Origin of the sequence: Nonomuraea fuscirosea (assembly GCF_003001935.1) — a bacterium.
Taxonomy (GTDB): domain Bacteria; phylum Actinomycetota; class Actinomycetes; order Streptosporangiales; family Streptosporangiaceae; genus Nonomuraea; species Nonomuraea fuscirosea.
In genome coordinates this window covers 56,490-169,807 of the sequence record NZ_PVNG01000026.1, presented here as the reverse complement: position 1 = coordinate 169,807, position 113,318 = coordinate 56,490, and the positions used below count along the sequence as shown (strand labels likewise).

The window sequence follows — 113,318 nt, the reverse complement described above, 5'->3', positions numbered from 1 at the left end:
GTCCATCTACTGGGCCAGCAGCGCGACCGGCGTCCTCGACACCCGGCCGATGGTGGGCGCGTTCGAGGGGGGCCGGGGCGAGTTCTACGGGGAGGAGACCTGCGAGGGCCGGCCGGTGCGCTGCCGCTTCGTCTGGACGGTCGGCGAAGGCGCCGGCACCGCCCGCTGGGAGCAGGCGTTCTCGGAGGACGACGGGCGGACCTGGGAGACGAACTGGACGATGGACTTCACCCGCGCGTGACGCCCAGCGCGCCGTACGCCAGCGCCACGGCGTCGGCGTTGCCGCGCACCCACAGGATCACGCCCACGGCCACGGCCGCGATGAGCAGCAGGATGCCGCCGACCAGGATCACCCACCACCATCCGGACCGCGCCGGCTTCGCCTCGTAGAGGGGCACGTCGGGCAGCATGTCCGGCGTGTACGGCAGCCGCTGCGTGTAGGGCGCCTCAGGAGGGCCCTGGTCGGACGGCTGACCTGGATGGGGGTAGCGGTGCCGGACCGTCTGGTCGGGATCCGGCCGGCGGGGCTGCTCTGGCGTCATGACTCCCTCAGGCACGCTGCGGAGTGTCTGATACGCCAACATTGTCACACGCCTGGGCGCGGTGTCTCCCGGCGGTACGACTTCCGCGTCAGCCGTGGGCGGGCGGCTGCCCCTCACCGAACGGCGGCCGCTGCTGGGGCTGCCAGCCGGGCTGCTGCGGCGGCGCCTGCGGGTAGCCGTGCTGCGGACCTTGCTGGTAGCCCTGCTGCCACTCGGGCTGCTGCTGCCAGCCCTGCTGAGCGTGCTGGGCGGCCTGCTGCGGCGGGTTCCTGCGGGCGATCACCGCGAAGATCAGCAGCCCCGTGCCGCTCACCTGGATGAGCAGGGACACCAGGGTCATCACCAGCGCGATCGGCCCGTACTGGGCGAAGCCGAGGGAACGGACCAGTTCGGGGGCCATGAGGATGTACACGCCGTTGATCACCACCCCCACGAGCAGCACGACACACCCGATCATGCCGAGCACGCTCCCCCGGCCGTGCTCCGCCCGGCGGGTCGCCATCAGAATGGCGCCGCCGAGCAGCAACAGGACCATCACGATCATCGTGATGATGTTGATGACGTTGGACAGGGTGGACATCAAGGGGAGCTCCAGCGGTTAGACGGGCAACGCGAAGACGCTACGCGGATTGGCGCTGTTGTTCCACCGCGCGGGTGATCGAGGCGAGGTCGTGGCCGCCCTCGTAGCGTACGCCGTTGATGAAGAGGGTCGGCGTGCCGCGCACGCCGCTCGCGCGGCCCGACTCCTCGTCCACCGCGATCCTGGCCACCCGCTGGGGGATCTCCTCCCACGGCTCCACGTCCAGCTGGGCCGCGTAGCGTTCGAGGTCGGCGTCGGTGAGGAAGCGCTGGTTGTCGTAGAGGAGGTCGTGCATCTCCCAGAACGTGCCGCGGGCCGCGGCGGCCTCGGCCACGATGGCGGCGGAGGCGGCGTGCGGATGCAGGGTGCGCAGCGGGAAGTGCCGGAACACCAGCCGCACGTCCGGGTTCTTACGCAGGATCTCCGCCAGGATCGGGTGCAGCCGGCCGCAGTAGGGGCACTCGAAGTCGCCGTACTCGACGATCGTCACCCGGGCCTTCGCCGGCCCGCGCACGTGGTCGCCGGGGCCGACCGGCACGGTCAGCGTGTTCGGCAGCTCCTCGGCGGGCTCGGCGTCGGGTGGCGCGCACACCCCGCCGCGGTCCCACGCCATCCGGAAGATCACCCAGCCCAGTACGGCGGCCAGCAGCGACCCGGCCAGGATCCCGATCTTCGCCTGGTCGTGCAGGGCCGCGTCGTCGAAGGCCAGGTCCACGATGAACAGCGCCACCGTGAACCCGATCCCCGACACGGCCGCCCCGCCGAACAGCTGCCCCCACACCAGGTTCCCCGGCAGGACGCCCCAGCCGAGGCGCAGCGGCAGCCAGGTGCCGAGCCAGATCCCGACGAACTTGCCCACCAGCAGCCCCAGTGCCACGCCGATGGCGACGGGCGAGGTGGCGGCGGCGCGCAGGGTCTCGCCGTTGAGGGTCACGCCGGCGTTGGCCAGCGCGAAGACGGGCACGATCACGTAGCTGCTCCACGGATGCAGCCGCAGTTGCAGGCGTTCGTTCACGGAGACGGCCCGCTGCACGCGCCGGGCGGCTTCCCTGGCCGCCTGCGCGCTGGGCTCGCTGGTGAACCCCTGGACGGCCTCCCCGGCCAGCAGCAGCTTGTGGTCGGTGGGCGCGTACACGAAGACGAGGATGCCGAGCGCGATGCCGACCAGCGTCGGATGGATCCCGCTCTCCAGCGTGGCCACCCACAGCGCGAACCCCAGCACGATGTACGCCGGCGCCCGCCAGATCTTCAGCCACCGCAGCGTCAGGATGGCCGCCAGCAGCACCGCCGCGGTGAGCAGGGCGGGCACGGACAGGCTGGCGGTGTAGAAGAGCGCGATGATCATGATGGCGAGCACGTCGTCCACGATCGCCAGCGTCAGCAGGAACGCCCGCAGCGGATCGGGACAGCGCGCCCCCACCACGGCGAGCACGCCCAGGACGAACGCGGTGTCGGTGGCGATCGGCACACCCCACCCGCCGGCCCCGGGACCGCCGAAGTTCAGCAGCAGGTAGACGCCGGCCGGCACCAGCATGCCGCCGAACGCCGCCACGGCCGGCACCGCGATCAGCCGACGGTCCCTGAGCTGGCCGAGCCGCACCTCGTAGGAGACCTCCAGCCCGATGAGGAAGAAGAACACGGACATGAGGCCGTCGTTGACCCAGTGCCGCAGGTCCAGCGAGAACGACGCGTCGCCGAAGGAGATCCCCATGGGGGTGTGCCAGAACGCCTCGTAGGTCTCGCTCCACGGCGAGTTGGCCCACAGCAGGGCCAGCACGGTCGCCACGAGCAGCACGCTCGTGCTGCCGGCCTCGGTCCTCAGGAACGCCCGCAACATGACAGATCTCCCCCTAAGGTGTCGATATTACGGCTGGTCAGGCACTTGTCCGTCGGGGCGTCCCCTTGATCGCCCGGTGCGCCGGACCGTCCAGATCGCGAACGCCGTCACCAGGGCCGAGCGTGACCGGCAGCGCGGCGACGTCCGTGACGGGCGGCTCGATGACCAGGGTCGCCTTCAGCGGCGCGGCGGAGCGGCGGACCTGGTCGCCCTTGTTGCTCACCTCGACCACGAAGCGGCCGGCCGGCCAGAGCTCCAGGCCCGCGCCGATGACCGCGCTGGCGCCCGCCCGAGGCCGTCGCGCCGATCCGCATTCCGGCGTACGCGGTGGCGCCGGCGGGAGCAGCGCGGGCGAGCGCGGCCGGAGGAAGGATCAAGGGCGTCAAGGCGGGCAATACGACCGGGAGCGACCGGGGCATGCACCCAAGTATTGATCAATCCGTCAGCTGAAAAACAGATGGACGGCCGCGTCTCTCGCCAGCAGGAACCCGACGATCGCCATTCCCCAGCTCACCATCGAGGCCGAGTGCTTGGTGAGCCAGGCCCGCAGCCGCTCCAGCTTCGGTTCCAGCCGGCCGCCGGCCATCCCGCGCAGCGCCATGAGCACGAGCGTCGGCACGATCATGACCAGCACGTACGCCGCCAGCACCGGCACCCACTGGGCCGTCGTCAGCCCGGAGGTCGTCATGAGGCCGATCGCCGCCAGGTACGGCACCATCGTGGCCACCTCCAGCACCCCGGCGGTCAGCCCCAGCAGCACCATCGTCCGCGGCCCGCCGACGCGGCGCTCGAACGTGCGCTCCGGCCGGCCCCGCTTGGCCCGCCACTTCGGATCGAACCGGTAGCTGAGCGCGAACAGCCCCACCCCGGCGGCGAGCTCCACCACCCGCACCGGCCGGCTGTCCAGCAGGTCGCCGAAGGCGTCCATGGCCGCGGCCAGCCCCAGCATGAGCGCCACGCCCACCAGGGAGTAGAAGACCACCACGGTGGCCAGGTAGGTCAGCAACCGGGATCCGCGCGACCTGTCCGCGGCCAGCAGCAGGTAGACGGGGATGCCGAGGGTGCCGAAGCTGGTGCTGTCGACCACCGCCAGCGCCGCGAGGGTGAGCAGCAGTGCGATCGTCATGGGGAAATCATGCTGAACGCGGCCCCGCGCCCGCCTCCTCCGGCGGGCTGAACCGGGCGTACATCCTTCTGCTCACCCTCGCAGGCGGTGCTACAGACTGCGCAGGTAGGCCAGTGACGGCGCGAAGAAGTACTCGCCGCCCTTCATCGTGACCGTCTGGGCCACCTGAGCGTGCGGGGGCGACATCTCCGGCTTGCCCCACACCTTGGGGAAGGTGACCTTCAGGTCCCGGACACCCTGCCCGATGACCGGATCGTGGCCGGTCCCCGGGATCTCGAAGTCGGGGGAGTCGGCCCAGGACTCCTGGGTGAACTCGAACTGGCTGAGCAGGCTGCTGTTGAACGCCATGAACAGCAGGCCCACCTCACCGGTCGGGCGCACCTCCGGCGGCGAGTCGTCCGACGGGTCGTCGGCGCGGTCGCCGTACGTCTGCCCGCGCCTGGCCATGATCACCTCACGCCCGAACGAGCGCGGGTTGGTCTTCCTGACGTGACCGCTGAACGGGCACTTGGAGCCGTCGTCGGCGTCGAAGGTGAAGTCGTTGACCACCGGCCCGCCGTTCCCGCCGGGCTTGAGCGTCAGCGGAGTGCCGTCCTTGAAGCGGCCGACGAGCATGGCGCCCGCCCGGTCGCGGTCGGCGCCCTTCAGCCCGAGGCTGTCGGCCAGGTCCCGTTCGATCTCCTTGAACGCCCGCACGTTCTGCTCCAGCTTCCTGAAGACCAGGTAGCTGCCGTGGTGCCGGGACGGGTCCGGCGCGAACGGGTCCGGCACCAGGACGTTGCTCAGCGGGAACGCCGGGTCCCAGTGCTGCTTCGGCTCCCTGTCCACCTCGTCCTTCAGGAACAGCGGCTGGCTGCGGCCGTCCACGTAGCCGAAGTGCTCGATGCCGTCGCCGGCGGGGTTGCGCATGCCGTGACCGCTCTCCTCGCCGAGCAGCCTGGCGCTGCTCGGCAGCTCGCCCAGGATCTCGGCGCGCAGCCTGGCCACCGGCTCGGGCTCGGCGTCGCCGATCAGGACGACGGCGTGGATCTCCCGCTGGTAGGCGCGCTCCCACTCCTCCACCGGCGGGTCGCCGGCCCGCGCGATCCGCCGCTTCATGCCGTCGCGGAAGACCTCGTCGTCGAACCTGCGCACGTCCTCGACCGGGTGGCCGAGGTCGCGGTAGCCGGCCTTGCTGATGCCGATCCCCACGTACGGGGTGCCGCGGCCGCGGCCGGCGGCGAAATCGCGCACCTCTTCCAGATGCCGGCGCGCCGACTTCATCTTCGTGGTCGCGATGCCGCGAAGAAAGGCCCTGCCCTCGGCCACGTCGTTGAACCGGACGAACAGCAGGGTCATGTGCTCGCGCACATGCGCGCGCAGGATGTTCGGCTGCAGATTGTCGAGCATCGCCTTGGTGTCCGCGTCGAGCGTGGCCGAATCCCAGGCCAGGGGTCGTTCATTGTTCAGGTCGACAGGCACTGCCGTGTCCTTTCCCCGTTTCCCGTTAGAAATCGGGCCCCCTTACGCGTCACGGAGAATACACATTTCCGTCGATTCGACGCGCCCAGTCTGTACGACTCGTGAGCGGGCGGGAAAGTTTCCCGGTATCCGGTCAGCCTGATTTCCCGTTCAGCGGACGGTGAACGCGGTACGCGCCACTCCGCCGTTCGCGCAGCGTACGGTCACGGCGTGGGTGCCGGGACGCCGCACCCGCACGTTCGCCGACCAGGAGGCGGTGGCCGCGGCGGGCCGGTAGGCGACCGGGGAGAAGGCGTTGGAGGAGACGTTCCGCACCTGGGAGCCGCCGCACACGGCCGTCACCCGCACCCGCGCACCGGCCCTGGCCGTGGCAGGGGAGACGCCGACGCCCGCGTTGATCGTGACGGGGGACGTGCCGCCGCCGGGAGCGGGGGAGCTGGGCCCAGTGGTGGGCCCAGTGGTGGGACGCGTGGTGGGACGCGTGGTGGGCCGACCGGTGGGGGCGGTCGTGGGCGTCGGCTTGGGGGTCGCGGTCGGGGTGCCGGTCGGCGTGGGGGCGGGGGAGGGGTTGCTCTGCCCGAAAAGCACGTCCGAGCAGGAGTAGAACGCCTCGGGGCTGTCGCTGCGCTGCCAGATCGCGTAGATCAGGTGGCGTCCCTGCCGGGAGGGGAGCTTGGCCGTCATGGTGTAGAAGCCGTCGACGACCGTGGGGTTCGCGACGTGGAACGGCTTGGCCTCCAGGTCCGACCACTTCAGCGGGGCGGACGGGTCGTAGCCGTCCCTGGTCATGTACAGCTCGAAGGAGCCCTTGTGCGGGGCGGTGGCGCGGTACCTGAAGGTGTGCGTGGCGCCGGCGGTCATGCTCGTCGCCGGCCAGTCGGCCCGCGCCTGGTCGAAGCCGCGGTACTTGTCGCGGCCCGCGCTGCACAGCCTGCCGTCCGGGATGATCTGGCGGTGCCTTCCGGCCGCGTCGGCGATGTTGACCTCGTTCCAGTCGTAGAGGGGCTGCGTGCCGCCGATCGCCACGGCCTGCTTGCAGGCGGCCGACTTCGGGTTCTCCGGGCCCTCGCTGTAGCAGACCATGGTGCGGCTGGGCGGGTTGCTCATGGTGCCGTGGGCGGAGGCCGTGCCGGGGGCGACGGCGAGCACGAGGAGCGTGGGGGCGGCCAGGGTGGCGGCGGCGAGCGCCTTGCGGGTGATCTGCATGCAGATCACCTTGGAACACGAGAAACCCCGAAATATCGGGGTTAAGCCTCCTTTAAGGCTGACTTAGAGAGCTTTTCAGTGTGGGTGGCGGTACGCAGCCACACCTGCACCTCGGCCCCGCCCATCGGCGAACGGTCCAGCCGCAGCACCCCGCCGGTCGACTCCGCCAGCCGCCGCGCGATGTCCAGGCCCAGCCCGGTGGACCCGCTCCCGCTGGCGCCCCGCTCCAGCGCCGTCTCCGGGTCCGCGATGCCCGGCCCCGCGTCGGCGACCAGAATGCCGATCGCGTCCCGGCCCTCGTGCAGCGTGACGCCGAACGCCGTCCCCTCCGGCGTGTGCCGGAACACGTTCCCGAGCAGCGCGTCCACCGCCGCCGTCAGCTCGCCCGCCGGTACGGGCGCCCGCACCGGGAGCGTGGCCCCGGCGAGCTGCCACGGCCGCCCCTGGTCCTCGGCCAGCGCCGACCAGAACGCCAGCCGCTCGCGCAGCACCTCGGCGGCGTCGCACGAGCGGGCCGCGCGCTTGGGCCGTCTGGCCGCCGAGATGATCGTGGTCACCTCGCCCTCCAGCCGGGCCAGCGCCTGCCTGCTCGGCTCCGCCTGCGGCCCGAGCTGGTCCAGGCTGAGCTTGAGCGCGGTCAGCGGCGTACGCAGCCGGTGCGACAGGTCGGCGGCCAGCTCCCGCTCGGCCGCGAGCAGGTGGGTGACCCGGTTGGCCATGGCGTTGAACGCGGTGGCCGCCGCCTTGAGCTCGGGCGGGCCGTCGGGGTAGATGCGCTCGCTCAGGTCGCCGTCGCCGAGCGCGGTGGCGGCGGTGCCCAGGCGGCGCGCGGCGCGGACGACCCTGGCCCCGAGCCGGTCGCCGACCACCACCGAGCCGAGCACCAGCACCACGGCCACCCCGGTCAGCACCGCCCACGAGGCGTAGACGCCCCGGTCGAGGTCGTCGGCGGGCACGAACACCTCGATCACCGCGCCCCGGTCGCCGTCCAGCACCACGGGGCGCAGCAGCACGTAGCCGCCGGTCAGCTCCGCCGTGCTCGCCCTGCTCCCCGCGGCGGCCTCGGCCACCTGCGCGGCCGGCGCCCTGGTCGTGCCCACCATGGCGCCGCCCCCGACGTGGACGGCGAGCAGGCCGCGCCGCCCCGCATCGGTGCGCGCCATCGCGTGCGCGAGGTCGTCGCTCCTTGTCGTCAGCGCCAGCACCGGCACCAGCGCGGACACCTGCCGCTCGGCGGCGGCCACGGCCCTGCTCTGCGCCGTCTCCCTGACGATCAGGGCCAGCGGCACCAGGAAGGCCAGCGCGACCATCGAGGTGACGGCCACCATGAGCATCGCCAGCGTCCGCCTCATCGAACCCCTCGCCCGTGTTCCACGGGGGCGGCGCCCCTCATTGGGGCGCCGACAGCATGAAGCCGACCCCGCGCACGGTGTGCAGGTAGCGGGGCCGCGCGGCGCTCTCGCCGAGCTTGCGCCGCAGCCACGACAGGTGCACGTCGATCGTCTGGTCGTCGCCGTAGGTCAGCTGCCAGACCTCGGCCAGCAGCTCCTTGCGGCTGACGACCCGGTCGGCGCGGGCGGCCAGGTAGGCGAGCAGGTCGAACTCGCGCCTGGTCAGCGCGAGCGGGCCGCCGTCGAGCGCGGCCGCGCGCCGGTCCACGTCCACCACCAGGCCGCCGACCTGGAGCGTGCGCGGCTCGGGCGCGGACCTGGCCCGGCGCAAAACGGCGTCCAGCCGGGCGCTGAGGTGGTCGCCGGAGAACGGCTTGACGAGGTAGTCGTCGGCGCCCGCGCGCAGCAGCCGGACGATCTCGCTCTCGTCGTCGCGGGCGGTGGCCACGATGACCGGGACGTCGGAGATGCCGCGCACCATGCGCAGCGCCTCGGAGCCGTCCAGGTCCGGCAGGCCCAGGTCCAGGATGACGGCGTCGGGGGGAGCCTGCGAGATCTCCCTGAGCGCGTCGAGTGCGCATCCCGCGCTGCGGACGACGTGCTGCCGCCGGCCCAGCTCGTGAATCATCGCCGATCTGACGAATTCATCGTCTTCGACTACGAGAACCGTCGCCATGCGCACCAACCGTACTGGGGGCGTACATAATGCGTCTCATGCGTCGAGCAATGAGATATGCCGCTATCTGGTGCGGTGCCACCGCGGTCGCGGTGTCGGTCTCGTGGTTCGGCGTGCGGGGTGTGCTGCGTAATGAGTTCGCGGACGAGGTGAACGTCGAGCCGTTTCTCGCCCAAACGCTCGCGGCGGACAAGGACGATTCATCGCCGGCTCCTCGTCGTACGACGAAGAAACCAACTCCGACGAAATCCCCCAGAACGGACTCCGCGCCGCCTCCCACGGAAACCCGGGCGCCGACCCCTGCTGCTACGCCTTCCGTGAAGCGGAGCACGACGCCGCCGAAACCGGTGCGCACTTCCGCTCCCAGCCCCACACCGACCGCTCCCAGCCCCACGCCGACCGCCGGTGAGGACCTCAGGGTGGTGAAAGTGAAGGGCGGCGAGGTGGCGTTCACGCTCGGTCCCGAAGGCTGCCGCCTGGTCTCGGCCACCCCCGTCAGCGGCTACACCGCCAAGGTGGCCCGCGCCGAGGGCTGGATCCGGGTGGACCTGGCCAAGGGCGAGCACGGCACCGGCGTGTTCTGCATCAGCCACGAACAGCGCACCGACACCTGGGAGTACTGATGCGGAGCAGGCGCTGGAGCCGGTCGAGCGGCACCCAGGACACGCTCCTGCGCGCGGCCAGGGACGTCTTCCTGGCCAAGGGGTACGCCGAGGCCACGGTCGCCGACATCGTGGCGGCGTCCGGGATCAGCGTCGGCAGCCTCTACCACCACTTCGGCGGCAAACCGGGACTCTTCCTGGCGTTGTGGGAGCAGTTCATGCGCGGCCAGGAGGAACGCACCTCCCGGGCGGCCAAGGCGGCGGAGGACGCGGGCGAGCGCTTCATAGCGGGGGCCAGGGCCTACCTGGAGGGCTCGTGGGAGCAGCGCGACGTGGCCAGGCTGTTCCTGGAGAGCGACGGGCCGGCCGAGTTCACCGTCCTGCGCAGGCAGCGCGGCTGGAACTGGATCGGCGGCAACAAGCGGCTGCTCGGCCTGGCGGACACGCGGGAGAGCCACGTGCTCGTCGTCCTGCTGACCACGATGATGGCCGAGGCGGGCCGCGAGGTGGCCGCGTGCGAGTCGGAGCACGACGCCGAGGTCACCATCGACGAGGCGATCCGGCTGGTGAGACGGCTGCTGCCTACGTCTCCCGATGTAGGCGGGGCGTCTCCCCAGAGCTGATTCCCCGGCCCGCGCGGGATGCGACCGTGGGGGCATGGACGCACTCCGCAGGGCGCTGGGCGGGCTCTCGCTGCTGTACGCGCTGACCTTCGCCACGTTCGCGCTGCTGCACGCCGGGATCGGGCTCGGCCCCCTGCGCGAGCCGGTGATCGTGCCGGCCGCGATCGTCGAGACCCTGTGCGCCGCGGCCATGCTCGCCGGTGCGTACGGCGCGCTGGCCGACCGGCCGGCGGCCTGGGACCGGCTGCTCTACGCCCACGCGACGGCGCTGGGCGGGGTGCTGCTGGGCATGCTGGCGCAGGCGTTCGGCCCGGGCGGCGGGACGACGCTGCTCACCTGGTATCACAGCACGATGGCATTCGTGCTGACAGCCGGCCTGGCGGGCGCGTTCTACGTCTCCAGGGTGCGCAGGTAGGCGGCGGCCTCGGCGAGCCGGTCCTCGGTGAAGACGCGGATGCCGTGCTGCTCCAGCAGCGCCGTCGTGACGCCCTGACCAGGCGTCCGCCGCCCCTGGAAGGAGCCGTCGTAGATCGACGACGCGCCGCACGAGGGGCTGCCCTCCTTCAGCACCGCCATCCGCACGCCGTGGGTACGGGCGACGGCGAGCGCTCCGCGCGCGCCCGACACGAACGCGGCCGTCACGTCGGACCCGTCGCTCGCCAGCACCCGGGCGGCGCCGGACAGGACCGCCGCCCCGCCCGCCCCGCCCTCGATCTCGGCGGCGGGCCGGGGGATCGGCAGCCCGCCCTCCACCTCCGGGCAGTACGGCACCAGCCGCCCCTCCTCCCGCCACGTGGCGAGCCAGGCGTCGGAGCTGGTCTTGGCGCGGCCGTCGTAACGCACCTTGCGACCCATCAGACAGGCGCTGACGAGGATTCTCTGCACGTCTTCGATCCTATGAGCGCGATCGGCAGCAGTGAGACGGCGGTCAGCGCCGCCACCACCCAGAACGCGTACGCGAACGGCCGGGCCACCCCCGCCGTGGTGAGCAGTTGCAGCAGCCCGGCCAGCACCGCCACCCCGAAGGGCGAGGCCAGGCGGACCGCGATCGTGCTCAGCGTGGTGGCGGCCGGGATCGCGTCACGTTCCAGCGTTCTGAACGCCGCCGTCATCAGCGACGTGGACACCAGCCCGTGTCCCAGCCCGAGCACGAACATCGGCGCCGGCCCCCCGCCGAGCAGCACGAACGCCACGATGCCCGCCACCGCAACGACCACGCCGGCCGCCCCCGCGCCGCGCGGCCCCCTGCTGTCGCTCAGCTTGCCCGCGAGCGGCATCGTGATCGCCGCGCCGATCCCCATCGGCGCCAGCAGCAGCCCGGCGTCCAGCGCGGTCCCGCCCTGGGCGAGCTGGCTGTAGAGCGGCACGAGCACGGTGAAGCCGAACAGCGCGGCCGAGTAGCACACGAGCGCGCCGACCGCCGCCGCGAACGTGCGGTCGCCGAACAGCCGCAGGTCCAGCAGCGTCCCCCGGCCGCGCAGCGCCCGCACCGTGAACACCACCGTCAGCGCCGCCCCGAGCCAGAGCGCCGGATGCAGGACCGAGGCCCCGTTGCCCACCTCCGACAGCCCGTAGACCAGACCGGCCAGCCCGGGGGAGAGCAGCGCCAGGCCGAGCACGTCGAGCCCCCGCGCGCTCGCGCCCTGATCGCGGGGCAGCAGGACGAAGGCGGCCACCAGCGCCACCGCGCAGACCGGCACGTTGACCAGGAACAGCCACCGCCAGCCGAGACCGGCCACGATCAGCCCGCCGAGCGGCGGCCCCAGCACCGGCACCAGCATCGCCGGCATGGAGATCATCGCCATCGCCCGGCCCATCCGCTCCTTGCCCGCCGCCTGGGCCAGCATCGCCTGGCCGACCGGCAGCAGCAGGCCCCCGCCCAGCCCCTGCACGGCGCGGAAGACGACCAGGCTCCAGACCGACCACGACGCGGCGGCGAGCGCGGAGCCGGCGATGAACAGCACGAGCGAGACCAGCCAGACCTTCCTCGTGCCGAACCTGCCCATGGCCCATCCGGTGACCGGGACCGTCATCGACAGCGCCAGCAGGTAGCCGGTGACCGCCCACTGCATGGTCGCGAGCGTGGTGCCGAAGTCGCGGGCGAGGGTGCTCAGGGCGACGTTGACGATCGTGGTGTCGAGCATCGTCATCACGACGCCCAGGAGGACGACGAGGCTCGTGGCCCAGAGGAGGCTTCGTACGCTGTCTCGCATGTCGTACACCGTATCACTTTCGTACGCTGTCTAGACTCGGGGCTGTGAGCTCCATCTGGTCGCGGCCCTCGCCGCCCCGCCGCCCGGTCCTGACCAGGGAGGCGATCGTGGCCACCGCCGTCGCCCTGGCCGACGCGGAAGGGCTGGACGCGGTCTCCATCAGGCGTGTGGCGGCCGAGCTGGGCGCGCGGGCGATGACGCTGTACTCCTACATCGAGCGCAAGGAGGACCTGCTGGCCCTGATGCTCGACGAGATCAGCGCCGAGGTGCTGGTCGCCGAGCCGCTGCCGGCGGACTGGCGGGAGGCGCTGCTGCTGTTCGCCCGGCGGGAGCGCGAGCTGGTCCGGCGGCACCCCTGGCGGGTGGACCTGGTGCACCAGCGGGTGGCCGTGGGCCCCAACGGGCTGCGGCACGTGGAGCAGAAGCTGGCGGCGTTCGACGGGCTGGAGATCGACCGGCTGACGGCGTGGCGGTTCCTGGCGGTGTTCAACGACTACATGACGGGGTTCGTGATCAGGGAGGCGGTGGAGCGGGCGGCGCCGAGGGAGCAGGGGATCGACGACGCCGAGCGGGCCGCGGTGGCTGAGCCGTACATCAGGGAACTGGTCGACGGCGGTGAGCTGGCGCGGCTGGCGCCGATGATCGAGCAGGGCGTGCCGGGGGCGGACGACAACTTCGAGCGCGGGCTGGGCTGGGTGCTGGACGGGATCGAGCGCCACCTGCACAGGTGACGACCGTGGATTGAGGTTTCGAGGCGGCGGTCCTCAGGGGCGGTGGTCCTCAGGGGCAGCCGCGTTCGGCGGCGGCCTTTCCCGGAGGCGGCGGGGGTGGGCGATAGCCTTACCCCCGATGAACACCACCGTCTCCACGATCGTCATCGCCGGCGCGCTGCTGCTGATGCTGGCGAGCCTGATCGTCGCGATCCGCAACCGGCCGATGGGCATGGTGCTGCTGGTCGGCTTCGCCCTGCTGGAGGTGGCCGTCCTGGTGCAGGCGGGCTTCGTGATCGCGGCCGTGGCAGGCGGCGCGGGGCCGGACGACAAGGCCACGCTGTTCGGATACATCGGCGGCCAGGTGCTGATCCCGCCCGCCGGGGTGTTCCTGGCCCTGGCCGAGCGGAGCAGGTGGGGGCCCGCGATCCTGACCGTGGCCGGGTTCGCCATCGCGGTGATGACGGCCCGGCTGCTGCAGATCTGGCAGGGGACGGCGTGACGGGTTCGATCGGCACCGGGCCCGGACGGGCGCTGATCGCGGTCTACGGGCTGTTCGCCCTGGCGGCCGGGGCGCGGGCGGCCGTGCAGATCGCGAGCAGGTTCGGCGAGGCGCCGCTGGCGTACTCGCTGTCGGCGTTCGCGGCGATCGTCTACATCCTGCTCACGGTCGCGCTCTGGCGCGGGGCGCGCCGGCTCGCGCTGATGTCACTCGGCATCGAACTGGGCGGCGTTCTCCTCATCGGTACGGCGAGCCTGGTGGATCCGGCCGCTTTTCCCGACGAAACCGTGTGGTCGGCGTACGGCAAGGGTTACCTGTTCATCCCCCTCGTCCTGCCTCTCGTGGGCCTGTACTGGCTGTGGCGCAGGCGTTAACGCGCCATCCGCATGGGCAGTGACTGAACCCATGAGCACGATCGAACACTCCGAAGATGTCAACGTCCCCGTTCGCGTCGCCTACAACCAGTGGACGCAGTTCGAGGGTTTCCCCGAGTTCATGGAGGGAGTGGAGTCGGTCAAACAGATCGGTGACACCCGTACGGCATGGGTGGCGGAGATCGCGGGTGTGCGCCGCGAATTCGAGGCCGAGATCACCGAGCAGCACCCCGACGAGCGGGTCGCCTGGCGCAGCAACGACAAGCCGCATCACGCGGGCGTGGTGACCTTCCACCGCCTCGACGAGAACACGACCAGGGTCACGCTCCAGATGGAGTACGACCCGGACGGCTTCATCGAGACGGCGGGCGACTGGCTGCAGCTCGTCCGCATGCGGGTCGTCGGTGACCTCAAGCGGTTCAAGACGTTCATCGAGTCGCGGGGCGGCGAGAGCGGCGCCTGGCGCGGCGACGTGCCTGGCCCGCACCAGGAGGGCTCGCACCAGCAGGGCTCGCATCAGCACGGCTCCGGCCTCGGCGAGGGCGACAGGCCCGTGCCGCCCGGCACCGTGGGCGGCGGCGACCCCCGGCCCGGCGGAACGCTTCCGCCTCCCGGGCCCGCGGTTCCCGGCGCCCCCGGCCCGGCGGCCCCCGGCGCTCCCGGGTCCGTGCCTCCTGGCGGCCAGCCGCCGGAGGGCCCCCGCCCCGTCATGTAGCTCCCGACATGCGGGCCCCTCATGGGGCCCGTCGTCGAGGGCTCTCGTGCAGGCCCCCTGAGCAGGCCCCCTGAGCGAACCCGTTGGGGGCCCGGTTTGCGGGTCCGTCCTGCAAGCCCGTCCTGCAGGCCCGTGCTGCAGGCCCGTGCTGCAGGGCTGCCGGCCACGGGTTCCGCGGTGTCCCGAGCGGGCGTCGCGGGACCGTGGAAGACCCCCGGAACGCGATCCGGGGGTCTTTTCATGCCATGACCAGGAATAAACGCGTATTTCGGTCCTGTTAAGGTGGTTATTCATCCCATGACTTGATGAGTGGAGGACCTTCCCAGCATGACCGTGCTCGCCCAAGAGTCCCGAGGCAGAACCGCCCCTTTGGCCTGGCTGCTCGTGCTGGGAATCGTGCTCGCCGCGCTCAACCTGCGCACCGCCGTCACCAGCGTCGGCCCGCTGCTCGATCAGCTCGCCGGCGCGCTCGGCATGTCGAGCGTCGGCACGGGACTGCTCACCACACTACCCGTGCTGGCCTTCGCCAGTGTCGGGGCCATCACCCCGAGCCTGGCCAGGCGGCTCGGCGAGCACCGTCTGCTGTTGCTGGCCCTGGTCACGCTGGGCGTGGGCCTGCTGGTCAGGTCGATGGTCGGCTCGGCCCCGGTGTTCCTGCTGAGCAGCGCGGTCGCGCTGTCCGGCGGGGCCGTCGGCAACGTGCTCATCCCGACGCTCATCAAGCGCCACTTCCCGGCCCGTACCGGGATCATGACCACCGTCTACACCACGGCCCTGGCGGCGGGCACCATGCTGGCCGCCGCCGCGACCGTGCCGATCGAGCGCGCGTCGGGGGACTGGCACATCGCGCTCGGCGTGTGGGCGGCGCTGGCCGCCGTCGCCGTCATTCCGTGGCTTGCGCTGCTGCGCAGTGAGCCGGAGCGGGACAGAGGCGGCCGGGACGTGGGCATGCGCCGGATGGTCGGGAGCAGGCTCGCCTGGATGGTGGCGATCTACTTCGGCACGCAGTCGATGATCGCGTACATCATGTTCGGCTGGCTCGCCTCGATTCTCACCGACAACGGCTACAGCACCTCGCAGGCCGGGCTGATCCTCGGCGTGTTCACCGCGCTGAGCATCCCCGTCTCGATCCTCGTGCCGCTGGTCGCCTCGCGCTTCCGCGATCAGCGTCCCGCCGTGGTGGGGCTCGTCGCGTTCTACGCGGTCGGCTTCGCCGGGCTGTGGTTCGCCCCGGCCTCCACGGCGATGGTCTGGGTGGTGTTCGTGGCCATCGGGATGGGCTCGTTCCCGCTGGCGCTGATGATGCTGGCGCTGCGCACCCGTACGCCGGAGGCCACGGCGGCGCTGTCGGCGTTCGGCCAGAGCGCCGGTTACCTCATCTCGGGCGCGGGGCCGCTGCTGGTCGGCGTGCTGCGGGAGGCGACCGGCGGGTGGGCGGTGCCGTACGCGATGATCTTCGTCGTGCTGTTCGCGCAGCTCCTCACCGGCCTGTACGCGGGCCGCGACCGCTACCTGGAGGACGAACGGAGACCGGCTGGAACAATGACCGGGTGAAATCCACCGTCGTCACCTTCCCCAGCGGCCTGACCAGCGGCCGCTCCACGATCGCCGGGATCGTGCCGGTGGGGGACCGGCACGGTCTCGTCGTCGCCGAGACGCCGTTCCATCCCCTCGACCACACCTGGCCCGACCAGCCCGCAGACCGGGGCACGATCGGGGGCCTGCCGGTCGTCGACTGCGTGACAGGGGCCCAGTCGAACACCGGCGAGGTCTTCCTCGGCGCCGACATTCCGGTACGGAGAGGCGCCGAGGGCTGGGCGTGGCTGGTCGTCCACGTGAGCGAGGAGCCGCTGCCCGAAGGGGCGGAGGCGGACCTGGCCGTGGACCCGGCCTACCGGGCGGCGCTCTCGGCGGGTCACACCGCCTGCCATCTGGCGGCGCTCGCGCTCAACGCCGCGCTGGCCGGCCGCTGGCGCAAGGAGGTGCGGCCCGACTCGCTCGGCCGTCCCGACTTCGACCAGGCCGCGATCACCTCCTCGCGGATCGTGCCCGGCGGCAGCGTCGACGTCTACCGCCTGGGCAAGTCGCTGCGCAAGAAGGGCTTCTCGGCCGAGGACCTCGATCCCGCCGAGGTCGCCGGTCAGGTCAACGAGCGGTTGCAGGCGTGGGTGGCGGCCGGCGCGCCGGTCCGGCTGGAGGTGCCGGGGCCCGAGCTCACGGCCCGCAGGACCTGGCACTGCGCGCTGCCGGAGGGCGAGGCGTCCATCCCGTGCGGCGGCACCCACGTGAGCCGGACGTCGGAGCTGGCCGGGGTCGAGGTCTCCCTCGCGTACGCGCCGGAGGAGTCGGCCCTCACCATGCGGACCACCGTGCACGCCCGGGTGAGGTGATCGCTCTGTCAGCATCTGTTGACAAGCGGGTGCTTGTCAGCACATGCTGACACCATGGAAGTCACGGAGCTGGCCGAGGCGGCGGCGGGAAACGATCCCGGCACGGGTCTGGCGGCGGTGGCCGCGCTCAGGGCCCTGCTGGAGGAGCTGGAGGCGGTGCACGTGTCCAGCGCCCGCGCCCAGGGCTGGTCGTGGGAGCAGATCGCCGACGCGCTCGGGGTGCGCCGCCAGTCGGCGCACCGCAAGCACGCCCGGCGGACGGGGAGGTAGAAGCATGTTCGCCAGGTTCACCCAGGACGCCCGCCGGGCCGTGGTCAGGGCCGGGATCCACGCCCTCGACGCCGGCCGGCCCACGCTCGACGCCGGTCTGATGCTGCTGGGGGTGGCCGAGACCCGGCCGTTCTCGCTGAGTTCCTTCACCGCCACGGCGGACGGCGTGCGCGAACGCGTCGGTCTCGGCGACGCGCGGGCCCTGCTCGCCACGCTGGGCATCGACCTCGATGAGGTACGCCGCCGCACCAGGGCCGGCACGGACGACCCCGGACGGTGGACCCTGCGCCGCTCGGCCCTGCGTCCCCTCCGCGTCACCCTGTACGGGCCGCTGGGGGAGATCCCGCTCGCCATGCACGCCAGGAAGGTGATCGAGGTGGCGCAGTGGCGGCCGGGGCCGGTCACGGGGGAGCGGCTGCTGTGGGGCCTGCTGGCCGACCAGCGCAACGGCGCCGCCCGGATCCTCCACGAGACCGGCGTGGACCTGCGGGAACTGGCCCGCGAGGCACAGATCCCCATCCACCGCGCCGCCTAGGTGGACGGGTCGTCGCCGGGCGGGACCGGTTGCAGGTGGGCGATCTTCTCCGGGTTGGCGATCAGGTAGATCGTCTCGATCCGGCCGTCCACCACCAGCAGCGTCATGACGGTGACCACGCGCCCGCCGGCCGAGACGGTCATGGAGGGCGCGTTGTTCAGCATCGCCACCCCGAACGACAGATCGTGGATGTCCGCCATGCCGATCGAGGTCATGAAACGGGCGATGTTCACCGGGGAGCTGATCGACATCAGGTAGCGGCTGACGTTGTCGGAGCCGGTGATGACCCGCAGCGCCGCCCTGGCCTTGCCGCCGCCGTCGGAGACGATGTTCACCTGGTCGGACAGCAGTTCGATCAGCCCGTCGACGTCGCCGACGGTGGCGGCCCTGATGAACCGCTCGGTGATCCGCCGCCGCTCCTCCTGGTCCACCTCGAAGCGGGGCCGCTTGTCGCGCACGTGGTCGCGCGCCCGCCGCGCGAGCTGCCTGGTGGCCGGCTCGGCCCGTCCGATGATCTCCGCGATCTCGGCGAACGGCAGGTCGAACGCCTCCCGCAGCACGAACACCGCCCGTTCGAGCGGCGACAACGTCTCCAGCACCACCATCAGCGCCATCTCTACGGAGTCGGCCAGCTCGGCGTGCTCGGCGGCGTCGGGGGTGGTGCCGATGGGCTCGGGCAGCCACGGCCCCACGTACGACTCGCGCCGCGACCTGGCCCAGCGCAGCCGGTCGATGGCCAGCCGCGAGGTCACCCTGATCAGGTACGCCTTGGGATCGTCGACGCCCGCCTCGTCCACCTTCGACCAGCGCAACCACGCCTCCTGCACCACATCCTCGGCGTCGGCGACGCTGCCGAGGATGCGGTAGGCGACTCCGGTCAGCAGGCTTCGATGGTCGTCAAAGGTCGGCATAACTCCTAAGACGTATCATGCGGCTTTCGGCGTGACACGAGCGGTGCCGATCTCCGTTACACTTGTTGATCGCAAGGGGCTATGGCGCAGTTGGTAGCGCGCCTCCATGGCATGGAGGAGGTCTGGGGTTCGAATCCCCATAGCTCCACTCCCCTTCACACGACGGCGGTGCCCATCCCGGGCGCCGCCGTTTCGCTTCGGCGCCTCACTCGCCGAGGACGGCCAGGTAGTGCGGGTTGCGCATGATCCCGAGGACGTTCCCGAACGGGTCCACCACCGACGCCGTGACGAAACCCTCGCCGTCGCCCTGGTGCGTGATCGGCTGATACTCCTTCGCACCCATGCTCAGCAGCCGCTCGAAGGTGGCGTCGAGGTCGTCCACGTGCCAGTGCATGACCGCGCCCGCGGGCCGGTCCGTGGCACCGGGCGGGGCGTACCGGCTGTCGATCAGGCCGAACTCGTGCTGGTAGTCGCCCAGGCGGAACTCGGCGTAGCCGGGCTTGCGGTAATAGGGCTCGACGCCGAGGAACTCGGTGTACCAGGCCGTGGCGGCCTCCAGGTCGGCGGCCCAGAAGGTCAGGGTGGCGAATCCGCGGAGCATCTCGGTTTCCTCTCGTCCGGCGGTCTGTCCGGTGGTTCGAGACGATGATGCGCCTTCAAAGTGCTCATCGAATGACTACTTTTTCCGGAAGAATGGCGGGCATGCGAGCCGATCGACTGGTGGCCGCCCTGCTGCTCATGCAGGCGCGCGGCCGGGTGACCGCGGCGGAACTGGCCGAGGAGCTGGAGGTGTCCGTCGCGACCGCGCGCCGAGATCTCGAAGCGCTGTCCACGGCAGGCATCCCCGTCTATCCGCAGGCGGGCAGGGGCGGCGGCTGGTCGCTGCTGGGCGGCGCGCGGACCGACCTCAGCGGGCTCACCGCGCACGAGGCGCAGGCGCTGTTCCTGCTCGCCGGACCGGCCGCGCCCGCCGCCCCCGAGGTCAGGTCCGCGCTGCGCAAACTGCTGCGCGCGCTGCCCCAGACGTTCAGGGCGGACGCCGAGGCGGCGGCGAGCGCGGTGGTCGTCGATCCCTTGCGCTGGGGCGAACCGGAGAAGGAACGGCCCGCGCTGGTGCGCGTCCTCCAGGACGCTGTCGTGCGGCGGCGCAAGGTCAGGCTCGCGTACGAGGGCCGGTCGGGGGGAGGGCCCAGGGGCGGGAACGGGGGCGCGCAGGAGGGCCGGTCCGGGCACGGGTCCTCGGGTGGGGCCGGCGGCCGGGAGCGGGCCGAGCGGCTGGTCGAGCCGTGGGGGCTCGTGGCCAAGGACGAGGTCTGGTATCTGCTGGCCGGGACCGAGCGCGGCCGGCGTACGTTCCGGGTGGACCGGATCGGCGGGGCGGTGGTGACGGAGCTGGAGTTCGAGCGGCCGGACGACTTCGCCCTCGCGCGGGAGTGGGAGGAGGTCGTCGCCGAGATGGAGCGGCGGCGTTCGACGGTCTCGGCGACCGTGCTCATCTCCGCCAGGTTCCTGCCCGTCCTGAGCCACCACTTCGGGCGTCACTGCGAGGTCGCCGGGGAGGAGGCGGACGGCCGGGTCAGGGTGCGGGTGGCCGCCCCCATGCCGCTGACGATCGCCGAGCAGCTGGCCGGGTGGGGCGCGCGGGTCGAGGTCGTGGAGCCGGAGACGGTCAGGGCCGAGCTGGCCAGGATCGGCGCCGAACTGGTCGAGCGCAACCGCCCCCGAGACGACTCGGGCGGGTGAAAGGGGACGGGCCGGAGGGTTTCCCCTCCGGCCCGTTCTATCTCAAGCGGTCAGCGACCGCCGAGGGTCCTGCGCCAGTGGAAGCCGCCGGGCAGGTTGACCGTCAAGGTCCGCCGCCCGTCCGCCGCCCGCGTCACCCGGAACAGCCGGTTGCCCCAGCTGTGTCCGACACCGCGGCGCGACAGGTTCAGCCGTAACGGACCGACCTTGATCGACTTGCGATAGCTCCAACCCATCGCTTTCCTCCAGAGATCGCGAGGAGGTCCCGCTACCCCGGAGACGGCGCGTCTACCGTTTTTCTCGCGATTCAGTAAGGTCCGTGATACCGGCGGGAGCCGAAGGTCTTACCTACGTGGAAGCCGCCCGGCAGCCGCACGGTCACGTGGCGGCGGCCGTCGGGGGTGGCCGAGACGTGGAAGCGCCGGTTGCCGAAGCTGGAGCCGACACCGTGCCGCGACAGGTTGATCCGGAACGGCCCGACCTTGATTGACTTGCGGTAGTGCCAGCCCATGTCGCTCCTCCGCCATGCGTGCGTTCACCGGGAAGAACGTCCGGGACGACGGCCGGGTTCCCGGCGCCGGTGACACGCCGTCACGGTCCGGCGCCCGGCGATCTCACGTGCGGTTGGGACTCCCGGCGTACGGTGGTGGGCAGGCTGGACAGGAGGGACCCACCTGATGATCGTGATCGCGCATCTGAGCGACGTCCACATCGGCGCCACAGCTGAGAGCGCCGGGCGTTGCGACGCCGTCATGCGGTATCTGGACGCGCTGCCCGGCGACCTGGACGCGGTCCTCGTCACCGGCGACATCGCCGACCACGGGCTGCCCGCCGAGTACGAGGCCGCCGCCAAACTGCTCACCTCGCGCCATCCGATCGTGATCGGTCCCGGCAACCACGACCGCAGGCCGGAGTTCCGCCGCTTCCTGCTCGGCGAGGAGCCTGCGGGGGGTCCGGCGGAAGGGCCGGTCAACCAGGTGCTGCACACCGGCAGGGCGGTCTACGCGATGTGCGACTCGTCCATCCCCGGCCGCGACGACGGTCACCTCGACGACGAGACCCTCGACTGGCTGGAGGGCGTGCTGGACGGCGCGGACCAGCCGGTGTTCGTGGCCTTCCACCATCCGCCGGTGACGCTGCAGAGCCCGCCGATCGACGCCATCAGGCTGCACGAGACCGGGCGGCTCGAACGGCTGCTGGCCGGTCGCGCCGGGGTGCCCGCCGTGCTGGTGGGTCACTCCCACATGGCCGCCGCCACCACGTTCGCCGGCCGGCCGCTGCTGGTGGGCGGGGGTGTGGTGTCCACGCTGAAGCTGCCGTGGGAGGGCGCCGTCAGCTTCGCCACCGGCATCTCCTACGACCAGCCGCCGATGCTCGCCTTCCACGTGCTCGACGACGACGGCCGGCTGACCACCCACTACCGCGTCGTCGCCTAGCCATGTCGGTGTCCGGGGCGGGCCGGTGAAGGGCCCGCCCCGGGCGTCGTCAGCGTTCGGTGAGCTCGATGAACGTCACCGAATAGGCCGGGAAGTCGTAGCTGAAGGCCGAGGAGAAGCCGTCCACCTGCCGCCGCCGCGGCGCGACCCGTTCCGGCTCGGCGATCGAGTTCATGTCCGACGGCGAGCCGGTCAGCGAGGTCACCGTGGCGGCCGGCCGGAACCGCGCGGAGCCGAGGTCCACCCGGGCGCGCACCGCCGTGTCCTGCGCGTTGACGACCTTGACCGTCACGTTCCGCCCGTCCCTGGACACCACCTGGTACAGCGGCTCCACCCGTGAGCTGTCCACGAACTCGTTGACCTTCTCCCCGTCCAGCCAGGTCGTGATCGTGCGCCCGCTGACCTGGACCTTCAGGCGGTAGTCGCGGCCCGTCTCGACGGTGTGCGAAGAGGTGGCGATGGAGGCCTTGCCGCCGTTGACCGCCTTCTCGACGGCGGACTGCGTGTTGCCCCAGCCGCCGACGTTCCACCAGTAGAAGTCGCCGGTGCCGCGCACCCCGAACATCACCAGGAAGCCCTCCGCGCCGGCCGTCTTGCGGGCGGTCACCTCCATCGTGTAGTCCGACCAGCCGGCCTCGCCCGCCGTCGATCTGGCGTCCTCGATCTGGGCGCTCTGCTCGTAGCCGCCGTCCCGCACGGCCCAGGTGCCCGGGCCGGGCGTCCAGCCGGCGGCGCCGGCGGAGAAGTCCTCGGACAGCAGCACGGTCCCGTCCGCCGCGGTCACCTTGACGTCGTCGTAGCGGACCGCGGTGTTCCACGCGCCCAGCCCGACGCCGCCGCTGATGTCGTCGACCGGCCTGACCTCGCCCTCGAACGTGCTCGGCACCACCCGCTCGCCGGCGTTCGTGGCGAACAGGCGCTGGACGTGGTAGCTCGGCGAGCCGTACGCCTGGTCGTTGTCGAACCAGATGAGGTCCGGCGTCCAGTCCACGTAGTCGACGTTGGCCAGCAGCGGCGCGTACGACGCCAGCCGCACCACGTCGGAGTTGCGCTCCAGCCCCGTCATGTACGCGGCCTCGGACAGCGCGTTGAAGAACGTGTTGCCCCTGGAGGCGTACTCGCCCACGAACACCTGGGGCCCTTCGCGGTCGTAGGAGTCGTAGCGGCGGGTGTTGGACAGGAACCAGTCGGTGTTGTTGTAGTAGTGCTCGTCGACCAGGTCGGCCTTCTGGTCACGGGCGAACTGCCACATCCGGTCGAACCAGGCGCCCTGCGACGTCTGACCCGAGTTACTGATGATCTTGACCTTCGGATACCTGGCCCTGATCGCGTCGGCGAACTTGGGATAGTTCGCGAAGAACTCCGGATAGATCTCCTCGTTCCCGAGCCCGATGTACTCCAGCCCGAACGGCTTCGGATGCCCGAGCTCCGCCCGCTTCCCGCCCCAGACGGAGGTGACCGGCCCGTTGGCGAACTCGATCAGGTCCAGCGTGTCCTGTACCCATCGGGCCAGCTTCGCCTCGTCGGTCAGCGGCCGGTTCTCGCCGCACCCGTTCACGCCCACCGACAGCACCGGCAGCGCCTTGGCCCCGATGTCCTCGGCGAACTGGAAGTACTCGAAGAAGCCGATGCCGTAGCTCTGGTTGTAGCCCCAGAAATTGGCGTTCGCCGGCCGCTCCTCGACCGGGCCGATGGTCTCCTTCCACTGGTAGATGCGGCGCCGGTCCTGGTTCGCGGAGTACGGCTCGTACGTGCCGACGTTGGTCACGCAGCCGCCGGGGAAGCGCAGGAACCGCGGCTCCAGCTCGGCGATCATCTTGGCCAGGTCGGTCCGCATGCCGTGCCCCTTGAAGGTGTCACGGGGGAACAGCGAGACCATGTCGAGGTCCGTCCGCCCGGCGGGCGCCCGCACGACCAGCCGGCCGGCGTCGGTGCCGCCCGAGGCGGTGAACGACGCCCGGTACCTGGCCCAGCCGCCGGCCCTGACCCGCAGCGTGGCCCGGCCGAGCACCGTGCCGCCGTCCTCGACCGTGACCGTCAGCGTGGCGGCCTGGGCCCGCCTGGCCCACAGCGACAGGTCGTAGCGCGCGCCCTTCCGCAGCGGCAGGCCGCGGTTGAAGCCGGCGTTGGCCGCCCCGGCCGTGCCGTCGCCGGTCACGTCCAGCCGCAGGTAGTTGCGGTTGGCGGCGTTCAGCGGCTGCTCGCCGGTGACGGTCAGGGCCGCGGTGGCGCCGCGCTCGACCTTGCTCCACGCGGTAAGCCCGGTGTAGGAGCTCTCGTCGGTGGCGTTGAACTCGAACGAGCGGTTCTGCACCAGCTCGGCGTAGAGCCCGCCGTCGGCGGCGTGGTTGATGTCCTCGTAGAAGACGCCGTACAGGTCGGGGCTGACCTTCGTGCCCTTCGCCCGCGTGTCCACGGTCAGCTCGCCCGAGGTGTAGCCCTCGATCCGGAACTTGGCCGCGTCCGCGCCCATGACGAGTCTCCCGCCGGAGACCGAGACGTTCCCGCCGCCCGAGGACACGGTGACCTTGCCGCCGCCGGCGTCCTTGAGCTGGAAGATCGAGCCGCGCGCGCTCAGCCGGACCGTGGCCGACGCCTCCAGGTACCGGCCGCTCGCCACGTCCTTGAGCTTGACTCCCGCGCCGCTGGACTCGGCAGTGAGGGCCAGGCCGGTCATCGGCGCCTCGGCCGAGGCCCGCACCGTCCCGGAACGGTCGGCGGACAGGTACGGCCGCGCCGCCGCCCGCAGCGTGAACGTGCCCTCGGGCACCACGGGCCCGCCCTCGGCCGCCTTGATCGCGAGGTAGTCGAACGCGACCCGCATGGACGTGCCGTTCTGCGCCGACAGCCCGAAGAGCCCGACCTGCCCCACCGTGAGCCGGGCGGTCATCCTGGACGCCTGCGCCCACGCCGAGCCGTCCCAGTAGGAGGAGACGAACTCGTCGCCGGTTCTGGTCAGCTTGACGATCTCGGCGGCGGAGCCGGGCCTGGCCGCGAAGGCCGAGGTGAAGGCCGCGCCGACCTCGGTGGCCGTCTCGATCACCGGCCCACCGGCGAACCCGACGTGCGCCGGCCCCGCCCGGACGTAGTTGTCCCAGTCCTGCCAGGCCAGCAGTCCCGCGCTCTGGAAGTCGAGCGCGACCGGCGCGCTGAGCTTGGTGACGATCTCGAAGTCGCCGTCGGGCACGTCCACGAGGAAGAGGTTCCTGGCGTTGTTGGTGCCCTGGTGGGTGTCGCCGGTCAGCGTGTCGAGCCGCAACGCGCCGTCCGACAGGCTGTAGCGGGAGTCGTCCGGTGAGAGCACCGTCCAGTCCGCGCCGAGCGTGGTGCCGTCGAACTGGTCGACGACGGCGCCGTCCGGGATCGGCTCCGCGAGCGCGGACGCCACAGCGGAAGCCGGGGCCGAGGCCGGCGGGGATGGCGGCGGGGATGGCGGCGGGGATGGCGGCGGCGCCACCAGTGACCCCGCGACGAGCAGCGCGGACAGGACGATTCGCGACATGAGTGGGGGGCTCCTCAACTGTTGTTAGCGTTAACAAAGAAGTGAGCGTTAACAACGGCGATTCGCGACAAGTTAAGGACCACGCGCGGGCCCCGTCAAGAGGCCCTCCGTGTAACCCGACCGTAATCCGGCGGACCCTTGACGGGACGGGTTGTTAGCGTTCACAGTCGGGGCCAAGCCAGGAAGGGAGCATGGCCGTGGGATCCACCCTGGGGCGCCGCCTGCCGGTCATGGCCGATGTGGCCAAGGAGGCCGGCGTGTCGCATCAGACGGTTTCACGCGTGCTCAACGATCATCCGAACGTACGCAGCGAGACCCGCACCCGGGTGCTCCAGGCGATCGACAAGCTCGGCTACCGCCGTAACCTCGTCGCCCGCGCCCTGGTCACCAAGCACTCCAGGACGCTCGGCGTGGTCAGCTTCGACACCACGCTGTACGGCCCGGCCAGCACCGTCTACGGCATCGAGCAGGCGGCCAGGGCGGCCGGCTACTTCGTCAGCATCGTCAGCCTCAAGTCGATCGACAGGGCGGGCGTGCGCGACGCCCTCGACTATCTGGCCGACCAGGGCGTGGACGGCATCGTGGTGGTCGCGCCGCAGCGCTCGGCCGCCTGTGCCCTGGACGACCTGCCGCTCGGCGTCCCGACGGTGGCCGTCGAGGGCGGGGAGGCGGGCGGGGTGCCGGTGGTCAGCGTGGACCAGGTCGAGGGAGGCAGGCTCGCCACCGAGCACCTGCTCTCGCTCGGCCACGAGACGGTCTGGCACGTCAGCGGTCCCTCCGACTGGCTGGAGGCCGAAGGTCGCGTGGCCGGCTGGCGGGCCGCGCTGGAGCAGGCGGGCCGCGAGGCCCCGCGCCCGCTCGCCGGGGATTGGAGCCCTCGTTCCGGATACGAGGCGGGGCGCAGCCTGGCGAGCATGAGGAACGTCACCGCGGTCTTCGTCGCCAACGACCAGATGGCGCTCGGCGTGCTGCGGGCGTTCACCGAGCAGGGGGTGAGAGTGCCCGAGCGGGTGAGTGTGGTCGGTTTCGACGACATCCCCGAGTCGGAGTTCTTCTCGCCGCCGCTCACGACCATCAGACAGGACTTCGGCGCGGTGGGCAGACACAGCATCGAGGTTCTCGTACGGCAGCTCGAAGGCGGTCCGCAGGAGCGGGAGCGACTCGTGGTGCCGCCGGTGTTCGTCGCCAGGGCCAGCACGGCCTGGGCCTGACGCCGTAACGGAAGGCAGGACGCGCTGGCGCCCGACCAGGGTTGTTAGCGTTCACACCCAGAGAGGAACCCCCCACGTGTTAAAGAGGATCTCGGCGTTGGTGCTGGCCGGGCTCACCGCCCTGGCGGTGACGTCCTGTGGCAGTGGCAGTGGCGGTACCACGAGCGCGAGCAGCGGTGGCGGCGACAGCACGGTCACGATGGGCTTCTCCCAGGTCGGCGCGGAGAGCGGCTGGCGGACCGCGAACACCAAGTCCGTGCAGGAGTCGGCCAAGACCGCGGGCATCACACTCAAGTTCTCCGACGCCCAGCAGAAGCAGGAGAACCAGATCAAGGCCATCCGCTCCTTCATCCAGCAGCGGGTGGACGTCATCGCCTTCTCGCCGGTGGTGGAGTCGGGCTGGGACCCGGTGCTCAAGGAGGCCCAGAACGCGAAGATCCCGGTCATCCTGACCGACCGCGCGGTGGACTCCAAGGACACGACCCTCTACAAGACCTTCCTCGGCTCGGACTTCATCGAGGAGGGCAAGAAGGCCGGTCAGTGGCTGGTCGAGGAGTACAAGGACTCGACGGACAAGGTGAACATCGTCGAACTCCAGGGCACCACGGGCTCGGCTCCCGCCAACGACCGCAAGGCCGGCTTCCAGGAGGTCATCGGGGCGGACACGAAGTTCCAGATCGTCGCCACGCAGACCGGTGACTTCACCCGGGCCAAGGGCAAGGAGGTCATGGAGGCGTTCCTGAAGTCGACCCCGGACATCGACGTGCTCTACGCCCACAACGACGACATGGGTCTGGGCGCGATCGAGGCCATCGAGGGCGCGGGCAAGGTGCCCGGCAAGGACATCAAGATCATCACGGTGGACGCGGTCAAGGACGGCATGCAGGCGCTCGCCGACGGGAAGATCAACTTCATCGTCGAGTGCTCCCCGCTGCTCGGCCCGCAGCTCATGGACCTGGCCAAGAAGGTCGTCAAGGGCGAGGAGGTGCCGGCCCGCGTGGTGACCGAGGAGACCACGTTCACCCAGGACCAGGCCAAGCAGGCCCTCCCCAGCCGCCAGTACTGAGCAGAGACAGGGATAGCGAATGGATGTGCCTGTGCCGGTCTTGACCATGCGGGGGATCGGTAAACAGTTTCCGGGCGTGAAGGCCCTGGACGGTGTGGACCTGCGGCTGCTGCCCGGTGAGGTGCACGCGCTCATGGGAGAGAACGGCGCGGGCAAGTCCACCCTCATCAAGGTGCTCACCGGCGTGCACCCGGCCGACGCGGGCACGATCGAGCTGGCCGGCGCGCCGGTCGCGTTCGGCAGCCCGCTGGAGGCGCAGCAGGCCGGGATCAGCACCGTCTACCAGGAGGTCAACCTCTGCACGAACCTCTCGGTGGCGGAGAACATCCTGCTCGGCCGCGAGCCGCGCCGCTGGGGGCGGATCGACTGGAAGCGGATGCGGGCCAGGGCGGGCGAGCTGCTGTCGCGGCTGGAGCTGAGCCTGGACGTGTCGGCGCCGCTGTCGACGTACTCGCTGGCCATCCAGCAGATGGTGGCCATCGCGCGGGCGATCGACGTGGACGCGCGGGTGCTGATCCTGGACGAGCCGACCTCCAGCCTGGACGCCGACGAGGTGCTGCAGCTGTTCCGGGTGATGCGGCGGCTGAAGGAGGAGGGCATCGCGATCCTGTTCGTCTCGCACTTCCTCGACCAGGTGTACGAGATCTCCGACCGGATGACGATCCTGCGCAACGGCCGGCTCGTGGGCGAGTTCATGACGGAGCGGCTGCCGCAGGTCGAGCTGGTCGCCAAGATGATCGGCCAGGAGCTGGCGGCGCTGGAACGGCTGCACGGCGAGGCCAAGGTGTTCGACCGGCCGCTGATCGAGGCGCGCGGCCTCGGCCGGGCCGGTGCGATCGAGCCGTTCAGCCTGACCGTGCACGAGGGCGAGGTGGTGGGCCTGGCGGGACTGCTGGGCTCGGGCCGTACGGAGATCGCGCGGTTGTTGTTCGGCGCCGACCACGCCGGCACGGGCGAGATCACGGTGAGCGGCTCGCCGGCGTCGTTACGCACGCCGCGCGCGGCCATGACGCACAAGATCGCGTTCTGCTCGGAGAACCGCAAGGAGGACGGGCTCATCCCCGACCTGACCGTGCGCGAGAACATCATCCTGGCCCTCCAGGCCACCAGAGGCTGGACCAGGCCGGTTCCGCGCGAGCAGCAGGACGAGCTGGTCGGCCGCTACATCAAGGCGCTGAAGATCAGCCCGCCCAACCCCGAGCACCTGGTGCGCAACCTGAGCGGCGGCAACCAGCAGAAGGTGGTGCTGGCCAGGTGGCTGATCCTGGAGCCCAGGCTGCTCATCCTCGACGAGCCCACCCGGGGCATCGACGTCGGGGCGAAGACGGAGATCCAGCGGCTGGTGGCGGAGCTGTCGGACGGCGGCGTGGCGGTGCTGTTCATCTCCGCCGAGCTGGAGGAGGTGCTGCGGCTCAGCCACAAGGTCGAGGTGCTGCGCGACCGGCGCCTCGTCGCCGAGCTGCCCAACGACGAGGCGCTGACCAGCGACGTGCTGATGGAGACGATCGCGAGCGGAGGTCGGGCGGAATGACGGCGAGCGGAGGGCGTGCCTCATGAGGCGTCTGCTGTGGCCGGTGGTGGTGCTGGTCCTGTTGCTGGCCCTGAACGTGTTCTTCTCACCCGGCTTCTTCTCGATCCAGGTGCGCGACGGGCACCTGTACGGCAGCCTGATCGACATCCTGCGCTTCGGCGCCCCGCTGATCCTGGTCTCGCTCGGGATGACGCTGGTCATCGCGACCGGGGGCATCGACCTGTCGGTGGGATCGGTGGTGGCGATCTCGGGCGCGCTGGCGTGCCTGCAGATCAGCCAGGGCGCGAGCCTGTTCACCGCCGTGGCGCTGGCGCTGGGCCTGAGCCTGGTGCTGGGGGCGTGGAACGGCTTCCTGGTCGCCGGCATCGGGATCCAGCCGATCATCGCCACCCTCATCCTCATGGTGGCCGGCCGCGGGCTGGCGCAGCTCATCACCGACGGCCAGATCATCACCGTCAACAGCCCGGCGTACAAGGTGATCGGCGGCGGCTACTGGCTGACCGTGCCGTTCGGCATCCTGATCGTGCTGGCGGTGCTGGCCGTCACCGCGTTCCTGACCAGGCGGCTGGCGCTGGGCATGCTGATCGAGTCGGTCGGCGGCAACGCCGAGGCGAGCCGGCTGGCCGGCATCAGGGCGCGCGGGATCATCATCATGGTGTACGCGTTCGCCGCGCTGTGCGCGGGCGTGGCCGGGTTGATGATCAGCTCGAACGTCTCCAGCGCCGACGGCAACAACGCCGGCCTGTGGATCGAGCTGGACGCGATCCTGGCCGTGGTGATCGGCGGCACGGCGCTGTCCGGCGGGCGGTTCTCGCTCGGCGGAACGGTGCTGGGCGCGCTCATCATCCAGACCCTGACCACGACGATCTACTCGATCGGCGTGCCGCCGGAGACCACGCTGCTGTTCAAGGCGCTGGTGGTCACGGCGGTGTGCCTCATCCAGTCCCCGTCCTTCCGCGCGAAGGCGTTGCGAAGGAGAGGCCGGGCCGCCGTGCCGGGCCCGGCGTCCGAGGAGAAGGTGCGGGTGAGCCTGTGAGCACGCTGACGCTGGGCGGCCGGACGGCGGTGCCGGCCAAGTATCTGCCGGTGCTGGTGACCGGCTGCCTGTTCGTGGCCATGTTCGCCGTCGGCGGGTTCCGCTACGAGGGGTTCGCCAGCGGGCAGGTGATCCTCAACGTCTTCATCGACAACGCCTTCCTGCTGGTGGTGGCGGTCGGGATGACGTTCGTGATCCTGACCGGCGGCATCGACCTGTCGGTGGGGTCGGTGGTGGCGCTGTCCACCATGATCTCGGCCAGCCTGATGGAGGGGCCGGGGTGGCCGCCGTACCTGGTGATCCCGCTGGTGCTGGCCATCGGGTCGGGGCTGGGGCTGGTGATGGGTTACATCGTGCACGCCTTCGACATCCAGCCGTTCATCGTGACGCTGGCGGGGATGTTCCTGGCGCGGGGGCTGTGCTACACGATCGGCACCGACTCGATCCCGATCCGCGACCCGACGTTCACGGCGTTCGCGCAGACCAGGATCGATCTGTTCGCCGATCTGTGGATCTCCCCGAGCGTGGTCATCGCGGTGGTGGTCGTGGTGGTGGCGGCGTACGTGCTGCACTACACCCGCTTCGGCCGCTCGGTCTACGCGGCCGGCGGCAGCGAGCAGTCGGCGTTGCTCATGGGGCTGCCCGTGGGCCGGACCAAGATCACCGTCTACACGGTGAGCGGGTTCTGCTCGGCGCTCGGCGGGGTGCTGCTGTCGTTCTACATGCTCTCCGGTTACGGCCTGCACGCCGCGGGCATGGAGCTGGACGCGATCGCGGCGGTGGTCATCGGCGGGACCCTGCTGACCGGCGGCAGCGGCTTCCTGTTCGGGACCGTGCTCGGCGTGCTCGTGCTCGGCCTGATCCAGACGATCATCATCTTCGAAGGGACACTCCTGTCTTGGTGGACCAAGATCTTCATCGGAATGTTGTTGTTCGTCTTCATCCTGCTGCAGCGCCTGTTCTCGGCCCGTTCACGGCGCTGACCTGCGCGAAAGTTACTTGAAAGTTTCCGTCGGGTTATGGTTGAACGTTGACACAGTCGTTGTTAGCGATAACAATCAGGCTGAACCGGGTGTGAACTTTGTTCTGATTCGTCACGTTCTGTGATCGAAAATCCTTCGCTATACCGGCAGGCGCCACGTCCAGCGCCGCCGCGACCCCCATGGAAAGGGATGCACATGAGGTTGGGACGGATCGGGGGCGTGGTGTCAGCCATCGCGCTCGCCGCGACCATGACGGCCTGTGGCTCCAGCACCAAGACCGTGGACGCCGAGGCTTCGAGCTCGGCCGCCGCCGGCAACGCGGGGGCTCTGATCGGCGTCACGATGCCCACGAAGTCCTCCGAGCGCTGGATCCATGACGGCGACAACGTCAAGAAGCAGCTGGAGCAGCTCGGTTACAAGGTCGACCTCCAGTACGCGGAGAACGACATCCCGACGCAGGCCAACCAGATCGAGAACCAGATCACCAAGGGCGCCAAGCTCCTGATCATCGCCTCGATCGACGGCACCGCGATCACCTCGCAGCTGCAGCAGGCCGCCGATGCCAAGATCCCGGTCATCGCCTACGACCGGCTGATCCGCAACAGCCCGAACGTCGACTACTACGCCACCTTCGACAACTTCAAGGTCGGCGTGCAGCAGGCCAGCTCGCTGCTCAAGGGCCTCGGCGTCGATGACGGCAAGAAGGGCCCGTTCAACGTCGAGCTCTTCGGCGGCTCGCCCGACGACAACAACGCCACCTTCTTCTGGAACGGCGCCATGTCGATCCTGCAGCCGAAGATCGACGACGGCACCCTGGTGATCAAGAGCGGCCAGACCGACTTCAAGCAGGCCGCCATCCTCCGGTGGGACCCCGCCACCGCGCAGAAGCGCATGGAGGACATCATCACCAAGACCTACACCGGCAGCACCAAGGTCGACGGCGTGCTGTCGCCGTACGACGGCCTGTCCATCGGCATCCTGTCGGCGCTGAAGAGCTCCGGCTACGGCAAGCCGTACCCGATCGTGACCGGCCAGGACGCCGAGCTGCAGTCGGTGAAGTCGATCATCTCCGACGAGCAGTACTCCACCATCTTCAAGGACACCCGCAAGCTCGCCGAGCAGACGGTGAAGATGGCCGACGCCGTGCTCAAGGGCGGCCAGCCCGAGGTGAACAACACCAAGGACTACGAGAACGGCAACAAGGTCGTCCCCTCGTACCTGCTCGACCCGGTGATCGTGGACAAGAGCAACTACAAGGACGTCATCATCGGCGGCAACTACTACACCGAGGACCAGCTCAAGTAAGGGCCCGCCCCGGGGACGCAGACCGCGTTCCCGGGGTTCTCCCTGAGCGAGGGGCATATGACCGAGCACATCTTGCGGATGAGCGGGATCACGAAGACGTTCCCCGGCGTGAAGGCGCTGCAGGACGTCAACCTGTCGGTCCGGCGCGGTGAGATCCACGCCATCTGCGGCGAGAACGGCGCCGGCAAGTCGACGCTGATGAAGGTGCTGTCCGGGGTCTACCCGCACGGCGACTACGAGGGCGAGATCCTCTTCGAGGGCAAGCGCTGCGAGTTCGGCGGCATCCGCGACAGCGAGCACGCCGGCATCGTCATCATCCACCAGGAGCTGGCGCTCAGCCCGCAGCTGTCGATCGCGGAGAACATCTTCCTCGGCAACGAGCGCGCCAGGCGCGGCGTCATCGACTGGAACCGCACCAACTACGAGGCCGCCGCGCTGATGAAGCGGGTGGGGCTGCAGGAGAACCCGACGACCACGATCGCCGACATCGGCGTGGGCAAGCAGCAGCTCGTCGAGATCGCCAAGGCGCTGTCGAAGGAGGTGCGGCTGCTCATCCTCGACGAGCCGACGGCCGCGCTCAACGACGACGACTCGGCGCACCTGCTCGACCTGCTGCGCGGGCTGCGGGACGAGGGCATCACCTGCGTGATCATCTCGCACAAGCTCAACGAGGTGATCGCCATCGCCGACTCCGTCACGATCATCCGTGACGGCCGCACGATCGAGACGCTGGACATGGCCGGCGACCACGTCACGGAGGACCGCATCATCTCCGGCATGGTCGGCCGCGCCCTCGACAACCGCTTCCCGCCGCACGAGCCGACCATCGGCGACGAGGCGCTGCGGATCGAGGACTGGACCGTCTACAGCCCGAGCCAGCCCGGCCGCAAGGTCGTCGACAACGCCTCGCTCACGCTGCGGCGCGGCGAGATCGTCGGGCTGGCGGGGCTGATGGGCGCCGGGCGCACCGAGCTGGCCATGAGCGTCTTCGGCCGCGCGTGGGGCGTGCACATCTCCGGCAAGCTCTTCAAGGACGGCAAGCCGATCGACGTCCGCAACGTGCAGGACGCGATCAGGCACGGCATCGCGTACGCCACCGAGGACCGCAAACGCTACGGGCTCAACCTCATCGAGGACATCAAGCGCAACATCAGCGCGGCCGGGCTGACCGGCCTGTCCAAGCGCGGCTGGGTCAACGAGAACGAGGAATACCGGGTCGCCGAGCAGTTCCACAAGAGCATGAACATCAAGGCTCCCGGCGTGGACAGCGTCGTCGGCAAGCTGAGCGGCGGCAACCAGCAGAAGGTCGTGCTGTCGAAGTGGATCCTCACCGAGCCGGACGTCCTCATCCTCGACGAGCCCACGCGCGGCATCGACGTCGGCGCCAAGTACGAGATCTACACGATCATCAACCGGCTGGCCGACCAGGGCAAGGCCGTACTGGTGATCTCTTCCGAGCTGCCTGAGCTGCTCGGCCTGTGCGACCGCATCTACACGCTCTCGGAAGGTCGCATCACCGGCGAGGTTCCCCGCCAGGAGGCCACCCAGGAAAGCCTCATGCATCTCATGACCAAGGGACAGGAGTAGCTTCGATGAGCAGCATCAGCCCCGCCGACGTCGCGGTCGGCACCACGGGCGACGGGGGAGGGCCGCGGCAGCCGGGCCGGGTGTCTCTGGGCGGCATCTCGCTCAACCTGCGATCCAGCGGCATCTACATCGCCTTCGCGCTGATCATCGTGCTGTTCTCGGTGCTGACGGACGGCGCGCTGCTCACGCCGCAGAACATCTCGAACATCATCGTCCAGAACTCCTACGTCCTGATCCTCGCGATCGGGATGATCCTGATCATCATCGCCGGGCACATCGACCTGTCGGTCGGCTCGGTGGTGGCGGTCACGGGAGCGCTGGCCGCGGTGCTCATGGTCAACATGGGCTGGCCGTGGCCGCTGGCCCTGCTCGCCACGCTGGTGGCCGGCGCCCTGATCGGGGCCTGGCAGGGCTACTGGATCGCCTACTTCGGCATCCCGGCCTTCATCGTGACGCTGGCCGGCATGCTGCTGTTCCGCGCGCTGACCCTCACCGTCCTGGGCAACCAGGGCATCGGCCCGTTCCCCGACCAGGTCCGTACGCTGGCCAACGGCTTCACCAACGGCTATCTCGGCAACGTCGGCCTCGGCCCGCTCGGCGGCGCCGACCTGTTCAGCCTGCTGATCGGCGTCGTCGCCATCGCCGGCATGGTCGCGGCCCAGTGGCGCACCAGGGGTGCCCGCAAGGGCTACGGCCAGTCGGTCGAGCCGATGGCGCTGTTCGTGCTGAAGATGGCGGCCGGCGCCGCGCTGATCCTCTTCCTGGTCGTGCAGCTGGCCCGGTTCAAGAACCTGCCGTGGGTGCTGGTGCTGCTGGCGATCCTCGTGCTGGCGTACTCGCTGATGGCCAACCGCACGGTCTTCGGCCGGCAGATCTACGCCATCGGCGGCAACCTCCAGGCGGCGGTCATGTCCGGCGTGAAGGTCAAGTCGGTGGTCTTCTGGATCTTCGTCAACATGGGCGTGCTGTCGGCCATCGCCGGCATCATCTTCGCCGGCCGGCTCAACCAGGCGGGCCCGACGGCGGGTAACGCGTTCGAGCTGGACGCCATCGCGGCGGCCTTCATCGGCGGCGCGGCCGTGCAGGGCGGCGTCGGCAAGGTCGTGGGCGCCATCACCGGTGGTCTGATCATGGCGGTCATCAACAACGGCATGTCCCTGATCGGCTCGCCCAGCGAGCGGGTCATGCTCGTCAAGGGCGCGGTGCTGCTGGCGGCGGTCGCGTTCGACGTGTGGACCAAGCGCAGGGCAGGCGCCGCCCGCTAGGTAGGATCCCGGAAGCTCCGGTGATCGGGAGCTCCAGCGAAAGGAGAGACCGTGACGACCCCCAAGCGCCGCCTGCCGGTCATGGCCGACGTGGCCAAGGAGGCGGGCGTGTCGCATCAGACGGTCTCCCGGGTGCTCAACGACCACCCGAACGTCAGGGCCGACACCCGCGCGAGGGTGGAGGCGGCGATCTCGCGGCTGGGCTACCGGCGCAACCTGGTAGCCCGCGCCCTGGTCACCAAGCGCTCCAGGACGCTCGGCGTGGTCAGCTTCGACACCACGCTGTACGGCCCCGCCAGCACCATCTACGGCATCGAGCAGGCGGCCAGGACCGCGGGCTACTTCGTCAGCATCGTCAGCCTGAAGTCGCTCGACACGAACAGCGTGCGCGACGCCATCGACTACCTCGCCGAGCAGGGGGTGGACGGCGTGGTGGTGGTCGCGCCGCAGCGCTCGGCCGGGCGCGCCCTGGAGAACCTGCCCGTCGGCATGCCGGCCGTGGCGGTCGAGGGCACGCACCGCGCCGACGTGTCCGTGGTGTGCATCGACCAGATGGAGGGCGCCAGGCTGGCCGTACGGCACCTGCTCGACCAGGGCCACGAGACGGTCTGGCACGTCAGCGGCCCGGCCGACTGGCTGGAGACCGAGGGCCGGCTGGAGGGCTGGCGCGCGGCGCTGATCGAGGCGGGCCGGCCGGTGCCCGAGCCGCTGGCCGGTGACTGGAGCCCGCGGGCCGGTTACGAGGCCGGCATGAGCCTGGCCGCGATGGACGACGTCACGGCCGTCTTCGCGGCCAACGACCAGATGGCGCTGGGCGTGCTGCGGGCCCTGTCGGAGAAGGGCGTGCCCGTTCCCGGGCGGATCAGCGTGGTCGGTTTCGACGACATCCCCGAGTCGGAGTTCTTCTCGCCGCCGCTGACCACGGTCAGGCAGGATTTCGACGTGGTGGGCCGGCACTGCATCGAGGTGCTGCTGCGGCAGATCGACGTGGGGCCCACCGCGTACGAGCGGCTGGTCGTGCGGCCCAGCTTCGTGGTGCGGTCGAGCACCGCCGCGGTCAGTAGATGATGGGCATGCCCCCGGACAACCCTGGAGTTCAATGTGAACGCTAACACCTACGTGGTCGGAGTGGACTTCGGCACGCTCTCAGGGCGGGCCGTCGTCGTCCGCGTGAGCGACGGCGCCGAGCTGGGCAGTGCCGTCCACGAGTACGCGCACCGCGTCATGGAGCAGACGCTCCCCACCGGCGAGCGGCTCGGCCCCGACTGGGCCCTGCAGTCGCCCCAGGACTGGATCGACGTGCTGCGGACCGCCGTCCCCGAGGCGATCGCCGCCGCGGGCGTGCGGCCGGAGGAGGTGGTCGGCATCGGCACCGACTTCACCGCCTGCACCGTCATGCCGACCAGGGCCGACGGCACGCCGCTGAGCGACGAGACGCCCGGCGAGCCGCACGCCTGGCCCAAGTTGTGGAAGCACCACGCCGCCCAGCCGCACGCCGACCGGATCAACGAGCTGGCCGCGCGCAGGGGCGAGAGCTGGCTGCCGCGCTACGGCGGCAAGATCTCCTCCGAGTGGGAGTTCGCCAAGGGTCTTCAGCTGCTGGAGGAGGCCCCCGAGGTGTACGCCAGGGCCGAGCGCTGGATCGAGGCCGCCGACTGGATCATCTGGCAGCTCACCGGCGTCGAGAGCCGCAACATCTGCACCGTCGGCTACAAGGGCGTCTTCCAGGACGGGAGTTACCCGTCGGAGGAGTTCCTGGCCGAGCTGAACCCCGGCTTCGCCGGTTTCGTCGGCAAGCTGGCCACCGGCCAGGTCGGCGACGAGGCCGGCGGCGTCCGGCTGGCCGCGCTCGGCGATCTGGCCGGGCGCCTGACCGCGCGGGCGGCCGCCTGGACCGGCCTGCCCGAGGGCGTCGCCGTCGCCGTCGGCAACGTGGACGCGCACGTCACGGCCGCCGCCGCGGACGCCGTCAGGCCCGGCCAGATGGTGGCCATCATGGGCACCTCCACCTGCCACATCATGCCCAGCGACCAGCTCGCCGAGGTGCCCGGCATGTGCGGCGTGGTCCGCGACGGCATCGTGCCGGGCCTGTGGGGCTACGAGGCCGGGCAGTCCGCGGTCGGCGACATCTTCGCCTGGTACGTCGACAACTTCGGCGCCGACGGCCACGAGCGGCTCACCGCGCTGGCCGCGAAGCAGCCCGTCGGCGGGCACGGCCTGGTCGCGCTCGACTGGTTCGGCGGCAACCGCTCGGTGCTGGTCGACCACAACCTGTCCGGCGTGATCGTCGGCCAGACCCTGCAGACCAGGCCCGAGGACGTCTACCGGGCGCTCATCGAGTCCACCGCGTACGGCGCGCGCATGATCGTGGAGACGTTCGAGAAGTCGGGCGTGCCGGTCGAGGAGTTCGTCGTCGCCGGAGGGCTGCTGAAGAACCCCTTCCTCATGCAGGTCTACGCCGACGTGCTGCGCCGGCCGCTGTCGGTCATCGGCTCGGACCAGGGGCCCGCGCTCGGCTCGGCCATCCACGCCGCCGTGGCCGCCGGGGCCTACTCCTCCATCGAGGAGGCCGCCGCGGCGATGGGCAAGCGCACCGAGAACGCGTACGTGCCGGACCAGGCCCGCGCCGACGCCTACGACCGGCTCTACGCCGAGTACCGCAGGCTCCACGACTTCTTCGGAGACGGAAAGATGCTGCACGCGCTGCGCGCGATCAGGAACGAGGCACACACGTCATGACCATGAGAGAGATCGTCGCCGGCCTGCACGCGGAGCTGGTCCGCTACAACCTGGTGGCCTGGACGGCGGGCAACGTCTCCGGGCGGATCCCCGGCGAGGACCTGTTCGTCATCAAGCCGTCGGGAGTCTCCTACGACGAGCTGACGCCCGCGAACATGGTCGTGTGCGACCTCGACGGCAATCTGGTGGAGGGCGAGCACTCGCCGTCCAGCGACACCGCCGCGCACGCCTACGTCTACCGCAACATGCCCGACGTGGGCGGCGTCGTGCACACCCACTCCACCTACGCCTCGGCCTGGGCCGCCCGCGGCGAGGCCATCCCGTGCGTGCTGACCGCGATGGCCGACGAGTTCGGCGGTGAGATCCCGATCGGGCCCTTCGCCCTCATCGGCGACGACTCGATCGGGCAGGGCATCGTCGAGACGCTCAAGGGCCACCGCTCCAAGGCCGTGCTCATGCAGAACCACGGGGTGTTCAGCATCGGCAAGGACGCCAGGGCGGCGGTCAAGGCCGCCGTGATGTGCGAGGACGTGGCGCGTACGGTGCACGTGGCCCGTCAGCTCGGCGAGCCGCTGCCCATCCCGCAGGACGACATCGACCGCCTGTACGACCGCTATCAGAACGTCTACGGACAGAGGAGCCCGCGTTGAACATCTGGTTTCTGACCGGCAGCCAGGGACTGTACGGCGAGGACACGCTGCGCCAGGTGGCCGAGCAGTCGCAGCGCATCGCCGAGCAGCTGCCCATGCCGGTGGAGTGGAAGCCCGTCCTGACCGACGCCGCGGCCATCCGGCGGATCATGCTCGAAGCCAACGCGGACGACGAGTGCGCCGGCGTGATCGCGTGGATGCACACCTTCTCCCCGGCCAAGATGTGGATCGCCGGGCTCGACGCGCTGCGCAAGCCGCTGCTGCACCTGCACACGCAGGCCAACGTCGAGCTGCCGTGGGCCAGCATCGACATGGACTTCATGAACCTGAACCAGGCCGCGCACGGCGACCGCGAGTTCGGGCACATCCAGACCCGGCTCGGCGTGCCGCGCAAGACCGTGGCCGGGCACGTGAGCGACCCGGCCGTGGGCGAGCGCATCCTGACCTGGCTGCGCGCGGCCAAGGGGCTGGCGGAGGTGCGCACGCTCAAGCTGGCCCGCTTCGGCGACAACATGCGCGACGTGGCGGTCACCGAGGGCGACAAGGTGGAGGCGCAGCTGCGCTTCGGCGTCTCGGTCAACACCTACGGCGTCAACGACCTGGTCGAGGCGGTGGACGCGGCCTCGGACGCCGACGTGACGGCGCTGGTCAAGGAGTACGCCGAGCAGTACACCGTGGCCCCCGAGCTGCTCGGCGAGCGCAACGACTCGCTGCGCTACGCGGCCAGGATCGAGCTGGGCCTGCGCGCGTTCCTGGAGGCTGGCGGCTTCAAGGCGTTCACCACGAACTTCGAGGACCTCGGCGGGCTGCGCCAGCTGCCCGGCCTGGCCGTGCAGCGGCTCATGGCCGACGGCTACGGCTTCGGCGGCGAGGGCGACTGGAAGACGTCGGTGCTGTTGCGCACCCTGAAGGCCATGCCTGACACTGGGGCGGACGGCGGCACCTCGTTCATGGAGGACTACACCTACGACATGACGCCGGGCCAGGAGCTCATCCTCGGCGCCCACATGCTGGAGGTGTGCCCGTCCATCGCGTCCGGCACGCCGTCGTGCGAGATCCACCCCCTCGGCATCGGCGGCAGGGAGGACCCGGTCCGGCTCGTGTTCGACGCCGAGCCGGGCCCCGGCGTCGTGGTCGGCCTGGCCGACATGGGCGACCGGTTCCGGCTCGTCGCCAACGAGATCGACGTGGTGACGCCGCCGCAGCCGCTGCCCAAGCTGCCGGTGGCCCGCGCGGTGTGGCGGCCGCGCCCCAACCTGCGCACCTCCACCGAGTCGTGGCTGACCGCCGGGGCCCCGCACCACACGGTGCTGTCCAAGGCCGTCGGCCGGGATGAGCTGACCGACCTGGCCGACATGCTGGGCGTGGAGCTGGTGGTCATCGACTCGGCCACCACGACCGAGCGCTTCGCCAAGGAGCTGCGCTGGAATCAGGCGTACTACCGCCTGGCGCAGGGCTTCTAGAGCAGGGCTTCTAGGACCGTCCCCGGTCCGCCCCCGGGCGGGCCGGGCGGGCGAGGTTGTGAAAAGGTAAGGCCGTGACGCTGACGAACTGGGCTGGAAACACCACATTTCAGGCACGTGAAGTCCACCATCCGACCTCGCTCGACGAGCTTCGGCGACTCGTCGCCGCCAGTCCCCGGGTGCGGGCGCTGGGAAGCGGACACTCCTTCAACCACGTCGCCGACACCACCGGCGACCTCGTCGTGCTCGACCGGATGCCGGACCTGGTGGAGATCGACGGCGCGGCGGCCACGGTGCGGGTCGGGGCGCGCATGACGTACGCGCGGCTCGCGCCGCTGCTGCACGAGGCCGGCTTCGCGCTGGCGAACATGGCCTCGCTGCCGCACATCTCCGTGGCCGGCTCCGTCGCGACCGGCACGCACGGCTCGGGGCCGGCCATCCCCGGCCTGGCCGCCGCCGTGTCCGGGATCGACCTGGTCACCGCCGACGGCTCCACGCTGTCGCTCACCCGCGAGGACGCCGACTTCGCCGGCGCGGTGGTGGCCGTCGGCGCGCTCGGCGTCGTCACGTCGCTCACGCTCGACCTGGTGCCCGCCTTCGACCTGCGCCAGTACGTCCGCGTGGGCCTGTCAGCCGACGCCCTCGGCGAGTTCGAGGCGATCATGTCGAGCGGCTACAGCGTCAGCCTCTTCACCGACTTCCGCGACACCCGCGTCTGGCTGAAGCGCGCGGACGAGCTGACCGACCCCGGCTGGTACGGCACCACCCCGGCCGAGGCCCCCCAGCACCCGCTCCCGGACATGCCGGCCGACAGCTGCACCGCGCAACTGGGCGTGCCGGGCCCGTGGTACGAGCGGCTGCCGCACTTCCGCGCCGACTTCCCGCCCAGCGGCGCCGGCGACGAACTGCAGTCCGAGCTGCTGCTGCCCAGGGAGCACGCGGTCAAGGCGCTGCGCGAGCTGTGGGCGATCGGTGATCGGATCCGCCCGGTGCTGCAGATCTCCGAGATCCGCACGGTCGCCGCCGACGACCTGTGGCTCAGCCCCTTCAGGGGCCGCGACAGCGTGGCCGTGCACTTCACCTGGGTCAAGGACGTCGCCGCCGTGCTGCCGGTGCTGGACCTGGTGGAGCGGACGCTGGCGCCGTTCGACCCGCGGCCGCACTGGGGCAAGCTGTTCACCCGCTGGCCCGAGTGCCCGGACGACTTCCGCGCGCTGGTGCGCCGCCTCGACCCGGCGGGCAAGTTCGGCGGCGAGTTCACCCGGGTACTGCTGGGGGAGTAGGGCGTGGCCGGGGGCTTGCTCCCCCCGGCGTAGCCGCTCACCGGTCCGGGGGACGATGTGCCGGGCCCGCCCGTCGGCGATCGTGTAGGGCATGACCGATCACCCGTTCAGGTTCGGCGCGGTCGCCGGACAAGCCCCCGACGCCGGCGCGTGGACCGGCCTGGCCCGCCGGGCCGAGAGCCTCGGCTACGCGACCCTGCTGGTGCCCGACACGCTGGGCACGCTGTCGCCGTTCACGGCCGCGGCCGTCGCCGCCACGGCCACGACGACCCTGCGCGTCGGCACGTACGTGCTGAGCGCCCCCAATCGCACCCCCGCCGCCGTGGCGTGGGAGTGCGCCACCCTGCACACGCTCACCGGCGGCCGGTTCGAGCTGGGCCTGGGCGCCGGGCGGCCGGACGCCGAGCGCGACGCGGCCACGCTGGGCGTCCGCTTCGGCACCCCCGGCCAGCGCGTCGAGCGGCTCGCCGCGACCATCGACGCGGTCGAGGACGTGCCGATCCTGGTGGCCGCCTCCGGCACCAGGCTGCTGCGGCTGGCCGCGCGCAAGGCCGACACGGTCGCGCTCGGCGTGCCGCCGCAGTACACCGAGGAGCAGGTCGCGGCCAAGGTGGACGAGCTGTACGAACTGGCCGGCGACCGCTTCCACGACCTGGAGCTCGGCATGAACCTGGCCTGCGCCGCGACCGCGCCGCCCGAGTGGGCGCTGCGCAGGTTCGGCCGCACCGGCACCGGGATCCTCACCGGCACCCCCGAGGAGATGGCCGACACGCTGCGGCGGCGCAGGGACCGGCTGGGCATCTCCTACGTCTCGGTGAACGCGCAGTTCCTGGAGGACTTCGCGCCCGTCGTGAAACGGCTCGCCGGTACCTGACACGCCCTGACAGGTACGGCTGCCACGCTGGTCCCATGACCGCAAAGGGAACCTTCGACACCGCCAACTGGACGCCCCAGCCGCCCTTCGACGACCGGGACGGGGTCACCCTCGGGCTCGTGACCCTGGACAAGACCTGGCACGGCGACCTGACCGGCACCAGCGTCGTCACCATGCTGATCGCCACCACCCCGGTCGAGGAGTCACGCTCCTACGTGGCGATCGAGCGCGTCGAAGGAACCCTCGACGGGCGCAGGGGCAGCTTCGTCGTCCAGCACGACGCCACGGCCGACGAGGGGGAGCGGTCGCTGCGCATCCGGGTGGTCGCCGACTCGGCGACGGGGGAGCTGCGCGGTCTCCGGGGTGAGATCGGCATCGTCGTCGCCCCCGACGGAGGTCACTCCTACACCTTCGACTACACCCTCTGACGCGGGGCGGCCCGGAGGACGACAATCCTCCTATGCCGAAGAGTCACTGGGCATGGGGGCCCGAGCCCGCCGAGCCCGAATTACGGGAGATCGCCCGGCTGTTCACCGAACACACGGGCCTGGGGGAACCGGACGCGTGGGAGCGGCCCGTGCCGTTCTCGCCGGGGCTCGTGCCCGCCTCCCGGGTGCCGGTGCCCGCGCTGCCGTTCTGCACGGCCGATCCGTACGAGCGGGCCGTGCGCACCTACGGACAGGCCTACCGCGACCTGATCCGCGCCTACCGGGGCGACTTCGCCAACGCCCCCGACCTGGTGGCGCTGCCGCGCGACGAGGACGAGATCGCGCGGCTCCTGGAATGGGCCAGCGGCCAGGGCGTGGCCGTCGTGCCCAGGGGCGGCGGCACGAGCGTCGTCGGCGGCGTCGAGGCGCGCTTCGACGGCCCCTCGCTCTGCCTGGACCTCGGCCGGATGAACCGCGTCCTGGAGGTGGACCGCGAGTCCCAGGCGGCCCTGGTGGAGGCGGGCGCGACCGGGCCGGAGATCAACGCGGGGCTGCCCGGCGGGCTGCAACTGCGCTTCTTCCCGCAGTCGTACGAGTTCTCCACGCTGGGCGGCTGGATCGCGACCAGGGCCGGCGGCCACTTCGCCACGCTGCACACCCACATCGACGACCTGGTCGAGTCCATCCGGGCCAGCACCCCCGCCGGGATGTGGGAGTCGCGCCGGCTGCCCGGCTCGGGAGCGGGCCCGTCGCCCGACCGCTGGCTGCTCGGCTCGGAGGGCGCGCTCGGCGTGATCACCCGCGCCTGGGTCCGCGTCCACCGGCGGCCGGTGCACAAGGTCTCGGTGCCGGTGCGCTTCGCCGAGTGGGTGGCGGGGGTGGCGGCCGTGCACGACCTCGCCCAGTCGGGTCTGCACCCCGCCAACTGCCGGCTGCTCGACGCCCGCGAGGCCGCGCTGACCTCCGGCGGTGACGGACGGCACGCCCTGCTCATCGTCGGCTTCGAGTCGGCCGTGCATCCCGTGGACGCCTGGATGTCGCGGGCACTGGAGATCGTCTCGTGGCACGGCGGCGTGGCCGGGGCGGCACGCCAGGACCAGAGCCAGGACCAGAGCCAGGACCAGGTGTGGAAGGGGGCCTTCACCCGGATGCCGTACCTGCGCAACGCCTATCCGGGCCTCGGCGTGATCGCCGAGACCATCGAGACGGCCGTCACCTGGGACCGCTTCCCCGCCCTGCACGAGGCCGTCATGGCGGAGGGCGAGGCCGGGACGACGACCTGCCGGCTGGCCTTCGCCTACCCCGACGGGCCCGCGCCGTACTACACGATCATCGTGCCCGCGGAGAAGGGCGCCGAGCTGGAGCAGTGGGACGACCTCAAGCGCCGCGTCTCCGAGACGGTGCTGCGCATGGGCGGCACGATCACCCACCACCACGCGGTGGGCCGCGACCACCGGCCCTTCTACGACCGGCAGCGGCCCGACCCGTTCGCGCTGGCGCTCAAGGCGGCCAAGACCGCGCTCGACCCTCAGGGCGTGCTGAACCCGGGGGTGCTCATCTGAGGGCGGAAGCGGCGCGGCGGGGTGTGGATGTCGAACCGCAGGCTGGGCTGGGCCAGCACCGAGTGCGGCCGGCTGTCCTCGGTGATCAGGCCGAGGCGCTCGAAGACGGGGAACCTGGCCTCCGTCGCCGTCAGGTGGCGCGGCCGCATCACCGGGTGCCAGATGCTGTAGGTGCCGACCAGCCCGTCCCTGCGCCGGTACCAGCCCAGGGTGGGGTGGGTGAGCCGTTCGAGCCAGTCCTGCTCGCCGGTGAACCCGTCGAGCAGGACTGGTTCCGGCGATTCGGTCGCCGCGCAGCGGGCGTCGCCGGCCGTCAGCCGCCACCGGGCGGGCGCGGCGTCCCAGTCGGCCTCGACGCGGATGCGGTCGCGGCGCCACGGCATGCCCCACAGGTGCTGGGGGATCGCCACCACGGGATGGTCGAGCGCCGTGCCGAAGAACCAGACGCCGGGCCGGCCGAACGCCGTGACGTAGGCCCGGTAGTTGATCTGCCCGCAGTCGATGCCCACCTGGGGCAGGAACCGGAAGTGGAAGTCGCGGTCGGTGAAGGCCACGGCCGAGACCAGGGCGCCGGGTCCGTCCGCGAAGGTCATCTCCATCGGCTCGAACCCCCTCGGCAGGTGTGCGGCCAGGGCGGCGGCCTCCACCCGGTAGCTGACGATGGCGAAGTCGTCGAGGTCGGTGGCCGCGTGGTACCAGCGCGGGCGCGGGCGGGGGGTGCCGGCGAAGGTCATGAAGGCCACCGTACGACCCGCCGGGGCCGCTCGCGCGCCTCCGCGTTCTCGGGAAGGGTGCGCGTCCGGCCGGTCATGCCAGTGTCTTGCTGGAGAGTCGTCCGTAGACGGCGGCGAAGAGGGCCGCCAGCAGGGCCGCCGCCGCGGCGACGGCGAAGCTCCAGCCGGCGCCGCCGGTCGACAGGACCATCGCGCCCACGGCGCCGGCCACGCTGCCGCCCATCACCCTGACCAGGGCGTTCACGCCGCCGGCCGCGGCGGTCTTGGCGGGTTCCACGTGTTCGACGGCCATCGTGCCGAGCGCCGCGTAGCCGAGGCCCATGCCCAGGCCGAGTACGGTCGCGGCGCCGTACAGGGCGGGGCTGGAGGGGCCGGACAGCGCCAGCCACAGCGTGGCGGCCGCCACCAGCGCCGAGCCGCCCGCGACGAGGGCGGAGGCGGTGAACCGGCGCATCAGCAGGCCCGCCAGTAGCGAGACCACGAGCATCAGCACCGTCGTCGGCAGCAGGTAGATCCCGACCTGCAGCACCGAGGCCCCGAGCGCGCCCTGGGCCAGCGCCGAGACCGTGGTGAGCGCCGCGAACAGGGCGAACCCCAGCAGGAACGACGCCACGGTCGCCCCCACCGTCCCCCGGTGCAGCAGCATGGGGATCTCGATCAGCGGCGCCGCGGTGCGCCGGGCGGTCACCACCCACAGGGCGGCGACCAGCGCGGCCGCGGCGAACAGGCCCAGCGTCAGCGGCGACGTCCAGCCCCAGGCCGCGCCCTTGCTGATCGCGAGCAGCAGGCAGACCAGCCACACCGTGACCAGCGCCGCACCCGCCAGGTCGGGCCGCCCGGCCCCGCGCGCGGGCTCCTCCCGCACGACGACCGCGACCAGGGCGAAGCTCAGCAGCCCGAGCCCGGTCAGCAGCCAGAACACCGCCCGGTGGTCGCCGTCGACCAGGCCCGCCAGGATGACGCCACCGCCGCTGCCGACGCCGATGGTCGCGCTGAGCACGCCGATGGCGCCCGGCAGGCGGTGCGCGGGCACGATCTGCCTGACCAGGCCGATGGCCAGGGCGAGCAGGGGAGCGGCGGCGCCCTGGAGCACCCGGCCGGCGATGAGCAGGGCCAGCGTGCCGGCCACGGCGCTGAGCGCCGATCCCACGACGAGCAGGCCGAGGGCGACCAGCGAGACGGCGCGTCTGCCGTACATGTCGCCGAGCCGCGACAGCAGCGGGATGGACACGGCACCCGACAGCAGCCCGGCGGTGAGCGCCCAGGAGGCGGTGGTGGACGAGAGGTGCCATTGCCGTTCGAGACCCGGCAGCAGCGGCACGACCACGGTCATCTGAAGGGAACCCACGGCCACCGCGAACGCGAGGACCGCTACGACCCATGAGTTTTTATACATGTATAGAAAGTAGCATGACGGCATGCCTACGCGAACGGGACGACCGCCGAAGATCACCAGGGCCGACATCGTGGCCGCCGCGCTGCGGGTGATCGAGGCGGACGGGGTGGACGCGCTGACCATGCGCCGGCTGGCCGGAGAGCTCGGCACCACGGCCATGGCGATCTACCATCACGTCCGCGACAAGGACGAGCTGCTCGTGCTGCTGCTCGACGACCATGCCGCCGCCACCCCCAGGCCCGAGCTGCCCGACGACCCGGGCGAGCGCCTGGTGACCGCGGCCACGGCCATGCGTGACGCGCTGGCCCGCCATCCGTGGGCCGTGGACGTGCTGCGGGCCGACGACCTGTTCGCGGTCGGGGCGCTGTGGTATCCGGACCAGATCATCGACGCGGCGATGCGCGGCGGGCTGACGCTCGAGGACGCGGTGGACGCGTACCGGATCGTCTGGCACTACACGAGCGGCGAGATCGGCGCGCGGGCGGCCGCGCGCAAGCGGCGCGAACAGGGCGGGAGCACCTTCAGGCAGCGGGTGTTCACCGAGATCGACGCCGGCCGGTTCCCCCGGCTGGGCCAGGTGGGCGGCCGGTGGGAGGAGCTGACCGCCCGCGACACGTACGCCAAGGGCATTCGCGCGCTGGCCGCGGGGCTCCTACCGTAAAAGAGGTGGCCGCGACCGCGCGGCCCGTGAAACGGTCGGTTGCCATGATCCGGTGGAGCGAGGCGGGGCAGGAACGGTCGGCGGTCTGGCGTACGGCGTCGGGGGTCGCCCCTCCCGAGCGCGTCGTCGTGGCCGACGACCGGATGCGCGCCGCCACCGCCTACCGGCTCGCCTGCGAGGGCACCGCGCTGCTGTGGCGCGGCGACTTCCACAACGCCCGCCGGCTGCTGAGCGCCATGGGCCGCCGCTGCAAGCCGGCCGATCCCGCCGGCGGCTTCCCCGCCCACCGCCAGGCCAGGTCCCAGCGCGCCCGCACGCTCGGCATGCTGCTCATCCCCTACGCCGCGGACAACGTCGTGCCGCTGCGCAGGGCGCCCGACGTCCGCGCGGCCTGCGCCGAGGTGTACGGCCCCGGCGCCCCGCCGGGAGCCGGCCAGCTCCGCGAACTGCTCGGCCTGATCGGCGCGCACGAGTGGCGCAGGAAGGGCGTGCCCGTTCCCGCGCTGGGCGCCCGCATCCACCCCCACCACGGAGTCTTCTCCCCGATCAGGGGCGAATACGTCGATCTGGTCGCCCAGGCGCCGCTGCCGGAGGACGACCGGCTGGCCTTCGACGTCGGCACCGGCACCGGCGTGCTGGCGGCCGTGCTGGCCGGGCGCGGCGTCCGCCACGTCGTGGCCACCGATCTCGACCCCCGTGCCGTCGCGTGCGCCGGTGACAACGTCGCCCGGCTGGGGCTCACCGAGCAGGTGGAGGTCGTGCGGGCCGACCTGTTCCCGCCGGGACGCGCGCCGCTCGTCGTGTGCAACCCGCCCTGGCTGCCCGCCAAGCCCGCCTCACCCCTCGACCACGCCGTCTACGACCCCGGCGGGCGGATGTTGCGCGGCTTTCTGGGCGGGCTGGCCGAGCACCTGGAGCCGGCCGGCGAGGGCTGGCTGATCCTGTCCGACCTGGCCGAGCATCTCGGGCTGCGCACCCGGGCGGAGCTGCTGGCGGAGTTCGACCGGGCGGGGCTGCGAGTGGCCGCCCGCCTGGACGTCGCCCCGCGGCACAACCGGCCCGCCGACACGGCCGATCCGCTGCACGCGGCCCGCGCCGCCGAGGTGACCTCGCTCTGGCGGCTCACCCGCTGAAGCCCTGCCGCCGCCACGAGAACGACGCGGTGGCACGGTGTGGCCTGGACAGACAGGGCGGCGGCGCGCACGCAGGTTAGCCGGGCCCTCTCAGCGGCAGGAGAGGAGTATGCATATCTCGGGAGTACAGACCGTTTTGCCTGATCACCGCTATGAGCAGGCGGAGATCACCGAGGCGTTCTCCCGGCTGACCAGCTGTGACGAGGAACTGCTGCGGCACTTCCACGCGGCCACCGGGGTGGAGGGCCGCAACCTGGCGCTGCCGCTGGCCGACTACGCCAAGCTCGACTCCTTCGGCCGGGCCAACGACACCTACGTCGAGCTGGCCCTGGAACTCGGCGAGCAGGCCATGGCAGGCGCGCTGCGCAAGGCGGACATCGCTCCGGAGAAGGTTGATCACCTGCTGTTCTGCTCCACCACCGGCCTGGCCACGCCCTCGCTCGACGCCAGGCTGGCCCAGCGGATGGGACTGCGGCCCGACGTGAAACGGGTGCCGGTCTTCGGGCTGGGCTGCGCGGCGGGCGCGTCCGGGCTCGCCCGGCTGCACGACTACCTGCGCGGCTGGCCCGACCACGTCGCCGTGCTGGTGTGCGTGGAGCTGTGCTCGCTGACGATCCAGCGCGACGACACCTCGATCGCCAACCTGGTCGCCAGCGGCCTGTTCGGCGACGGCGCGGCGGCCGTCGTGGCCACGGGGCGCGGGCGCGGCCCCGAGGTCGTGGCCACCCGCAGCCGCCTCTATCCCGGCACCGAGCACCTCATGGGCTGGGAGGTCGGCGACCACGGCTTCCGCATCGTGCTCGACGCGGACCTGACCGACTTCGTGGAGCAGGTGCTGGCCGCCGACATCAAGGCCTTCCTGGCCGACTACGGCCTGACCCCCGAGCAGGTCGCGAGCTGGGTCTGTCACCCCGGCGGCCCGAAGGTCATCGACAAGATCCTCCAGACCCTGAACCTGGAGCCCAAGGCCCTGGACGTCACCTGGCGCTCCCTGCGCGAGCACGGCAACCTGTCCTCGGTCTCCGTGCTGCACGTCCTCCAGGAGACGCGCGGCCGGGCCGGCACCCCCGCCCTGCTGATGGCGCTGGGACCCGGGTTCTCCGCCGAACTGCTCCTGCTGCACTGGTGACGGCCTACCTGGTCCTGATCGGCGCGGTCGTGCTCGAACGGCTGGCCGAGCTGGTCGTGGCCCGGCGCAACCTGGCCTGGGCGAAGGCCAGGGGCGGCGTCGAGCACGGCGGGCGGCACTATCCCTGGATCGTCGCGGCCCACGTGGCGCTGCTCATCGCCGCACCGGCCGAGGTGTGGCTGCTCGGGCGTCCCTTCGTGCCCGCGCTCGGCTGGCCCATGCTCGCCGTCGTCGTGCTCGCCCAGGGCCTGCGCTGGTGGTGCATCGGCACGCTGGGCAGGCAGTGGAACACCCGCGTGGTCGTGGTGCCGGGGCTGCCGCTGGTGGACCGGGGGCCGTACCGGTGGCTGCGGCACCCCAACTACGTGGCCGTGGTCGCGGAGGGGATCGCGCTGCCGCTGGTGCACTCGGCCTGGCTGACCGCGCTCGCGTTCACGGCGGCGAACGCGGCGCTGCTCTCCGTCCGCGTACGCGTGGAGAACGCGGCCCTGGCAGGCTAGGGCCATGACCGACATCCTCCCCCTCATGAGACAGGCGGCCGGCCGCACCTCCGCACTCGTACGCAAGGTCGGCGACGAGCACCTGGGGCTGCCCACGCCCTGCGCCGAATACGAGGTCAAGGACCTGCTCAACCACCTGGAGTGGGGCGCCTCCCTGTTCGAGTCCGTGGCGGCCGGCGGCCCGTTCACGCCGCCGAAGGAGTACACCGGGGACTTCCCCGAGCGGGTCGAGCGCATGCTCGCCGTCTACGAGCGCCCCGAGGCCTGGGAGGGCACGAGCGAGGCCATGGGCGGGCTGCCGAAGGTCGTGCTCGCGAACATGGCGCTGACCGACCTCGTCGCGCACGGCTGGGACCTGTCCCGGGCGACCGGGCTGCCGTACGAGGTGGACGAGGAGACGGCCGCCGTGGTGCTCGCCTTCTCCGCGCGGATGGCGCCCACGGGCCGCGAGCGCGGCGCGTTCGGCACGGAGGTGGCGGTGCCGGACGACGCGCCCCCGCTGGACCGGTTCCTGGGGCTCATCGGGCGGGATCCGGCCTGGAAACCGTGATCCGCGGCAGGTTCTCGGGCGGCTTGCCCGGATAGAGGCCGGTCAGCAGCGTGCTGACCGTGTAGAGATGCCAGGCCAGGGCGGGTTTGGCCACGACGGGGCCGGCGAACAGCGCGCGCACCTCGTCCGGGTTCACGATCGGCGCGAGCGCGTCGAGACTGCCGAGCACCTGCTCGCGCAGCAGGTCCGTGAGCGCGGGGCCGGGGCTGGTCCGCCAGCTCCACCCGCCCGCGGTCCTGGCGGTGGGCAGGTGCTCGGGCAGGCGTCTCCGCCACCGCGAGGGAGTCCGCTGTGCGGCGAATCGCCACGGTTTTCCCTCGATCGGCACGTCCCGCAATTTCGGGGCCAGCCGCAATATGAGGGTATAAATCACTTCTTCGGAGAGCCGCCAGCCTTGATCAAGGCTCAGCGCCGCACGCACCACCCGATTGTCCAGGAACGGCCGCACCGGATCACCGCGCCGCAGCGAACCTGCCCGCGCGCTCGCCTGCCAGCGGCCGACTTTGTACCAGATGTAAAGGTGATCAAGCGCCTCCAGCCGGTCCGTACGGTCCAGCCACGGCCGGGCGAGCTCACGGGCGTGCTCGTTGGCCTCGGCGGTGAAGAGCTTGGCGTCCTTGCCGAAGGTCGTCTCGATGCGCCGCCGCAGCGCCTTGTCGCCGAGGTCTGTCTGCAGCAGGTTCAGGCTGCCGGCCCGCAACGTCTCGCCGCTCTGCCCCGACATGGTGGGCTTGCCGGAGTAGGGGAGATAACTCACGATCGTCTCGTACGCCGAGGTCATCCCCTCACACGTGCGCAGGGTCTCCCACGCCCGGCTCAGCGGATGCTCCACCAGCACCGCGTCCTTCGCCGCGGTCTGCGGCGGGGCGATGACCGTGTGCTCGACCCCCAGCCTGGCCGCGATCATGCGTGCGATGATCACGTCGGGATGCGTGTCGAGCCCGTTGGTCGTCACCCGGAACGGCACCCGCGCCGCGTGCAGCAGCGCCGCCAGCACCCGGGTGTCGCGCCCGCCGGTCAGCGCCAGGTTCACCGGCTCGCCCAGGTCGCGCAGCGGCTCCACGGTGGCCAGCAGCGCCTCGGCCAGCTCGCCGATCGCCGCCCGCCTGCGCCGCGCCGCCGCGGGCACGGGCTCCGCCCGTGGCAGCGGGGTCTCGGTGACGGTGCGGGCGCCGTCCCGTACCAGCAGGCGTGAGCTCGGCCGCAGCGCCGAGACCCCCTTGTACGGCGTCTCGTCCGACAGGAAGAACCCCTGCCTGACCATCGTCTGGAGGGCGAGCACGTCGTGCTCCACCCGGTCGTCCTCCCGGGCCGCCAGGTGCACGAGCAGGGCCCGGCTGCCGGCCACGTGCAGGTCGGGGGTCTCGGTGTGGAAGACGGGACAGACCCGGTTGATCGCGGTGCTCGCCGACAGCTCGCCGTCGCGGGCGGTCCAGGCCGAGAAGCAGCCGCCCACCGAGTCATCGGGCAGCCGGGTCACGTCGGCGGGGTCGGCCAGGTGGCCGTTCAGCCCGATGATCCGGCCGTCGTGCTCGGTGAGCAGCGGCGGCCGCCGGGAGTCGTCCGGCTCGTTGGTCCAGGCGAACAGGGAGACGCCGCGGCCGTGCCATTCACGCCCGCGGATGACTTCGGGCGGCACCGGAAAAGCGAATTCGATCAAGGAACGGGCCCGGTCCAAAACGCCCGCGGGTATTTCCCCCCGTTTCGCGGCCAGCCCGAGATAAACACGCACATAGAGATGCTTATCCCAATTGCCCCATTTGTCACAAGTGATCACGCGTTGATCGCGGTTTGTGCTCGCTTATGTCACCGACCCGGCCGCCTCGAACCCCATTCCGTCGTACGACTCGGAGGTGGTTGACATGAGATTTCGCCCATTGATGGTCGGCGCCGGCCTGGTCGCCCTGCTCGGTCTGGCGGCGTGCGGTGGCGGCGCGGGCGGCACCAGCGGAGAGGCCGCTCCCGCCCAGGCCGACGAGAGGCGGCGTTCCGTGCCCAGCGCCTCATCGCGGCAGGAGCAGCAGGACCAGGCCGCGCGGGAGGACTCCGAGAAGGACACGACCTCCGCGCAGATCTCCACGTTCGCCCTGGACGTGGACACCGCCTCGTACGGCTACGCCCGCCGTACCCTCAAGGAGGGACGCTGGCCCGCGCCCGCCGAGATCCGCCCCGAGGAATGGGTCAACGCCTTCCGGCAGGACTACGCGCAGCCGCCCGACGACGGGTTCACCGTGCACGTCGACGGCGCCAGGCTGCCCTCACGTGACGAGGCCGTCCTGCGGGTCGGGCTGCAGACCCGCGCGAGCCAGGCGGCCGAGCGGCGGCCCGCCAACCTCACGTTCGTGGTGGACGTCTCCGGCTCGATGGCCGAGGCCGGTCGGCTCGACCTGGTCAAGTCCGCCCTGCTGAAGCTGCTCGACCAGCTCGCGCCCGGCGACCAGGTCTCGATCGTCTCCTTCAGCGACGAGGCGAGCCTGCTGGCCTCGATGACGCCGCTGACCGCCAGGGACGAGCTGCGCCGCGCGGTGAACGAGCTCGCCGTGGCGGGCGGCACCAACCTGGAGGCCGGCCTGGTCACCGGCTACCAGGAGGCGGCCAAGGCGTTCAGGCCGGCCGCCACCAACCGGGTGATCGTGCTCTCCGACGGCCTGGCCAACCAGGGCAGCACCCAGTGGCAGGCCCTGCTCGACCGGGTCAAGGAGCACGCGGCCAAGCAGGTCACGCTGCTGACGGTCGGCGTCGGCCGGGAGTACGGCGACGAGCTGATGGAGCAGCTCGCCGACAACGGCGACGGCATGGCCGTGTACGTCAGTTCCGAGGAGGAGGCCGAGAAGATCTTCACCACCCAGCTGCCCGCGAACATCGAACTCCGGGCACGCGACGCGAAGGCCCAGGTGGTCTTCAACCAGGCCGTGGTGGAGAGCTACCGGCTCGTCGGCTACGAGAACCGGGCGCTGTCGGCGGAGGAGTTCCGTGACGACAGCCGCGACGGCGGCGAGATCGGCCCCGGCCACTCCGTCACCGCCCTCTACGCGCTCAAGCTCAAGCCCGGCGCCGACGGCCAGCTCGCCCAGGCCACCGTGCGCTGGCAGGACCCCGACACCAGGGCCGCCTCCGAGGCGAGCGAGTCGCTGCGCTCGGGCGACCTGGCCGCCTCCGTCTGGGACAAGGCGCCGGTGCGGCTGCAGGTCGACGTGGTGGTGGCCGCGTTCGCCGGCTACATGCGCGACAAGGAGGCGTTCGGCATGGACCTGTCCGCGCTCGGCGAGCACGCCACCCGGCTGGCCGCCACGTCGGAGGACCCGATGGTGGCGGAACTGGCCACGCTGATCGACCGGGCGAAGTCGATCCGCTGAGGGGAGCGCGCGGCCCGGACCGGGCCGCGCGCCCGCCCCTCCGCCGCGCCGGCGCCCGTCGGTCCTGACCGCCGCGCGGGCCGCGATGCGCCGGCCGGAGCCCGATCCGCGAGTGTGCGCCGGGAGTCCCGGAGTCGGCTACACTTTTGACAGGCACGAGGGGCTATGGCGCAGTTGGTAGCGCGCCTCCATGGCATGGAGGAGGTCTGGGGTTCGAATCCCCATAGCTCCACTCTCTCGGCGAAGGCCGCTCCCACCAGGTGGGGGCGGCCTTTCGCATGTCCGGAGACCCGGCGGATCTCCCGAAATGATGGATCTATCGAACTTTTGTTCGTATAATAGAAGACATGAACCCTGTGGAACTGCCCGAGATCTGGCGCCCGCCCGTCGTCGAGCACGCCCCGGCGATCCGCGACGGCGCGGAGCGCTACCTGCTCGCCTGGGGCGACGACGCCCAGGGGGCGCGGTGGGGATACCTGCTGTGGCCGCCGCGGGCCCGGCCCGACGCGAGCGCGCGCTGGGTGCACTGGAAGGAGATCCGCCCCGTCGCGGGCGAGGACTACAGCGCGGTCCCCGTCGCGGATCCGCTCCTGTGAACCAGCCGACTGACTAGGGTCAGATAATGGACGACACGGCGATCGGACGGGTCCGCCGCTTCCAGCGGACCGTGACCCAGCGGATAGGGGCGCTCAACGACGGATTCCTGGCCAGGGGGCAGGCCCTCGGCCAGGCACGGGTGTTGTGGGAGATCGGCGCGGAAGGCAGCGAGATCCGCGCGCTGCGGGCCCGGCTGGAGCTCGACTCGGGATACATGAGCCGGCTGCTGCGCTCGCTGGAGGCCGACGGGCTGGTGGTGGTCGACGGCGCGGGCCCCGACGGGCGCGTCCGCACGGCCCGCCTCACCGCCGCCGGGCACGCCGAGCGGGCCGAGCTCGACCGGCGCTCCGACGAGGCGGCCGCGTCGATCCTGCGGCCCCTGTCCGGCCACCAGCGCGAGCGGCTGGTGGCCGCGATGTCGGAGGTCGAGCGGCTGCTGGTCGCCTCCATGGTCGAGGTGAAGGTGCTCGACCCCCGCCATCCCCACTCCCGTCACTGCCTGCGGGCCTACTTCGCCGAGCTGGCCCGCCGCTTCGACGACGGTTTCGATCCCGCGCGCGGCATCCCGGCCGGTGACGAGGAGATGCGGCTGCCCGCCGGGATGTTCCTGGTCGCCATGCTCCACGCCGAGCCGGTCGGATGCGTCGCAGTGAAGCTGCACCCTGCCGCCGGCGCCGGCGCCGGCTCGGGGTGGGCGGAGGTCAAGCGGATGTGGGTGGATCCGACGGCCCGCAGGCTCGGTCTCGGGCGGCGGCTGCTGGCGGAGGCGGAGGCGCGGGCGGCCGGCCACGGCGCGCGTACGGTGCGGCTGGAGACCAACCGCGCGCTCACCGAGGCCGTCGCCCTCTACCGGGCGGCCGGTTACGAGGAGGTGGCGGCGTTCAACGATGAGCCGTACGCCCATCACTGGTTCGAGAAGCACCTGCCGCGCTAGACGGCCGGGTTGAAGCGGTGGTAGCCGGGGGCGGTCCAGCCGGCGGGCAGGGTCCCCTCGCGATGGGCGTACGCGTCCAGCTCGAACCGCACCACCGGCCACGCGCCCCATTCCACCCGCGCCCGCCCGGTGAGCTGCAGTGTCCCGCCGCGCTCCCAGTCGGGGAAGAGCAGCCCGGCCGCCGGATCCAGCTCCAGGTTGCCCAGAGTCATGTACATGTTGTTGCCCGGATAGTCGGGGAACTCCAGCGAGCGCGGTCCGGTCACCCGGACGAACCCGGGGTTGCCGCCCCGGTGCGACACGTCCGCGCCGAGGCCCTCGGCGCGCGTGGCGATGAAGAACGTGTCGGCCGCCGCGATCAGGTCCGAGTGCCTCCGGCCGAGGGAGCCGCCGTGGCCGAGGACGACCGGCGTGCCCGGAGGCGAGGTGGGTTCGCGGGTCTGGATGTACTTCGGGCAGTTGGCGTAGACCTGCTCGGTCCGGACGACGAGCGTGTCCCCGGCCCGTACGGCGACGCCGTTCACCCGCATCCTGCGCCGCGTGTGCGGCTCGATGGCCAGCAGGCCGACATCGCGCTCGGCTTCGAACAGCCCGTGCAGGGGATCGCCCGCGCCGGGCAGGGCGCGCAGCACGATCGTGCGGTCGCCTTCGGCCGTGGCGAACCCGGCGGGGCCCGTCAGCGCGCCCGCCCACGGCCGCCCGAGATCGTCGGCGGCGCCGAGCACGATCATGCGCTGCCGCCTCAGGAACGCGGCGGCGACCTCGGGGACCTCCGGCCTGGTCCGCGAGCTGCCGCGATCGTGCGCGACGCCGTTGCGCCGCTGCACCGCGACCTCGCCCGGGTGTTCGCGCATTAGAAGAATCCGCAGGTCGGCGCGCCGGTCGTGGGCGCGGGACGGTCGCCCGCGCCGTCCGGGGCGAAGATCTCCAGCCGGATGCCGTCGGGGTCCTCGAAGAAGACGCCGCCCGAGGCAGTGCCCTCTCCGTGCGGCACGACGCCTCCGTGGTGCACGACCGCGCCCAGTTCCCTGAGCACCTGCTCGGCCCGCCGGACCGCCTCCAGGTCCGCCACCTGGAACGACAGGTGGTGCAGCCCCGGGCGGGCGGTGGCGAAGCGGCCCTCGCTCTGCTGCCACAGGGTCAGCGTCAGCGTGCCGTCCTGGGCCAGGAACGCGTAGCGGCGGCCGTCCTCCTCGGACTCGCGGGCGACGGTGAACCCGAAGACGCGCCGGTAGAACTCCGTGGACGCCTCGACGTCGGTGACGTTGAGCCCGATATGCCCGGTCTGGAAGGACATGATCCACCTCTCTAACGCATGCAGCGCTGTTTTGCCGTTAGAAGGACTATAACGGCAAAAATGCGTCTATGGCGTTAGAAAGGGGTCAGCTTCTGTGCTCCCGGTAGTGCCGGGCCGCGCGGGCGCGGTTGCCGCAGGCCGTCGAGCACCACTCCTGGCGCGGATGCTCCTTGACGAAATACAGCACGCAACGCGGCGCGCGGCAGGTGCGCAGCAGGGCTCGGTCCGGGCCGGCGAGGAACTCCACGGCCGCCGTGGCCAGCCGTCCGCGCAGGCGGGCCGGCTCGTCCGTGCCCGGGGCGGAGGCGACGACGAGGGAAGGCGCTCCGTTCCAGGACAGTTGCGCGGCCGTGGGGGCCGCCAGGGCGGTGGCGTTGACCAGGGTCAGCGACTCCTCGAACCCGGGCAGCTCCGGCGCGTCGGCCCGGCTCGGCGGCTCCGGGGTCACGGCCCTGGCGAACAGGGCGCGGACGGCCTGACGCAGGCGTACGACCTGGTTCCGCAGCTCGTCCGAGGCGGTGAAGCCGGACTCCAGGCCCAGCTCGGCCGCGTGCTCGCGGGCCCAGGCCGTCAGGCCGGCCGCGTCCGACAGGAGGTCGACCAGGCCGGAACGGTCGGCCCTGACCGTGCTGACGAAGTCCAGGCTGAGATGGGACACCCCTTCAACCTAACGCCTGCCCGGACCTCCTGCCGTGAGAAAATATTGCGTGGTCAGAAAAATTGCGGGACACGCAATTTCAGCGGTAGGCTCGCGCCGTGACCGGACTGAGGGAGCGCAAGAAACGGGCCACCCGTGACGCGCTGATGACGGCCGCGCTCCGGCTGGCCCTGGAGCGAGGGCTGGAGAACGTGCGGGTCGAGGACATCGCGGCCGCGGCCGGGGTCTCGCCCAGGACGTACAACAACTACTTCGCCAGCAAGTACGAGGCCATCACCGCCCGCCACACCGACCGCGTCCGCGCCTCCGTGGCCGCGCTGCGCGCCCGACCGCCGGACGAGCCGCTGTGGGACGCGCTGACGGAGGCCATGGTGCGGCCGTGGGCCGAGCACGCGGGCACCACGGACACGCCCCCGTCGCCCGAGCTGCTGGCCGCCATCCGCATGCTCAACGACGAGCCGGCGCTGCGCGCGGAGTCGGTGCGGGTGGCGTTCGCGGTCAGCGGCGAGCTGGCCGCGGCCGTCGGCGAGCGCACCGGCATCGATCCCGGCCGCGATCCTTATCCGTCGCTGGTCGCCGTCACCGCGGCCGCCGCCGTGCAGGCCGGCGTGGCCCACTGGCTGCGCTCGGACCCGCCGGTGCCGCTCGTCCCGCTGCTGCGCGACTGCCTGCGCGCCCTGGCCTCAGGGCTGGCCGACCCCACCCGAGAAGGAGACGATTCATGGACGTCGTGATCGCCGGCGCAGGCCCCAACGGCCTGATGCTGGCCTGCGAGCTGAGCCTGGCCGGAGTGCGGCCCCTGGTGATCGAACGCCTGCCGGCCCGCAGCGACCGGCCCAAGGCCAACGGCATCGTCGGCCAGGTCGTCCGGCTGCTGCGCGGCCGCGGCCTGACCGATCACGAGTCGCCCGTGCCGAGGTTCGTCTTCGGCGCGATGCCGCTCGACCTGACCGGGCTCGACGACAACCCGCTGCACGCGATGGGCATCAAGCAGCCCGCCCTGGAGGAGCTGCTCGAACGGCGGGCGCTGGAGCTGGGGGCCGAGGTCAGGCGCGGCCACGAGCTGACCGGCTTCGGCCAGGACGGCGACGGCGTGACCGTGGCGCTGACCGGGCCGGACGGGCCCTACGAGCTGCGCACCCGCTACCTGGTGGGCTGCGACGGCGCGCACAGCATGGTCAGGAAGCTCGCCGGCATCGGCTTCCCCGGCGTGAGCGCGAACGACGTCGTCAGCCGCACCGGGCACGTCACCGTCCCGGGCGCGACGATCAGCGCCGAGGGGGTGGAGCTGGAGGTCCCGGGCGCGGGCACGTTCGTCCTGTACGCCTGGCACAGGACCGAGCGCGGCGCGTACGTGATGATGCCGGCCGGGGACGGTGTGCTGACGATCGCCTCGATGGAGCGCGACACCGGCGCGCCCGGCGACGAGACCCCGATGACGGTCGCGGAGCTGCGCGAGAGCCTCGCCCGCGTGATCGGCGCGGACCTGCCGCTGGCGCCGCCTCGGAGGCCGGGGCCGCATCTGCTGCGCCGGCTGAACGGCCGCGAGACCCGGGTGGCCGACCGCTACCGGGCCGGCCGGGTGTTCGTGGCCGGCGACGCCGCCCACGTGCACTCGGCCATGGGCGCGCCGGGCCTCAACCTGGGTCTCCAGGACGCCGCCAACCTGGGCTGGAAGCTGGCCGCCGCCGTACGCGGGTGGGCGCCCGACGGTCTGCTGGACACCTACGACGCCGAACGCCGGCCGGCCGCGCTGCGGGTCGCCACGCACTCCCAGGCCCAGCTCGCGCTGACCGCGCCCGGGCCGGAGATCACGGCGCTGCGGGAGGTGTTCGGCGAGCTGCTGGAGGACGAGCCCGCCCGCCGCCGGCTCGCCGCCCTGATGGCCGGCGCCGACCTGGTCTATCCGATGCCGGCGCCGTCGCATCCGCTGGTGGGCCGGTTCCTGGCCGACCTGCCCGCCGGCGTCGCCGAGCGGGCGCGGCCGGTGCTGCTCGACGCGACCGGCGGCCTGCGCGTCCGCCACGGGCGCGTCGACGTCGTCCCGGACCCTGTGCGGGGCGACGAGTTGGATTCCGCGCCGGCCGGCGCGGCCGAGGCGGTGCTGGTGCGGCCCGACGGTTATGTGGCCTGGGCGGGCCGGCCGGACGAGACGTTGGAGGAGGCCCTGCGCACCTGGTTCGGCGAGGCGCTCGAACCGGCGTGAGCGGGCCACCCGGGCGAGGAACGGTCAGACGCGGGCGACTCAGGCGAGGAGTGGTCAGGCGCGGGCGACTCCGGCGAGGATGCCCGATCTGACCAGGTTGTACGCCTTGCCGGGCGGGCCGTCCGGCGTCCAGTCGGCCACCGGCACGACGCCGGGCCCGACCAGCTCCAGCTCTCCGAAGTAGGACGCGATCGTGTCGTAACCGCGCCTGGCCAGGCCGCCCGAGTCGGTGGCGGCGTACACCTGCTGGCCCGCCCGCACCTCCTCCTCGGTCACGTCACCCGCGTAGAGATGGGAGAGCACCAGGTAGGAGCCCGGCGGCAGCCGCTTGCGCACGCGGGCGACGATCCTGGCCGCCTCGGCGTCGTCGGTGACGAAGTGCAGCACCGCCACCATGAGGACCGCGTACGGCTCGGACAGGTCGAGATGCCCCGTGACGAGCGGATCGTCGAAGATCGCGTCGGGGTCCCTCAGGTCGCCCTCCAGCGCGATGACGTCCGGCTGCCTGGCCAGCAGCGCGCGGGCGTGGGCGAGCACGATCGTGTCGTTGTCCACGTAGACGACGCGGGATCCGGGGAGGTGCCGCGCGGCCACCTGGTGCACGTTGTCCTGGGTGGGCAGCCCGGCGCCGATGTCGATGAACTGGCGCACGCCCGTCTCCGCGATCGAACGCACCGCGCGGCCGAGGAAGGCGCGGTTGGCCAGGGCGATCCGCCGGGTGTCGTTGCCCATCCTGCGGCCGAGCTCGATCATCTGCTCGGCGGCGCTGCGGTCGGCCGCGAAGTTGTCCCGGCCGCCGAGGTAGTAGTCGTACATGCGGGCGACGCTGGGCACGGTGGGGTCGATCCCGTCTGGTGCGCGGTCCGCCTCGGTCATCTGCCGCCCTCCCGGTGGCTCTGCCTTCGCGCAGTCTACGAGCCGCGCCGGAGGGCGCCGCGGGGTCATGCGGTGAGCGGCCGATCAGGTGCGCCGGAAGGTATGGCGGTAGGCGAGCGGCGCCACCCCGACGGCCGCGTGCAGGTGCTGGCGCAGCGAGACCGCCGAGCGGAATCCCGCCCGCCTGGACACCTCCTCCACACCGAGGTCCGTCGTCTCCAGCAGCCGTCTGGCGTGCTGCACCCGCTGCCCGTTCAGCCACCTGGCCGGGCTCATGCCGGTCTCCTCGCGAAAGCGCCTGGTGAATGTGCGCACGCTCATCCTGGCGTGCCCGGCCAGCGCGTTGAGATCGAGCGGGGCGTCGAGGTGAGCGAGCATCCAGTCGCGGGTGGCCGCCGTGCCGCCGCCGTCGCCGTACGGGAGCGGCCGGTCGATGTACTGGGCCTGGCCGCCCTCCCGCCACGGCGGCATCACGCAGCGCCGCGCCGTCCTGTTGGCCACCTCGCTGCCGTGGTCGCGCCTGATCACGTGCAGGCACAGGTCCATGCCGGAGGCGACGCCCGCCGAGGTCAGCACGTCGCCGTCGTCCACGAACAGTACGTCGGGATCCAGCTTGACCTGGGGGAACAGGCGGGCGAAGCGAGCCGCCTCGCGCCAGTGCGTGGTGGCCGGGCGGCCGTCGAGCAGGCCCGCCGCCGCCAGCACGTACGAGCCCGTGCAGATCGACATCGTCCGCGGCCGCCCTTGCAACGCCCGCCGCAGCGTGTCCGAGATCGTGCCGTCGCGCAGCGCCCGGCCGGCGTGGATGCCGGGCACCAGTACCGTGTCCGCGCTGTCGAGGACGTCGAGGTCGTGGTCGGGCAGCACACTGTAGCCCGCGCCGCACCGGACCGGCACGCGGCCCTCCGAGCACGTCACCACCTCGTACAGCTTCTCGCCCGACGCCGTCTCCGCCGCCCAGAACACCTGGCCGGGCACGCCGAGGTCGAGCGGGGCGAAATGGTTGAGCACGACGACCGCGACGCGATGCACCATGGCCGGATTGTTGCACATATTGGCTTTCCGGCCACTCGTGGCCCCATAGGGGGATATCTCAGGATTGACGGATGACCCTGAGCACCACCCCCACGCGCCGTCTCCACCGAGCCTGGTACGTGGCCGCCGTCGCCTTCGTGGCCATCCTGGGCTCCGCCGGATTCCGCGCCACGCCGGGCGTGCTGATCACGCCGCTGCAGGAGGAGTTCGGCTGGACGACGGGGACGATCTCCCTCGCCGTCTCGATCAACCTGGTGCTCTACGGCCTGACCGCCCCCTTCGCCGCCGCGCTCATGGACCGCTTCGGCATGCGCCGCGTGGTCGCCGTGGCCCTGCTGCTGATCGCCGCGGGCAGCGGGCTGACGGTGCTGATGACCGCGAGCTGGCAGCTGCTGCTCTTCTGGGGCGTGCTGGTGGGGCTCGGCACGGGGTCGATGGCGCTGGTGTTCGCCGCGACGGTGGTGGACCGCTGGTTCGTCCGGCACCGCGGCCTCGTCACCGGCGTGCTCACCGCGGCCGGCGCCACCGGGCAGCTCGTCTTCCTGCCCGTGCTGGCCCAGCTCGCGCAGGGTCCAGGCTGGCGCTTCGCCTCGCTCACCGTGGCCGCCGCCGCGCTGGCCGTGGTGCCGTTCGTGTGGTGGCTGCTGCGCGACCGGCCCGAGGACGTCGGCACGACGGCGCTCGGCGCCGATCCCGACGCGGTGCGCACCGAGCCGCCCGCGAAGGTCAACGCGGCGGTGCGGGCCGTCTCCGTGCTCGTCTCCGCCGCGCGGACGCGCCCGTTCTGGCTGCTTGCCGGCGGCTTCGCGATCTGCGGAGCCAGTACGAACGGCCTCGTCGGCACCCACTTCATCCCCGCCGCCCACGACCACGGCATGGCCGAGCCGGTCGCCGCGGGGCTGCTGGCCGTGATCGGCATCTTCGACATCGCGGGCACGGTCGCGTCCGGCTGGCTGAGCGACAGGATCGACCCGAAGGTGCTCCTCGGCGTCTACTACGGGCTGCGCGGCCTGTCGCTGATGGTGCTGCCCGGCCTGTTCGCGGCCACCGCCGAGCCCAGCATGCTGATCTTCATCATCTTCTACGGCCTGGACTGGGTGGCCACCGTGCCGCCCACCGTGGCGCTGTGCCGGCGGATCTACGGGGCCGACGGGGCCGTGGTGTTCGGCTGGGTGTTCGGCTCGCACCAGGTCGGGGCCGCCTTCGCCGCCGTCGGCGCCGGGCTCACCCGCGACCACCTGGGCGCGTACGACCTCGCCTGGTACGTCTCCGGCGCCCTCTGCCTCCTCGCCGCCGGCATGTCCCTGGCCATCGGGCATGCTAGGAGACGATGAACGCCGAGCTCTACGTGCTGCCCCTCGTCGTCAGGATCGAGCGCGCCGCACGCCACACGTCACCCGGCACCGACCCGCACGCCGGCCCGACCCCGGGACCGGACACCGGCCTCGCGACGGGACCGCGCGTCGGGCCGCGCCAGGGCCCGCCGGAGCGCACCGACGCGCTGGAGGCCGCCGCCATGGCCGTGCTGAGCCTCCTCGACGACCCGGGGGAGTGGACCGGCGAGCTGCACGCCTGGCAGTCCACCGGCAAGATCCGCAAGGTCGTGCGCCGGGCCAGGGGCGCCGAGTGGCGCAGGGCGCTCGCGCTGCCCGGCCGCACCATCGAGCACCGTACGGCCGAGGTGCGCGTGCACCCGCCCGTGCCGCTCGACGACTGGCCGCGCGACCTGGCCAGGCTGCAGGTCTCCGGCACCGAGCTGACCGACACCGCCGCGCCCGGGCCCGCCGAGCCGCCGATCCTGTGGGCCAACCCGGCGCTGGAGATGTCCGCGGGCAAGGCCATGGCCCAGGCCGGGCACGCCGCCCAGCTCGCCTGGTGGGCCAGCGACGCGGGCGAGCGGGCCGCGTGGCGCGAGCGCGGGCTGGCGGTGTCCGTGCGCACGGCCGGCACGCAGGAGGACTTCGACTCCCTGGTCGCGGCGGGGCTGCCGGTGGTGCGCGACGCCGGGTTCACGGAGATCGATCCGGGCTCGTGCACGTTCGTCGCGGACGCGCCCTGGCTCTACGGCCGCGTCTCCAGCGGCGGCGCCTGAGCGCGGCCTGCCGGCCCGTCTCAATCGGTCCTGAACGGGGCCGTACGGAAGCGTCCTGAGCGACGCGATCCCGGCGCTACGGGCGCAGGGTGAAGACGTCGGCCAGCACGCCGCCCGCCGGGGTGATCCGCGCGGGCGACGGGCTGTCGTACACGACCATGAGCCGCCCGTCCGCCAGCCGCACCAGCCCCTCGGGGTGGTCGCAGCCGGCGCCGTAGGGGAGGTCGGCGACGGTCTCCAGCTCGCCCTCCGGCACCACGCCCGTCCGTTCGCCGCCCCGCCGCCCGTCCTTCCGCTGGTCGTCCTGTGCGTCGTCCGGCCGCCACCGTACGACGCGTACCGGCCCGTCGAGGTTCATGGTGGGCCCGGCGAGCAGCAGCAGCGACTCCCCGTCCGGGCACATGTCCCGCACGCCCAGCCCGCCCAGGTCCAGGAAGTGCTTGCGGTACACCTCGCGCAGCCGCAGCCGTCCCCTGGCCGCGTCCTCGACCCGCAGCTCCAGCACCACCGCCCAGCCCCGCAGCACCGGACCCCGCAGCCCGAGGTAGACGCGGTCTCCCATGACGGCGATGCCCTCGACGTCGAGGCCGTTGTCCTTGCCCGGCAGCGCCAGGAACGGCGCGAGGTGCCGATCGTCCCGGAGCGCCTCGGCGAGGTTGTCCCGACCGGAGAGGATCGCGCCGGGCAGGGGCGTCCCGGTGCTCTCGTCCAGCGGCAGGCGGACGAGGATGAAGCGGTTCTCCTCGCGGATCACGGTGGCGAGCCGGTCGGCGGCCTTGGCCGGGTCCTTCGACTTGACCCGCCTGCGCTTGAGGCTGTGCGATCCGGCCAGCCACAGATGGCCGTCCGCCCTGGCCAGGCCCTCGATGTCGGCCTCGTCCTCGGGACCGGCGGGCAGGCTGACGTAGTCGGCCAGGCGGAACGTGCGCTGGGCGCCGTAGTGGTCGCCGGTCCACGTGAGGTGTTCGAAGGTGGCCGTCTCGTCGCCGGCGACCCAGAGTCCGGTGGAACTCTGGCGGATCGCTGAGAGATTCGTGTGCGTTTGCGCCACTTGCGAAGCATGGTCGAATCGCAACTCCACCTGTTCCACCACGCCATGATTGCACTTCGGTCGCTTCCCGGACGCGATGGCGGGATATGTCGTACGCTCCCGTCGTGCTCCATGGGGAAGATGAGATCAAGGGTTCCGGAGTGACAACGGCCGCAAGGCATGGGATCCCTGCCTCTCCGCCCAAACGCTCCCGCATCGGCGATCTGCGGATGCGGGACGTGTACCGGGGGCTGGCCATGGCCACCGCCGTAGCGGCGGTAGTCGCTGCGCTGGTCATGGTGCTCCCGTCGGAGCCGGACGAGGTCGCGGCGGGGCCGGTCACCGCGCCGCCGGCCGCACCGCCCTCGTCCGGCTCCGCACCGTCGCAGGAACCGTCCGCGAGACCGTCTTCCGAGCCTTCGGCGGAACCGATCGCGGAACCGTCGGCGGGGCCGTCTCCCAGCGCCGCTCCCGCGCGGCAGCAGCCGACGCCGTCCCCCGGCGCGTCGCTGGCGCCCGGCTACACGGCCATGGAGGCCCTGAACGCCGACCCCCGCGTCCCCAAGCTCACCCGCGGCGTCAAGCGCATCCCCCTGCGCTCCCCGGGCAAGCGCTTCGTCAAGGACGCGCGGACCGGGCTCGCGGTGCCGCGGCTGTCCGGCCCGTGGAAGGCGCACGGGGCGGCGCCGTTCACCACCAAGCAGGTGCTGCCCAGGAAGCGCGGCGCGGACGTGCGCGGCATGTTGGTCACCTGCCCGCTGCCGATCCTGGAGCAGAAGTCCCCGCGCGACACCGCCCTGCTGGCCGCCCGCTGGACGCTCAACCACCACCCCCACGGCTCGAAGATCACCTGGCTGGCCTCGCAGCCGGTCAAGCGCGGCTGGATGCTCCTCTACCGCGTCACGTACGGGAAGCACAGCTCGCGCGCCGCCGTCGTGGTCATGGACGGGGGAATGAGCAAGCCGGGACTTGCGTTCGTCACAGTGCCGGATGCGCAGCGAAAGCAGTGGGGCGACATCGGCCGCGTGGCCTCAGGGGTACGTGTTCTAGGCTAGAAGATCATGTATGCGGCGATGTGGGGGAGTGACGCCGTGGAACGCTCTGGACCGCCGCAGGCTCCGGAGAAGGACAAGGGCAAAGGCAAGCCGCCCTGGCGCTCCGAAGGGCTGCCGGGCACGCCCGGTGGCCGGCCGAAGATCAACTGGTGGCGCTTCGTCGTCACGCTGCTCGTGGTGTACGCGGGCTTCTTCATCGTGTCGTCGTTCGTCGACAGCGGATCGGTCGAGACGATCTCGTACACCGAGTTCACCCACCAGGTGAACGCCAAGAACGTCAAGGACATCTACGCCGAGGGCCTGTCGGTCGAGGGCGACCTGCGTTCGGCGGTGAAGAACCCCGACGGAGGCGCCTCCTACACGCGCTTCGCCACCGAGATCCCCGCCTTCGCCAACACCGACCAGCTCGACCAGCAGCTGTCCACCGGCCAGGTCGTGATCACCAGCAAGCCGATCACCCGCGGCTTCTTCTCCAACCTGCTGCTGTCGCTGCTGCCCGTGCTGCTGCTGGCCGGTCTGTGGATCTGGATCATGCGCCGTGGCGCCAGCATGATGGGCGGCGGCCTCGGCGGGCTCGGCAAGTCCAAGGCGGCCAAGCCGGTCGAGGCCGGGCAGGTGCGGGTCACGTTCGAGGACGTCGCCGGCATCGACGAGGTCGAGAACGAGCTCGTCGAGATCGTGGACTACCTCAAGGACCCCGGCAAATACCGCAGGCTCGGCGCCAAGCTGCCCAAGGGCGTGCTGCTCGCCGGCCCTCCCGGCACCGGCAAGACGCTGCTGGCCAGGGCGGTCGCCGGTGAGGCCAAGGTGCCCTACTTCTCCGCCAGCGCCTCCGAGTTCATCGAGATGATCGTGGGCGTCGGCGCCTCACGGGTGCGCGACCTGTTCGAGGAGGCGCGCAAGGTGGCGCCGTCGATCGTCTTCATCGACGAGATCGACGCCATCGGCCGGGCCCGCGGCGGCGCGGGCGGCATCGGCGGCCACGACGAGCGCGAGCAGACGCTCAACCAGATCCTCACCGAGATGGACGGCTTCTCCGGCGCCGAGGGCGTGATCGTCATCGGGGCCACCAACCGGCCCGAGATCCTCGACCCCGCGCTGCTGCGTCCCGGCCGCTTCGACCGCACGGTCCAGGTGGGCCTGCCCGACGCGGCCGGCCGTACGGCGATCCTGGCCGTCCACACGCGCGGCGTGCCCATGGACGACAAGGTCAGCCTCGACCAGCTCGCCAAGACCACACCCGGCATGACCGGCGCCGACCTGGCCAACCTGGTCAACGAGGCCGCCCTGCTCGCCGCCAAGCGCGGCAAGGAGAAGGTCACGATGGCCGACTTCGCCGACGCGCTGGAGAAACTGCAGCTCGGCGCGGCCCGCAGCATCGTCATGCCGGAGGAGGAGCGCACCCGCACCGCCTTCCACGAGGCCGGCCACGCGCTGCTCGGCATGCTTCAGCCCGGCGCCGACCCGGTCAGGAAGATCTCCATCATCCCGCGCGGCCGGGCACTCGGCGTCACCCTCTCCACCCCCGACACCGACCGCTACGCCTACGACGAGCAGTATCTGCGCGGCCGCATCACCGGCGCGCTCGGCGGCATGGCGGCCGAGCAGGTCGTCTTCGGCGTCATCACCACCGGCGCCGAGAACGACCTCGAACAGGTCACCATGATCGCCCGCGGCATGGTCGGCCGGTGGGGCATGTCGGAGAAGGTCGGCCCGCTGACCATCCTGCCCAACGACGGCCAGCAGCCGCAGGCCTCGCCCGCCACGCTCGCCACGGTCGACGAGGAGGCGCGGCGGATCGTGGACGAGTGCTACGAGCGCGCGCTCCAGGTCCTCGGCGACAACCGCGACAAGCTGGACGCGATCGTGGCGGCGCTGCTGGAGCACGAGACGCTGGACGAGGCGGGGGCGTACGCGGCGGCCGGGCTGGCCACGCAGGCCGGGTCCAGCGGCTCCGTCGACCGGCGGCCGGCGGCCGTCGAGGCCCGTCCGACGGCCTTCACCCAGGCCCACCCGGCGGCGCCGATCGACGGCGTCCCGGCGACGACCCTGGAGTCGGAGCCGGTCGCTTCGGTGGGCTCCGCTGCGGCTGAGCCCGAGTCACCTTCAGGAGCGTCCGGGCCGGCTGAGCCTGAGCCGTCGTCCGGGCTGTCCGAGCCGTCCTCCGAGCCGTCCTCCGGACCGTCCTCTGAGCCGTCCTCCGGGCTGTCTGAGCCGTCCGATTCCGGGCCGTCGGCGGAGGCCGGGCACCGGCCCTCCACCGGACCTCAGCCCCAGCACCAGCGCTGATCCTCAGCCAGCCTGCCCTACCCACCCGATCCACTCGATCCCTGGCCCTGGCCGTCGGACGCTTCCGACGGTCAGGGCCGCGGCTTTTCCGAGAATTAGGACAATCCGGACGTTGGTCGTGGTCCTCCAGGGGCAGGTCACCCGAGACGACTGTGATCGGGGGACCGTCGTGACACTGTATGACGAGCTTCTCGCCGGACTCGGGGACTCAGGACTGGAACAGATCGCCGGGATGCTCGGCTCCGACACCCTCACGGCCCGCAAGGTCATCGAGGCCGTGTCGGGCACGATCGTCGGCGGCCTGGCCCGCAACGCCGAGCATCCGGACGGGGCCGACGCGCTGCTCGGGGCGCTGGACGACCACATGGACGCCGACCCCTTCAACGGTGACGTGGCCTCGCTGACGAGAGACGGGCACAGCATCCTCGGCCACGTACTGGGCGGTCAGGGGACCGAGCAGGCCGCGTCCGGGCTCGCCCGACTGGCCGGGGTCGACTCGGGGACCATCATGAAGCTCATGCCCCTCATCGCCCCCATGATCATGTCGCTGCTGGCCGGTCGCGCCGCCGGCCGCGACATGGACCCCGTCGCCCTGGCCGACGACCTCGACCGCGAACGGTCCTCGGTCCCCGGCGGGCTGGGAGAACTGCTGGACGGGCTCCTGGGCGACATCTTGGGCGGGGGCGTGCCACGGCAGGCGGGTCCGTACGAGCCGTACCGGACGGAACATGAAGTACCACCCCCCAGCCGCACCTCCGGAACCTCCGGGACCGGGCACGGCGTGACACCTGCCGCCGGCGGAGGCGAGCGTGGGGCGGCACCGGGCACGGCGAGCCCCGACTGGTGACCGGTAGGCTGTGCCGGTGATCGTTCTGGCCTCAGCTTCCTCCGCCCGCCTGGCCCTCCTCCGCAGCGCCGGTCTCGACCCGAAGGTGATCGTCAGCGGGGTCGACGAGGACTCCTTCTCCGCCCACTCTCCCGCCGCGCTCAGCCTGATGCTGGCCAAGGCCAAGGCGGAGGCGGTCGCGAGCGGGCTCGAAGAGGGGCTGGTCATCGGCTGCGACTCGATCCTGGAGCTCGACGGGCGCCCGTACGGCAAGCCAGGCACCCGCGAGGAGGCCGTGGAGCGCTGGCGGCTGATGCGCGGCCGCACGGGCCGCCTCGTCACCGGCCACTGCGTGATCGACGTGCCGGGCGGCCGACAGGTGGCCGAGGTGGCCACCACGGTCGTGCACTTCGGCCAGCCGTCCGAGGACGAGATCGCCGCCTACGTCGCCAGCGACGAGCCGCTCAACCTGGCCGGGGCGTTCAGCATCGATGGGCGGGGCGGCTGGTTCGTCGAGGGCATCGAGGGCGACCACGGAAACGTGCTCGGCATCTCGCTTCCCCTGGTGCGCGACCTGTTCGCCGAACTGGGCTACGCGGTGACGTCGTTCTGGCGCTAGCCTGCCGGTCATGCGATCAGTGCGGGACTTCACGGCCGGCATCGGCTTCTTCCTCCAAGGGGTCGGGTGGGTCGCCAAGAACACCCGGTGGTGGCTGTTCGGGCTGATTCCGGCGTTGATCGCGTTCGCCGTCTACGTGGTGGCGCTGCTCTTCCTCGGCACCAACGCGTCCGACCTGGCCGAGTTCCTGACGCCGTTCGCGGACACGTGGGGCTGGCGCGACCTGTTCCGCACGCTGGTGGGCATCCTGCTCTTCCTCGGGGGGCTGGCGCTGGCGGTGATCACGTTCGCGGCGCTCACGCTGGCGATCGGAGAGCCGTTCTACGAGAAGCTGTCGGCCGCGGTGGATCCGCTGGAGACGGAGGACGACCAGCCGTGGTGGCGTACGCTGCCGCGCTCGATCAGAGACAGCCTGGTCACGCTCCTCTACGTGCTGATGTTCACCATTCCGCTGTTCCTGCTGGGATTCGTCCCGGTGGTGGGGCAGACGGTGGTGCCGGTCCTCGGGGCCGCCGTTTCCGGCTTCTTCCTGACGGTCGAGCTCACCACGCTGGCCATGGAACGCCGCGGCCTGGCCCGCAAACAACGCTTCGCGCTCCTGAGGAGGAACAAGGCCAGTGCGCTGGGGTTCGGGGTGGCGGTGTTCCTGCTGTTCCTGGTGCCGTTCGTGGCCGTCATAGCCATGCCGGCCGCCGTAGCAGGCGCCGCCCTTCTCGTACGAACCCGCCTCACCCCACCCCCGCCCCCACCCCTCCGCCCCGAGCCCACCCACCCGGGGCTGGCCTGAAACGGGCTCGCTTGAACTGGCCTGGCTTGGACTGACCCGGCTTGAACCGGCCCGGCTTGAAGCGGCCTGGCTCGATCCGGCCTCGCGCGAACTGGACTTGGCTTGAACCGGCCTGGCTTGACCTGAACGACTGCGCTCGCCCGGAACCGATCCTTGCCCGATCCGAGCCCGCCCGGGTCCGTTCCCGCCCGAATTCACTCGAGCCCACCCGGGTTCGAGCCCTGCCCGGTTTGAGCCCGCCCGAGCCTCCCACCTGAGTTCGCCCGCCCAAGCTTGCCCGCCTGAGTTTGGCCGCCCGGGTTTCGCCCGCCCGAATCTGAGCCCTTGCTCGGCCACGCAGCCAACAACAGCCCGGTTGGCCCGGCCGCGAGGTTGAAGGGAAGGACGCTGGCCCTGCCGTCGGCTTTGCCCACCCAGGCCCGAACCCGCCTTTCAGGCCGAGCCCTCCAGCCACGCGACCCACAACAGCCTGCCTGCCCCAGCGACGTTGCCGGCGAGAAGCGTGTCCACCAAGCCGTCGAACGCAGCTTCCCGGCTGGGCGTTGCGGCCAGACGAAACGCACCGAACCCTGCCACGCTGCCCAACGGCAATCCGCCTCTGAGGCAATCCGCCTCTGAGGCAATCCGCCTCAGGGGCGGCCCATCTGGTGCCCTCCATCGGTCGAGTCGTAACGATGAGCACATGTCGGCTGTGGACAGCCCTCTGTCATCCACAGAACCGCGTTCGGCCCATCGCCGTCCAACCGGCCCACGGCATCCTCTGGGCCATGACGACCAACCACCCAGCCCTCACCCCAACCCACGCCTCCACGCCTGCGCCCGTCCCGGCTCCCATAAGTCCCGTCTCCAGGATCAACCCCGTCCATAGCAGTTCCGTCCATGGCAACCCCGTCCATAACGGCTTCGTCCATAACGGCTCCATCCATGGCAGCCCCATCCATGGCGACCCTGCACATAGCAGCAGCTCCGTCCATGGCGGCTCCGTATCCACGATCGGCTCAACCGCTTATGGCGGCCCTGTCGACAACTCCAGCGCCAACACCCCGAAAGGTTCTGTCGACGACCGCAGTCCCACGGGCAACCCGGACCTTGAGAGTGGTCCCCGCCCCAGTGCCCGCAGTGTCACCCCCAGCCCTGTCGCCAACCCGGCGGCCAACGTCGACGGCAGCCCAGTCGGTAACCCCAGCCGCCTCGCCCACGGCGGAACTGCCGACCACCGCACCAACCTTGTCGCTCACGGCGATACCGTCAGCGACCTTGGCCCCGTCGCCCAAGGCGGTAGTCCCGGTGGCCCCAGTCCTGTCGCCCAAGGCAGCCGTACCGCCGGCTCCGTTCCTCTCGCTCAGAGCGGAACCGGTGGTGACCTCGACCTGGGCGCTCAAGGCAGAACTGCCGCCGACCCCTACCCCCTAGGAAGCCGCAGCCATGGTGCCAACCCGGGAGATGATCCCGACAACGAGCCTGCCATCGACCACCACCAGCATCACCATCTCCATCAGCCCGGACGCCATCGCAAAGACCAGCACCCCTTCACCCCTGACACACCCCCCGCTCCCGATCTCCCGCACGGCTTCTCCACCTTCGACACCGAAGCCTGTCTCACCCTGAGAAGCCCGACCGACGTCCTGGCCGCCGTGCCCTACCTGGTCGGCTTCCACCCCACCAGCAGTCTCATCGTCGTGGGCCTCGCACGCGGTCAGGCCAAGATGGTGGCCAGGTGGGGCCTGCCGTTCCCGCCGGGAACTCTGGACGCCATGGCACCCCTCTTCGAACGCGAGGGCGTCACAGAGATCGTCGTGATCGGCTACGGGCCGGGGGAACTGGTCACCCCGGCTGCCGACGAAGCCAGGCTGCTCGCGGCCAAGTCAGGGGTGCGGGTGGGCGAGGCGCTGCGGGCCCACGAGGGCCGCTATTGGTCGTACGTCTGCGACCTGGCGACGTGCTGCCCGGCGGAAGGCACCCCGTACAACCCCTCCACCAGCCAGATAGCGGCCGAAGCCACCGTCCGCGGCCTGGTCGCCCTCCCGGACCGCGAATCCCTGGAACGCACCCTGGCTCCCATCACCGGTCCGGTACGGATGGCCATGCGCCGGGCCACGGCCGAAGCGATCGCCGACTTCCGCGCCCGGCTGATGGCCGCCACCGACCTGGACGCCTTCGCCGGGCAGTTCGTCTCCGACGGCCTGGCACGGGTCCGGGCCGCGCTGAAGACCCACACCGAGGGCGGCCGTCTGGACGATGTGGAGGCGGCGAAACTCGGCCTGGACCTGGTCATCATGCGGGTGCGCGACGAGGGCTGGACCCTCATGGAGGACTCCCACGCCCCGCTCTGGAAAGACCTGACCCGCCGGCTGGAGCCCCGCTTCGTGCCACCGGCCGCGTCCCTGCTGGCCATAGCGGCCTGGCGGGAGGGTAACAACGTTCAGGCCACCATCGCCCTCGAACGCGCTCTCGCCTGCGACCCGACCTACTCGATGGCCAACCTGCTCATGCACGCCCTACAGAACCTGCTCTCCCCGGCCATCCTCCGAGGCCGCCTCCCGACCCCGGCAGAACTCGACGCCACCATGGGCCCCGCCACCGCCGTCTGGTTGCTCCCCCTGGTCAACCTCCTGGACGACGAGGACCCACCCTCCACCACCCTCCAATAGCCCACCCGGTCCAACGCCGGCCCTCTCCACCCGCACAGGTCCAGGAAGGAGCGACTCCGCACCACGGAAGCGAAGAGCGAAGCCGAGGAGAGGCCGAGCACGCAACGGGGCAGAGCGGAGGTGTTGACCGGCCGGGATCTCCGCATCGCCGAAGCGAAGGCCAGATCTGAGGGGAGGCCGCGGCCACGACGGAACGGAGACGAGGTGTTGACCGGCGGCGAATTCACGTCGCCGGAAGGAAGGGCAGGGCTGAGAGGAGGCTGCGGCCACGACAGAGCGGAGACGAGGTGTCGACCGGCGGCAATCTCCGCATCGCCGGAGCGGAGGGCAGAGCCAGGAGAAGGCCGCGTCCCACCACAGACCGAAGTGAGGCGTAACCGGCGCAAGCTTCGACGTCACAGGTGAGCGAGGAGCAGAGCAGAGGGGGGAACAGAACGAAGGAAGCACAGGGGTGGGGCACCCCTGTGCTGTCGACCTCACCCAGACCGGCTCACGTACGCCGAAGAGAGAAAAGGAGCCGCCTCAGAGACTGCCTTCTTCCTTCTTACGGCGTTCGTTGTAGGCGCGCATGCGCTGCGGGTAACCCGTGAGCTGCACGTCGTACACCGGGAGGGCAAGGTCGCGGGCCACCTTGCGAATCACTGCGGGCGAACCCACCCTGCGCCGGGTCCACTCGCCGTCGTCGGCCACCGCCACAGCTGTCGTGTCGGTGGCGAAAGTTTCTGGCTCGACATAAAACTCGACACCACGCCGCGAACGGGCGAAGGCGATGAGAGCCTCGATGTCGGCGTCTGTCGCCTCGCGGTCGAACTTCGCGATCTTGCGGCCGCGCAGTCGACGAATGCCGTAGCGGTCTCGCCATCTCATGAATCCTTTTTATACCGTCTGGAGCCCTCGCGTCGGGGATGATCTAGGGGACAGATCGGGGATTCTCCCGATGGCATCGAAGGTTCGGCGGACGCAGTATGTGAGGAGACAGCTCGATTCTCTAAGGAGAGGCATGGCGATTATGGCTGGGGTACCCAAGACCCCCGGGCCGGGACAGGTGCCGCCAGCTCATCTGCGCGTCACCCACCAGGACCGTGAACACGTGGTCGAGCACGTCAAGACCGCCTACGCGGAGGGTCGCCTCGACGAGCTCGAGTTCGACGACCGGTTGGAGCGCGCCATGACCGCGCGCACCCACGGTGACCTGATGCCCATCATGAAGGAGTTGTACGGCACCGCGCCCGTTCCCCGGGTCGCTTCGGCGCCGACCCCGACCCGGCCTCAGGGTACGACGGAGAGCAACGAGCGCCTCGGCGCCGCCCTGGCGCACATGCTGCCCATCGTCGGCTTCCCGATTCTCGGGCCGCTGCTCCTGATGCTCACCGGCGGCAAGACCTCGCCGTACATCCGCGCGCAGGCTGTCGAGGCGCTCAACTTCCAGATCACGGTCGTCGGCGCTTCGATCCTGCTGCCGTTGACCATCATCGGAACCCTGCTCGTTCCGGTCATCTGGGTCGTGGCCGTCGTGCTCTCGGTCGTCGCCGGCGTCTCGGCACTCTCGGACGGCAACTACCGCTACCCGATGACGATCCGCCTCGTGAAGTGACCTGACCCGGCGGAGAGGGGGTTGCGAGCGGTTCCACGGCGCAACCCCTTCTTCACGCTTCGCCGCGCCACCTCAAGGCGCTGCCCCTCCTACCGGGCGCTGGTCGGTCGTGGGACATCGACCCACGTTCGGGTGGCAGAGCGTCGTCCGGGCCGCATGTGGATGCAGGTGGATGGCGATGACGAGTTTCGGTGGTGTATCGAGGTGATGCGGATCGGTGTTGACCGGTGGTGGCGGCTCTGAGGTGACGCGGGTCAGCCGCTGATCAAGGCGGGTCTGGGGGTGATGTGGGTTGGTTTGGGCTCGCGATGTGGGTTGGTGTGGGTTCGCTGTCCCCGTCTCCTTGGCTCTGGCCTTTGGCGATGGTAGGTCGGTGTGGGGGTGGTGGTTCTGGCGTGATGCAGGTTGGTGTGGGTTCGCCGCTCTGCCTTGCCGGGCTCGGTGTCCCGTCTTCTTGGCTTTTGGTGTCTTTGGCGCGGGATCTGGTCGCCTAGATGGGGTCGGCTGGGGTCACGTCGGCGGCTTCATCGGATTCAGCGGCTGGACGTTGCCGATTTTGTCGCCAATTGCGTCGTTGAGGGCGTGGTCACCTGGTGAATCTTCTGCACAATTGGCTAGGTTGCCGTCACTTCGTCTGATTCTCACAAGGAGTGGCAGCCGTGCGGCAACAGCGTAAGACGTTTCAGGCGATCGAGGTCGGCGATGGTGGCGACGGGCGGTGGGCTGCTCACGCGCGGGCTCTGTGGCAGGGCCTGGAGGGTCTGCTGACTGCGGAGGGTCGGACTTCGGAGGGCGCGGAGCGCGTTCGGGCCTTGTTTCGTGCGCATATGCCGGAGCTGGTCCCGGTTCTGGAGCGTCTGGCCGGGCACCTCGATCGGCCCGGGGTGGAAGCCTTTCTCACTCATGCGGCGCTGCGGCCGTTCTCTCCGGCCTGCACCCAGATCGGCAGGAACGGCACTCTGCTCCGCAACTATGATTTCCCGCCCGATCAGTGCGAGGGCACCATCGTGTCCTCCCGCTTCCTGCGGCCCGTGATCGGGATGCAGGACATGCTGTGGGGCTTGCTGGACGGGATGAACGACGCCGGTCTCGCGGTCTCGCTCACCTGGGGCGGACGTTCCGTCTACGGACGTGGCTTCGCCATTCTGATCGTGGTGCGCTACCTGCTGGAGACGTGCGACACCGTCGATGAGGCGGTCGACAGGCTGCGGTCCCTGCCGATCGCCGTACCCCAGAACCTCACCCTGGTCGATCCCGCGAAGGCGGTGACGGTGTTCGTCGGGCCGGACATGTCGCCGACGATGGCGCCGGATGCCTGCGCCGCCAATCACCAGCACCTGCCGGTGACCGACGAACAGGAGCGGGCCATGCGGACGCAGGAGCGGCTGCGCGCCGTTCGCGCCGCGGGGGCGGACGTGGCGGCGATGCTGAAGCCGCCGCTGTATCGATCCGTCGACGAGCAAGGGTCGAGAACGCTCTACACGGCCTGCTACCGGCCTGTCGAGGGCCGGGTGACGTACTACTGGCCCGGTGAGTCTTGGCAGCAGTCCTTCGAGGACTTCATCCCCGGATCACGCACCGTGGCCTTGGGCCGGGCCGGCTGAGAAGAACATCTCCGGGCTCCGGCCAACCTCCGCGCGCAGCCTTGCGGGCCACCTCGGCACCGAGACGTCGGCCTCGGCGCCGTCCATGTCCCGTGCCCGCCCTTGGAACAGTCCGCCTTCAGGCGTGTCGCCTGGTCGGGTGATGGTTACAGGTGGAGCGGGCCGAGGTCTCGTACGGTCTGGGCGAGTGCGCCGATGGCGGCGTTCTCGGTCTCGGCGCGCCACACCAGACCATGGGACAGAGGTTCGAAGTCGGCGAAGGGCAACCAGGTGATGTCCGGGCGGTTCCAGTAGCGGGCTGAGTGGGCGGGCAGGGCGTTGACCACCTCACGCGTTCTGGGTCGTCCAGGCCGCGCTGCCGTACTTGCGTGAGCAGAAGTCAGGACACATCATCCAGATGTCCTCGGCGGCGGAGCTCATCGCCATGCCGCTCGGCGGTGCGCACCACGCCTCCAAGTGGGCGCTGGAAGCCCTGAACGAGTCGCTCGCGGGCGAGGTCGTCGGCTTCGGCGTCAAGGTGACCATGATCGAGCCCGGCGGTTTCGCCACCAGGTCCGCCAAGAACCCGAATCCGCTCGACAACGGCCACAAGGTCGAGCCTCTCCCGAGCTACGACGGTGTCCGCCAGCCCTGGCCGGGGTCGCGGGCAAGCTGCCCGCCGGCGACCCGGCCGCCGCGGCCCAGGCCCTCCTCAAGCTCGTCGACTCCGACAATCCCCCTCTCCGGGTGCTCTTCGGCAAGGGCTTCTACCCGATGATCCAGCAGGCTTATGCCAACCGGCTCAAGACCTGGGACGACTGGCAGGACCTGTCGGTGGAGGCGCACGGCCAGGCCGGTTGAGGTATCTGGTCGAACCGGTTGAAGCGCGAGCCTGGGCCGGCTGAGGCGCACGGCCGGGTCGGCTGCCAAGCGCAGCTCGACCCGGGGCTGCCAGGCGCAGCTCGACCCGGCTGAGACGCATGCCGTACGGGCTCATGTCGCGGGTGCCTTCGCCCGCATGAGCCCGTACGGCCGCATTCGGAGGGTCCGCCCGATAGTTCCTGGGCTGACGGCCGCACCCGCGACGGGACTGCGCGCCTCACGCAGCGTGGTTTTACTCCCGTCAGACTCTATTGAACAGACAGGTCTGTATAGTGGGGGCGTTTGTTGCATGCCTAGAGATATGTGATCCCATGACCTGCACCTCCACCACTGCCGGCTCCGCCCCCTATGTCGTCCCGATCAAGCGACCCCCCGCACACGCGGCCCCACACCGCAGTCTGGGGCCCAGGGCGTCCATGGCCTTGCTGGCCTCCATCCTGGTGTCGTTCCTGGGATCGTCCAGCGCGCCGACCCCTCTCTACGCGGTCTACCAGCAGCATTGGGGCTTCTCGCCCATCACCACCACCGTCGTCTTCGGCGTGTACGCGGTGGCCGTGCTGTCCTCGCTGTTGATCTTCGGCAGGTTGTCCGACCAGGTCGGCCGGCGTCCGGTCCTCGTGACGGCTCTGATCGTGCAGGCGCTGGCCATGGTCGCGTTCATCACCGCCGACAGCGTGGGCGCCCTGCTGGCCGGCCGTGTCCTCCAGGGGCTGAGCGCGGGCGCGGCGGTCGGTGCCATCGGCGCCGGGATGCTCGACATCGACGCGCGCAAGGGCGGCTTCCTCAACTCGTTCGCGCCCCTGATGGGAACCGCGAGCGGCGTCCTGGCCTCCGGACTGATCGTGCAGTACCTGCCGGCGCCCACCCGTCTCGTCTACGCGGTGCTGCTCGGGGTCTTCGTGCTGCAGGCGCTGGCCGTCCTGGCTCTGAAGGAGACGGTGAGCCGCGGGCCGGGCGCGCTGGCCAGCATGGTCCCCGAGTTCAAGCTGCCCAGGTCGGCGCGTACGCCGATAGCCGTCGCCGCACCTCTGATGTTCGCGGTGTGGTCGCTCAGCGGCCTGTACGGCGCGCTCGGCCCGGCCATCACGCGGACCCTGCTGCACTCCACCTCCGTGCTGTGGGGTGGTCTGCCCCTGCTCGTCCTCGCGCTCTCCGCCGGTCTGGCCGTCGTGCTGCTGCGCCGGGCCACGACGCGGGTCATGCTGCCGATCAGCATCAGCACGCTGATCGCCGGCGTGCTGATCACATTGCTGTCCATCGCCTGGGGCGATGGCGGCGCGTCGTCCGCGATCGGGTTCTTCGTCGGCGCCGCGATCTCCGGCGTCGGTTTCGGCAGCGGGTTCCAGGGCGGCATCAGGCTGGTCGTCCCGCGGGTGGAGTCGCGCGAGCGAGCCGGCGTCCTGTCCCTCCTGTACGTCGTCTGCTACGTCGGTCTGGGCCTTCCGGCCGTGATCGCCGGTGTGCTGGTCGTGTACGGCGGCGGCCTGACGCGGACGTCCGAGGAGTACGGCGCCGCCGTCATCGTGCTGGCCCTCGCGGCCCTGACGGTGCTCGTGCTGAGCGGCCGTCGCGCCGAGCGGCGGCAGGAGACCTCCCCCTTCCAGGAGAATGCGGTGCGGGTCTCGGAGGGCTGATGGATCTTTTCCGCGTTAAGGTAGACAGGTCTGTCGAGTACGGAACGCATCAAGGTCAGGGTGAACAGGTCTCCCCGGAGGATGGTGGTAGCCATGGCGGCCAGGACCGCGGCCAAGGCGTCCGCGCGTGAGCGGCTGCTGGAGGCGGCTGACGAGCTGTTCTACAGCGAAGGCATCCAGACCGTCGGCATCGACCGCGTGATCGAACACGCCGGGGTGGCCAAGGCGTCGCTCTACAACACCTTCCGCAGCAAGGAGGGTCTGGTCTGCGCCTACCTCGAACTCCGCTTCGCGCGCAGGAGAGACCTGGTCGCCCGTACGCTGACACGCTTCCGTGCCCCGCGCGAGCAGGTGCTCGGCGTCTTCGACGCGCTGGGCGAGACGTTCACGGACCCTCGGTACAACGGCTGCGCCTTCGCGCGGGCGACCTCGGAGGCGCCGGAGAACAGCGCCGTCCGCAAGGTCGCCGAGGACTGCCGCGCCTGGCTCCGTGACCTGTTCGCCGGGCTGCTCACCGCGGCCGGATACGCCGACCCCGACACACTGGCTCGCCAGCTCCTCCTGCTGTACGACGGCGCGGCGCAGTCCGCGAGCCTGGACCACGATCCCTCGGCCGCCACCACCGCCCGCGCGGCCGCCTCCGTCCTGCTCGACACGGCACCGCTCACGACGGCCACCCCCACCGCGCAGGCACTGCGCCCGTAGGTGCGTACGGCCCGCTAGTACGGATCGGCCGTGCAGAACGGCAGCGCGGGGACAGGCACCCGGGAAGGCGTGCACAACCTGTCGGGCGGGCACCCAGGAAGGGCGTGCACAGCCTGTCGGGCCGGCACTCGGGAGGGCGTGCACACCCTGTCGGGGTCGCGGCACAGGCAGAGCACGCCCACTCTGTGGGAACCACGCTCCCGGGCGAGGCACGCTAACGGGGCGCGCGGACCGCCACCGTCATCGGGGCCCTGTGGCCGGAACGCTGCCAGGCCGTGGTCCCGGTGAGCGGCTATCGCGTCACCGACCTGTGGGACAACCTTCGGCCCAAACCGCCCGAGGCCGAGCGCGCTTGGTGGTACATGTTCTCCTTCGGCACCGAGCGCGGCAGGAACGCCATGGAGGACAGGATCCGGCGCGACGACCTGGCGCGCTACCTCTGACATCTCGTCTCGCCGACCTGGGACTTCGACGACGCCACCGTCGAGCGCACCGCCGCCGCCTTCGACAACCCCGACCACGTCGCCGTCGTGCTGCACTACTACCGCTGGCGGCTGAGCCTCGCCGACGGCGAACGCCGGTATGACCGGTACGAGGAACTGCTCGCCGCACGTCCGGTCGTCACCGTCCCGACCATCGCTCTGGACGGGGGAAGAGACCCGTTCACGGACCCGCCAGCCGGCCGCTTCTGATCCGACCCGAGCCGAAGCCGGCAGCTCCGATCGGCCCTGGGCGAAGCAGGCCGCAGAAGCAGGCCGCAGAAGCAGGCCGCAGAAGCAGGCCGCAGAAGCAGGCTGCTGCTGAGACGACCCCGGCGGCGGTGGTGCCGCATATGTCGGTGAGGAGGAGTCGCCTGTCGGGCCGTCAGCGGGCCAGGACCTCGTACTTCACCCGCATGACCCCGGAGCTGACATTGCCGATGGCGGCGAACGCGGCCCTGGACAGGTCGAGGCAGCGACCGCCGACGTACGGGCCCCGGTCGTTGATGCGCACGGTCACCGACTCTCCGCTGTGCGGGTTCGTGACGCGTACCTTGCTGCCCAGCGGCAGCGTCTTGTGCGCGGCGGTCATGGCGGCGGGGTTGAAGCGCTCGCCGCTCGCCGTCAGCTGAGGGTCGCCGTAGTACGAGGCGCCGCACCTGCCGGACGAGAGCACGCGGAACTTCGGCTTCTTCGCCTCGTTCTCGACGGTCTTGGCCGTCCGCTCCCGAGCGCCCGTCCCCCGCGCCGAGGCCGAGGATCCGGTCGCGCGCGGGGTTTCAGCCGGTCGCGGGGAACGGGTGCTCTTCGGCCGCGACGTGGCCGGCGGCTGGTGCGGAGAGCCCTGGTTCGCCGGCTCGGGTACGGAGTCCACCTTGGTGCTGCTGGGAGCGGCGGAGGGCGGGTTCGGGGTCGTCGCCGCCCGCTTGGCGGAGTCGTCGTCGCCGATGGCCGCCCAGGCGGTGGTCGAGGCGGCCGCCACGACGGCGGCGCCGACCGCGACGGTGGTCCAGCGGCGCTTGCTGGCGGACGGCTTGCGGGCGTCGGGGGACGGCGTGCGGGAGTGCTGGCCCAAGGTAAACCACGGTCCTAGGTAGGGGAAAGGACGAGGAAAGGCCGGACCGTGGGGGAGCGAGGGCGTCGCGGCGGCCGATCCATCGGCGGGGCGGGGGCCCCGCGCGGCGAGCACGAACATATGCGACAAATGCCAGGTAAAGGCAACTTAATGGGATGTTCCGTGAAATATCTCACTTATGCCATAAGAGTGCCCAGATCGCCAAGCGTAGGCCAAGGATCTTCGCGGATCAGGAGAACACCACAACTCGGTGCACGCGGCAGAGGCGGGGACGTGGGGAAAGCGGAAGGGCGGCCCGTGACAGGCGGTCGCCGGTTACAGCATGAGGGAGCGCACCGTGTCGACCGTGTCGGCGTCCTCGACACGCTTGTCGGGCCGGTAGCGGAGCACGCGGGCGAAGCGCAGAGCCATGCCGCCCGGATAGCGGGGCGAGCGTTGCACCCCGTCGAAGGCGATCTCCACGACGAGCTCGGGCCGCAGGGTGACCGTCCACCCGTCCGTCGGGCCCTCGGCGAGCTCGAGGAAGCGCTCGGTCTGCCAGGCCAGCAGCTCGTCCGTCAGACCCTTGAAGGTCTTGCCGAGCATCACGAACCCGCCCTCAGGGTCGCGCGCGCCCAGATGCAGGTTGGACAGCTTGCCCTCGCGCCGGCCGTGGCCCCATTCGGCGGCCAGGACCACGAGGTCGAGCGTGTGGCGCGGCTTGACCTTGATCCAGCCCGCTCCCCGCCGCCCGGCCGCGTAGGGGGAGGCGAGGGACTTGACGACCAGGCCCTCGTGGCCCGCCCTGACCACGTCGGTGAAGAACTTCTCCGCCTCCGCCACGTCCCCCGTCACCAGCCGTGGCGTCAGCAGACCCGGCGGGACCGCGCCGGCCAGGGCCTCCTGGCGCTGGGAGTAGGGCAGGTCGAGCAGGTCGACCCCGTCGACGCGCAGCGCGTCGAAGAAGAACACGCTCAGCGGCGTCTGCTCGCGCAGCCGCTCGACGCCGGTCTTGCTGGAGACGCGGCTCGCCGTCACCTGGAACGGGTGCGGCCGGCCGTCGGGCCGCAGCGCGATCACCTCGCCGTCGAGGACCAGATCGTCGGAGGGCATGGCGAGCACCGCCTCGACCAGCTCGGGGACCTGCGCGGTGATGTCGTCGAGCGTACGGGTGAAGACCGTCACGGTCGAAGGGCCGGAGCGGTGGGCCTGCACGCGTACGCCGTCGAGCTTCCACTCCAGCGCCGCCGGCGTGCCGGCCTTCTCCAGGGCGGCGGCCACGTTGGGCGCGCTGCCCGCCAGCATCGGCGAGACCGCCCGCCCCACCTCCAGCCGGAACCCGCGCAGCGCCTCGACGCCGCCGCCCAGCGCCGCCGCCCCGACGGCCGGGAGCCAGCCGCGCAGGGTGAGCGCCCGCCGCACGTCGGCGGACGGCGCGCCGGACGCCTTGGCCACGGCCTCGATCATGACGCCGTCGAGCGCGCCCTGCCGCAGCTCGCCGTGCAGCAGCCGGCGCATGAACTGCTGCTCCTGGCTGGTGAGGCCGGCGAACAGCTCGGCCACCAGGGCCTTGCGGGCCGCCTGCGAGCCCTGGCCTGAGACGGCCTTGATCCGGCTGAGCAGCTCGTCGACCGCCGTGAGCGTGGCGGTGGCGGCCAGCTTGGGCTGGGGGATGTCCTCCAGAGTGCGCCAGCCCACACCGACCTGCCGCTGCGGCAGCTCGCCCGAGAGGTAGGAGATGGCGATCTCCGCCTCGTCAGGGCCGACTCTGCCCAGCAGCTCCGCCAGGTGGCCGATCTTGCCGAGCCTGGCGGACGTGCGCGTCACCGCCTCCGAAACCCGCACCACGTCGATCAGAAGCACACGCCTATGGTGCCTCACGCAGGTGACATTTCCCTACCCGATATCGGCATACCCGCGGAGTGTCTCGAACCAGCGGGCGAATCGGGCGCGAAGCAAGTTGGGTGATCGGCCGCGCCGGCGCCGGATCGTGGAAACCGACCGGCGCCGGGCACGCCGCACCGCACAGGGCGACGGAACTCAGGTTCACGTCGCGCCGCGTGCAGCGATGAGACGGTCGGACGTCACACCGCCTGTGGCGAACGGGGCGTCAGCTCAGGCCGAGCAGGTCGACGACGAAGATGAGCGTCTCGTTCGGCTTGATGCGCGGCGGGGCGCCACGGGTGCCGTAGCCGAGGTGCGGCGGGATGACGAGCTTGCGCCGGCCGCCGACCTTCATGCCCGCGACGCCCTTGTCCCAGCCCCCGATGACGCGTCCGGCGCCCAGCTGGAATTCGAACGGCTGGCCGCGGTTCCACGACGCGTCGAACTCCTCCCCGGACGAGAACGAGACGCCCACGTAATGGACGCGGACGGTCTGACCGGGCTTGGCCTCGGCGCCGTCGCCCACGGTCAGGTCCTCGATCTCCAGGTCGGCGGGCGGGTTGCCCCCCGGGAAGTCGATCTCGGGCTTTTCGAGTGCCACGAAGTGCTCCTGTTGACGATTGTTGTCGATGAGAACGGACCCGACGACTCTATGCGGTCGGGATATGGTCGTCGTTCATGGCCGCCCTTTCGCCCGACACGATCCTGCTCACCGGCCGCGTGGCCGTCGTCACCGGAGCGGCCAGAGGCATCGGGCTGGCGACGGCGAGGGCGTTCGCGGCTCTCGGCGCCCACGTCGCGGTCTGCGACCGCGACAAGCCGGAGGCCGAGCTGGCCATGACGCTCGACGTGCGCGACCACGTGGCGGTCGAGGTCTTCGCCCAGGCCGTACGCGAACGCTGGGGCCGCGTGGACGTGCTGGTCAACAACGCGGGCGGCACCTTCCACGCCGGGTTCGCCGAGACCTCGGCGCGCGGCGAGCAGATCCTGATCGAGGAGAACTTCACCCAGGTCACCGGCATGATCCGGCGGTTGCTGCCGTTGATGCCGCCGGGCGCGTCGATCATCAACGTGACGTCGAGCGAGGCGCACCAGGCGGCGCCGGGGTTCGCGGTGTACGCGGCGATGAAGGCCGGTCTGGAGAGCCTGACGAAGTCGCTGGCGCTGGAGCTGGCCCCCAGGGGCATCAGGGTGAACGCGATCGCGCCCGACGCGATCCAGACGGAGGGGGAGTCGGGCGTGCGGGCGCGCATGCTGGCCGGCTCGCTGCCTTTCGAGCCGGTACGCGTGCCGCCGCTGGGCCACCTGGGCGATCCCGGCGACGCCGCGGCGGCGGCCGTGTTCCTGGCCGGCGACCTGGCCAGGTTCGTGACGGGCACGACGCTGCACGTGGACGGCGGCATCAACGCGGCGGGCGGCTGGCGCAGAACCTGACCCGCGCCCGCCGCGCATGAGACCGGCCGCGAGCCCCGCCCGGCCGCCCCGCGCCGCCCCAGGCCCGCGGTTCCTAGGGCCGGCGGTCCCCGGGGCCGGCGGTCCGGTCACCAGCTCTGGTGCAGCGGCATGCCCTCCGTGTAGCCCGACGAGCTCTGGATCCCCACGACCGCCTGCGCGTGGAACTCCTCCAGGTTCGACGCCCCGGCGTACGTGCACGACGACCGCAGCCCGGCCACGATGGCGTCGATCTGGTCCTCCACGCTGGGCCGCTTCGGGTCGAGATACATCCTGGACGTCGAGATGCCCTCCTCGAACAGCGCCTTCCTGGCCCGGTCGAACGCCGAGTCCTCGGCCGTCCGCAGCCGCACGGCCCGCGCCGAGGCCATGCCGAAGTTCTCCTTGTACTTGCGCCCCGAGGCGTCGGTGTGGGTGTCGCCAGGCGACTCGTACGTGCCCGCGAACCACGAGCCGATCATCACGTTGGAGGCCCCGGCGGCCAGGGCGAGGGCCACGTCGCGCGGATGGCGCACGCCGCCGTCCGCCCACGCGTGCCGGCCCAGGCGGCGGGCCTCGGCGGCGCACTCCAGCACGGCCGAGAACTGGGGACGCCCGACGCCGGTCATCATCCGGGTGGTGCACATGGCGCCGGGCCCGACGCCGACCTTGAGGATGTCGGCCCCGGCGTCGACCAGGTCGCGCACGCCGGAGGCGGTCACCACGTTGCCGGCCGCGACGGGCACGCCGGGGTCGAGGGCGGTGACGGCGCGCAGGGCGCTGATCATCTTCTCCTGGTGGCCGTGCGCGGTGTCGACGACCAGGCAGTCGACGCCCGCTTCGAGGAGCTCCTTGGCCTTGGCGGCCACGTCGCCGTTCACGCCGACGGCGGCGGCGATGCGCAGGCGTCCCTGGGCGTCCAGGGCGGGCTGGTAGAGGGTGGCGCGCAGGGCGCCGGTACGGGTGAGGATCCCGACCAGCCGCCCCTCCTCGTCCACGATGGGCGCCAGCCGGTGCCGGCCCTCGTGCAGGCGGTCGAAGGCCCCGCGCGGGTCGAGCCCGGCGGGCAGCGTGAGCAGCTCGCTGGACATGACCTGCGCGAGCTGGGTGTACATGTCGACGCCCTGGCAGTCGGCCTCGGTCACGACGCCCACCGGCCGGTTCTCCCAGTCGACCACGATGATCGCGTTGTGGGCGCGCTTGGGCAGCAGTTGCAGGGCCTCGCCGACGGTGTCGTGCGGGGTCAGGGTGAGCGGCGTGTCGTGGACGAGGTCGCGCTTCTTGACCCAGTCGACCACGTCGGCCACGACGTCCAGGGGGATGTCCTGGGGGATCACGGTGATGCCGCCGCGGCGCGCGACGGTCTCGGCCATGCGGCGGCCGGCCACGGCGGTCATGTTGGCCACGACGAGGGGGATGGTGGTGCCGGTGCCGTCGTTCGTCGACAGGTCGACTGCGAGCCGGGAACCCACCGCCGAACGTGAAGGAACCATGAACACGTCGCTATAGGTCAGGTCGTATTGCGGCTCTAGGTCGTTGAGAAATTTCACGTTCATCCATCTTATGTGCGGACAGGTCAACAAGGGGTTTCCCCCTTTCTCGGGGGCTTATGATCGGCCGGGACACTTTTGGGGGAGGGGGAGGGTCTGTGAACGTCACCGAACGGGCCGAACTGATCGTGGTCGGCTTCGCCGTACGGACGAGCAACGCCGACGAGATGGATCCGGCCCGGGCCAGGCTGCCCGGGCTCTGGCAGCGCGCGGGGGTGCCGGGGGCCTTCGCTCACGTGCCAGGACGCGTGGACGAGAACCTCTACGCGGTGCTGACCGACTACGAGAGCGACCACCACGGCTCGTACACGCAGATCGTCGGCACGGGCGTGCGCACGGCGCCGCGGCTGCCCGAGGGCATGGTGGCCGTGCGGGTGCCGGCCGGCCAGGTGCTGAAGCTGGAGGTGCGCGGCCCGATGCCGCAGGCGCTGGTCGAGTCGTGGCAGCAGGTGTGGAAGCACACCGAGTCGGGCGGGACGCCGTCGCGCGCGTTCACGACCGACCTCGAAGTGCACCACCGCGACGGCGTCGACCTCTACATCGCCGTCTGACCGAGAGCCCCGCCGGCCGTCCGGGAGAGCCGGCCGAAGGCCGGGCCGGCCGGGTGCCGGACCCGGTCAGATGCCGAGAGCCACGGCCGCCGCTTCGACGGCCGTCGGCTTGACCTCCTCCAGCGGCAGGTCCGCGTATTCCACCGCGCAGTCCGACATGCCGCCCAGCGCCACCGTCGCCCTGATGTGCTGCTCCCGCGTGAGGTCGGGCCCGAGCAGCAGGGCGACGATCTGCCGGCGCCACGCGAACATGCGCGCGCCCAGGTCGAGGTGGCTCAGCGTGGACAGGTCGCGCACCATCATGACGATCACCTCGCGGTGCCGCCACATCAGGTCGAAGTAGTCGCCGAGCAACTCCCGGGGATCGCCGGCCGGCTCGCGGCCGCGGACGAACCGTTCGATGTCCTCGATCAGCGGCTGCACGATGCTGCGCACCAGATCGTCGCGTGAGGCGAAGTGGTAGTAGAGCGCGGGCTTGGTGATGCCCAGCCGTTCGGAGATCTGACGCAGGCTGGTGTTCTGCACGCCCTGCTCGACGAACAGTTCGCGGGCGACCGCCAGGATGCGGCCCTTGGTGTCACCGGGCATGCGGCCCACCTTAGTACTTACCTTCCGTTAAGTAAGCACGCGTGCTACCGTCTTACTTAACGGTAGGTAAGGAGGGGTGATGAGGATCCTGATCTCGGGAGCCAGCGTGGCGGGGCCGGTGCTGGCGTACTGGCTCGTACGGGCCGGCTTCGACGTCACCGTCGTCGAGCGCGCGCCCGCCCCGCGTAAGACGGGCGGGCACGCGGTCGACCTGTTCCGGCCGGCGATGGACATCGTGGAACGGATGGGCGTGCTGGAGCCGATCATGGCGGGGGCGACCGGCACGCACACGCTCACCATGCACACCGAGAGCGGCGCGCGACCGGCCGAGCTGGAGTTCAGGCGGATCATGGGGGCCGTCTCCGACCGGCACGTCGAGATCATGCGCGACGACCTGAGCGAGATCTTCCACGACCTCACCCGCGACGACGTCCACTACGTCTTCGGCGACTCGATCACCTCGATCACGCCGGAGGGCGGGGTGACGTTCGAACGCGCCGCGCCGGCCGCCTACGACCTGGTGATCGGCGCCGACGGCCTGCACTCCAACGTGCGCCGCCTGGTGTTCGGCCCCGAGTCGGATTTCACCACCTGGATCGGCGCCTACCTGGCCGTCGCGTCGGTGCCCAACCATCTGGGGCTGGACGGCAGGGTCGAGGGCGTCATGGGGGTGGACAGGACGGCCGCCATATACGGGGCGGGGCACCTGGACGACGCGCGGGCGGTGTTCCTGTTCCGGACGCCGCGCCCGCTCGACTACCACCACAGGGACGTCGCCAGGCAGAAGGAGCTGCTGCGCGAGCACTTCGGCGACGCCGGCTGGGAGGTGCCCAGGATCCTGGCCGAGCTGGACCGCTCGCCCGCCTTCTACTTCGACTCGATCACCCAGCTCCACCTCGACACCTGGTCACGGGGCCGGGTGACGCTGGTGGGCGACGCGGGTTACTGCCCGGGGCCCGCGGTCGGGGGCAGCACGAGCCTGGCGGTGGTGGGGGCGTACGTGCTGGCGGGCGAGCTGGCCGCCTACGACGGCGACCACGCGCGGGCCTTTCCCGCCTACGAGGCCGAGCTCGGCGAGTACGTGCGCCGCAGCCGGACGTTCGCGGTCAACGCCGCGCGCCGCCTCGTGCCCGGCGGGCGCTTCGAGCTGTGGGCGCTCAACCGGGGCGTACGGCTGGTCAACCGCCTGCCGGTCGCCCTGACCAGGGCCATGGTGCAGGCGACGAGCAAGGGTGTGCGCCTGCACGACTCGATCGTGCTCAAGGACTACCCGGCGCTACGGGGCGCGGCACCGCGCCCCTGACGAAGGCCCGCGAAGCCGACCAGGCGTCACGCCCTGACCGGAGGCGGCTCAGGCGAGCACCCCCATGTCGCGGAGTTTGTCCGCCTCCTCCCGAGGCAGACCCCAGTCCGACAGGTCGGTCAGGCGGGTGGCGGGGGAGAGGTCCTGGCCGGGCGTCCCGAGCAGCCGCGGCGCGGGCACCGGATGGGTCACGCCGCCCACCTGGACGAACGAGCCCCGGGCGACGTTGTGCGGATGGGCGGCGGCCTCGGCCATGGACAGCACGGGCGAGACGCAGGCGTCCGAGCCCTCGAAGAGGGCCTCCCACTCGGCCCGCGTGCGCTTCCCGAACTCCTCGGTCAGGCGTGCCCGCAGTGCCGGCCACTGGGCCCGGTCGTTCCTGTCGGGCAGGTCGGTCAGGCCCATCAGGCCGACCATCGCCTCCCAGAACTGCGGCTCCAGCGCGCCCACGGCCATGTGCTCGCCGTCGGCCGTCTCGTACGTGTCGTACTGCGGCGCGCCGGTGTCGAGCAGGTTCGTGCCGCGCGGGCCCCAGTGGCCGCTCTGCACCGCCTGGTAGAACATGGAGAACAGGATCGCCGCCCCGTCCACCATGGCCGCGTCGATCACCCGTCCGACGCCGGTGCGCTCCCGTTCGAACAGGGCGAGCAGCACCCCGTACGCGAGCATGAGCCCGCCGCCGGCGAAGTCGCCGAGGATGTTCATCGGCGGCGTCGGCCGCTCGCCCTCGTGCCCCAGCATGGACAGCACGCCGGAGACGGCGATGTAGTCGATGTCGTGCCCGGCCGTCGAGGCGAGCGGGCCGTCCTGGCCCCAGCCGGTCATCCGGCCGTAGATGAGCCGTTCGTTCACCGCGTGCAGGTCGGCGGGCCCGATGCCGAGCCGTTCCGCCACTCCCGGCCGGAACACCTCGAGCACCACGTCGGCGTGGCGGGCCAGCTCCTTGAGCGCGGTCACGCCCTCCGGCGACTTCAGATCCAGCCCGATCGTGTGCTTGCCGCGGTCCATGACGTCGGCGCGGGGGCGGTCGGAAACCGCTCCGACCCGGTCGACTCGCAGGACTTCGGCGCCGTGATCGGCTAGCATCATCCCCGCGAACGGCCCAGGAGCGAGCCCGGCGAGCTCCAGCACTCGCACACCGGAAAGGGGACCCTGGCGAACCTCAGGCATCGGACTCTCCTCGTTGCAGACCCTGCCTCAGTAGAACAACATTCGGTGATCTGGTGCAAGCGGCCTTTCCGACCTTCCCGCGAAGTCCCGGGAGGTATGGGAAACTTGCCCACTGTTCGGGTGGTCTACAGGCGGTCGCGTTCAGCGTCCGTCTGCAGCAGGCGCGTGCGCCGCTACAGGGGTAGGACATGGTTTCGGATGGCAACCGGCTCATCGCAGGGCGCTACCAGTTACTGCGCGAACTGGGTCGCGGGGGTATGGGCGTGGTCTGGGAAGGCCGCGACACACTGCTGAACCGGCAGGTGGCGATCAAGGAGGTGCTCCTGCCCGACGGGCTGTCGCAGGGCGACCAGGAGCGTCACCTGCTGCGCACCGCCCGCGAGGCGCGCACCGCGGCGAAGCTCAATCACCCGTCGGTCGTGGCGGTCTACGACGTCGTCGAGGAGGGCGGCCGGCCGTGGATCGTGATGGAGCTGGTGAGCCATCCCTCGGTCGAGCAGGTCGTGCTGACGACCGGCGCGCTGCCGGTGCGCGAGGCGGCGAGCGTGGGCCGGCAGGTGCTGTCCGCGCTGCGGGCCGCCCACGAGGCCGGCATCCTGCACCGCGACGTGAAGCCGAGCAACATCCTGCTGTCCGACGACGGCCGGGCCGTGCTCATGGACTTCGGCATCGCCACCGTCGAGGGTGACGCGTCACTGACGAGGACCGGCATGGTCACGGGCTCGCCTAGCTTCCTGGCGCCGGAACGGGTCCGCGCCGAGAACGCCGGGCCCGAGTCCGACCTGTGGTCGCTGGGCGCCACGCTGTACGCGTGCATGGTCGGCCGGTCCCCGTTCGAGCGCGGCGACGCCATGGCCACGCTCAACGCGCTGCTCACCGAGGAGCCCGACTACCGCAGGATCCCGCCGATCATGCACCCGATCCTGAAGGGCCTGCTCCGCAAGGAGCCCCAGGACCGGGTGGGCGCCGAGGAGGCGGACCGGCTGCTCGCGGCCATCCTCGCCGCCAAGCCCGCCAGCGCCGACCTCGACTCGCCCAGGGAGCGCAAGAAGGGCTCCGGCCCCGGCCGGGCGCTGCTCGCGGCGGCCGCCACGGTGGTGCTCGTCGTCACCGGCGGTACGGTGGCCTACTTCAGGACCGCCTCGCCCGCCGAGGGCGCGCCGCGCGCCACCACGCAGCCGGCCGCGGCGACCAGCCCGCTCACGCCCACCGCTGCGCCGACGCCGAGCGCGACGCCGTCCGCGACCCCGTCGCCGAGCGTGACCAGGCTCGCCCCGGCCGTGCGGGCGTGGCGGTCCAGGGACGGCTGGTCGATCATGCGGCCGATCGGCTGGCGCGGAGCGCTCGGCGAGGGCTACACCGGATGGACCCGCAGAGACGGCAACGCCCACTTCGGGGTGGAGGCCTTCTACGCCAACCGCGACGCCAACCAGGTCATGCGCGACTCGGAGGAGCGGCTCAAGGCCGAGGCCCAGACCGTGATCAACCGCGGCCGCAGGTACGTCTCGCACCAGGGCGTCAAGGCCGTGGAGTGGGAGTTCACCTGGATCGCGGGCGAGACGAGCGACGCGCGCTGGGTCCGGCCCGGCACCCGCTACCACGAGATCCGGCGGGTCGTCTCGACGGGGGACGCCGCCTACCTGCTGTCGTGGACGGTCGCCGAGGGGCAGTGGGTGCGCAGCAGGGCCCTGATGCGCCAGGTGATCGCCAGCTTTACTGTGAGGGCATGAGTCCCTGGAACCTGCTCGCCCTGCCGCCCCTCCCCGAGGAGCTCATCCGCCGGCTGCTGGCCCCGCTCGGCGACCGGGTGGCCGTCCGCGTGCCGGCCGCCCGTGACCGTGCGGCGCTCCTCGCGGCGCTGCCGGAGGCCGAGATCGTGCTCGGCGACTGGACGGGCGCGCTCGTCCTGGACGCCGAGGCGGTCGGGGCGGCGCCCCGGCTGGCGTTCGTGCAGCAGCCGTCGGTGGGCGTGGACGGTCACGACCTCGCCGCCCTGACCGCCGCGGGCGTGCCTCTGGCCAACACGCCGGGGGTCAGCGCCGTGGCCGTCTCCGAGTGGTGCCTGGCCGCCGCCATGTCGATGGCGCGCAAGCTGGGGGTCGCGGACGCGGCCGTACGCGCGGGGGAATGGCCGCAGCAGGGGCTGCAGCCGCGCGAGCTGCACGGGCGGCGGGTCGGGATCGTCGGCTACGGCCCGATCGGCGTGAGTTGCGCCCGGCTGTTCCGCGCGCTCGGCTGCGAGGTCTCCTACTGGACGCGCACCCCGCGCGCGGACCCCGGCTACACCGACCTGGACGCGCTCGTCGCCGGCAGTGACGTCGTGGTCGTCGTGATCGCGCTGTCGGACGAGACCAGAGGGCTGGTCGACCCCGCGCGCATGAAGCGGGGCGCCCTGCTCGTCAACGCGGCCAGGGGCGGCGTGGTGGACCAGGGCGCGCTCGTCACGGCCCTGCGCGAGGGTCATCTGGACGGGGCCGCCCTCGACGTGTTCGACGTGGAGCCGCTGCCGGCCGGCGATCCGCTGCGCGACCTGCCGAACGTCCTGCTCTCCCCGCACGCGGCGGGCGTCACCCCCGAGGCCAGCGGCCGGCTGCTCACCGTCACCGTGGAGAACCTGGCCGCCGCGGTCGAAGGGCGCGAGGTGGACAGCGTGGTCAACGGCGTCACGCCGGTGATCTTGAGAAAGTTTACCCAATCGCCTGTTACGTAGGGGATTCACCTGGCACGATGAACAGTTTTCGTGTCTTTAACGACCCCGGTCTGGTCCGATCCGGCCTTGGGAGATACCGTCTTACGGACGATCTCTACCAGCTCAAGGGGGTGCTCTCGTGACGACGAAGATGTCGACACACCGACGGGCAGTAGAGCAGATCCGGCAGTCGTACGCCGAGATTCCCGGCGACGCCGCGCCCCGCCTGGCCAAGTCCACGTCCAACCTGTTCAGGTTCCGCGACGGCGGCAGGACGGCCAAGCTCTCGGCGAGAGACCTCGACGAGGTCATCAGCGTCGACCCTGAGACCATGACGGCCGAGGTCCAGGGCATGACCACGTACGAGCACCTGGTGGACGCCACGCTGCCGCACGGGCTCATGCCGTACGTGGTGCCGCAGCTCAAGACGATCACGCTGGGCGGCGCGGTGACCGGGCTCGGCATCGAGTCCACCAGCTTCAGGGACGGGCTGCCGCACGAGTCGGTGGAGGAGCTCGAGATCCTCACCGGCGACGGGCGCGTGGTGGTGGCCCGGGCGGACAACGAGCACCGCGAGCTGTTCCGCGCGTTCCCCAACTCCTACGGCACGCTCGGCTACGCGCTGCGGATCAGGATCAAACTGCGCAAGGTCCAGCCGTACGTGCACGTGACCCACCTGAAGTTCACCGACGCGGGCAAGTGCATGCTGGCCATGCAGGAGATCAGCGACAGCATGGTCCACGACGGGGAGAGCGTCGACTTCATCGACGGCGTCTTCTTCGAGCCGGGCGAGATGTACATCACGCTCGGCCGCTTCGCCGACCGCGCCCCCTACGTCTCCGACTACACCGGGATGCGGATCTACTACCAGTCGATCAGGCAGCGCAGCCGCGACTGGCTGACCGTGCGCGACTACCTGTGGCGCTGGGACACCGACTGGTTCTGGTGCTCGCGCGCGTTCGGGGTGCAGCAGCCGGTGGTGCGCTCGCTCATGCCGCGCCGCTGGATGCGCTCCGACGTCTACCGCCGCCTGGTGGCGCTCGACCGCAAGCACGGCCTGACCGCCCGCGTCGACCGGTGGCGCGGCCTGCCGGTGAGCGAGTCGGTGATCCAGGACGTGGAGGTCCCGGTCGAACGCGGGGCGGAGTTCCTGGAGTTCTTCCACGACAAGGTGGGCATGACCCCGGTGTGGATGTGCCCGCTGCGGGCGGCCACCCGGTGGCCGCTCTACCCGCTGGAGCCGGGCAAGCTCTACGTCAATTTCGGTTTCTGGGGAATGGTGCCGCTGCCACGGGGGCAGTTCGACGGGTATTACAACCGGCTGATCGAGCACTCCGTGCACGAGCTCGACGGCCACAAGTCGCTCTACTCGACCTCGTTCTACGCCCGTGAGCGGTTCTGGCAGCTGTACAACGGCGACGCCTATTGGCCGGTCAAGCGGGATTACGACCCGAATGGTCGCCTGCTGGACCTGTACGAAAAGTGTGTACGGGGAAGGTGAGCAGATGGCTCTGGCATCCATCTTTGAAAAGATCGTCGGCCGCGACGCGAACATCGCGTTCACGGCCTACGACGGGAGCAAGGCGGGGCCGGACGGCGCCGACCTGGGGATCGAGGTCAAGTCCCCGATAGCGGTGGCCTACCTGGCCCACGCACCGGGTGAGCTCGGCCTGGCCAGGGCTTACGTGTCCGGCCACCTCGACGTCCAGGGCGACCTGTACACGCTGCTGGACCGCATGTGGAACATCACCACCAACGACCTGACCACCTCCGAGAAGGTGGCCGCGGTCCGTGCGCTCGGCGTCAAGCCGCTGCTCATGCGCGTGCCGCCGCCCCCGCAGGAGATGCGCCAGAGCGCGCTGGCCCGGCTGGGCTCCAGGCACGCCAAGCAGCGCGACGCCGAGGCCATCCACCACCACTACGACGTCTCCAACCGCTTCTACCGGTGGGTGCTCGGCCCGTCGATGGCCTACACGTGCGCCTGCTACCCGGGCGAGGACGCCACCCTGGAAGAGGCCCAGTTCGCCAAGTTCGACCTGGTGGCGCGCAAGCTCGGCCTGGAGCCCGGCATGCGCCTGCTCGACGTGGGCTGCGGCTGGGGCGGCATGGTCATGCACGCGGCGCAGCACTACGGCGTCAAGGCCCTCGGCGTCACCCTGAGCCGTCAGCAGGCGGAGTGGGCGCAGAAGGCCATCGCCGACGCGGGCCTGCAGGACCTGGCGGAGGTCCGGTTCATGGACTACCGCGACGTCCAGGAGAGCGGCTTCGACGCGGTCAGCTCCATCGGCCTGACCGAGCACATCGGCAAGGACAACCTGCCGTCGTACTTCGAGTTCCTGTACGGCAAGCTCAAGACCGGCGGCCGCCTGCTCAACCACTGCATCACCCGCCCGACGGGCAAGGAGAAGACGTTCAACAAGGGCGGCTTCATCAACCGCTACGTCTTCCCCGACGGGGAGCTCGAGTCGGTGGGTTACCTGATCAGGCAGATGGAGGACCTCGGCTTCGAGATCCGCCACGAGGAGAACCTGCGCGAGCACTACGCCAGGACGCTGCGGCACTGGTGCGACAACCTCGACGCCAACTGGGACGACGCGGTGCAGGAGGTCGGCATGGGCACGGCCCGCGTGTGGGCCCTCTACATGGCCGGCTGCATCGTCGGCTTCGAGCGCAACAAGGTCCAGCTGCACCAGGTGCTGGGCGTCAAGCTCGACCAGAACGGGCGCTCCGGCGTCCCGCTGCGGCCTTCGATCGACTGGCCCTGACGGATCGGGCACGGCGCGGCAGGCAGGGGGTTCGCCCCCGCCCGCCGCGCCGTCTGCTTTGTGCGGGCCCGCGCGTACTTTCGTGCGCCGGCGCTCTCCGCCGGCGCTCTTCGCTGCCGCTGCTCGCCTTCCGCCCTGGCGCGTCCTGACTTTCATCGATTTTCGGCGAAAGGGTATGGGCAAGTCGGAAATTTCGCCTTATATTACGGCGCAGAGCAGCGTTACCCCCTTGCTCTCCGACTCATGTGACCCGGCATCCGCCGACGGCCGGCCCGGCGATGCCGCACCCCCCACCCGCGCCGCACCAGGGCGCCCGCACCGAGATGGGCTAAGTCATGCGGAGATTACCCCTCTTATCCGCGTCGCTGATCATCGCACTCTCTCTCCTGACCGTCCCCGCCCGCGCGCACGCCGACGTGCCGCCGCAGGTGCCGGGCGTCACCCTGCGCACGTACGACGTCCAGGTCGAGCTGTCCACGATGTGCACGCTCAAGCCGGGACAGACGCCCAACGTGGACAAGCTGATGCCCGCCATCGACTGGACGTCCGACGCCGACTTCGGCCTCACCGACCTGTTCGTCACCGAGGTCACCGGCAACCTCTCCGTCCCGGCGGCCGGCACCTACGAGTTCCGGCTCATCAGCGACGACGGCTCCCGGCTGCGGATCGGCGACACCGTCGTGATCGTCAACGACGGCCGGCACGGGCCGATCGCGGTGGACGGCACGATCACGCTGACCGCCGGGTACCACGCGCTGCGCATCGACCACTTCGAGCACCTGTACGGCCAGCAGCTCAGACTGGAGTGGAAACCGCCCGGCGCCCAGGCGTTCACGCTCGTGCCGACCGAGGCGCTGAGCACGGACGCGGACGTCGTGCGGGTGACCTCCCCCGGCCGCAAGGAGTGCGAGAGCGGCGCCGACTCCCCGGGCGACGGCCTCCCGCTGCAGGCGGTGCACCCCGACTACACCCTCACCGACCTGCGGCCGGCCGGGTTCGAACCGCAGGTGACCGCGATGGCCTGGCTGCCCGGCGGCCGGCTGGCGGTCACCACCTGGGGCGGCTCGGAGAACCGGCTCGGTGAGGTGCACCTGCTGAGCGGCGTGACCGGCACGACCTCCCCGGCGAAGGTGACCGCCAAGAAGATCGCCGAAGGGCTGCAGGAGCCCATGGGCATCGCGTACGTGGACGGCAAGCTGTACGTGTCGGAGAAGTCCCGCCTGGTGGAGCTGAACGACACGAACGGCGACGAAGTCACCGACTCCCTCAGAACGGTCGCGACCTGGCCCTTCGGCGGCAACTTCCACGAGTTCGCCTTCGGCCTGCTCTACCGGGGCGGCCACTTCTACCTCAACCTGTCGGTGGCCATCGACTACGGCGGCGCCACCACCGTCCCGCAGCCGGCCCGCGACCGGGGCGTGACCGTCAAGGTCAGCAAGGCGACCGGGAAGGTCGAGTATCTCGCGGGCGGCCTGCGCACGCCGAACGGCATCGGCTGGGGGCCGGACGACGACCTGTTCGTGCTGGACAACCAGGGCGGCTGGCTGCCGGCCTCGAAGCTGGTGCACATCGAGCAGGGCCGCTTCTTCAACCACTACACGACGCCGGAGGGCCCGTTCGACGCCGGCGTGGTGACCCCGCCGGTGTTGTGGCTGCCGCACAACGAGATCGCCAACTCGCCCAGCACGCCGCTGCTGATGAAGCAGGGCAGGTTCGCGGGGCAGCTGCTCTTCGGCGACGTCACGTACGGCGGGATCCAGCGGGCCTACCTGGAGAAGGTGAACGGCGCCTACCAGGGCGCGGTGTTCCGGTTCACCCAGGGCCTTGAGGCGGGCGTCAACCGGATCAGCCTGGGCCCCGACGGCGCCATCTACGCGGGCGGCCTCGGCGCGGGCGGCAACTGGGGCCAGCCGGGCAAGCTCACCTACGGCCTGCAGAAGCTGACGCCCGGCGAGGAGAAGGCGTTCGACTTCCTGAAGATGCGGGCGATCGAGGGCGGCTTCGAGCTGGAGTACACCCAGCCGCTGTCGGCGGAGACGATCGCGTCGCTGGCCGGCCGCTACCAGCTCACCCAGTGGCGCTACGTCCCGGCCGTCACGTACGGCGGCCCGAAGGTGGACGAGGAGCCGCTGACCGTCACCTCGGCGAAGGCGTCCGGCCGCAAGGTCACGCTGAAGGTGGCCGGCCTGAAGCCGGGGCGGGTGGTGCACCTGCGCTCGCCGCGCCCGTTCAGCTCGGCCTCAGGGGAGCCGCTGTGGAGCACGGAGGCGTGGTACACGCTCAACTCGCTGCCGGGTGGCGAGACCGGCGACACAGCGGGCGACACCGTGTACGAGGCGGAGAGCGCGGCCCAGAGCGGCGGCGCGAAGCTGAACACCGACCACCCCACCTACTCGGGGTCCGGTTTCGTGGACGGTTACTGGAACGCGGGCGCCACGACGCGGTTCGCCGTACAGGTGGAGCAGGCCGGCACGTACCCCGTGGGCCTGCGTTACTCCAACGGCCCCGACCCCGCGCCCGGCACCAAGTCGCTGAGCGTGTACGTCAACGGCGCCAAGGTCAGGCAGGTGGCGCTGCCGTCAACGGGCACGTGGGACCTGTGGGCCACCCGGGTCGAGCCGCTGGTGCTGAAGGCGGGCGTCAACACCGTCGCCTACCGCTACGACAGCGGCGACACGGGCAACGTCAACCTGGACGCGATCACCGTGGCCGCGAGTCCGGTGCTGGAGGCGGAGCGGGCCACGCTGCGCGGCGGCGCCGCGGTCAGCACCGCCCACCAGGGCTTCACCGGCACGGGCTTCGTGGACGGGTACACCAGGCAGGGCGCGAGCACGTCGTTCTCCGTCCGGACCGGCTCGGCCGGCACGTACAACGCCGGCCTGCGTTACGCGGCCGAGGCGGGCACGTCGGTGAGCGTGCACGTCAACGGCAAGAAGATCAGGCAGGTACGGCTGGCGGCCACCGGCGGCCGGGACGCCTGGGAGGTGCAGACCGAGGCGCTGCCGCTGAAGCGCGGGACGAACACCGTCGTCTACCGCTACGACTCGGGCGACGGAGGCGACGTCGGGCTCGACCACCTCACGGTGTCGAAGGGGGAGCGCATCACCCTGTTCGACGGCTCCAGCCTGGCGGCGTGGGAGAGACGGGCCGGCGGGGCGGCGGCGTGGCCGGTCGCGAACGGCTCGATGGAGTCGTACGGCGGCGACATCCGCACCCGGCGCACGTTCGGCGACTTCACCCTGCACGCCGAGTGGTACGAGCCGGACTACCCGCCCGAGGTGACCGGCCAGCAACGCGGCAACAGCGGCGTCTTCCTGCAGGAACGCTACGAGGTCCAGGTACTGGAGTCGCACGGTGACACCACGCCGGCGGCCGACGAGGCGGGCTCGATCTACTCCAAGCGCGCGCCCGACCGCAACATGGCCACCGCGCCGGGCACCTGGCAGACGTACGACATCACCTTCCGCGCGGCCCGGTTCACCAGCGCGGGCGTCAAGGTCGACGACGCCAGGGTGACGGTCGTCTGGAACGGGACGGTGGTGCACGACGACGTCGCCGTCGACGGCGGCACCGGCGACAGCATCCCGGAGAACGCGGCGTCGGCCGGCATCCGCCTCCAGGACCACGGCGACCCGGGGGAGAACCCGCGCTTCCGCAACGTGTGGATCGAACCCGTCACCTCCTGATCCGCGCGAGGGGCCTGGCCCGGCCAGGCCCCTCGCACGGCTCTTGATCGATCGGCCGCGGGAGCAGACGATCGGGGCAACGCTCCTCACCCCCCTCCGGAGGAACCCATGATCCGCCGCCTCCTGCCCGCCACCGTCCTCGCCGTGGCCGCCGTCACCGTCGTCACCACAGGTCCCGCCGACGCCCGCGCCTGCAAGCACAACCACGCCTGTGCCACCGTCTTCTACAGCGACTCCACCCGCACCACCGTGGTCGGGGAGAAGTACGAGGGCTGCGACGGGTCGGTGGACATGTGGGGCGTCCGCAGCGGCTACCAGGACTTCTACGAGAGCCCCTGCTGACGCGGGGACGGTGCCACCGCCCCGGCGGTTCAGCCGTTCTCGGCCGGCGGGGCGGCGGTGCGGAGCGTGTGGTCCCTGGCGTGCCGCCCTCTGCCGGGATGATCGTCGTCCTGGGCGGAGTCCTCGGCGGGCTCCTGCGGCTGGTCTTTGGTCTTGCCCGGCTTCGCGTGTCGGCCCACGGGCTCTCCTTCGTCTTTCCCCGCTCCCTAAAGTGACCGTATGACTACCCTCGGCATCGGGGCAAGCTTGAGGACGGGGAAAGGTGAGGCCGTTTCCGGACGCGGCCCGGCGGGTGACGGCGCCGGGCCGCGTGCGGTCAGGTCGTGGTGCAGGCGGTGCCGTTCAGGGCGAAGGCGGCCGGCTTGCCGGTGCCGCCGCCGTGGGTGGCCTGGAAGCCGAACGAGGCCGCCGCTCCCGGCGCGACGGAGCCGTTGTAGGGGGCGTTGCGCGCCGTCACCTGGCCGCTGGACGGTGACAGCGTGGCGTTCCAGGCCGAGGTGACGGTCTGGCCGGCCGGCAGGGTGAAGGCCAGGTTCCACGAGGAGAGCGGGGCCGTGCCGGTGTTCACGATCTTGACCTCGGCGGTGAAGCCGGTGTTCCAGGTGTTCATCGTGTACGTGACCGCGCACTGTCCCACCGGCTGCGTCGGCGTGACGGTCGGTGACGTGGTGGGGTCGGAGCCGCCGTCCGACAGGCCGAAGAAGTCGATGACCGCGGCGGCCATACCGCCCTGCGGCAGGCTGTGCCCCACGCCCGCCAGGCTGATCGCCTCGACCGGGGCCATCGTCCCCGTGCCGCCGTAGCGGGTCCTGGCCCAGCCGGCCCGCGGCTGGTCGCTGAGGCCGGGGGTCTGGCTCACGCCGTGGACGTTCGTCCACTGCTTGATCTGCTCCTGGAAGTTCGGGTAGCGCAGCGTGGCGTCCTCGGTGCCGTGCCAGATCTGCATGCGTGGGCGGGCGCCGCCGTAGCCGGGGTACGCCGCTCGTACGAGGTCGCCCCACTGCTGCGGCGTCCTGACGATCTGGCCGTTCGCGCAGGCGCTGTTCCAGCTGGAGCCGTCGGTGGTGGCGAAGCAGGCGAAGGGCACGCCCATGAACGCCGCCCCGGCCTTGAACACGTCGGGGTAGGCGCCCACCAGGACGTTGGTCATCATGCCTCCGGAGGAGGCCCCGGTCACGAACGTGCGGGCGGGGTCGGCGTTGTAGCGCTCCTGCACGTACCTGACCATGGAGACGATCCCCACCGGGTCGCTGCCGCCGTCGTGCCGCAGCGCCTGCGGCGAGGAGACGTCGAAGCAGGAGCCGCTCCGGGTCGCGGACGGGTAGATGACGACGAACTTGTGCCGGTCGGCGAGCGAGGCGAACTCCGTGCCCGAGTAGAAGGCGGGGCCGGAGCCGGTGCAGTAGTGGACGGCCACCAGCAGCGCGGGGCGGGCGGGGACGCCGTCGGGGACGTACAGGTGCATGCGCAGGCCCGTGGGGTTGGCGCCGAAGCCGGTCACCTCCGTGAGCTGGGCCGACGCGGCCGGGGTCGCGGTGATCAGGCCGGCGGTCACGAGCGCCGCGGCGGCGATCACCGCGCTCGCGATGCGTACTCTCAGCTTCATCGAGGTCCTCTCGCTCGGCGGCCGAAATATTGCGAGTGTCCAGCGAAAATTTCGGTACCGCAATGTCGCGTGAGCGGGGGACCGGCCGGGCGCTCGTGAGCTGCCGTGACGCGGCGATCAGGAATGAAAGTTTCCGGCTGACCGAGGCGGGAGGCGGCCGTCACGGCCCGGCCGCGTCGTCGTCCGCGAGGTGCTTGAGCGTTGCGGTGAGCGCGGCCCAGGACTGCTCGGCGTCCGGAGTGCGCGCGTGCGGCGAGCGGAACCACTCCACGAACTCGGCCACGTCGTCGAGCGCCCAGCGCAGCCGGTAGAGCGCGAGGGCGCCGGCGTCGGGGCGGCGGCCGGTCGCGTCGGCGTAGCGGGCCAGGTCACTCGCGTCCCTGGCCACCAGCCACAGGTCACGCTCCGGCGGGGCCATCCCGACCGTGTCCCAGTCGACCAGCAGCAGCCGCTCGCCCGGCGCCCGCAGCAGGTTGCCGGGATGCGGCTCCCCGTGCGTCACCACCGGCTCGCCGGACTCGGCCGCCCGTCGGTCGAACTCCGCCAGCCCGCGCCGCAGCACGGCCGCGTACTCGGCGATCAGCTCCTGGGCCGGGCGCGCGTACAAGCCGCCCAGCCAGGGCAGAGACGGGTCGCCGAGCGCCTGCTCCAGCGCGGCCCGCCCGGACAGCTCCAGCGGGCGGGCCGGGGTCGGCAGCGGCGGCGGTGTGCGGTGCAGCTCCGCCAGCAGGTCGATGATCAGCGCGCGTTCGTCGGCCGGCGGCTCGTCGCCGAAGTCGCCCGCCCGGCCCTCCTCGTACGGGAACACGCTCATCGCGTAGCGGCGGGCGTCGAGCCGGCGCAGGGTGGTGCCGTCACCGGCGCGCAGCGGCGCCACCACGAACCCGAGCCCCGCCTCCTCGCGCAGCGCGGCCGCCGTCTCCATGGCCAGGCGCAGCCCGTCGAAGGTCTGCCGCCGCACGTCCGCGACCGTGACGAACCAGCGCCGCCCGCCCCGGCCGCCCGCGATCCAGTGGAAGTCGCCGAACCCGACCGGCGCGTAGTCGAGCGTGGCGGCCTCGATGCCCCACGCGGCCAGCGCGGGCCGCAGCAGCCCCTCGTCGAAGTCGTCCGGCCGATCCCGCATGGAAGCCAAGCTACCGAACCACGGTCCGGCCGAGCACGCCGATAAACGGCCCGGCCTGGAGGCACGCCGAGGCGCGGAGAGGTCCGCGCCTCGGGTGCGGGACGGTTACCGCAGCTCGCGCTTGAGGATCTTGCCGGTGGCGGTCATCGGCAGGGAGTCACGGAACTCGACCACCCGCGGGTACTTGTAGGCCGCCATGTTCTCCTTGGCCCAGGCGATCAGCTCGTCCTCGGTGATCGTGGAGCCGGGCGTGCGGATGACGTACGCCTTGACCTCCTCGCCGTGCGACTCGTGCGCGACGCCGACGACGGCGGCGAGCGACACGGCTTCGTGGCTGATCAGGACCTCTTCGATCTCGCGCGGGTAGACGTTGAACCCGCCCCGGATGATCATGTCCTTGGCCCGGTCGATGATGGAGTAGTAGCCGTCGGCGTCGCGCGTGGCGATGTCGCCCGTACGGAACCAGCCGTCCTTCATCACCTCGGCCGTCGCCTCGGCGCGGCCGTAGTAGCCCTTCATGATGTTGTGACCCCTGATGGCGATCTCGCCGGGCCCCTCGCCCTCGACGGTCTTCCAGTCGCCGTCGACCAGCTTCATCTCCACGCCCCAGATCGGCGTGCCGATGGTGCCGGGCTTGGTGGGCCGGCCGAGCTGGTTGAAGCTGGCGACCGGCGCGGTCTCGGAGAGCCCGTAGCCCTCCAGGATGCCGATGCCGAAGGTCTTCTCGAAGTCCTTGAGCACCTCGACCGGCGAGGACGCGCCACCGGCCACCGCCACCCGCAGCGACGTGGGCACCTCCGCGCCGTCCGCGTGGATCTTGGTGAGCATGCCCCAGTACATCGTGGGCACCCCGGCGAAGAACGTCACCTTCTCCTTGACCATGAGCGCCAGCGCCTCGCCCGGGTCGAAGCGCGGCATCAGCACCACCGTGGCGCCGCGCAGGAAGCCGGTGTTCATCACGACGGTCTGGCCGAAGGAGTGGAACAGCGGCAGCACCGCGAGGTAGGTGTCGCCCTGCTCCTCGTCCGAGGGGAACATCTTGTCGCTGACCATGGCGTTGAGCAGCATGTTCTGGTGGCTCAGCTCGGCGCCCTTGGGCTGGCCCGTGGTGCCCGAGGTGTAGAGGATGACCGCGGTGTCGTCGGGGGCCGTCTGCACGGTCTCGAACTCCGCCGGCATGCCGCCCAGGGCGGCCCAGACCGACTCGCCGTGCTCGGACTCGGTGGCCAGCGGCGTCGCGGGCAGTACGAAGAAGTGCTCGCACCCCTCCGCCGCCTCGAAGCCCGCCCGGCCCCGCTCGCCGAGCGGCAGTTCCGGCGTGCCCTCGAAGCAGAACAGCGCCTTGGCGTCACTGTCGTCGAGGTGGTAGGCGATCTCGCGTGACTGCAGCAGCACGTTGAGCGGCACCACCGTGGCCCCGGCCTTCAGGATGCCGAAGTAGACGAACGGGAAGTAGGGCAGGTTGGGGCAGGCCAGCGCGACCTTGTCCCCCTTGGTGATCCCGCGCGAGATCAGCAGGTTGGCGACCTGGTTGGCGACAGTGTCGATCATGGAGTACGGCAGCCGCATGTCGCCGAAGACGACGGCGGTGCGGTCGGGGGTGTTTCTGGCGCTGTCCTCCAGGACGATCGACAGATTCAGCATGACGCCTTCCTCCCTCTAGAACGGCTTCGGCGCCATCTTCGCAGGCGGGACATACCGACTGGTAGGTAACTCAGGTCACAACTGGATATGGACGCGCGTGCGGCCTTCTTGTAAGCAAGGGGGACGTTACTTCCCCAGGAGGGGTCATGGAGTACGACTACGTGATCGTCGGGGCGGGGTCGGCCGGCTGTGTGCTGGCCGCCCGGCTGTCGGAGGATCCCGGTGTTTCGGTGGCCCTGGTCGAGGCCGGCGGCAAGGACGACAAGCTCGAGATCCGCATGCCGGCCGGTTTCGCCAAGCTGTTCAAGACCGAGTACGACTGGGACTTCACCACCGCCAAGCAGGGCGAGATGTCCGGGCGCGAGCTCTACTGGCCCAGAGGCCGCGTGCTCGGCGGCTCGTCGTCGCTCAATGCCCAGATGTACGTACGCGGCTGCCAGCTCGACTACGACCAGTGGGACATCCCCGGCTGGGCCTACGACGACGTCCTGCCCTACTTCACCAGGGCCGAGCGCCGCGTCGGCAGCAACGAGGGCGGCGTCTACGGCACCGACGGCCCCGTCTACGTCTCCGAGCTGCGCAGCCCCAACGTCACGACGGCCGCCTTCCTCCAGGCGTGCGCGGAGCTGGGGATGACCCGCCTGGGCGAGCTGAACGGCCGCTCGAACGAGGGCTACTGCCCGACGCCCGTCACCCAGAACCGCGGCAGAAGATGGAGCTCGGCCGACGCCTACCTGCGCCCGGCCGCCTCGCGGCCCAACCTGACCGTCCTCACCGGCGCCGCGGTGGACCGGGTGACGTTCGACGGCAAGCGGGCGACGGGCATCGAGTACGGCGGCGGCACCCGGGTCAGAGCCAGGCGGGAGGTCGTCCTGGCCGCGGGCGCGATCGGCTCGCCGTACCTGCTGATGCGCTCGGGCGTGGGCGCGGGTGACGAGCTGCGCGACGTAGGGGTGCCGGTCGTGCACGAGCTGCCCGAGGTCGGCAAGAACCTCCAGGACCACCTGTCCAGCGGCGTGTTCGTCGAGTGCACCAGGCCGGTGACCCTGACCGGGGCCGAGTCGATCGGCAACCTGCTGCGTTACCTCGTCACCCGCTCCGGCATGCTGACCACGAACGTGGGCGAGGCGGTGGCGTTCATCAGGACCTCGGACGGCGAGCCCGCTCCCGACATCGAGCTGATCTTCGCGCCGGGGCCGTTCATCGACCACGGGCTCACGCCTCCGTCCGGTCACGGGCTCACCGTCGGGGTGGTGCTGCTGCAGCCGGAGAGCCGCGGCCGGGTCGGGCTGAACGGCGCGGACGTGGTCATCGACCCCGCCTACCTCGGCGCGGAGGCCGACGTCAGACGGCTGGTCGCGGGGTTGAAGACGGCCAAGCGGGTGTTCGCCACCGAGGCGATGAAGCCGTTCGCGGGCGGGCCGATGGCGCCCTACTGGGCGCCGGAGACCGACGAGGAGCTGGCCCGGTGGGTACGCGAGCGCGGCGAGACCCTCTACCACCCGGTCGGCACCTGCCGGATGGGCACCGACGACGGCTCCGTGGTGGACCCGGCGCTGCGCGTGCGCGGTGTCGAGGGGCTCAGGGTCGTGGACGCCTCCGTCATGCCGACCCTGAACCGCGGCCACACCCACGCCCCCGCCGTCATGATCGGCGAGAAGGGGGCCGACCTGATCAAGGGTGGCGAGGCTTGACGTAAGTGGTCACTTGCGTAGGCTCGACGGTATGACGCTGCCCGTGGACCTCGACCTGTCGCAGATCCCGTTCTGGGGACGGCCGCAGGCCGAGCGAATGGAGGCCTTCCGCAAGCTGCGCGAGCTGGAGCGCCCGGCCTTCGTGCCGGAGCAGGCCGTGCCGTTCGTCGGCGGCGGGCCGGGCTACTACGCCCTGGTCCGCCACGCCGACGTGACCGAGGCCAGCAGGAACGCGGCCGTGTTCAGCAGCGAGCCGTGCTCCAACAGCATCCCCGACATGCCGCGCTGGCTCAGCGTCTACTTCGGCTCGATGATCAACATGGACGACCCGAGGCACGCGCGGCTGCGCCGGATCGTCTCGCGCGCGTTCACGCCGCGGGTCCTGTCCAAGATGGAGGAGGACCTGGCGCGGGCCGCCGCCGAGATCGTGGACCGGGCGGCCGCCGAGGGTCCAGGCGACTTCGTCACGCAGGTGGCGGCGCGGCTGCCGGTACGGGTCATCTGCGACATGATGGGCATTCCTGCGAAATTTCATGACGTGGTGTTGCGGCGGACCAACGTCATCCTCGGCAACGCCGACCCGGAATACACCGGCCTGTCGCCCGACTTCAGCCGCGTCAACGTCGCCCGCGGCCTGGCCAAGCTGCTGCACGCCGGCTTCTCGCTCAACCGCCTGGCCGCCCGCCTGGGCGACGAACGGCGCCGCAGGCCCACCGGCGACCTGGTCAGCCTGCTGGTCAACGGCGAGGAGCGGCTGTCGTCCCAGGAGCTCGGCTCGTTCTTCATCCTGCTGGTGGTGGCGGGCAGCGAGACGACCCGCAACGCGATCGCGCACGGGCTCAAGCTGCTCACCGACCATCCCGGCCAGCGCGAGCTGCTGCTGGCCGACTTCGACGGCCGCATCGCCGGGGCCTGCGACGAGATCGTCCGCTACGCCACGCCGGTGATCCAGTTCCGCCGTACGCTGACCCGCGACCACGAGCTGAACGGCGCCGCGTACAAGAAGGGTGACAAGGTGCTGCTCTTCTACAACTCGGCCAACCGCGACGAGGCGGTGTTCGCCGACCCCGAGCGCTTCGACATCACCCGCGACCCCAACCCGCACGTCGGCTTCGGCGGCCCAGGGCCCCACTACTGCCTGGGCGCCCACCTGGCGCGCAGGGAGATGACCGTGATGTTCCGCGAGCTGTTCACCCGCCTGCCCGGCATCAGGGCCGTGGGGGAGCCCGAGTTCCTGCTGTCCAACTTCATCAACGGGATCAAGCACCTGCGTTACACCTTCTGAGCGCCCGGTCGGAGCGCGGCCGTCGTGCTAGGTTTCGCAGTCATGGAGATCAGGACTATCCACGCCAATGGTGTGGAGTTCGCGTATCTGTCTTTGGGCGAGGGGCCGCTGGCGCTGTGCCTGCACGGCTTTCCCGACACCGCGCACACCTGGCGGCACCTGATGCCCGCCCTGGCCGAGCACGGCTACCGCGCGGTCGCGCCCTTCATGCGGGGCTACGCTCCCACCGAAGTCCCGGCCGACGGCGCCTACGAGGACGCGGCGCTGGTCGCCGACGTACGCGCGCTGCACGAGGAGCTGGGTGGCGGCGACGACGCCGTCGTCATCGGTCACGACTGGGGCGCCTTCCCCGCCTACGCCACCGCCGGCCGCTTCCGCCGCGCCGTGACGCTCGCGGTGCCGCCGCCGGGCTCGCTGGCGAGTGGCTTCTTCGAGTACGAGCAGCTCAAGCGCTCGTTCTACATCTTCCTCTTCCAGACGGCGCTGGCCGAGTCGGCCGCCGCGGCCCCCGGCTTCATCGACAACCTGTGGCGCGACTGGTCGCCGGGGTACGACGCGAGCGAGGACCTGGAGTTCGTCCGCCGCAGCATCGGCGCCCCCGCGAACCTCGCCGCGGCCATCGGCTACTACCGGGCCATGCTCGGCACCACGCCGCCCTCGGGCCGCTATCCGGCCGTCGAGGGCGGGGTCGCAGGGCCCGTCCTCTACCTGCACGGCGCCGATGACGGCTGCCTGAGCGCCGACCTGACCAAGGACGCGCTGAGCCACCTGCCCGAGGGCTCGCGGACCGAGGTGGTGCCGGGCGCCGGGCACTTCCTGCAGCTGGAACGGCCGGGCGAGGTCAACCGGCTCATCCTCGACTGGCTCGGCCCGGCGGCCTGACCCGCCCTTTCTCGTACGCCGCTCGCGCGGCCGGGAGTCGTACCCTTCCCGGCCGCGTACGTACGGTGTACGTCGAAACCATTGACGTAAGTGCCCGCTTTTCCCATGATGGGCACTTGACATCTTCTCTCTCCTGAAGGAAAGGGATTCCCACGGTCGCCCGTGAGGTTTCCTGCTTCATCGCCGGTCGCCCGCCCGAGAAAAGGATCTCTCGTTGAGGTCTTACATCAGCTCCACAGGCGTTTCACCTCTCCGCCAGCCCGGCGGCGAGGGCACTTTCGATCGTTGCTCTGGCGGCTTGGTCATCGCCGCCATCGAACACGCTACCGAACTTCGCGGCATCGCGCCGCGTTTCGACGGTGGTCCGTCTGGCGGCGCATCGCCTGCCCCTGCCCCGCTCCACAGGGGTCCGATTACCTTCCCGCTTGAAGGCGGGGGTTCCCCCGGAGGTTTCTGATGAGCGTCCTGGACTTCGACCTGTCGGACCGCGACTTCTGGGCCAAGCCCATGAGCGAGCGCGAGGACGCGTTCGAGCGGCTGCGCGCCCGTGACACCCCCGCCTTCTTCGAGGAGATGGAGATGTCGTACGCGCCCAAGGGCCCCGGCTACTACGCCCTGGTCAGGCATGCCGACATCCTCGAAGCCAGCCGCAACCCCGAGGTGTTCTGCTCGGGCGACGGCGGGGCGACGAACATCCCCGACATGCCCGCGGAGTTCGCCGAGTACTTCGGCTCGATGATCAACATGGACGACCCCCGTCACGCCAGGCTGCGCCGGATCGTCTCCAGGGCCTTCACCCCCAAGATGATCAAACAGTTCGAGGCGGACGTCGAGGCGGCGGCCGTCACCATCGTGGACGACCTGCTGGCCAAGGGGCCCGGCTGTGACTTCGTCACCGAGGTGGCCGCCCGCCTGCCCCTGAAGATCATCTGCGACATGATGGGCATCCCCGAGCGCGACTACGGCTACGTCTTCGACCGCTCCAACATCATCCTCGGCGGCTTCGACCCCGAGTACACCGGCGGCGACCTCGACCAGATCGCCGAGCGCCTGCTCAACGCCGGCGTGGAGCTCCAGCAACTGGTCCAGGACCTGGCCGCCCACCGCGCCGACCACCCCACCACCGACCTGACGTCGTCCCTGGTCAACGCCAACATCGACGGCGAGCGGCTGACCATGCAGGAGCTGGGCTCGTTCTTCATCCTGCTCGTCGTGGCCGGCAACGAGACCACCAGGAACGCCATCTCCTACGGCCTGCGCCTGCTCACCAAGAACCCCGACCAGCGCGCCCTGTGGCTGGAGGACCTCGACGGCCGCGCGCCCGGCGCGGTCGAGGAGATCGTCCGGCTGGCCTCCCCGGTGAACTTCATGCGCCGCAAGCTCACCAGGGACTTCGAGATGAACGGCCACCTCTACCGCAAGGGCCAGAAGGCCGTGCTGTTCTACTGGGCGGCCAACAGGGACGCCGCCGTGTTCGACGACCCGCTGCGCTTCGACATCACCCGCCACCCCAACCCGCACGTCGGCTACGGCGGCCCCGGGCCCCACTTCTGCCTGGGCGCCCACCTGGCCCGGCGGGAGATCACGGTGATGTTCCGCGAGCTGCTGCGCCGCGTCCCCGGCGTCGAAGGCGGCAAGCCCGACCGGCTGCACTCCAGCTTCATCAACGGGATCAAGCACATGGAGTGCACCTTCTGAGCACCCGTCAGCGGGTCACGACTGCGTGTTCAGCCTGATCTGGTTCATCACCGTGCGGATGTCGGGCAGCAGCTGCTTGCTGGTCGACGGGATCGACATGTAGACGATCGCGGGGACGTCCGCGCCGGTGTTCACGGCGATCGTCACGAGTGTGGCCTTCTCCGTGCCCGACGTCAGCTGGTAGGCGATCAGCCGACCCGTCTGGTCGCCCACCTTGATCGCCTGCTGGGCGATCTTGCGCACCTTGTTGTCCGCCGGGAAGAAGCGCTTGCGCGCGTTCAGCACGACCTGCCTGATGGCCGGCTCCAGGTTGTCCCGCTCGTAGTACGAGGCCATCCGCGCCGACAGCGGGCCCGACATGACCGTGGCGTACCGCTCGGGGGCGACCTGGACGTACTGGCGGGTGTCGAAGCCGTAGGTGGCCTTGACCGTCGCGCGCTGGTCCAGCTGCCAGGTGCCGCCCAGGCGCGGCATCGAGATCCCGGCCGCCGCGTCGGGGACGCGGCCGATCACCGGGGAGGCCTTGCCCGGGTACTTGGGCAGCGCGCCGATCGAGGACGAGGTCTTGGTGCTCTTGGGGCTGCTCGGGGCGGCTGTCGGCTTCTGGGCCACGCCGGCGCTGGAGGCGTCCTCGCCGGCCAGCGGGCCCCACAGGAACGCCCACAGCAGCGCGACCACCAGCGCCACCGCCACCGAGCCGCCGAGCGCGAAGACCCAGACCGGCCGGCCCGCGTCCTCGTCGTCCAGCGCGTCGTGCTCGCCCATGGCCTGGTAGTTGTCGCCGAAGACGGTGTTCCAGAGCTCCTGCTGGCGCTCGGGCGGAGGGGTGCGCGAGCCGCTGATCTGTCCGGCCGTGACGAAGCGGTTCTCGGGGTCGGAGGGGTCGCGGCTGAGCTTGTGACCGGGACGGGCGGACTGGTCCTCGCCGGGAGGCCCCTCGCCACGGCCACCGCCGTGCTGACCGCCGCCGTGCTGACCTGGGCCGGGCTGGCCACCACCGTGCTGACCTGGGCCGGGCTGGCCACCGCCCTGGTGGTTTCCGCCCTGATGATTTCCACCGGGGCCGCCGTTCTGGCCACCACCGTGTTGGCCGCCGTGTTGACCACCGGGCTGGCCGCCGCCGGGATGGGAGGGGGCGGGGTGGACGACCCGGTCGCCGGGGGAGGCCGGGTGGACCACGCGGTCGCCGGGGGCCGACGGCACGGCGCGCTCGTTCAGCAGGTTCTCCGTGTGCTGGCCGTAGGTGACCGTGCGCTCGTCGGACGGATGCACCTGCGGCTGGGGCGGCGCGTCGGCCGGGCCGTTCTGGGAGCCGTAGTGCGTCATGCGCTCGGCGGCGGGCGCGGAGCGCTCGGCCGGCCACGGGGCGGGGCTGGACAGATTCGACCAGGCGTCGGGGGAGGGGGTGGGCGGCTGCGCCCACGCGGGCACCGGGTCGGGGACGGCCGGCCCGCCGGGCGGGGACGAGGGCGACGGCATGCCCTTCGACGACACCTCGGGCCAGGCGGCCGGGCCCGCCGTGCTCTGCGGCGGCGCGTCCGGCCAGGAGCTTCGTACGTCCGGCGAGGAGTTGCCCGACCAGGAGCCGGGCGCGTCCTGCGGGGACGCCTCCGGCCACGACATCGGCACGTCCTGCAGGGAGCCCTCGTGGCGGCCCGGCTCGTACGGGAGGGGAGCGCGGCCGGTGTCCTGGCGGGGCGGTTCGGGCCAGGAGGGCGCCGTTCCGTTCGGGGAGTCCTGCCACGACGGCGGCCCGCCGGCTTGTTCCCCGCGCCCGGCGCCGGGCGGGTCGGGCCAGGACGCGTCCTTGCGCGGCGGCTCCGGCCAGGACGGCTCGGGATGGCCGGCCCGCGAAGTGTCGGGCCAGGACGTCGGCACCTCGGAGGGGGACTCGGGCCAGGAGGGCGCCTCGCGGCGTGGTGCCTCAGGCCAGGAGGATGGCAGGTGAGGTCCGGAATTCTCCGTTGCCATTACTGCCGGCCCTCCCGAGGTTGTGTCCGGATGTCCCGTTATATCCGGATTTGACGTCTCACGCATGATCTCATGGGATTTTCCAGGAGATGAAGGTGGTTCCGCAGCGAAACGAGCGAAGCCATGAGGATCGGTCGGCGGATCCTGCATCGGCAGGTCGCCGTCCGGTCCATGGGGCTCAGCTGGGTACACCACTTCGACAAGGCTATTCTTCTGGGACGAATGAGGTCACAACGGATACATCACCATCAGGTCTCGCCGGGCCTGAAGGATCCATTGTGCCCCGGGACCTCGATCGAGTGTCTGCATTCAGCCGAAGAGGTGCGCTAGGCTTGACACGTGCGTTCCGCGACCCTGCTTCTTAGCGGGCCGCGACGGCCCTAGAAGAGTCCGCCGTCGCGGCTCCACCCCTCGTTGTGTGCACGGGGGGTTTTCTTATTGGGTCCGAGTCAAGCCAGAAGGACACTAGCCGTGAGTGAGTACGACCCGCAGGCGCTGCAGGCCAAGTGGCAGCAGCGATGGGAGGAGCAGGAACCCTACCGGGCGAGCGAGGACGCCGCGGACCTCCGCGAGCGCCGCTACATGCTCGACATGTTCCCCTACCCGTCCGGCGACCTGCACATGGGCCATGGCGAGGTGTTCGCCATCGGCGACGTCGTCGCGCGCTACTGGATGCAGAAGGGCTACAACGTCCTGCACCCGATCGGCTGGGACTCCTTCGGCCTGCCCGCCGAGAATGCCGCGATCAAGCGCAACGCCCATCCGGCCGAGTGGACCTACGCCAACATCGAGACGCAGGCCAACTCCTTCCGCCGCTACGGCATCGCCTTCGACTGGTCGCGCCGCCTGCACACCAGCGACCCCGACTACTACCGCTGGAACCAGTGGCTGTTCATCCGCTTCTTCGAGCGGGGGCTGGCCTACCGCAAGGGCGGCCTGGTCAACTGGTGCCCCAACGACCAGACCGTGCTGGCCAACGAGCAGGTCGTGGCGGGCAAGTGCGAGCGCTGCGGCGCCGACGTCGTCCGCCGCGAGCTGACGCAGTGGTACTTCAAGATCACTGACTACGCGCAGCGGCTGCTGGACGACATGAGCCAGCTGGACGCCTGGCCCGAGCGGCTGCTGACCATGCAGCGCAACTGGATCGGCCGCTCCGAGGGCGCCGACGTGCTGTTCGAGATCGAGGGCCGCGACGAGCCGGTCCACGTCTACACCACGCGCCCCGACACGCTCTACGGCGCCACGTTCTTCGTCGTCGCCGCCGACGCCGCGCTGGCCGACGAGATCGTCACCGACGAGCAGCGCCCGGCGTTCGAGGCCTACCGCGCCGAGGTCGCCAAGCTGAGCGACATCGAGCGGCTGGCCACCGACAAGGAGAAGACCGGCGTCTTCCTGGGCCGGTGGGCGATCAACCCGGTCAACGGCGAGCGCATCCAGGTCTGGGCCGCCGACTACGTGCTGTCCGACTACGGCCACGGCGCCATCATGGCCGTGCCCGCCCACGACCAGCGCGACCTCGACTTCGCCCGCAAGTTCGACCTGCCGGTCAAGGTCGTCGTGCACACCGGCCTGGCCGACCCCGGCGAGACCGGCGAGGCCACACCGGGCGAGGGCACGCTGGTCAACTCCGGGCCGCTGGACGGCCTGACCAAGATCGAGGCGATCGCGAAGATCATCGAGCTGCTGGAGGTCGACGGCAGGGGCACCGGCGCGGTGAACTTCCGGCTGCGCGACTGGCTGCTGTCCCGCCAGCGTTTCTGGGGCACGCCGATCCCGATCATCCACTGCCCCGACTGCGGCGAGGTGCCCGTACCCGACGAGCAGCTGCCGGTCACGCTGCCCGACATGCGCGGCGAGGCGCTGGCGCCGAAGGGCGTCTCCCCGCTGGCCAGCGCCGCCGACTGGGTCAACGTCGCGTGCCCCAAGTGTTCCGGCCCGGCCCGGCGTGACACCGACACGATGGACACGTTCGTCGACTCGTCCTGGTACTTCCTGCGTTACTGCTCGCCCGGCTACACCGACGGCCCGTTCGACCCCGGGCAGGTGCGCAAGTGGGGCCCGATCGACCAGTACGTCGGCGGCATCGAGCACGCGGTGCTGCACCTGCTCTACTCCCGCTTCTTCACCAAGGTCCTGCACGACATGGGCATGGTGGACTTCACCGAGCCGTTCGTGCGCATGCTCAACCAGGGCCAGGTGATCAACGGTGGCAAGGCCATGTCGAAGTCCCTGGGCAACGGCGTGGACCTGGGCCAGCAGATCGACGACTTCGGCGTCGACGCCGTCCGGCTGACCATGATCTTCGCCGGGCCGCCGGAGGACGACATCGACTGGGCCGACCTGTCGCCGGCCGCCTCGCAGAAGTTCCTGGCCCGCGCGCTGCGGGTGATGTCCGAGGTCACCAGCGAGCCCGGGGTGGCGTTCGAGAACGGCGACACCGAGCTGCGCAAGGTGACCCACCACACCATCGACGAGGTCACCAAGCTGGTCGACTCCTACCGCTTCAACGTGGCGGTGGCCCGCATGATGGAGCTGACCTCGGCCGCGCGCAAGGCCATCGACTCGGGCCCCGGCCCGGCCGACCCGGCGGTGCGCGAGGCCGCCGAGGCGCTGGCGATCATGCTGTCGCTGGTGGCCCCCTACACCGCCGAGGAGGGCTGGGAGCGGCTGGGCCGCACCGGGCCCGTCGCCTTCGGCGGCTGGCCGGTGGCCGACCCCGCGCTGCTGGTGCAGGAGTCGGTCACCTGCGTGGTGCAGGTGGCGGGCAAGGTGCGCGACCGCCT

General features: G+C 71.2%; 107 protein-coding genes and 2 tRNA genes (2 of these 109 cut by a window edge). 71 read left to right on the top strand and 38 right to left on the bottom strand.

What is annotated here, in order from left to right:
- Positions 1–241, top strand: partial view of a hypothetical protein gene (locus B0I32_RS45855; protein WP_106250457.1) — the 3' portion only. 215 nt of this gene lie to the left of the window's left edge; the window shows 241 of its 456 coding nt (coding positions 216–456); its start codon lies beyond the left edge, outside the window; its stop codon occupies positions 239–241.
- Here the strand turns inward: B0I32_RS45855 and B0I32_RS45850 are convergent.
- From B0I32_RS45850 to B0I32_RS45810, 9 genes are all read right to left on the bottom strand, one after another.
- Entirely contained in the window at positions 228–542 is a 315-nt protein-coding gene (locus B0I32_RS45850) for a hypothetical protein (RefSeq protein WP_106250455.1), read from the bottom strand. The two genes, B0I32_RS45855 and B0I32_RS45850, sit on opposite strands and share 14 nt — an antisense overlap.
- A gap of 88 nt (positions 543–630) precedes the next feature.
- On the bottom strand, positions 631–1,122 hold the full coding sequence (locus B0I32_RS45845) for a hypothetical protein (RefSeq protein ID WP_106250453.1): 492 nt from the start codon (positions 1,120–1,122) through the stop codon (positions 631–633).
- A gap of 40 nt (positions 1,123–1,162) precedes the next feature.
- Positions 1,163–2,959 (bottom strand): Na+/H+ antiporter NhaA, encoded by a 1,797-nt coding sequence (nhaA, locus tag B0I32_RS45840; RefSeq protein ID WP_106250452.1) that lies wholly within the window; start codon positions 2,957–2,959, stop codon positions 1,163–1,165.
- 37 nt (positions 2,960–2,996) lie between these two features.
- Positions 2,997–3,182, bottom strand: coding sequence for a hypothetical protein (locus B0I32_RS45835; protein WP_146178555.1), 186 nt, complete (start codon positions 3,180–3,182; stop codon positions 2,997–2,999).
- A 219-nt stretch (positions 3,183–3,401) separates the two neighbouring features.
- Positions 3,402–4,085, bottom strand: a complete 684-nt coding sequence (locus tag B0I32_RS45830) for a GAP family protein (protein ID WP_106250448.1) — start codon at positions 4,083–4,085, stop codon at positions 3,402–3,404.
- Between the two features lie 90 nt (positions 4,086–4,175).
- Positions 4,176–5,546 (bottom strand): Dyp-type peroxidase, encoded by a 1,371-nt coding sequence (locus tag B0I32_RS45825; protein WP_106250446.1) that lies wholly within the window; start codon positions 5,544–5,546, stop codon positions 4,176–4,178.
- Positions 5,547–5,696: 150 nt separating this feature from the next.
- Positions 5,697–6,752 (bottom strand): lytic polysaccharide monooxygenase auxiliary activity family 9 protein, encoded by a 1,056-nt coding sequence (locus B0I32_RS61200; RefSeq protein ID WP_106250445.1) that lies wholly within the window; start codon positions 6,750–6,752, stop codon positions 5,697–5,699.
- Between the two features lie 41 nt (positions 6,753–6,793).
- Complete coding sequence (locus B0I32_RS45815; RefSeq protein WP_106250443.1) at positions 6,794–8,104, bottom strand: sensor histidine kinase; 1,311 nt, start codon at positions 8,102–8,104, stop codon at positions 6,794–6,796.
- 37 nt (positions 8,105–8,141) lie between these two features.
- On the bottom strand, positions 8,142–8,819 hold the full coding sequence (locus B0I32_RS45810; protein WP_106250544.1) for a response regulator transcription factor: 678 nt from the start codon (positions 8,817–8,819) through the stop codon (positions 8,142–8,144).
- 419 nt (positions 8,820–9,238) lie between these two features.
- On the opposite strand from B0I32_RS45810, the gene B0I32_RS45805 reads away from it, so the two are divergent.
- Genes B0I32_RS45805 through B0I32_RS45795 form a run of 3 tightly spaced genes read left to right on the top strand, consistent with a single transcriptional unit; the run spans position 9,239 to position 10,459 of the window.
- On the top strand, positions 9,239–9,442 hold the full coding sequence (locus tag B0I32_RS45805) for a hypothetical protein (RefSeq protein ID WP_106250441.1): 204 nt from the start codon (positions 9,239–9,241) through the stop codon (positions 9,440–9,442).
- Positions 9,442–10,044 (top strand): TetR/AcrR family transcriptional regulator, encoded by a 603-nt coding sequence (locus B0I32_RS45800; RefSeq protein WP_106250439.1) that lies wholly within the window; start codon positions 9,442–9,444, stop codon positions 10,042–10,044. Before B0I32_RS45805 ends, B0I32_RS45800 begins: the two co-directional genes overlap by 1 nt.
- 34 nt (positions 10,045–10,078) lie before the next feature.
- Positions 10,079–10,459 (top strand): hypothetical protein, encoded by a 381-nt coding sequence (locus B0I32_RS45795; RefSeq protein WP_106250437.1) that lies wholly within the window; start codon positions 10,079–10,081, stop codon positions 10,457–10,459.
- On the opposite strand, the gene B0I32_RS45790 is transcribed toward B0I32_RS45795, so the two are convergent.
- A complete protein-coding gene (locus tag B0I32_RS45790) occupies positions 10,435–10,929 on the bottom strand; it encodes a 2-thiouracil desulfurase family protein (protein ID WP_106250436.1) in 495 nt (164 codons plus the stop codon). The genes B0I32_RS45795 and B0I32_RS45790 overlap by 25 nt on opposite strands.
- Positions 10,899–12,257: a DHA2 family efflux MFS transporter permease subunit gene (locus tag B0I32_RS45785; RefSeq protein WP_146178554.1), complete on the bottom strand. Its 1,359-nt coding sequence runs from the start codon at positions 12,255–12,257 to the stop codon at positions 10,899–10,901. The genes B0I32_RS45790 and B0I32_RS45785 overlap by 31 nt, the downstream gene beginning before the upstream one ends.
- A gap of 44 nt (positions 12,258–12,301) precedes the next feature.
- Between B0I32_RS45785 and B0I32_RS60540 the strand changes: the two genes are divergently transcribed.
- The 8 genes from B0I32_RS60540 (at position 12,302) to B0I32_RS45745 (ending at position 17,753) form a co-directional block, all read left to right on the top strand.
- The gene (locus tag B0I32_RS60540; protein ID WP_106250433.1) at positions 12,302–12,988 is read left to right on the top strand and encodes a TetR/AcrR family transcriptional regulator; all 687 of its coding nucleotides are present in this window, start codon (positions 12,302–12,304) and stop codon (positions 12,986–12,988) included.
- A 118-nt stretch (positions 12,989–13,106) separates the two neighbouring features.
- Complete coding sequence (locus B0I32_RS45775; protein ID WP_106250431.1) at positions 13,107–13,469, top strand: hypothetical protein; 363 nt, start codon at positions 13,107–13,109, stop codon at positions 13,467–13,469.
- A complete protein-coding gene (locus B0I32_RS45770) occupies positions 13,466–13,843 on the top strand; it encodes a hypothetical protein (RefSeq protein WP_106250429.1) in 378 nt (125 codons plus the stop codon). Before B0I32_RS45775 ends, B0I32_RS45770 begins: the two co-directional genes overlap by 4 nt.
- A gap of 31 nt (positions 13,844–13,874) precedes the next feature.
- Positions 13,875–14,558, top strand: coding sequence for an SRPBCC family protein (locus B0I32_RS45765; RefSeq protein ID WP_106250428.1), 684 nt, complete (start codon positions 13,875–13,877; stop codon positions 14,556–14,558).
- A gap of 327 nt (positions 14,559–14,885) precedes the next feature.
- Positions 14,886–16,112, top strand: a complete 1,227-nt coding sequence (locus B0I32_RS45760) for a CynX/NimT family MFS transporter (protein WP_181308512.1) — start codon at positions 14,886–14,888, stop codon at positions 16,110–16,112.
- Positions 16,109–16,948, top strand: coding sequence for an alanyl-tRNA editing protein (locus tag B0I32_RS45755; protein WP_106250426.1), 840 nt, complete (start codon positions 16,109–16,111; stop codon positions 16,946–16,948). The genes B0I32_RS45760 and B0I32_RS45755 overlap by 4 nt, the downstream gene beginning before the upstream one ends.
- A 54-nt stretch (positions 16,949–17,002) precedes the next feature.
- On the top strand, positions 17,003–17,218 hold the full coding sequence (locus tag B0I32_RS45750; RefSeq protein ID WP_106250424.1) for a helix-turn-helix domain-containing protein: 216 nt from the start codon (positions 17,003–17,005) through the stop codon (positions 17,216–17,218).
- Between the two features lie 4 nt (positions 17,219–17,222).
- Positions 17,223–17,753: a Clp protease N-terminal domain-containing protein gene (locus B0I32_RS45745; RefSeq protein WP_106250422.1), complete on the top strand. Its 531-nt coding sequence runs from the start codon at positions 17,223–17,225 to the stop codon at positions 17,751–17,753.
- Here the strand turns inward: B0I32_RS45745 and B0I32_RS45740 are convergent.
- The gene (locus B0I32_RS45740; protein ID WP_106250421.1) at positions 17,750–18,664 is read right to left on the bottom strand and encodes an RNA polymerase sigma-70 factor; all 915 of its coding nucleotides are present in this window, start codon (positions 18,662–18,664) and stop codon (positions 17,750–17,752) included. The two genes, B0I32_RS45745 and B0I32_RS45740, sit on opposite strands and share 4 nt — an antisense overlap.
- A 75-nt stretch (positions 18,665–18,739) precedes the next feature.
- On the opposite strand from B0I32_RS45740, the gene B0I32_RS45735 reads away from it, so the two are divergent.
- A tRNA-Ala gene (locus B0I32_RS45735) sits at positions 18,740–18,812 on the top strand.
- Positions 18,813–18,869: 57 nt separating this feature from the next.
- On the opposite strand, the gene B0I32_RS45730 is transcribed toward B0I32_RS45735, so the two are convergent.
- Complete coding sequence (locus B0I32_RS45730) at positions 18,870–19,265, bottom strand: VOC family protein (protein WP_106250420.1); 396 nt, start codon at positions 19,263–19,265, stop codon at positions 18,870–18,872.
- A gap of 101 nt (positions 19,266–19,366) precedes the next feature.
- Between B0I32_RS45730 and B0I32_RS45725 the strand changes: the two genes are divergently transcribed.
- Positions 19,367–20,407 (top strand): helix-turn-helix transcriptional regulator, encoded by a 1,041-nt coding sequence (locus tag B0I32_RS45725; protein WP_106250540.1) that lies wholly within the window; start codon positions 19,367–19,369, stop codon positions 20,405–20,407.
- Positions 20,408–20,457: 50 nt separating this feature from the next.
- Here B0I32_RS45725 and B0I32_RS45720 read toward each other — a convergent pair whose 3' ends face one another.
- Both B0I32_RS45720 and B0I32_RS45715 read right to left on the bottom strand, forming a co-directional pair.
- The gene (locus B0I32_RS45720) at positions 20,458–20,643 is read right to left on the bottom strand and encodes a DUF4236 domain-containing protein (RefSeq protein ID WP_106250418.1); all 186 of its coding nucleotides are present in this window, start codon (positions 20,641–20,643) and stop codon (positions 20,458–20,460) included.
- A 71-nt stretch (positions 20,644–20,714) separates the two neighbouring features.
- Positions 20,715–20,918: a DUF4236 domain-containing protein gene (locus tag B0I32_RS45715; RefSeq protein WP_106250416.1), complete on the bottom strand. Its 204-nt coding sequence runs from the start codon at positions 20,916–20,918 to the stop codon at positions 20,715–20,717.
- A 166-nt stretch (positions 20,919–21,084) separates the two neighbouring features.
- On the opposite strand from B0I32_RS45715, the gene B0I32_RS45710 reads away from it, so the two are divergent.
- The gene (locus B0I32_RS45710; protein ID WP_106250415.1) at positions 21,085–21,843 is read left to right on the top strand and encodes a metallophosphoesterase; all 759 of its coding nucleotides are present in this window, start codon (positions 21,085–21,087) and stop codon (positions 21,841–21,843) included.
- A gap of 49 nt (positions 21,844–21,892) precedes the next feature.
- Here the strand turns inward: B0I32_RS45710 and B0I32_RS45705 are convergent, their stop codons facing one another.
- On the bottom strand, positions 21,893–25,345 hold the full coding sequence (locus B0I32_RS45705; protein ID WP_146178553.1) for an alpha-L-arabinofuranosidase C-terminal domain-containing protein: 3,453 nt from the start codon (positions 25,343–25,345) through the stop codon (positions 21,893–21,895).
- Between the two features lie 230 nt (positions 25,346–25,575).
- Here B0I32_RS45705 and B0I32_RS45700 point away from each other — a divergent pair, with 230 nt between their 5' ends.
- The 16 genes from B0I32_RS45700 to B0I32_RS45625 all read left to right on the top strand — a co-directional run bounded on the left by B0I32_RS45700 (position 25,576) and on the right by B0I32_RS45625 (position 44,328).
- Complete coding sequence (locus tag B0I32_RS45700) at positions 25,576–26,556, top strand: LacI family DNA-binding transcriptional regulator (protein ID WP_106250538.1); 981 nt, start codon at positions 25,576–25,578, stop codon at positions 26,554–26,556.
- Between the two features lie 76 nt (positions 26,557–26,632).
- Complete coding sequence (locus tag B0I32_RS45695; RefSeq protein ID WP_106250411.1) at positions 26,633–27,622, top strand: ABC transporter substrate-binding protein; 990 nt, start codon at positions 26,633–26,635, stop codon at positions 27,620–27,622.
- 76 nt (positions 27,623–27,698) lie between these two features.
- Positions 27,699–29,153, top strand: coding sequence for a sugar ABC transporter ATP-binding protein (locus B0I32_RS45690; RefSeq protein ID WP_326637417.1), 1,455 nt, complete (start codon positions 27,699–27,701; stop codon positions 29,151–29,153).
- A 22-nt stretch (positions 29,154–29,175) separates the two neighbouring features.
- Positions 29,176–30,189 (top strand): ABC transporter permease, encoded by a 1,014-nt coding sequence (locus tag B0I32_RS45685; protein WP_106250409.1) that lies wholly within the window; start codon positions 29,176–29,178, stop codon positions 30,187–30,189.
- Positions 30,186–31,172, top strand: a complete 987-nt coding sequence (gene yjfF / locus B0I32_RS45680; protein WP_106250407.1) for a galactofuranose ABC transporter, permease protein YjfF — start codon at positions 30,186–30,188, stop codon at positions 31,170–31,172. Before B0I32_RS45685 ends, yjfF begins: the two co-directional genes overlap by 4 nt.
- Before the next feature lie 195 nt (positions 31,173–31,367).
- Positions 31,368–32,477: a multiple monosaccharide ABC transporter substrate-binding protein gene (gene chvE / locus B0I32_RS45675; protein ID WP_106250536.1), complete on the top strand. Its 1,110-nt coding sequence runs from the start codon at positions 31,368–31,370 to the stop codon at positions 32,475–32,477.
- Positions 32,478–32,534: 57 nt separating this feature from the next.
- Positions 32,535–34,064 carry a multiple monosaccharide ABC transporter ATP-binding protein gene (gene mmsA / locus B0I32_RS45670; RefSeq protein WP_106250405.1) on the top strand — a complete coding sequence of 510 codons (1,530 nt, stop codon included), beginning with the start codon at positions 32,535–32,537 and terminating at the stop codon, positions 34,062–34,064.
- Between the two features lie 5 nt (positions 34,065–34,069).
- Entirely contained in the window at positions 34,070–35,329 is a 1,260-nt protein-coding gene (mmsB, locus tag B0I32_RS45665; protein WP_219912346.1) for a multiple monosaccharide ABC transporter permease, read from the top strand.
- 51 nt (positions 35,330–35,380) lie between these two features.
- Positions 35,381–36,397, top strand: coding sequence for a LacI family DNA-binding transcriptional regulator (locus B0I32_RS45660; protein ID WP_245956510.1), 1,017 nt, complete (start codon positions 35,381–35,383; stop codon positions 36,395–36,397).
- Positions 36,398–36,448: 51 nt separating this feature from the next.
- Positions 36,449–38,068 (top strand): ribulokinase, encoded by a 1,620-nt coding sequence (araB, locus tag B0I32_RS45655; protein WP_106250530.1) that lies wholly within the window; start codon positions 36,449–36,451, stop codon positions 38,066–38,068.
- A gap of 2 nt (positions 38,069–38,070) precedes the next feature.
- Entirely contained in the window at positions 38,071–38,718 is a 648-nt protein-coding gene (locus B0I32_RS45650) for an L-ribulose-5-phosphate 4-epimerase (protein ID WP_106250404.1), read from the top strand.
- Complete coding sequence (araA, locus tag B0I32_RS45645; protein WP_106250402.1) at positions 38,715–40,181, top strand: L-arabinose isomerase; 1,467 nt, start codon at positions 38,715–38,717, stop codon at positions 40,179–40,181. The genes B0I32_RS45650 and araA overlap by 4 nt, the downstream gene beginning before the upstream one ends.
- A gap of 74 nt (positions 40,182–40,255) precedes the next feature.
- The gene (locus tag B0I32_RS45640) at positions 40,256–41,464 is read left to right on the top strand and encodes an FAD-binding protein (RefSeq protein ID WP_106250400.1); all 1,209 of its coding nucleotides are present in this window, start codon (positions 40,256–40,258) and stop codon (positions 41,462–41,464) included.
- Positions 41,465–41,555: 91 nt separating this feature from the next.
- Positions 41,556–42,338, top strand: a complete 783-nt coding sequence (locus B0I32_RS45635; RefSeq protein ID WP_106250397.1) for an LLM class flavin-dependent oxidoreductase — start codon at positions 41,556–41,558, stop codon at positions 42,336–42,338.
- Between the two features lie 35 nt (positions 42,339–42,373).
- Positions 42,374–42,766: a DUF3224 domain-containing protein gene (locus B0I32_RS45630; protein WP_106250396.1), complete on the top strand. Its 393-nt coding sequence runs from the start codon at positions 42,374–42,376 to the stop codon at positions 42,764–42,766.
- Between the two features lie 32 nt (positions 42,767–42,798).
- Positions 42,799–44,328 (top strand): FAD-binding oxidoreductase, encoded by a 1,530-nt coding sequence (locus B0I32_RS45625; protein ID WP_106250394.1) that lies wholly within the window; start codon positions 42,799–42,801, stop codon positions 44,326–44,328.
- Here the strand turns inward: B0I32_RS45625 and B0I32_RS45620 are convergent.
- Together B0I32_RS45620 and B0I32_RS45615 are read right to left on the bottom strand one after the other, a co-directional pair.
- Complete coding sequence (locus B0I32_RS45620) at positions 44,295–45,062, bottom strand: DUF2071 domain-containing protein (RefSeq protein ID WP_146178552.1); 768 nt, start codon at positions 45,060–45,062, stop codon at positions 44,295–44,297. The genes B0I32_RS45625 and B0I32_RS45620 overlap by 34 nt on opposite strands.
- A gap of 73 nt (positions 45,063–45,135) precedes the next feature.
- A complete protein-coding gene (locus B0I32_RS45615; protein ID WP_106250391.1) occupies positions 45,136–46,458 on the bottom strand; it encodes an MFS transporter in 1,323 nt (440 codons plus the stop codon).
- 22 nt (positions 46,459–46,480) lie between these two features.
- Between B0I32_RS45615 and B0I32_RS45610 the strand changes: the two genes are divergently transcribed.
- Genes B0I32_RS45610 through B0I32_RS45590 form a run of 5 tightly spaced genes read left to right on the top strand, consistent with a single transcriptional unit; the run spans position 46,481 to position 50,431 of the window.
- Positions 46,481–47,119 (top strand): TetR/AcrR family transcriptional regulator, encoded by a 639-nt coding sequence (locus tag B0I32_RS45610; protein WP_106250389.1) that lies wholly within the window; start codon positions 46,481–46,483, stop codon positions 47,117–47,119.
- A gap of 44 nt (positions 47,120–47,163) precedes the next feature.
- Positions 47,164–48,252, top strand: a complete 1,089-nt coding sequence (locus B0I32_RS45605; protein ID WP_106250387.1) for a 50S ribosomal protein L11 methyltransferase — start codon at positions 47,164–47,166, stop codon at positions 48,250–48,252.
- A 37-nt stretch (positions 48,253–48,289) separates the two neighbouring features.
- On the top strand, positions 48,290–49,381 hold the full coding sequence (locus B0I32_RS45600) for a type III polyketide synthase (RefSeq protein WP_281262667.1): 1,092 nt from the start codon (positions 48,290–48,292) through the stop codon (positions 49,379–49,381).
- Complete coding sequence (locus B0I32_RS45595; protein WP_106250384.1) at positions 49,378–49,881, top strand: isoprenylcysteine carboxyl methyltransferase family protein; 504 nt, start codon at positions 49,378–49,380, stop codon at positions 49,879–49,881. Before B0I32_RS45600 ends, B0I32_RS45595 begins: the two co-directional genes overlap by 4 nt.
- Before the next feature lie 4 nt (positions 49,882–49,885).
- Complete coding sequence (locus tag B0I32_RS45590) at positions 49,886–50,431, top strand: TIGR03086 family metal-binding protein (RefSeq protein WP_106250383.1); 546 nt, start codon at positions 49,886–49,888, stop codon at positions 50,429–50,431.
- Here B0I32_RS45590 and B0I32_RS45585 read toward each other — a convergent pair.
- Positions 50,400–52,070: an asparagine synthase-related protein gene (locus B0I32_RS45585; protein WP_245956506.1), complete on the bottom strand. Its 1,671-nt coding sequence runs from the start codon at positions 52,068–52,070 to the stop codon at positions 50,400–50,402. The two genes, B0I32_RS45590 and B0I32_RS45585, sit on opposite strands and share 32 nt — an antisense overlap.
- A gap of 223 nt (positions 52,071–52,293) precedes the next feature.
- Here B0I32_RS45585 and B0I32_RS45580 point away from each other — a divergent pair, with 223 nt between their 5' ends.
- The 4 genes from B0I32_RS45580 (at position 52,294) to B0I32_RS45565 (ending at position 55,318) form a co-directional block, all read left to right on the top strand.
- Positions 52,294–53,787: a vWA domain-containing protein gene (locus B0I32_RS45580; protein ID WP_245956505.1), complete on the top strand. Its 1,494-nt coding sequence runs from the start codon at positions 52,294–52,296 to the stop codon at positions 53,785–53,787.
- A gap of 159 nt (positions 53,788–53,946) precedes the next feature.
- Positions 53,947–54,019: transfer RNA gene (locus B0I32_RS45575), tRNA-Ala, on the top strand.
- 115 nt (positions 54,020–54,134) lie between these two features.
- Positions 54,135–54,383 carry a hypothetical protein gene (locus B0I32_RS45570; RefSeq protein WP_146178551.1) on the top strand — a complete coding sequence of 83 codons (249 nt, stop codon included), beginning with the start codon at positions 54,135–54,137 and terminating at the stop codon, positions 54,381–54,383.
- Positions 54,384–54,409: 26 nt separating this feature from the next.
- Entirely contained in the window at positions 54,410–55,318 is a 909-nt protein-coding gene (locus tag B0I32_RS45565) for a MarR family winged helix-turn-helix transcriptional regulator (protein WP_106250376.1), read from the top strand.
- On the opposite strand, the gene B0I32_RS45560 is transcribed toward B0I32_RS45565, so the two are convergent.
- From B0I32_RS45560 to B0I32_RS45550, 3 genes are all read right to left on the bottom strand, one after another.
- Complete coding sequence (locus B0I32_RS45560; RefSeq protein WP_106250374.1) at positions 55,315–56,172, bottom strand: PNPOx family protein; 858 nt, start codon at positions 56,170–56,172, stop codon at positions 55,315–55,317. The two genes, B0I32_RS45565 and B0I32_RS45560, sit on opposite strands and share 4 nt — an antisense overlap.
- On the bottom strand, positions 56,172–56,615 hold the full coding sequence (locus tag B0I32_RS45555) for a VOC family protein (RefSeq protein ID WP_106250372.1): 444 nt from the start codon (positions 56,613–56,615) through the stop codon (positions 56,172–56,174). Before B0I32_RS45555 ends, B0I32_RS45560 begins: the two co-directional genes overlap by 1 nt.
- A gap of 85 nt (positions 56,616–56,700) precedes the next feature.
- Positions 56,701–57,273: a CGNR zinc finger domain-containing protein gene (locus B0I32_RS45550; protein ID WP_106250370.1), complete on the bottom strand. Its 573-nt coding sequence runs from the start codon at positions 57,271–57,273 to the stop codon at positions 56,701–56,703.
- A gap of 98 nt (positions 57,274–57,371) precedes the next feature.
- On the opposite strand from B0I32_RS45550, the gene B0I32_RS45545 reads away from it, so the two are divergent.
- Positions 57,372–58,007, top strand: a complete 636-nt coding sequence (locus tag B0I32_RS45545; RefSeq protein ID WP_245956500.1) for a TetR/AcrR family transcriptional regulator — start codon at positions 57,372–57,374, stop codon at positions 58,005–58,007.
- Positions 57,995–59,479 carry an FAD-dependent monooxygenase gene (locus tag B0I32_RS45540; RefSeq protein ID WP_106250369.1) on the top strand — a complete coding sequence of 495 codons (1,485 nt, stop codon included), beginning with the start codon at positions 57,995–57,997 and terminating at the stop codon, positions 59,477–59,479. The genes B0I32_RS45545 and B0I32_RS45540 overlap by 13 nt, the downstream gene beginning before the upstream one ends.
- Before the next feature lie 54 nt (positions 59,480–59,533).
- Here B0I32_RS45540 and B0I32_RS45535 read toward each other — a convergent pair whose 3' ends face one another.
- Positions 59,534–60,355, bottom strand: a complete 822-nt coding sequence (locus B0I32_RS45535; protein WP_106250367.1) for an SAM-dependent methyltransferase — start codon at positions 60,353–60,355, stop codon at positions 59,534–59,536.
- 84 nt (positions 60,356–60,439) lie between these two features.
- Positions 60,440–61,390, bottom strand: coding sequence for a GlxA family transcriptional regulator (locus tag B0I32_RS45530; RefSeq protein ID WP_245956496.1), 951 nt, complete (start codon positions 61,388–61,390; stop codon positions 60,440–60,442).
- Between the two features lie 71 nt (positions 61,391–61,461).
- Here B0I32_RS45530 and B0I32_RS45525 point away from each other — a divergent pair, with 71 nt between their 5' ends.
- Positions 61,462–62,724, top strand: a complete 1,263-nt coding sequence (locus B0I32_RS45525; protein ID WP_106250364.1) for an MFS transporter — start codon at positions 61,462–61,464, stop codon at positions 62,722–62,724.
- Positions 62,721–63,482 (top strand): peptidyl-tRNA hydrolase, encoded by a 762-nt coding sequence (locus tag B0I32_RS45520; RefSeq protein ID WP_106250362.1) that lies wholly within the window; start codon positions 62,721–62,723, stop codon positions 63,480–63,482. Before B0I32_RS45525 ends, B0I32_RS45520 begins: the two co-directional genes overlap by 4 nt.
- Before the next feature lie 76 nt (positions 63,483–63,558).
- On the opposite strand, the gene B0I32_RS45515 is transcribed toward B0I32_RS45520, so the two are convergent.
- Positions 63,559–64,533 (bottom strand): DUF3616 domain-containing protein, encoded by a 975-nt coding sequence (locus tag B0I32_RS45515; RefSeq protein WP_245956488.1) that lies wholly within the window; start codon positions 64,531–64,533, stop codon positions 63,559–63,561.
- Positions 64,534–64,742: 209 nt separating this feature from the next.
- Here B0I32_RS45515 and B0I32_RS45510 point away from each other — a divergent pair, with 209 nt between their 5' ends.
- From B0I32_RS45510 to B0I32_RS60535, 6 genes are all read left to right on the top strand, one after another.
- Positions 64,743–65,567: a hypothetical protein gene (locus B0I32_RS45510; RefSeq protein ID WP_106250361.1), complete on the top strand. Its 825-nt coding sequence runs from the start codon at positions 64,743–64,745 to the stop codon at positions 65,565–65,567.
- A 36-nt stretch (positions 65,568–65,603) separates the two neighbouring features.
- Positions 65,604–67,856, top strand: a complete 2,253-nt coding sequence (gene ftsH / locus B0I32_RS45505) for an ATP-dependent zinc metalloprotease FtsH (protein WP_281262666.1) — start codon at positions 65,604–65,606, stop codon at positions 67,854–67,856.
- A gap of 169 nt (positions 67,857–68,025) precedes the next feature.
- Positions 68,026–68,703, top strand: a complete 678-nt coding sequence (locus tag B0I32_RS45500; protein WP_181308508.1) for a DUF937 domain-containing protein — start codon at positions 68,026–68,028, stop codon at positions 68,701–68,703.
- Positions 68,704–68,719: 16 nt separating this feature from the next.
- Complete coding sequence (locus tag B0I32_RS45495) at positions 68,720–69,301, top strand: Maf family protein (protein WP_106250525.1); 582 nt, start codon at positions 68,720–68,722, stop codon at positions 69,299–69,301.
- Positions 69,302–69,311: 10 nt separating this feature from the next.
- Positions 69,312–70,088, top strand: coding sequence for an EI24 domain-containing protein (locus tag B0I32_RS45490; protein ID WP_181308506.1), 777 nt, complete (start codon positions 69,312–69,314; stop codon positions 70,086–70,088).
- 1,604 nt (positions 70,089–71,692) lie between these two features.
- Positions 71,693–72,739, top strand: coding sequence for a DUF4192 domain-containing protein (locus B0I32_RS60535; protein ID WP_281262668.1), 1,047 nt, complete (start codon positions 71,693–71,695; stop codon positions 72,737–72,739).
- Between the two features lie 522 nt (positions 72,740–73,261).
- Here the strand turns inward: B0I32_RS60535 and B0I32_RS45480 are convergent.
- A complete protein-coding gene (locus tag B0I32_RS45480; RefSeq protein WP_106250354.1) occupies positions 73,262–73,606 on the bottom strand; it encodes a hypothetical protein in 345 nt (114 codons plus the stop codon).
- Positions 73,607–73,676: 70 nt separating this feature from the next.
- On the opposite strand from B0I32_RS45480, the gene B0I32_RS45475 reads away from it, so the two are divergent.
- On the top strand, positions 73,677–74,333 hold the full coding sequence (locus tag B0I32_RS45475; protein WP_245956486.1) for a DUF1707 and DUF4870 domain-containing protein: 657 nt from the start codon (positions 73,677–73,679) through the stop codon (positions 74,331–74,333).
- Between the two features lie 659 nt (positions 74,334–74,992).
- A complete protein-coding gene (locus B0I32_RS45470) occupies positions 74,993–75,937 on the top strand; it encodes a C45 family autoproteolytic acyltransferase/hydrolase (protein ID WP_106250350.1) in 945 nt (314 codons plus the stop codon).
- A gap of 146 nt (positions 75,938–76,083) precedes the next feature.
- Here B0I32_RS45470 and B0I32_RS45465 read toward each other — a convergent pair whose 3' ends face one another.
- Positions 76,084–76,263 (bottom strand): hypothetical protein, encoded by a 180-nt coding sequence (locus tag B0I32_RS45465; protein ID WP_106250349.1) that lies wholly within the window; start codon positions 76,261–76,263, stop codon positions 76,084–76,086.
- Between the two features lie 38 nt (positions 76,264–76,301).
- Here B0I32_RS45465 and B0I32_RS61865 point away from each other — a divergent pair, with 38 nt between their 5' ends.
- From B0I32_RS61865 to B0I32_RS58350, 5 genes are all read left to right on the top strand, one after another.
- A complete protein-coding gene (locus B0I32_RS61865) occupies positions 76,302–76,694 on the top strand; it encodes an SDR family NAD(P)-dependent oxidoreductase (protein ID WP_219912345.1) in 393 nt (130 codons plus the stop codon).
- Between the two features lie 520 nt (positions 76,695–77,214).
- Entirely contained in the window at positions 77,215–78,432 is a 1,218-nt protein-coding gene (locus B0I32_RS45455; protein ID WP_245956481.1) for an MFS transporter, read from the top strand.
- 93 nt (positions 78,433–78,525) lie between these two features.
- The gene (locus B0I32_RS45450; protein ID WP_106250347.1) at positions 78,526–79,137 is read left to right on the top strand and encodes a TetR/AcrR family transcriptional regulator; all 612 of its coding nucleotides are present in this window, start codon (positions 78,526–78,528) and stop codon (positions 79,135–79,137) included.
- A gap of 284 nt (positions 79,138–79,421) precedes the next feature.
- The gene (locus B0I32_RS58355) at positions 79,422–79,580 is read left to right on the top strand and encodes a hypothetical protein (protein WP_181308504.1); all 159 of its coding nucleotides are present in this window, start codon (positions 79,422–79,424) and stop codon (positions 79,578–79,580) included.
- An 87-nt stretch (positions 79,581–79,667) separates the two neighbouring features.
- On the top strand, positions 79,668–79,829 hold the full coding sequence (locus B0I32_RS58350) for a hypothetical protein (RefSeq protein ID WP_181308502.1): 162 nt from the start codon (positions 79,668–79,670) through the stop codon (positions 79,827–79,829).
- A gap of 172 nt (positions 79,830–80,001) precedes the next feature.
- On the opposite strand, the gene B0I32_RS60525 is transcribed toward B0I32_RS58350, so the two are convergent.
- The 3 genes from B0I32_RS60525 to B0I32_RS45435 form a co-directional block, all read right to left on the bottom strand.
- Positions 80,002–80,691 carry a septal ring lytic transglycosylase RlpA family protein gene (locus B0I32_RS60525; protein WP_281262665.1) on the bottom strand — a complete coding sequence of 230 codons (690 nt, stop codon included), beginning with the start codon at positions 80,689–80,691 and terminating at the stop codon, positions 80,002–80,004.
- A 315-nt stretch (positions 80,692–81,006) separates the two neighbouring features.
- A complete protein-coding gene (locus B0I32_RS45440; protein ID WP_106250346.1) occupies positions 81,007–82,533 on the bottom strand; it encodes an ATP-dependent DNA ligase in 1,527 nt (508 codons plus the stop codon).
- 247 nt (positions 82,534–82,780) lie between these two features.
- The gene (locus tag B0I32_RS45435) at positions 82,781–83,155 is read right to left on the bottom strand and encodes an FKBP-type peptidyl-prolyl cis-trans isomerase (protein WP_106250344.1); all 375 of its coding nucleotides are present in this window, start codon (positions 83,153–83,155) and stop codon (positions 82,781–82,783) included.
- A gap of 77 nt (positions 83,156–83,232) precedes the next feature.
- On the opposite strand from B0I32_RS45435, the gene B0I32_RS45430 reads away from it, so the two are divergent.
- Entirely contained in the window at positions 83,233–83,988 is a 756-nt protein-coding gene (locus tag B0I32_RS45430; protein WP_106250342.1) for an SDR family NAD(P)-dependent oxidoreductase, read from the top strand.
- 107 nt (positions 83,989–84,095) lie between these two features.
- Here B0I32_RS45430 and B0I32_RS45425 read toward each other — a convergent pair whose 3' ends face one another.
- Positions 84,096–85,535, bottom strand: a complete 1,440-nt coding sequence (locus B0I32_RS45425; protein ID WP_106250521.1) for a GuaB1 family IMP dehydrogenase-related protein — start codon at positions 85,533–85,535, stop codon at positions 84,096–84,098.
- Between the two features lie 98 nt (positions 85,536–85,633).
- Between B0I32_RS45425 and B0I32_RS45420 the strand changes: the two genes are divergently transcribed.
- Positions 85,634–86,086, top strand: coding sequence for a GyrI-like domain-containing protein (locus tag B0I32_RS45420; RefSeq protein ID WP_106250341.1), 453 nt, complete (start codon positions 85,634–85,636; stop codon positions 86,084–86,086).
- Between the two features lie 66 nt (positions 86,087–86,152).
- Here B0I32_RS45420 and B0I32_RS45415 read toward each other — a convergent pair whose 3' ends face one another.
- Positions 86,153–86,674: a TetR/AcrR family transcriptional regulator gene (locus tag B0I32_RS45415; RefSeq protein ID WP_106250339.1), complete on the bottom strand. Its 522-nt coding sequence runs from the start codon at positions 86,672–86,674 to the stop codon at positions 86,153–86,155.
- Between the two features lie 79 nt (positions 86,675–86,753).
- On the opposite strand from B0I32_RS45415, the gene B0I32_RS45410 reads away from it, so the two are divergent.
- Entirely contained in the window at positions 86,754–87,977 is a 1,224-nt protein-coding gene (locus B0I32_RS45410) for an FAD-dependent monooxygenase (RefSeq protein WP_106250338.1), read from the top strand.
- A gap of 48 nt (positions 87,978–88,025) precedes the next feature.
- Here the strand turns inward: B0I32_RS45410 and B0I32_RS45405 are convergent, their stop codons facing one another.
- Positions 88,026–89,147, bottom strand: coding sequence for a CaiB/BaiF CoA transferase family protein (locus B0I32_RS45405; protein ID WP_106250336.1), 1,122 nt, complete (start codon positions 89,145–89,147; stop codon positions 88,026–88,028).
- Positions 89,148–89,335: 188 nt separating this feature from the next.
- On the opposite strand from B0I32_RS45405, the gene B0I32_RS45400 reads away from it, so the two are divergent.
- The 6 genes from B0I32_RS45400 to B0I32_RS61195 all read left to right on the top strand — a co-directional run bounded on the left by B0I32_RS45400 (position 89,336) and on the right by B0I32_RS61195 (position 98,629).
- Positions 89,336–90,877: a serine/threonine-protein kinase gene (locus tag B0I32_RS45400; RefSeq protein WP_106250334.1), complete on the top strand. Its 1,542-nt coding sequence runs from the start codon at positions 89,336–89,338 to the stop codon at positions 90,875–90,877.
- Positions 90,874–91,857: an NAD(P)-dependent oxidoreductase gene (locus B0I32_RS45395; protein ID WP_106250332.1), complete on the top strand. Its 984-nt coding sequence runs from the start codon at positions 90,874–90,876 to the stop codon at positions 91,855–91,857. Before B0I32_RS45400 ends, B0I32_RS45395 begins: the two co-directional genes overlap by 4 nt.
- A gap of 130 nt (positions 91,858–91,987) precedes the next feature.
- Positions 91,988–93,337: an FAD-binding oxidoreductase gene (locus tag B0I32_RS45390; RefSeq protein WP_106250519.1), complete on the top strand. Its 1,350-nt coding sequence runs from the start codon at positions 91,988–91,990 to the stop codon at positions 93,335–93,337.
- A 4-nt stretch (positions 93,338–93,341) separates the two neighbouring features.
- Positions 93,342–94,601, top strand: coding sequence for an SAM-dependent methyltransferase (locus tag B0I32_RS45385; RefSeq protein WP_106250517.1), 1,260 nt, complete (start codon positions 93,342–93,344; stop codon positions 94,599–94,601).
- 335 nt (positions 94,602–94,936) lie between these two features.
- Positions 94,937–98,287 (top strand): 3-keto-alpha-glucoside-1,2-lyase-like domain-containing protein, encoded by a 3,351-nt coding sequence (locus B0I32_RS45380; protein WP_106250330.1) that lies wholly within the window; start codon positions 94,937–94,939, stop codon positions 98,285–98,287.
- 108 nt (positions 98,288–98,395) lie between these two features.
- Positions 98,396–98,629, top strand: coding sequence for a DUF6289 family protein (locus tag B0I32_RS61195; protein WP_106250329.1), 234 nt, complete (start codon positions 98,396–98,398; stop codon positions 98,627–98,629).
- A gap of 29 nt (positions 98,630–98,658) precedes the next feature.
- Here the strand turns inward: B0I32_RS61195 and B0I32_RS58345 are convergent, their stop codons facing one another.
- The 4 genes from B0I32_RS58345 to B0I32_RS45360 form a co-directional block, all read right to left on the bottom strand.
- Positions 98,659–98,808: a hypothetical protein gene (locus B0I32_RS58345; RefSeq protein ID WP_181308500.1), complete on the bottom strand. Its 150-nt coding sequence runs from the start codon at positions 98,806–98,808 to the stop codon at positions 98,659–98,661.
- A 137-nt stretch (positions 98,809–98,945) separates the two neighbouring features.
- The gene (locus B0I32_RS45370) at positions 98,946–100,235 is read right to left on the bottom strand and encodes an extracellular catalytic domain type 1 short-chain-length polyhydroxyalkanoate depolymerase (protein WP_106250327.1); all 1,290 of its coding nucleotides are present in this window, start codon (positions 100,233–100,235) and stop codon (positions 98,946–98,948) included.
- A 160-nt stretch (positions 100,236–100,395) separates the two neighbouring features.
- Positions 100,396–101,361, bottom strand: a complete 966-nt coding sequence (locus B0I32_RS45365) for a phosphotransferase (protein ID WP_181308498.1) — start codon at positions 101,359–101,361, stop codon at positions 100,396–100,398.
- Positions 101,362–101,466: 105 nt separating this feature from the next.
- Positions 101,467–103,005 carry a long-chain-fatty-acid--CoA ligase gene (locus tag B0I32_RS45360; RefSeq protein WP_106250326.1) on the bottom strand — a complete coding sequence of 513 codons (1,539 nt, stop codon included), beginning with the start codon at positions 103,003–103,005 and terminating at the stop codon, positions 101,467–101,469.
- Positions 103,006–103,151: 146 nt separating this feature from the next.
- Between B0I32_RS45360 and B0I32_RS45355 the strand changes: the two genes are divergently transcribed.
- From B0I32_RS45355 to B0I32_RS45340, 4 genes are all read left to right on the top strand, one after another.
- Complete coding sequence (locus tag B0I32_RS45355; RefSeq protein WP_106250324.1) at positions 103,152–104,699, top strand: GMC family oxidoreductase; 1,548 nt, start codon at positions 103,152–103,154, stop codon at positions 104,697–104,699.
- A gap of 31 nt (positions 104,700–104,730) precedes the next feature.
- Positions 104,731–105,984, top strand: coding sequence for a cytochrome P450 (locus B0I32_RS45350; RefSeq protein ID WP_106250323.1), 1,254 nt, complete (start codon positions 104,731–104,733; stop codon positions 105,982–105,984).
- A 42-nt stretch (positions 105,985–106,026) separates the two neighbouring features.
- Entirely contained in the window at positions 106,027–106,866 is an 840-nt protein-coding gene (locus B0I32_RS45345) for an alpha/beta fold hydrolase (RefSeq protein WP_106250321.1), read from the top strand.
- Between the two features lie 456 nt (positions 106,867–107,322).
- Positions 107,323–108,564, top strand: a complete 1,242-nt coding sequence (locus B0I32_RS45340) for a cytochrome P450 (RefSeq protein WP_106250319.1) — start codon at positions 107,323–107,325, stop codon at positions 108,562–108,564.
- Between the two features lie 15 nt (positions 108,565–108,579).
- On the opposite strand, the gene B0I32_RS45335 is transcribed toward B0I32_RS45340, so the two are convergent.
- Positions 108,580–110,442: a hypothetical protein gene (locus B0I32_RS45335; protein WP_146178550.1), complete on the bottom strand. Its 1,863-nt coding sequence runs from the start codon at positions 110,440–110,442 to the stop codon at positions 108,580–108,582.
- Positions 110,443–111,006: 564 nt separating this feature from the next.
- On the opposite strand from B0I32_RS45335, the gene leuS reads away from it, so the two are divergent.
- Positions 111,007–113,318, top strand: partial view of a leucine--tRNA ligase gene (leuS, locus tag B0I32_RS45325; protein WP_181308496.1) — the 5' portion only. It continues 136 nt past the right edge of the window; the window shows 2,312 of its 2,448 coding nt (coding positions 1–2,312); it begins with the start codon at positions 111,007–111,009; its stop codon lies beyond the right edge, outside the window.

Excerpts from the sequence above, each read along its gene's own strand:
- B0I32_RS45850 (WP_106250455.1), bottom strand. The coding sequence starts at position 542 with ATGACGCCAGAGCAGCCCCGCCGGCCGGATCCCGACCAGACGGTCCGG.
- B0I32_RS45845 (WP_106250453.1), bottom strand. The coding sequence starts at position 1,122 with ATGTCCACCCTGTCCAACGTCATCAACATCATCACGATGATCGTGATG.
- nhaA (WP_106250452.1), bottom strand. The coding sequence starts at position 2,959 with ATGTTGCGGGCGTTCCTGAGGACCGAGGCCGGCAGCACGAGCGTGCTG.
- B0I32_RS45830 (WP_106250448.1), bottom strand. The coding sequence starts at position 4,085 with ATGACGATCGCACTGCTGCTCACCCTCGCGGCGCTGGCGGTGGTCGAC.
- B0I32_RS61200 (WP_106250445.1), bottom strand. The coding sequence starts at position 6,752 with ATGCAGATCACCCGCAAGGCGCTCGCCGCCGCCACCCTGGCCGCCCCC.
- B0I32_RS45815 (WP_106250443.1), bottom strand. The coding sequence starts at position 8,104 with ATGAGGCGGACGCTGGCGATGCTCATGGTGGCCGTCACCTCGATGGTC.
- B0I32_RS45810 (WP_106250544.1), bottom strand. The coding sequence starts at position 8,819 with ATGGCGACGGTTCTCGTAGTCGAAGACGATGAATTCGTCAGATCGGCG.
- B0I32_RS45800 (WP_106250439.1), top strand. The coding sequence starts at position 9,442 with ATGCGGAGCAGGCGCTGGAGCCGGTCGAGCGGCACCCAGGACACGCTC.
- B0I32_RS45795 (WP_106250437.1), top strand. The coding sequence starts at position 10,079 with ATGGACGCACTCCGCAGGGCGCTGGGCGGGCTCTCGCTGCTGTACGCG.
- B0I32_RS45785 (WP_146178554.1), bottom strand. The coding sequence starts at position 12,257 with ATGCGAGACAGCGTACGAAGCCTCCTCTGGGCCACGAGCCTCGTCGTC.
- B0I32_RS45775 (WP_106250431.1), top strand. The coding sequence starts at position 13,107 with ATGAACACCACCGTCTCCACGATCGTCATCGCCGGCGCGCTGCTGCTG.
- B0I32_RS45765 (WP_106250428.1), top strand. The coding sequence starts at position 13,875 with ATGAGCACGATCGAACACTCCGAAGATGTCAACGTCCCCGTTCGCGTC.
- B0I32_RS45760 (WP_181308512.1), top strand. The coding sequence starts at position 14,886 with ATGACCGTGCTCGCCCAAGAGTCCCGAGGCAGAACCGCCCCTTTGGCC.
- B0I32_RS45750 (WP_106250424.1), top strand. The coding sequence starts at position 17,003 with ATGGAAGTCACGGAGCTGGCCGAGGCGGCGGCGGGAAACGATCCCGGC.
- B0I32_RS45745 (WP_106250422.1), top strand. The coding sequence starts at position 17,223 with ATGTTCGCCAGGTTCACCCAGGACGCCCGCCGGGCCGTGGTCAGGGCC.
- B0I32_RS45740 (WP_106250421.1), bottom strand. The coding sequence starts at position 18,664 with ATGCCGACCTTTGACGACCATCGAAGCCTGCTGACCGGAGTCGCCTAC.
- B0I32_RS45730 (WP_106250420.1), bottom strand. The coding sequence starts at position 19,265 with ATGCTCCGCGGATTCGCCACCCTGACCTTCTGGGCCGCCGACCTGGAG.
- B0I32_RS45725 (WP_106250540.1), top strand. The coding sequence starts at position 19,367 with ATGCGAGCCGATCGACTGGTGGCCGCCCTGCTGCTCATGCAGGCGCGC.
- B0I32_RS45720 (WP_106250418.1), bottom strand. The coding sequence starts at position 20,643 with ATGGGTTGGAGCTATCGCAAGTCGATCAAGGTCGGTCCGTTACGGCTG.
- B0I32_RS45715 (WP_106250416.1), bottom strand. The coding sequence starts at position 20,918 with ATGGGCTGGCACTACCGCAAGTCAATCAAGGTCGGGCCGTTCCGGATC.
- B0I32_RS45710 (WP_106250415.1), top strand. The coding sequence starts at position 21,085 with ATGATCGTGATCGCGCATCTGAGCGACGTCCACATCGGCGCCACAGCT.
- B0I32_RS45705 (WP_146178553.1), bottom strand. The coding sequence starts at position 25,345 with ATGTCGCGAATCGTCCTGTCCGCGCTGCTCGTCGCGGGGTCACTGGTG.
- B0I32_RS45700 (WP_106250538.1), top strand. The coding sequence starts at position 25,576 with ATGGCCGATGTGGCCAAGGAGGCCGGCGTGTCGCATCAGACGGTTTCA.
- B0I32_RS45685 (WP_106250409.1), top strand. The coding sequence starts at position 29,176 with ATGAGGCGTCTGCTGTGGCCGGTGGTGGTGCTGGTCCTGTTGCTGGCC.
- chvE (WP_106250536.1), top strand. The coding sequence starts at position 31,368 with ATGAGGTTGGGACGGATCGGGGGCGTGGTGTCAGCCATCGCGCTCGCC.
- mmsA (WP_106250405.1), top strand. The coding sequence starts at position 32,535 with ATGACCGAGCACATCTTGCGGATGAGCGGGATCACGAAGACGTTCCCC.
- mmsB (WP_219912346.1), top strand. The coding sequence starts at position 34,070 with ATGAGCAGCATCAGCCCCGCCGACGTCGCGGTCGGCACCACGGGCGAC.
- B0I32_RS45650 (WP_106250404.1), top strand. The coding sequence starts at position 38,071 with ATGAGAGAGATCGTCGCCGGCCTGCACGCGGAGCTGGTCCGCTACAAC.
- B0I32_RS45635 (WP_106250397.1), top strand. The coding sequence starts at position 41,556 with ATGACCGATCACCCGTTCAGGTTCGGCGCGGTCGCCGGACAAGCCCCC.
- B0I32_RS45630 (WP_106250396.1), top strand. The coding sequence starts at position 42,374 with ATGACCGCAAAGGGAACCTTCGACACCGCCAACTGGACGCCCCAGCCG.
- B0I32_RS45625 (WP_106250394.1), top strand. The coding sequence starts at position 42,799 with ATGCCGAAGAGTCACTGGGCATGGGGGCCCGAGCCCGCCGAGCCCGAA.
- B0I32_RS45620 (WP_146178552.1), bottom strand. The coding sequence starts at position 45,062 with ATGACCTTCGCCGGCACCCCCCGCCCGCGCCCGCGCTGGTACCACGCG.
- B0I32_RS45615 (WP_106250391.1), bottom strand. The coding sequence starts at position 46,458 with ATGTATAAAAACTCATGGGTCGTAGCGGTCCTCGCGTTCGCGGTGGCC.
- B0I32_RS45610 (WP_106250389.1), top strand. The coding sequence starts at position 46,481 with ATGCCTACGCGAACGGGACGACCGCCGAAGATCACCAGGGCCGACATC.
- B0I32_RS45605 (WP_106250387.1), top strand. The coding sequence starts at position 47,164 with ATGATCCGGTGGAGCGAGGCGGGGCAGGAACGGTCGGCGGTCTGGCGT.
- B0I32_RS45590 (WP_106250383.1), top strand. The coding sequence starts at position 49,886 with ATGACCGACATCCTCCCCCTCATGAGACAGGCGGCCGGCCGCACCTCC.
- B0I32_RS45580 (WP_245956505.1), top strand. The coding sequence starts at position 52,294 with ATGAGATTTCGCCCATTGATGGTCGGCGCCGGCCTGGTCGCCCTGCTC.
- B0I32_RS45570 (WP_146178551.1), top strand. The coding sequence starts at position 54,135 with ATGAACCCTGTGGAACTGCCCGAGATCTGGCGCCCGCCCGTCGTCGAG.
- B0I32_RS45565 (WP_106250376.1), top strand. The coding sequence starts at position 54,410 with ATGGACGACACGGCGATCGGACGGGTCCGCCGCTTCCAGCGGACCGTG.
- B0I32_RS45560 (WP_106250374.1), bottom strand. The coding sequence starts at position 56,172 with ATGCGCGAACACCCGGGCGAGGTCGCGGTGCAGCGGCGCAACGGCGTC.
- B0I32_RS45555 (WP_106250372.1), bottom strand. The coding sequence starts at position 56,615 with ATGTCCTTCCAGACCGGGCATATCGGGCTCAACGTCACCGACGTCGAG.
- B0I32_RS45540 (WP_106250369.1), top strand. The coding sequence starts at position 57,995 with ATGGACGTCGTGATCGCCGGCGCAGGCCCCAACGGCCTGATGCTGGCC.
- B0I32_RS45535 (WP_106250367.1), bottom strand. The coding sequence starts at position 60,355 with ATGACCGAGGCGGACCGCGCACCAGACGGGATCGACCCCACCGTGCCC.
- B0I32_RS45530 (WP_245956496.1), bottom strand. The coding sequence starts at position 61,390 with ATGGTGCATCGCGTCGCGGTCGTCGTGCTCAACCATTTCGCCCCGCTC.
- B0I32_RS45525 (WP_106250364.1), top strand. The coding sequence starts at position 61,462 with ATGACCCTGAGCACCACCCCCACGCGCCGTCTCCACCGAGCCTGGTAC.
- B0I32_RS45520 (WP_106250362.1), top strand. The coding sequence starts at position 62,721 with ATGAACGCCGAGCTCTACGTGCTGCCCCTCGTCGTCAGGATCGAGCGC.
- B0I32_RS45510 (WP_106250361.1), top strand. The coding sequence starts at position 64,743 with ATGCGGGACGTGTACCGGGGGCTGGCCATGGCCACCGCCGTAGCGGCG.
- B0I32_RS45490 (WP_181308506.1), top strand. The coding sequence starts at position 69,312 with ATGCGATCAGTGCGGGACTTCACGGCCGGCATCGGCTTCTTCCTCCAA.
- B0I32_RS45480 (WP_106250354.1), bottom strand. The coding sequence starts at position 73,606 with ATGAGATGGCGAGACCGCTACGGCATTCGTCGACTGCGCGGCCGCAAG.
- B0I32_RS45475 (WP_245956486.1), top strand. The coding sequence starts at position 73,677 with ATGGCATCGAAGGTTCGGCGGACGCAGTATGTGAGGAGACAGCTCGAT.
- B0I32_RS45455 (WP_245956481.1), top strand. The coding sequence starts at position 77,215 with ATGGCCTTGCTGGCCTCCATCCTGGTGTCGTTCCTGGGATCGTCCAGC.
- B0I32_RS45450 (WP_106250347.1), top strand. The coding sequence starts at position 78,526 with ATGGCGGCCAGGACCGCGGCCAAGGCGTCCGCGCGTGAGCGGCTGCTG.
- B0I32_RS45430 (WP_106250342.1), top strand. The coding sequence starts at position 83,233 with ATGGCCGCCCTTTCGCCCGACACGATCCTGCTCACCGGCCGCGTGGCC.
- B0I32_RS45415 (WP_106250339.1), bottom strand. The coding sequence starts at position 86,674 with ATGCCCGGTGACACCAAGGGCCGCATCCTGGCGGTCGCCCGCGAACTG.
- B0I32_RS45410 (WP_106250338.1), top strand. The coding sequence starts at position 86,754 with ATGAGGATCCTGATCTCGGGAGCCAGCGTGGCGGGGCCGGTGCTGGCG.
- B0I32_RS45405 (WP_106250336.1), bottom strand. The coding sequence starts at position 89,147 with ATGCCTGAGGTTCGCCAGGGTCCCCTTTCCGGTGTGCGAGTGCTGGAG.
- B0I32_RS45400 (WP_106250334.1), top strand. The coding sequence starts at position 89,336 with ATGGTTTCGGATGGCAACCGGCTCATCGCAGGGCGCTACCAGTTACTG.
- B0I32_RS45395 (WP_106250332.1), top strand. The coding sequence starts at position 90,874 with ATGAGTCCCTGGAACCTGCTCGCCCTGCCGCCCCTCCCCGAGGAGCTC.
- B0I32_RS45390 (WP_106250519.1), top strand. The coding sequence starts at position 91,988 with ATGTCGACACACCGACGGGCAGTAGAGCAGATCCGGCAGTCGTACGCC.
- B0I32_RS45385 (WP_106250517.1), top strand. The coding sequence starts at position 93,342 with ATGGCTCTGGCATCCATCTTTGAAAAGATCGTCGGCCGCGACGCGAAC.
- B0I32_RS45380 (WP_106250330.1), top strand. The coding sequence starts at position 94,937 with ATGCGGAGATTACCCCTCTTATCCGCGTCGCTGATCATCGCACTCTCT.
- B0I32_RS61195 (WP_106250329.1), top strand. The coding sequence starts at position 98,396 with ATGATCCGCCGCCTCCTGCCCGCCACCGTCCTCGCCGTGGCCGCCGTC.
- B0I32_RS45370 (WP_106250327.1), bottom strand. The coding sequence starts at position 100,235 with ATGAAGCTGAGAGTACGCATCGCGAGCGCGGTGATCGCCGCCGCGGCG.
- B0I32_RS45365 (WP_181308498.1), bottom strand. The coding sequence starts at position 101,361 with ATGCGGGATCGGCCGGACGACTTCGACGAGGGGCTGCTGCGGCCCGCG.
- B0I32_RS45360 (WP_106250326.1), bottom strand. The coding sequence starts at position 103,005 with ATGCTGAATCTGTCGATCGTCCTGGAGGACAGCGCCAGAAACACCCCC.
- B0I32_RS45355 (WP_106250324.1), top strand. The coding sequence starts at position 103,152 with ATGGAGTACGACTACGTGATCGTCGGGGCGGGGTCGGCCGGCTGTGTG.
- B0I32_RS45350 (WP_106250323.1), top strand. The coding sequence starts at position 104,731 with ATGACGCTGCCCGTGGACCTCGACCTGTCGCAGATCCCGTTCTGGGGA.
- B0I32_RS45345 (WP_106250321.1), top strand. The coding sequence starts at position 106,027 with ATGGAGATCAGGACTATCCACGCCAATGGTGTGGAGTTCGCGTATCTG.
- B0I32_RS45340 (WP_106250319.1), top strand. The coding sequence starts at position 107,323 with ATGAGCGTCCTGGACTTCGACCTGTCGGACCGCGACTTCTGGGCCAAG.